The organism is Hymenobacter guriensis, assembly GCF_015773195.1.
GTDB lineage: Bacteria > Bacteroidota > Bacteroidia > Cytophagales > Hymenobacteraceae > Hymenobacter > Hymenobacter guriensis.
Map to the genome: position 1 here is coordinate 114,068 of NZ_JADWYK010000008.1, position 92,034 is coordinate 206,101.

Annotated in this window: 85 protein-coding genes and 1 tRNA gene (1 of these 86 running past the window's edge); 46 read left to right on the forward strand and 40 right to left on the reverse strand. The window is 60.5% G+C overall.

The genetic code is table 11. From position 1 onward, the window contains the following. Together trmB and I5L79_RS14260 are read left to right on the forward strand one after the other, a co-directional pair. Positions 1 to 379, forward strand: partial view of a tRNA (guanosine(46)-N7)-methyltransferase TrmB gene (gene trmB, locus I5L79_RS14255; RefSeq protein WP_196955729.1) — the 3' portion only. Its footprint begins 284 nt before the window's first position; the window shows 379 of its 663 coding nt (coding positions 285–663); its start codon lies off the left edge, out of view; its stop codon occupies positions 377 to 379. Between the two features lie 15 nt (positions 380 to 394). Further along, the gene (locus tag I5L79_RS14260) at positions 395 to 1,222 is read left to right on the forward strand and encodes a maleylpyruvate isomerase N-terminal domain-containing protein (protein WP_196955730.1); all 828 of its coding nucleotides are present in this window, start codon (positions 395 to 397) and stop codon (positions 1,220 to 1,222) included. Positions 1,223 to 1,263: 41 nt separating this feature from the next. Here I5L79_RS14260 and trpF read toward each other — a convergent pair whose 3' ends face one another. Beyond that, positions 1,264 to 1,887 (reverse strand): phosphoribosylanthranilate isomerase, encoded by a 624-nt coding sequence (gene trpF / locus I5L79_RS14265; RefSeq protein WP_196955731.1) that lies wholly within the window; start codon positions 1,885 to 1,887, stop codon positions 1,264 to 1,266. 248 nt (positions 1,888 to 2,135) lie between these two features. Here trpF and mnmA point away from each other — a divergent pair, with 248 nt between their 5' ends. From mnmA to I5L79_RS14295, 6 genes are all read left to right on the forward strand, one after another. Further along, the gene (gene mnmA / locus I5L79_RS14270; RefSeq protein ID WP_196955732.1) at positions 2,136 to 3,284 is read left to right on the forward strand and encodes a tRNA 2-thiouridine(34) synthase MnmA; all 1,149 of its coding nucleotides are present in this window, start codon (positions 2,136 to 2,138) and stop codon (positions 3,282 to 3,284) included. Next, entirely contained in the window at positions 3,281 to 4,000 is a 720-nt protein-coding gene (locus I5L79_RS14275) for a hypothetical protein (protein ID WP_196955733.1), read from the forward strand. Before mnmA ends, I5L79_RS14275 begins: the two co-directional genes overlap by 4 nt. 70 nt (positions 4,001 to 4,070) lie before the next feature. Then, entirely contained in the window at positions 4,071 to 5,741 is a 1,671-nt protein-coding gene (locus I5L79_RS14280; RefSeq protein WP_196955734.1) for a S8 family serine peptidase, read from the forward strand. A 148-nt stretch (positions 5,742 to 5,889) separates the two neighbouring features. After that, positions 5,890 to 6,216, forward strand: coding sequence for a hypothetical protein (locus I5L79_RS14285; protein WP_196955735.1), 327 nt, complete (start codon positions 5,890 to 5,892; stop codon positions 6,214 to 6,216). 147 nt (positions 6,217 to 6,363) lie between these two features. After that, complete coding sequence (gene rpe / locus I5L79_RS14290) at positions 6,364 to 7,065, forward strand: ribulose-phosphate 3-epimerase (RefSeq protein WP_196955736.1); 702 nt, start codon at positions 6,364 to 6,366, stop codon at positions 7,063 to 7,065. Then, on the forward strand, positions 7,062 to 9,602 hold the full coding sequence (locus I5L79_RS14295; protein ID WP_196955737.1) for a TonB-dependent receptor: 2,541 nt from the start codon (positions 7,062 to 7,064) through the stop codon (positions 9,600 to 9,602). Before rpe ends, I5L79_RS14295 begins: the two co-directional genes overlap by 4 nt. A gap of 25 nt (positions 9,603 to 9,627) precedes the next feature. Here I5L79_RS14295 and I5L79_RS14300 read toward each other — a convergent pair whose 3' ends face one another. From I5L79_RS14300 to I5L79_RS14315, 4 genes are all read right to left on the reverse strand, one after another. Then, positions 9,628 to 10,047 carry a hypothetical protein gene (locus tag I5L79_RS14300; RefSeq protein WP_196955738.1) on the reverse strand — a complete coding sequence of 140 codons (420 nt, stop codon included), beginning with the start codon at positions 10,045 to 10,047 and terminating at the stop codon, positions 9,628 to 9,630. A gap of 13 nt (positions 10,048 to 10,060) precedes the next feature. Beyond that, positions 10,061 to 10,834: a sterol desaturase family protein gene (locus tag I5L79_RS14305; RefSeq protein ID WP_196955739.1), complete on the reverse strand. Its 774-nt coding sequence runs from the start codon at positions 10,832 to 10,834 to the stop codon at positions 10,061 to 10,063. Between the two features lie 70 nt (positions 10,835 to 10,904). Then, positions 10,905 to 11,474: a Crp/Fnr family transcriptional regulator gene (locus I5L79_RS14310; RefSeq protein WP_196955740.1), complete on the reverse strand. Its 570-nt coding sequence runs from the start codon at positions 11,472 to 11,474 to the stop codon at positions 10,905 to 10,907. A 90-nt stretch (positions 11,475 to 11,564) separates the two neighbouring features. Beyond that, complete coding sequence (locus tag I5L79_RS14315) at positions 11,565 to 12,467, reverse strand: DUF2911 domain-containing protein (RefSeq protein ID WP_196955741.1); 903 nt, start codon at positions 12,465 to 12,467, stop codon at positions 11,565 to 11,567. A gap of 512 nt (positions 12,468 to 12,979) precedes the next feature. On the opposite strand from I5L79_RS14315, the gene hisG reads away from it, so the two are divergent. The 12 genes from hisG (at position 12,980) to I5L79_RS14375 (ending at position 23,523) form a co-directional block, all read left to right on the forward strand. Then, positions 12,980 to 13,831, forward strand: coding sequence for an ATP phosphoribosyltransferase (gene hisG / locus I5L79_RS14320; protein ID WP_196955742.1), 852 nt, complete (start codon positions 12,980 to 12,982; stop codon positions 13,829 to 13,831). Between the two features lie 110 nt (positions 13,832 to 13,941). Beyond that, entirely contained in the window at positions 13,942 to 15,243 is a 1,302-nt protein-coding gene (gene hisD / locus I5L79_RS14325; protein ID WP_196955743.1) for a histidinol dehydrogenase, read from the forward strand. Between the two features lie 60 nt (positions 15,244 to 15,303). Further along, positions 15,304 to 16,356 carry a histidinol-phosphate transaminase gene (gene hisC, locus I5L79_RS14330; protein ID WP_196955744.1) on the forward strand — a complete coding sequence of 351 codons (1,053 nt, stop codon included), beginning with the start codon at positions 15,304 to 15,306 and terminating at the stop codon, positions 16,354 to 16,356. Between the two features lie 70 nt (positions 16,357 to 16,426). Further along, positions 16,427 to 17,017, forward strand: a complete 591-nt coding sequence (locus I5L79_RS14335; protein ID WP_196955745.1) for a hypothetical protein — start codon at positions 16,427 to 16,429, stop codon at positions 17,015 to 17,017. A 54-nt stretch (positions 17,018 to 17,071) separates the two neighbouring features. Next, positions 17,072 to 18,184 (forward strand): bifunctional histidinol-phosphatase/imidazoleglycerol-phosphate dehydratase HisB, encoded by a 1,113-nt coding sequence (gene hisB / locus I5L79_RS14340; RefSeq protein WP_196955746.1) that lies wholly within the window; start codon positions 17,072 to 17,074, stop codon positions 18,182 to 18,184. A gap of 222 nt (positions 18,185 to 18,406) precedes the next feature. After that, entirely contained in the window at positions 18,407 to 18,997 is a 591-nt protein-coding gene (hisH, locus tag I5L79_RS14345) for an imidazole glycerol phosphate synthase subunit HisH (protein WP_196955747.1), read from the forward strand. A 13-nt stretch (positions 18,998 to 19,010) separates the two neighbouring features. Continuing rightward, entirely contained in the window at positions 19,011 to 19,727 is a 717-nt protein-coding gene (gene hisA / locus I5L79_RS14350; RefSeq protein WP_196955748.1) for a 1-(5-phosphoribosyl)-5-[(5-phosphoribosylamino)methylideneamino]imidazole-4-carboxamide isomerase, read from the forward strand. A 108-nt stretch (positions 19,728 to 19,835) separates the two neighbouring features. Further along, a complete protein-coding gene (hisF, locus tag I5L79_RS14355; protein WP_196955749.1) occupies positions 19,836 to 20,594 on the forward strand; it encodes an imidazole glycerol phosphate synthase subunit HisF in 759 nt (252 codons plus the stop codon). Between the two features lie 116 nt (positions 20,595 to 20,710). After that, positions 20,711 to 21,349 (forward strand): bifunctional phosphoribosyl-AMP cyclohydrolase/phosphoribosyl-ATP diphosphatase HisIE, encoded by a 639-nt coding sequence (gene hisIE, locus I5L79_RS14360; RefSeq protein ID WP_196955750.1) that lies wholly within the window; start codon positions 20,711 to 20,713, stop codon positions 21,347 to 21,349. Between the two features lie 85 nt (positions 21,350 to 21,434). Beyond that, complete coding sequence (locus tag I5L79_RS14365) at positions 21,435 to 21,971, forward strand: GNAT family N-acetyltransferase (protein WP_196955751.1); 537 nt, start codon at positions 21,435 to 21,437, stop codon at positions 21,969 to 21,971. A 114-nt stretch (positions 21,972 to 22,085) separates the two neighbouring features. Beyond that, complete coding sequence (locus tag I5L79_RS14370; protein ID WP_196955752.1) at positions 22,086 to 22,865, forward strand: glycosyltransferase; 780 nt, start codon at positions 22,086 to 22,088, stop codon at positions 22,863 to 22,865. Positions 22,866 to 22,875: 10 nt separating this feature from the next. Continuing rightward, positions 22,876 to 23,523 (forward strand): lipid-A-disaccharide synthase N-terminal domain-containing protein, encoded by a 648-nt coding sequence (locus I5L79_RS14375; protein WP_196955753.1) that lies wholly within the window; start codon positions 22,876 to 22,878, stop codon positions 23,521 to 23,523. 55 nt (positions 23,524 to 23,578) lie between these two features. Here the strand turns inward: I5L79_RS14375 and I5L79_RS14380 are convergent, their stop codons facing one another. Further along, complete coding sequence (locus tag I5L79_RS14380; RefSeq protein ID WP_196955754.1) at positions 23,579 to 24,553, reverse strand: GDP-mannose 4,6-dehydratase; 975 nt, start codon at positions 24,551 to 24,553, stop codon at positions 23,579 to 23,581. Between the two features lie 108 nt (positions 24,554 to 24,661). Here I5L79_RS14380 and I5L79_RS14385 point away from each other — a divergent pair, with 108 nt between their 5' ends. Beyond that, positions 24,662 to 25,573, forward strand: coding sequence for a glycerophosphodiester phosphodiesterase (locus I5L79_RS14385; RefSeq protein ID WP_196955755.1), 912 nt, complete (start codon positions 24,662 to 24,664; stop codon positions 25,571 to 25,573). Between the two features lie 49 nt (positions 25,574 to 25,622). Next, positions 25,623 to 27,296, forward strand: coding sequence for an ArnT family glycosyltransferase (locus tag I5L79_RS14390; protein ID WP_196955756.1), 1,674 nt, complete (start codon positions 25,623 to 25,625; stop codon positions 27,294 to 27,296). Between the two features lie 86 nt (positions 27,297 to 27,382). On the opposite strand, the gene I5L79_RS14395 is transcribed toward I5L79_RS14390, so the two are convergent. From I5L79_RS14395 to I5L79_RS14425, 7 genes are all read right to left on the reverse strand, one after another. After that, complete coding sequence (locus I5L79_RS14395) at positions 27,383 to 28,414, reverse strand: hypothetical protein (protein WP_196955757.1); 1,032 nt, start codon at positions 28,412 to 28,414, stop codon at positions 27,383 to 27,385. Positions 28,415 to 29,266: 852 nt separating this feature from the next. Beyond that, the gene (locus I5L79_RS14400) at positions 29,267 to 30,406 is read right to left on the reverse strand and encodes a tetratricopeptide repeat protein (protein WP_196955758.1); all 1,140 of its coding nucleotides are present in this window, start codon (positions 30,404 to 30,406) and stop codon (positions 29,267 to 29,269) included. An 84-nt stretch (positions 30,407 to 30,490) separates the two neighbouring features. Then, positions 30,491 to 33,067: a DNA gyrase subunit A gene (gyrA, locus tag I5L79_RS14405; protein ID WP_196955759.1), complete on the reverse strand. Its 2,577-nt coding sequence runs from the start codon at positions 33,065 to 33,067 to the stop codon at positions 30,491 to 30,493. A gap of 102 nt (positions 33,068 to 33,169) precedes the next feature. Continuing rightward, the gene (locus I5L79_RS14410; RefSeq protein WP_196955760.1) at positions 33,170 to 33,409 is read right to left on the reverse strand and encodes a hypothetical protein; all 240 of its coding nucleotides are present in this window, start codon (positions 33,407 to 33,409) and stop codon (positions 33,170 to 33,172) included. A 27-nt stretch (positions 33,410 to 33,436) separates the two neighbouring features. Continuing rightward, on the reverse strand, positions 33,437 to 34,114 hold the full coding sequence (locus I5L79_RS14415; RefSeq protein ID WP_196955761.1) for an HD domain-containing protein: 678 nt from the start codon (positions 34,112 to 34,114) through the stop codon (positions 33,437 to 33,439). Positions 34,115 to 34,205: 91 nt separating this feature from the next. Continuing rightward, positions 34,206 to 35,612, reverse strand: a complete 1,407-nt coding sequence (gene aspA / locus I5L79_RS14420) for an aspartate ammonia-lyase (RefSeq protein WP_196955762.1) — start codon at positions 35,610 to 35,612, stop codon at positions 34,206 to 34,208. Between the two features lie 89 nt (positions 35,613 to 35,701). Continuing rightward, complete coding sequence (locus tag I5L79_RS14425; RefSeq protein ID WP_196955763.1) at positions 35,702 to 35,881, reverse strand: hypothetical protein; 180 nt, start codon at positions 35,879 to 35,881, stop codon at positions 35,702 to 35,704. Between the two features lie 248 nt (positions 35,882 to 36,129). Between I5L79_RS14425 and I5L79_RS14430 the strand changes: the two genes are divergently transcribed. Next, a complete protein-coding gene (locus I5L79_RS14430; protein ID WP_196955764.1) occupies positions 36,130 to 36,345 on the forward strand; it encodes a hypothetical protein in 216 nt (71 codons plus the stop codon). Between the two features lie 91 nt (positions 36,346 to 36,436). Here the strand turns inward: I5L79_RS14430 and I5L79_RS14435 are convergent, their stop codons facing one another. Beyond that, the gene (locus I5L79_RS14435; protein WP_196955765.1) at positions 36,437 to 37,924 is read right to left on the reverse strand and encodes a serine hydrolase; all 1,488 of its coding nucleotides are present in this window, start codon (positions 37,922 to 37,924) and stop codon (positions 36,437 to 36,439) included. Between the two features lie 445 nt (positions 37,925 to 38,369). Next, entirely contained in the window at positions 38,370 to 38,927 is a 558-nt protein-coding gene (locus I5L79_RS14440; protein ID WP_196955766.1) for an RNA polymerase sigma factor, read from the reverse strand. Between the two features lie 494 nt (positions 38,928 to 39,421). Between I5L79_RS14440 and I5L79_RS14445 the strand changes: the two genes are divergently transcribed. Next, complete coding sequence (locus I5L79_RS14445) at positions 39,422 to 40,207, forward strand: hypothetical protein (protein WP_196955767.1); 786 nt, start codon at positions 39,422 to 39,424, stop codon at positions 40,205 to 40,207. 284 nt (positions 40,208 to 40,491) lie between these two features. Here the strand turns inward: I5L79_RS14445 and I5L79_RS14450 are convergent. The 3 genes from I5L79_RS14450 to I5L79_RS14460 all read right to left on the reverse strand — a co-directional run bounded on the left by I5L79_RS14450 (position 40,492) and on the right by I5L79_RS14460 (position 43,761). Then, a tRNA-Thr gene (locus tag I5L79_RS14450) sits at positions 40,492 to 40,564 on the reverse strand. A 209-nt stretch (positions 40,565 to 40,773) separates the two neighbouring features. Continuing rightward, positions 40,774 to 43,134 carry a DUF349 domain-containing protein gene (locus tag I5L79_RS14455; protein ID WP_196955768.1) on the reverse strand — a complete coding sequence of 787 codons (2,361 nt, stop codon included), beginning with the start codon at positions 43,132 to 43,134 and terminating at the stop codon, positions 40,774 to 40,776. Positions 43,135 to 43,194: 60 nt separating this feature from the next. Next, positions 43,195 to 43,761: a YqgE/AlgH family protein gene (locus I5L79_RS14460; protein ID WP_196955769.1), complete on the reverse strand. Its 567-nt coding sequence runs from the start codon at positions 43,759 to 43,761 to the stop codon at positions 43,195 to 43,197. A gap of 208 nt (positions 43,762 to 43,969) precedes the next feature. Between I5L79_RS14460 and I5L79_RS14465 the strand changes: the two genes are divergently transcribed. The 4 genes from I5L79_RS14465 (at position 43,970) to I5L79_RS14480 (ending at position 47,093) form a co-directional block, all read left to right on the forward strand. Continuing rightward, on the forward strand, positions 43,970 to 44,230 hold the full coding sequence (locus tag I5L79_RS14465; protein WP_196955770.1) for a hypothetical protein: 261 nt from the start codon (positions 43,970 to 43,972) through the stop codon (positions 44,228 to 44,230). A gap of 230 nt (positions 44,231 to 44,460) precedes the next feature. Further along, on the forward strand, positions 44,461 to 45,111 hold the full coding sequence (gene pdxH / locus I5L79_RS14470; protein WP_196955771.1) for a pyridoxamine 5'-phosphate oxidase: 651 nt from the start codon (positions 44,461 to 44,463) through the stop codon (positions 45,109 to 45,111). Positions 45,112 to 45,217: 106 nt separating this feature from the next. Further along, positions 45,218 to 46,534 carry a DUF1015 domain-containing protein gene (locus tag I5L79_RS14475; RefSeq protein WP_196955772.1) on the forward strand — a complete coding sequence of 439 codons (1,317 nt, stop codon included), beginning with the start codon at positions 45,218 to 45,220 and terminating at the stop codon, positions 46,532 to 46,534. Next, positions 46,500 to 47,093: a Maf family nucleotide pyrophosphatase gene (locus I5L79_RS14480; RefSeq protein ID WP_196955773.1), complete on the forward strand. Its 594-nt coding sequence runs from the start codon at positions 46,500 to 46,502 to the stop codon at positions 47,091 to 47,093. The genes I5L79_RS14475 and I5L79_RS14480 overlap by 35 nt, the downstream gene beginning before the upstream one ends. A 78-nt stretch (positions 47,094 to 47,171) precedes the next feature. Here the strand turns inward: I5L79_RS14480 and I5L79_RS14485 are convergent, their stop codons facing one another. From I5L79_RS14485 to I5L79_RS14495, 3 genes are all read right to left on the reverse strand, one after another. Then, positions 47,172 to 48,875 carry a catalase gene (locus I5L79_RS14485; protein ID WP_196955774.1) on the reverse strand — a complete coding sequence of 568 codons (1,704 nt, stop codon included), beginning with the start codon at positions 48,873 to 48,875 and terminating at the stop codon, positions 47,172 to 47,174. 194 nt (positions 48,876 to 49,069) lie between these two features. Beyond that, positions 49,070 to 49,498: an EamA family transporter gene (locus I5L79_RS14490; protein ID WP_196955775.1), complete on the reverse strand. Its 429-nt coding sequence runs from the start codon at positions 49,496 to 49,498 to the stop codon at positions 49,070 to 49,072. Between the two features lie 3 nt (positions 49,499 to 49,501). Further along, positions 49,502 to 49,918, reverse strand: a complete 417-nt coding sequence (locus tag I5L79_RS14495; protein ID WP_196955776.1) for a DUF4259 domain-containing protein — start codon at positions 49,916 to 49,918, stop codon at positions 49,502 to 49,504. Between the two features lie 58 nt (positions 49,919 to 49,976). Between I5L79_RS14495 and I5L79_RS14500 the strand changes: the two genes are divergently transcribed. Beyond that, positions 49,977 to 50,330 carry a hypothetical protein gene (locus tag I5L79_RS14500; RefSeq protein ID WP_196955777.1) on the forward strand — a complete coding sequence of 118 codons (354 nt, stop codon included), beginning with the start codon at positions 49,977 to 49,979 and terminating at the stop codon, positions 50,328 to 50,330. Positions 50,331 to 50,351: 21 nt separating this feature from the next. On the opposite strand, the gene I5L79_RS14505 is transcribed toward I5L79_RS14500, so the two are convergent. The 4 genes from I5L79_RS14505 to sdaAB all read right to left on the reverse strand — a co-directional run bounded on the left by I5L79_RS14505 (position 50,352) and on the right by sdaAB (position 55,371). Next, on the reverse strand, positions 50,352 to 51,341 hold the full coding sequence (locus I5L79_RS14505) for an NAD(P)H-dependent glycerol-3-phosphate dehydrogenase (protein WP_231403110.1): 990 nt from the start codon (positions 51,339 to 51,341) through the stop codon (positions 50,352 to 50,354). A gap of 158 nt (positions 51,342 to 51,499) precedes the next feature. Then, positions 51,500 to 52,906 (reverse strand): efflux RND transporter periplasmic adaptor subunit, encoded by a 1,407-nt coding sequence (locus I5L79_RS14510; protein ID WP_196955778.1) that lies wholly within the window; start codon positions 52,904 to 52,906, stop codon positions 51,500 to 51,502. 127 nt (positions 52,907 to 53,033) lie between these two features. Further along, positions 53,034 to 54,542, reverse strand: a complete 1,509-nt coding sequence (locus I5L79_RS14515) for a TolC family protein (protein ID WP_196955779.1) — start codon at positions 54,540 to 54,542, stop codon at positions 53,034 to 53,036. Positions 54,543 to 54,690: 148 nt separating this feature from the next. After that, positions 54,691 to 55,371: an L-serine ammonia-lyase, iron-sulfur-dependent subunit beta gene (sdaAB, locus tag I5L79_RS14520; protein WP_196955780.1), complete on the reverse strand. Its 681-nt coding sequence runs from the start codon at positions 55,369 to 55,371 to the stop codon at positions 54,691 to 54,693. A gap of 180 nt (positions 55,372 to 55,551) precedes the next feature. On the opposite strand from sdaAB, the gene I5L79_RS14525 reads away from it, so the two are divergent. Both I5L79_RS14525 and I5L79_RS14530 read left to right on the forward strand, forming a co-directional pair. Then, complete coding sequence (locus I5L79_RS14525; protein WP_196955781.1) at positions 55,552 to 56,538, forward strand: tryptophan 2,3-dioxygenase family protein; 987 nt, start codon at positions 55,552 to 55,554, stop codon at positions 56,536 to 56,538. Between the two features lie 49 nt (positions 56,539 to 56,587). Further along, positions 56,588 to 57,577: a tetratricopeptide repeat protein gene (locus I5L79_RS14530; RefSeq protein WP_196955782.1), complete on the forward strand. Its 990-nt coding sequence runs from the start codon at positions 56,588 to 56,590 to the stop codon at positions 57,575 to 57,577. A gap of 85 nt (positions 57,578 to 57,662) precedes the next feature. Here the strand turns inward: I5L79_RS14530 and I5L79_RS14535 are convergent, their stop codons facing one another. Together I5L79_RS14535 and I5L79_RS14540 are read right to left on the reverse strand one after the other, a co-directional pair. Beyond that, entirely contained in the window at positions 57,663 to 58,214 is a 552-nt protein-coding gene (locus I5L79_RS14535) for a DUF2911 domain-containing protein (protein ID WP_196955783.1), read from the reverse strand. Between the two features lie 83 nt (positions 58,215 to 58,297). Continuing rightward, complete coding sequence (locus I5L79_RS14540) at positions 58,298 to 59,596, reverse strand: MFS transporter (protein WP_196955784.1); 1,299 nt, start codon at positions 59,594 to 59,596, stop codon at positions 58,298 to 58,300. Positions 59,597 to 59,831: 235 nt separating this feature from the next. Here I5L79_RS14540 and I5L79_RS14545 point away from each other — a divergent pair, with 235 nt between their 5' ends. Then, positions 59,832 to 60,146, forward strand: coding sequence for a hypothetical protein (locus tag I5L79_RS14545; RefSeq protein ID WP_196955785.1), 315 nt, complete (start codon positions 59,832 to 59,834; stop codon positions 60,144 to 60,146). A gap of 115 nt (positions 60,147 to 60,261) precedes the next feature. On the opposite strand, the gene I5L79_RS14550 is transcribed toward I5L79_RS14545, so the two are convergent. After that, positions 60,262 to 62,409, reverse strand: coding sequence for a glycoside hydrolase family 97 protein (locus I5L79_RS14550; RefSeq protein WP_196955818.1), 2,148 nt, complete (start codon positions 62,407 to 62,409; stop codon positions 60,262 to 60,264). A gap of 250 nt (positions 62,410 to 62,659) precedes the next feature. Between I5L79_RS14550 and I5L79_RS14555 the strand changes: the two genes are divergently transcribed. The 6 genes from I5L79_RS14555 to I5L79_RS14580 all read left to right on the forward strand — a co-directional run bounded on the left by I5L79_RS14555 (position 62,660) and on the right by I5L79_RS14580 (position 68,585). Further along, the gene (locus I5L79_RS14555; protein ID WP_196955786.1) at positions 62,660 to 64,237 is read left to right on the forward strand and encodes an NAD(P)/FAD-dependent oxidoreductase; all 1,578 of its coding nucleotides are present in this window, start codon (positions 62,660 to 62,662) and stop codon (positions 64,235 to 64,237) included. A 152-nt stretch (positions 64,238 to 64,389) separates the two neighbouring features. Beyond that, positions 64,390 to 64,749 (forward strand): CoA-binding protein, encoded by a 360-nt coding sequence (locus I5L79_RS14560; protein WP_196955787.1) that lies wholly within the window; start codon positions 64,390 to 64,392, stop codon positions 64,747 to 64,749. Positions 64,750 to 65,178: 429 nt separating this feature from the next. Continuing rightward, the gene (locus I5L79_RS14565) at positions 65,179 to 65,757 is read left to right on the forward strand and encodes an RNA polymerase sigma factor (RefSeq protein WP_196955788.1); all 579 of its coding nucleotides are present in this window, start codon (positions 65,179 to 65,181) and stop codon (positions 65,755 to 65,757) included. Further along, positions 65,738 to 66,568 carry a hypothetical protein gene (locus I5L79_RS14570; protein ID WP_196955789.1) on the forward strand — a complete coding sequence of 277 codons (831 nt, stop codon included), beginning with the start codon at positions 65,738 to 65,740 and terminating at the stop codon, positions 66,566 to 66,568. Before I5L79_RS14565 ends, I5L79_RS14570 begins: the two co-directional genes overlap by 20 nt. Positions 66,569 to 66,589: 21 nt before the next feature. Then, positions 66,590 to 67,726, forward strand: a complete 1,137-nt coding sequence (locus tag I5L79_RS14575; RefSeq protein ID WP_196955790.1) for a porin family protein — start codon at positions 66,590 to 66,592, stop codon at positions 67,724 to 67,726. Positions 67,727 to 67,835: 109 nt separating this feature from the next. Continuing rightward, the gene (locus I5L79_RS14580) at positions 67,836 to 68,585 is read left to right on the forward strand and encodes a DUF4386 domain-containing protein (protein WP_196955791.1); all 750 of its coding nucleotides are present in this window, start codon (positions 67,836 to 67,838) and stop codon (positions 68,583 to 68,585) included. Positions 68,586 to 68,598: 13 nt separating this feature from the next. Here the strand turns inward: I5L79_RS14580 and I5L79_RS14585 are convergent, their stop codons facing one another. Then, on the reverse strand, positions 68,599 to 69,345 hold the full coding sequence (locus I5L79_RS14585) for a TrmH family RNA methyltransferase (protein WP_196955792.1): 747 nt from the start codon (positions 69,343 to 69,345) through the stop codon (positions 68,599 to 68,601). An 11-nt stretch (positions 69,346 to 69,356) separates the two neighbouring features. On the opposite strand from I5L79_RS14585, the gene tamL reads away from it, so the two are divergent. Then, the gene (tamL, locus tag I5L79_RS14590) at positions 69,357 to 71,870 is read left to right on the forward strand and encodes a translocation and assembly module lipoprotein TamL (RefSeq protein WP_196955793.1); all 2,514 of its coding nucleotides are present in this window, start codon (positions 69,357 to 69,359) and stop codon (positions 71,868 to 71,870) included. A gap of 107 nt (positions 71,871 to 71,977) precedes the next feature. Here the strand turns inward: tamL and I5L79_RS14595 are convergent, their stop codons facing one another. Beyond that, positions 71,978 to 74,167: an alpha-ketoacid dehydrogenase subunit alpha/beta gene (locus tag I5L79_RS14595; RefSeq protein WP_196955794.1), complete on the reverse strand. Its 2,190-nt coding sequence runs from the start codon at positions 74,165 to 74,167 to the stop codon at positions 71,978 to 71,980. An 89-nt stretch (positions 74,168 to 74,256) separates the two neighbouring features. On the opposite strand from I5L79_RS14595, the gene I5L79_RS14600 reads away from it, so the two are divergent. Further along, a complete protein-coding gene (locus I5L79_RS14600) occupies positions 74,257 to 74,781 on the forward strand; it encodes a GNAT family N-acetyltransferase (protein ID WP_196955795.1) in 525 nt (174 codons plus the stop codon). A 40-nt stretch (positions 74,782 to 74,821) separates the two neighbouring features. Here the strand turns inward: I5L79_RS14600 and I5L79_RS14605 are convergent, their stop codons facing one another. Beyond that, positions 74,822 to 75,853 carry an MBL fold metallo-hydrolase gene (locus tag I5L79_RS14605; protein WP_196955796.1) on the reverse strand — a complete coding sequence of 344 codons (1,032 nt, stop codon included), beginning with the start codon at positions 75,851 to 75,853 and terminating at the stop codon, positions 74,822 to 74,824. Between the two features lie 176 nt (positions 75,854 to 76,029). On the opposite strand from I5L79_RS14605, the gene hemF reads away from it, so the two are divergent. Further along, positions 76,030 to 76,989, forward strand: a complete 960-nt coding sequence (gene hemF / locus I5L79_RS14610) for an oxygen-dependent coproporphyrinogen oxidase (protein WP_196955797.1) — start codon at positions 76,030 to 76,032, stop codon at positions 76,987 to 76,989. After that, entirely contained in the window at positions 76,986 to 77,570 is a 585-nt protein-coding gene (locus tag I5L79_RS14615; protein WP_196955798.1) for a phosphatase PAP2 family protein, read from the forward strand. Before hemF ends, I5L79_RS14615 begins: the two co-directional genes overlap by 4 nt. A gap of 73 nt (positions 77,571 to 77,643) precedes the next feature. Here I5L79_RS14615 and I5L79_RS14620 read toward each other — a convergent pair whose 3' ends face one another. From I5L79_RS14620 to I5L79_RS14630, 3 genes are all read right to left on the reverse strand, one after another. After that, positions 77,644 to 77,847 carry a hypothetical protein gene (locus I5L79_RS14620; protein WP_196955799.1) on the reverse strand — a complete coding sequence of 68 codons (204 nt, stop codon included), beginning with the start codon at positions 77,845 to 77,847 and terminating at the stop codon, positions 77,644 to 77,646. Between the two features lie 52 nt (positions 77,848 to 77,899). Beyond that, the gene (locus tag I5L79_RS14625; RefSeq protein ID WP_196955800.1) at positions 77,900 to 78,490 is read right to left on the reverse strand and encodes a riboflavin synthase; all 591 of its coding nucleotides are present in this window, start codon (positions 78,488 to 78,490) and stop codon (positions 77,900 to 77,902) included. A gap of 127 nt (positions 78,491 to 78,617) precedes the next feature. After that, a complete protein-coding gene (locus tag I5L79_RS14630; protein WP_231403112.1) occupies positions 78,618 to 80,024 on the reverse strand; it encodes a sugar transferase in 1,407 nt (468 codons plus the stop codon). A gap of 135 nt (positions 80,025 to 80,159) precedes the next feature. Between I5L79_RS14630 and I5L79_RS14635 the strand changes: the two genes are divergently transcribed. From I5L79_RS14635 to I5L79_RS14645, 3 genes are all read left to right on the forward strand, one after another. Further along, positions 80,160 to 80,834: a protein-L-isoaspartate(D-aspartate) O-methyltransferase gene (locus I5L79_RS14635; RefSeq protein WP_196955801.1), complete on the forward strand. Its 675-nt coding sequence runs from the start codon at positions 80,160 to 80,162 to the stop codon at positions 80,832 to 80,834. Between the two features lie 230 nt (positions 80,835 to 81,064). Continuing rightward, positions 81,065 to 81,583: an acyl-CoA thioesterase gene (locus tag I5L79_RS14640; RefSeq protein WP_394368811.1), complete on the forward strand. Its 519-nt coding sequence runs from the start codon at positions 81,065 to 81,067 to the stop codon at positions 81,581 to 81,583. Between the two features lie 293 nt (positions 81,584 to 81,876). After that, positions 81,877 to 82,764 (forward strand): hypothetical protein, encoded by an 888-nt coding sequence (locus I5L79_RS14645; RefSeq protein WP_196955803.1) that lies wholly within the window; start codon positions 81,877 to 81,879, stop codon positions 82,762 to 82,764. Between the two features lie 80 nt (positions 82,765 to 82,844). Here the strand turns inward: I5L79_RS14645 and I5L79_RS14650 are convergent, their stop codons facing one another. The 6 genes from I5L79_RS14650 to alaS all read right to left on the reverse strand — a co-directional run bounded on the left by I5L79_RS14650 (position 82,845) and on the right by alaS (position 91,017). Then, the gene (locus I5L79_RS14650; RefSeq protein ID WP_231403113.1) at positions 82,845 to 83,999 is read right to left on the reverse strand and encodes a TlpA disulfide reductase family protein; all 1,155 of its coding nucleotides are present in this window, start codon (positions 83,997 to 83,999) and stop codon (positions 82,845 to 82,847) included. Positions 84,000 to 84,200: 201 nt separating this feature from the next. Further along, a complete protein-coding gene (locus tag I5L79_RS14655) occupies positions 84,201 to 84,680 on the reverse strand; it encodes a TlpA family protein disulfide reductase (protein WP_231403114.1) in 480 nt (159 codons plus the stop codon). 158 nt (positions 84,681 to 84,838) lie between these two features. Then, positions 84,839 to 86,296, reverse strand: a complete 1,458-nt coding sequence (gatB, locus tag I5L79_RS14660) for an Asp-tRNA(Asn)/Glu-tRNA(Gln) amidotransferase subunit GatB (protein WP_196955805.1) — start codon at positions 86,294 to 86,296, stop codon at positions 84,839 to 84,841. A 162-nt stretch (positions 86,297 to 86,458) separates the two neighbouring features. Next, complete coding sequence (locus I5L79_RS14665) at positions 86,459 to 87,427, reverse strand: LIC11966 family surface protein (protein WP_196955806.1); 969 nt, start codon at positions 87,425 to 87,427, stop codon at positions 86,459 to 86,461. A 23-nt stretch (positions 87,428 to 87,450) separates the two neighbouring features. After that, on the reverse strand, positions 87,451 to 88,215 hold the full coding sequence (locus I5L79_RS14670; RefSeq protein WP_196955807.1) for an energy transducer TonB: 765 nt from the start codon (positions 88,213 to 88,215) through the stop codon (positions 87,451 to 87,453). A 117-nt stretch (positions 88,216 to 88,332) separates the two neighbouring features. Then, a complete protein-coding gene (gene alaS, locus I5L79_RS14675; protein WP_196955808.1) occupies positions 88,333 to 91,017 on the reverse strand; it encodes an alanine--tRNA ligase in 2,685 nt (894 codons plus the stop codon). A gap of 285 nt (positions 91,018 to 91,302) precedes the next feature. Here alaS and I5L79_RS14680 point away from each other — a divergent pair, with 285 nt between their 5' ends. Continuing rightward, positions 91,303 to 91,662, forward strand: a complete 360-nt coding sequence (locus tag I5L79_RS14680; protein WP_149071504.1) for a MerR family transcriptional regulator — start codon at positions 91,303 to 91,305, stop codon at positions 91,660 to 91,662. Positions 91,663 to 92,034: the final 372 nt, after the last annotated feature.

Genomic DNA, 92,034 nt, shown 5'->3' on the forward strand with positions numbered 1-92,034 from the left:
CCTGCGCACCCAGGCCCTCACGCTGCTGGCGCATTTCGCGCCCGGCGAGCTAAGCGAAATCTGGATTACGTTTCCCGACCCACGCCCGCGCCTCGGCGACGCCAAGCGCCGCCTTACGGCTCCGCGCTTTCTGGATCTGTACCAGCAGGTGCTGCGCCCCGGCGGCCTCGTCCACCTCAAAACCGACAGCGAAGCCCTGTTCGATTATTCCCTGGAAACCGTGCGGGCACGGCCCGGGGCCACCGTGCTGGCTCACACCAAGGATTTGTACGCCACGCCCGAGCTGCTGCCCCACGCTGAAGATATCCAGACGCACTACGAGCGGCGCTACCGCAGCGAGGGTATCCCGATTAAGTATCTGCAGTTTCAGCTAAGCTAACCCTTGCCGTTCATCATGGAGCCTATTCAGACCGTGCACCTGTTTCCGGTGCTGGACGAGCACCTGCTGGCGCTGCTGCGCGGCCTGCGCCCCGAGCAGTGGGAGTTGCCCACAGTAGCGCCCAGGTGGCGGGTGCGCGACGTGGCGCTGCACCTACTCGACGGCAATCTGCGCGCCCTCTCCATGCTGCGCGACGGGTACTTTGGGCAGGCCCCGGCCGTTACGGATTATGCGGGCATTGTGCAATTTCTGGATGGGCTGAACAGCTCCTGGGTGCAGGCCGGTCAGCGCCTCAGCCCGGCGGTAATTACGTGGCTGCTGGAGCTGTCGGGGCCGGAGTACAACCAGTTGCTGGCCTCGCTCGACCCGCAGGCGCCGGCCGCGTTTTCGGTGGCCTGGGCCGGTGAGCTGGAGTCCCGAAACTGGTTTCACGTGGCCCGCGACTACACCGAAAAATGGCACCACCAGCAGCAGATCCGGCAGGCAGTAGGCGAGGAGCAAGCCCTACTGAAGGCAGAGCTCTACCACCCGTTTCTGCAAACCTGTCTGCGCGCCTGGCCCTGGCACTACCGCCACGTAGCAGCCCCCGAGGGCACGCAGCTAGGATTGTGTATTACTGGTGAAGGCGGCGGCGACTGGCATTTGCGACGCCAGGAAAACGCTTGGCAACTGGAAGAATATGAGGCTACCGAGCCATCAGCTCGCATCACCCTGGATGGCTCGGTGGCCTGGCGGCTATTCACCAAAAGTCTGCCCCGGGCTGCTGCCGAGCAGTACGTGCACCTGGAAGGCGACCCGGCGTTGACCGAGCCATTCTTCAGCCTGCTCACGATTATGGGCTAAATGGTTGAAGAAGGTATCCTTACAGTATCCAGCCAAGCTATTTAATCCTCCAGCGCCTCGAATACCTTTTCCATTTCATCGAAATCCCGCAGACCAGGCTTGATTTCGTGGCCGCCTTCCAGCACGATGCCGGCTACTTGCACCTGCTGAAGCAGCTGGCGCAGCGTGATGCCCTCGGCAAAGCCCGCGGCCAGCCAGACCGGGTAGGAGCGGGCCTGCTCGCTAAGGTGGGCCAGCTGCACGCCCGTGAGCGGGGCGGGGGGCACGTCGGGCAGCACAATACCTTCTGTATTTGCAACCAACTGCCGGAACCGCAGATCTACGTCTTCGGGCAGCATGTCAGGAATCCAGTGCGCAAGCTGCAAGGCCGGGCAGGCAAGGCGGGCCAGCTCGTGGGCGGGCCGGGCGCGGTGGAGCAGCACGTAATGCAGCCCGCACTGCGCTACCAGGGCGTTGATATCGTCGATGGGTAGGGAATGAAATTCGCCTACCAGCTGCACACCGGCTACCCAGCCGCTGAGCTCCTGCACCACGGCAGGCTCCAGAAAGCCGGGCAGGGCGGGGTCGAGACGGAAAGTGAGGTAGTCGGCGCCCATGCCGGCGCAGTAGCGGGCATCCGACAGGTTATTGATACCGCGCACCAGCACGGAAGTAATCAGAGACATACGAAACGGTGAGGAAAGGCGAGCAGAGCGGGGAGGCAGGCAGTTAAAGCCGCAATATCCGAAACCCAGTCTAATTATTCAGTTCTAAATGCAATGCGCTTGCTTTCATACTTTCCATGCCACTACGCAGCCGGCCGCTCAGAAAGCCGTTCAACCAGCCGGCCATTCCACAGGCAAACCAGCCAACCTGCGTACCTTTGCACCTTCGGCCGGAACCTTTCACGCTTCGGGCGCAATTCACATCACGTATGAATACTTCGAAAGGACGGGTGCTGGTAGCCATGAGCGGCGGCATCGACAGTAGCGTAGCGGCCGTGCTCCTGCACGAGCAAGGCTACGAGGTGGTCGGGATGACCATGAAAACCTGGGACTACGCCTCGGCGGGCGGCTCCAAAAAGGAAACCGGCTGCTGCTCGCTCGACAGCATCAACGATGCCCGCCAGATTGCCGTGGAGCTGGGCTTCCCGCACTACATCATCGACATACGCGACGAGTTCGGCGACTTTGTCATCTCAAACTTCACCGAGGAATACCTGGCCGGGCGCACACCAAACCCCTGCGTACTCTGCAATACCCACATCAAATGGGATGCCTTGCTGCGCCGTGCCGATCAGCTCGGCTGCCAGTTTATTGCCACCGGCCACTACGCCCAGGTGCGCGAGGAAAACGGCCGCTACGTCGTCAGCAAGGGCCTCGACGACAATAAGGACCAAAGCTACGCGCTCTGGGGCGTGAGCCAGGAAAGCCTGAGCCGCACGCTGTTTCCGCTGGGCAAGATGCGCAAAACCGAAATCTACGACGAGGCCCGGCGCCGCGGCTTCACGGAGCTGGTAAACAAGCCCGAGAGCTACGAAATCTGCTTTATTCCCGACAACGACTACCGCGGCTTCCTGCGGCGTCGCGTGGCCGGGCTGGAGGAGCGCGTGGCCGGCGGCCAGTTTGTGCTGCGCGACGGCACCGTCATTGGCACCCACGAGGGCTACCCGTTCTACACCATCGGGCAGCGCAAGGGTCTGGGCGTGGCCCTGGGCTTCCCTGTGTACGTGACGGAAATCCGCCCCGAAACCAACCAGGTAGTGCTCGGTAACTACGAGGAGCTGGCCAGCACCCGCACCGTGGTGGGCAAGCTGAACATGGGTAAGTACGCCTCCCTGGTCGGCCGCGGGCTAGTGCCTAGTACCACCAAAGTACGCTACAACCACGGCGGCTCCCCGGCCTTTCTGGAGCAGATTGACGATAAAATCTACGTATATTTCGAGGAACCCGTGCATGCCATTACGCCCGGCCAGGCCGCTGTTTTCTACGAAGGCACCGACGTGCTGGGCGGGGGCTGGATTGAGCGTCACATTATTGAGGAAACCCCCGTATCAGCCAGTCAAACCGTAACAACTCTATGATGCACGTAGCTGGATGGCTGCGCCGCGCCCTCGCGGTGGTAGCCGTGGCCGGGGTGGCCTACGCCTGTGATTCTGAAACCGAGGAAGCCACGCCCCGGGGCACCGACTACTATCCCGTAGCCACCGGCACTTACCGCATCTTCGATGTGGAAGACGTGGAGTGGAAAGACAACCAGCCGACCAGCACGCATTCCCAGTTTCGGGAACGGATTACGGACACCTTCACGGATGCAGCCGGCTTGCTGAGCTACCGCGTTATCCGCTCCCGGCGCGTCCTGGCTTCCGACGCCTGGCGCGACGACAGCGTGTATGTGCTGACGCCCACCAGCCAGACGCTGCAGCTCTCCGGCCAGAACATGCGTACCGTGGAGCTGGTGTTTCCGGTGCGCGAAGGCCGCCGCTGGAACCCCTATGCCTTTTCCGATACCGACACGCTTGGTCGTCGCTACATCAACGTAAACAAGCCCTTCACGGCCGGGGCCAAAACCTACGACGAAACCATTACCACCACCGACGACGGGGACGACGACGCCTACTACTTTTCCAGCCGCCAGCAGGTGTTTGCCAAAGGCGTAGGGCCGGTGTTCCGGGAACGGAAGCGGTATTTCTATTGTCAGAACCCGAACCCCGACCAGGGCGGCTGCCCCGTGGCCGCCGGGTACATCCAGACCGGCCGGGAGCGGCGGGAAGTACTGCTGGAAACCGGCCAGCTGTAAGCCACTCCTTTCGTTCTACGTCCAGTATTCGGGCCGGCGTTGGTCGGCCCGTTTCTTTTTTTCTTCTTCTATGAAACAACTTGTTACGAGTGTACTGGTCGGGGTTTCCCTTTTGGCCGGGGCCATGCCCGCTACAGCCCAGACTACGGCGCGCAAGCGGCTGGTTTATTTCAAAGATAAGACCGAGTCGCCCTTCCGCCTCGATCAGCCAGGTGCCTTTCTTTCCCAGCGGGCCCAGGAGCGGCGCCAGCGTCAGAACATTCCTCTTACCGTGCAGGATCTGCCCGTAAACCCCGCCTACGTATCCCAGGTGAAGGCCGTGGCGGGCGTGAGCTACTGGTATCCTTCGCGCTGGTTTAATGCCGTCATGATCAGCTGCGACGATGCTACACTGGCCAAGGTGCAGGCGCTGCCCTTTGTGCGCCAGGCCAGCACCCTCAACCGCCCGGCCGCTACCACGCCCCAGCCCACCACCTACGCGCCGCCAGTGGCCAACATTGCCGTCGCTCCGGCCGGGCAACGCTCCACCTACGGTAAGGCCTACGCCCAGGCCGTGCAGATCGGGGCCGTGGCCATGCACGACGCCGGCTTCCGGGGTGAGGGAATGCAAATTGCCGTGTTCGACGCGGGATTCCCGAGCGTAGACAAGCTGGCTCCTCTGCAGCCCCTGTTCACCGAAAACCGCCTGGCCAGCACTTTCAACTTCGTGGATAAAAGCAAGAGCGTGTTCCTGCGCGACTCCCACGGCACCAGCGTGCTGTCTACCATGGCGGCGGATCAGCCGGGCTTTTTCACCGGCACGGCGCCCAAGGCTACGTATCATCTCTGCATCACCGAGGACATAAATTCCGAAACCCCGGTGGAGGAAATGAACTGGCTGGTGGCCGCCGAGTACGCCGATTCCGTGGGTGTGGACATCATCACCTCGTCCCTGGGCTATACTACTTTCGATTCGCAGGTGCCCAGCCACACCTACGCCGACCTGGACGGCAACACGGCCATTGGCTCCCGCGCCGCCGACCTGGCCGCCCGCGTGGGTATTCTGGTGCTGAACAGTGCTGGCAACGAGGGCAACAAAGAATGGAAATACGTGGGCGTGCCCGCCGATGCCGACTCCATCATTGCCGTAGGCGCCGTCGATTCCCTGGGGGTGCGTAGCGCTTTCAGCTCCGTGGGGCCCACCGCCGACGGCCGCATCAAGCCCGACCTGGCCGCCCGCGGCGGACTGGCCGCCGTGCTTCGCCCCTCGGGCTCGGTGCAGCTGGGCAACGGCACATCCTACGCCTGCCCCATTCTGGCGGGCATGACGGCCGGCTTCTGGCAGGCCAACCGCACCCGCACGGCCCAGGAAATCATTACGCTGCTCAAGCAGTCCGGCACTCAGGCCGCCGCCCCCGATAATCTGCTCGGCTACGGCATCCCCGATTTCGTGCGGGCCTACAACCTGGCCAACCCCGGCACGCCCCTGAGCAACCGTGCGGCCCGCACCGTGGGCAGCGTGCGCGTGTTCCCCAACCCGACGGAGGCCGACTTTGTGCTGCTGGCCCTGCCTGCCGAGCTCCAGCGCCAGACCCTGCAGGTGCGGGTGTACGACGGACGCGGCACCCTCATAAGCCTGCAAACTCTTACGGGCCAGACCGCGCCGGTTAGCCTGCGCACCGGCCGCTTGGCCGCCGGTGCCTATACCTGCCTTATCAACGCCGGCACCGCGCAGTATTCCACCCGCTTCGTGCGCCAATAGCTGAGCTACCGTAGGGGCAGGGCTTGTCCCCGCCCGGGCGTTGAACAATAGATGCGGATGAGTGCTGAACTCGTCCAACGACGGGTGGGGACAAGCCCCGCGCCCTCCTATATTCGCTTTACACTCCACCCTCTATTCCTTTGCTTTCATGCTACAGATGATGATTTCCAAGCGCATTGGGCGCCGCCAGTTCCACTTCACCGTGCAGGGCGTCAACTTCCACGAGGTGGTGGCCGAGTACGACCGGCTTAGCTTCCCCGATGTGCTCAACTGCGGTATCTGTGGGTCCGACAACCTCGATTTATCGTCCCGTGTGGCCCAGGACAAGTTCAAGTACACCTCTGTGAAGTGCGTGGACTGCCGCGCCGACCTGACCTTCGGCAAAATGCAGCGCGACGACCAGACCGTGTTCCTGCGCCGCCGCGAAAACGGCGACCTGGACTGGCAACCCTGGCGCCGCCGCGACGAGGCGTAGCCGGCCGAATGCTGGCGGGCCCGGCGTACAACGTCTGACTGGTTGAAGGTAGAACCACTGCCCAACCGGCCGACTTTGTACGCTGGGCCCGCTTTTTTACGTTCTGTGCTGCCGCCGGTATCCAACCCAACGCCTACCTTCGTGTTCATGACCGCACCTCGCCGCCCCCTACCGCTGCTGGCTCCTTCCTTGCTGGCCTCCGACTTTGCCAACCTGCAGGCTGAAACTGAAATGCTGGCCCGTAGCGCCGCCGACTGGCTGCACTGCGACGTGATGGACGGCCGCTTCGTGCCCAATATCTCCTTCGGCCTGCCCGTGCTTCAGGCTATCCACCGCCATGCCCGTCAGCCCCTGGATGTACACCTCATGATAGAGGAGCCCCAGCACTACCTGGCCGCTTTCCGCGACGCGGGCGCCGCCAACCTCACGGTGCACTACGAGGCCTGCCCGCACCTGCACCGCGTGGTGCAGCAGATCAAGCAGCTGGGCTGCCGCGCCGGCGTAGCCCTCAACCCGCACACCCCCGTGTGGGTGCTCGAAGACATTGCCGCCGACCTCGACCTGGTGTGCATCATGTCCGTCAACCCCGGCTTCGGTGGCCAGAGCTTTATCCCGAACACCCTGCGCAAAGTAGCGGCGCTTAAGGAGCTATTGGTGGATTGCGGCTCGCCCGCGCTGATTGAAATTGATGGGGGCGTGAGCAGCGACAACGCCGCCGCCCTCGTGCAGGCCGGCGCCGACGTGCTGGTAGCAGGCTCCTTCGTGTTCAACTCCGCCGACCCCGTGCGGACGCTGGCCGAGCTGCGCGAGCTGGTAAGCGCCACCGTAGCTACTGAGGAAGCCGAATGAAGAACGCGGGATGGGGTAGGGAGCCGGCCGGTCTGTGGCTGCTGCTGCTGATGCTAGGGCTGGGGCTGCCGGCTGCCGTGGCCCAGACGGCCGCGCGCGTGCTGGTGGAAGGCGTGGTGCTGGACGAGGCCGGGCAGCCGGTGGAGCTGGCGGGCGTAGGCGTAGAAGGCCAGCCTGGTGGCACTAACACCGATGCCGCCGGCCGGTTTTCTTTTTCCGTGACGCCGCCCACCGGGGCGCGCCCGCTTATGCTGGTGGTGCGCCGCATTGGCTTCCAGCCCCTGCGCCAGCCCCTGGATCTTGCCAACTCCCGGGAACTGACCCTCAGACTGCAAACCGACACCCGCGCCCTGCGCAATGTGACTATTCGTGCCCGCCCCGGCACCACCGACGTGCGCGAGCAAGTCAGCATCACGCCCCTCGACCCGCGCGCGGCCAAGGAGCTACCTTCCGCTTTCGGCGACTTCAATAAGATCCTGACCACGCTGCCCGGGGTGGTGGCCAACAACGAGCTGACGAGCACCTACGCCGTGCGTGGGGGCAACTACGAGGAAAACCTGGTGTACGTGAACGGCTTTGAGGTGTACCGGCCGTTCCTGGTTACCTCCGTCCAGCAGGAAGGTTTGAGCTTTGTGAACCCCGACCTGGTCGACAACGTGGAGTTTTCGACAGGCGGCTGGCAGCCCCGCTACGGCGACAAGCTGGCCTCGGTGCTGAGCGTGAACTACAAGCGTCCCGAGCGGTTTGCCGCTTCGGCCACGGCCAGTCTCACCGGCGGCACGGCCCACGTAGAGGCTACTTCGCCCAATCGCCGGCTTACCTACCTGGTAGGGGTGCGCTACAAGAACCCCACCTACGTCTTCAACACGCTCAAAACAGCTCAGGGCCAGTACAACCCCACGTTCTACGATGCGCAGGTGTACCTCACGGCCGCCCTGGGTCGCGACACCACCGACCCCGGCCGCACCACGCTCAGCCTGCTCACGGCCGTGGTCCACAACGATTTCCTGTTCACCCCTATATCGGGCAAGGCCACTTTCAGCACCGGTACGGCCCAGTTTCAGCGCCTGACCATCCTCTACGACGGGCACGAGCGGATGCAGTACGATACCTACCAGACGGGCCTGAGCTTGCGCCGCCGCTTTTCGCGCACCTTCACCGGGGAGCTGCAGGCAGGCTTGCTGCTATCCAGGGAGCTGGAGTACCGCGACGTGGAGGCGGGCTACTTTTTCGCCGATATCAACCGCGACCCTAACTCGCCTGACTTCAACCAGGAAGTGCGCCAGCGCGACGTAGGCTCCCGCTTCAACAACTCCCGAAACACCCTGCGGGCCCGCGTTGGTACCCTGGAAGCCCGCACCGAGTGGACGCCCGGCAACCGCCACAGCGTATTGGCCGGCGCCAAGGGCGGGCAGGAGCAGATCGAGGACGTGCTGAATGAGTACAGCTACGTCGATTCGGCCGACTTCGTGCCCGACTTCCGCCGCACCCGCCTGCGTTCCGACCTGAACCTGGACAGCTACCGCTACCAGGGCTACGTGCAGGACCGCGTGGCCCTGGACTCCCTGCGCACGCTCACCTACGGCCTGCGCGCCCACTACTGGACGGTGAACGGGCAGTTGGTGGTGAGTCCCCGGGCGCAGTACTCCTTTATCACGCGTCGCAACCCGCGCCTCTCGTTCAAGTTCGGGACGGGCCTTTACTACCAGCCGCCGTTCTACCGCGAGTTGCGCCGCCAGCAGGCCGAGCGGGCCACGCCCCAGGCCCCGCTGGTGTACGCGGCCTCCCTGAACCCGGAGCTGCGCGCCCAACGCTCTTTGCACGTCATTGCTGGCTCTGATCTGCAGTTTGAGCAGTGGGGACGTCCTTTCCGCCTCACGGGCGAGGTGTACTACAAGTACATGACGGACGTGGTGCCCTACGATATAGACAACGTGCGCCTGCGCTACTACGCCCGCAACAACGCCACGGCCTATGCCGCCGGCTTCGATGCCCGCGTGAGCGGGGAGTTTGTGAAGGGCGACGAGTCCTGGATCAGCCTGGGCGTGCTCACCACCCGCGAAAACCTTTCCGACGATTCGCTGACCGTGTTCAATGCCGATGGGCAGGCCGTGGGCAAGCAGCCCAAGGGCTACATCCGCCGCCCCAGCGACCAGCGCTTAAACCTGGGCATCTTCTTCCAAGACCATTTGCCCAACATCCCGTCAGTGAAAGGCTACGTGAATCTGGTGTTTGGCTCGGGGCTGCCGTTCAGCCCGCCCGAGGCGCCGGAGCTGCGCGGCACCACCAAGCTTACCCGCTCTTATAAGCGCGTGGATATTGGCTTTTCCAAAGTGCTGAGCTTGAATAGCAACGCGGCCACCCGCCGGGCCGGGCAGCTGGAAAGCCTCTGGCTGGGACTGGAGGTGCTCAACATTATTGCGGCCAACAACGTGGGCGGCTACAACTACGTGCAGGACCTGAACGGCCTCACGTACGCCGTGCCCAACTACCTCTCGCCCCGCGTGGTGAACGTGCGCGTAATTGCACGGTTCTAGACAAGGTGCCAGCAAGGCAAACCCTTTATGCGCTTACTCCCAGCCAGCCGAACAGCGTAAGGTGAACACCTAGGATGAGAGGAAAGACCAGATAAGCGGCCCATTGCTGGCGCCCCGTACCAGACGATGACATACTCGCTTGGTTTAGCAGCAGCAAGTAAGCCGGCAGCAGGCCGAAAAAGAGGAAGGCGTGAATGAAACCCTGACCTTCATGGTCGTGGGTGCCGCCGCCGTAGAGCTTAATACCAGCATCGTGCGCGCAGATTAGCAGAGCCGCCAGTGCGGAGCGCAAAGCCAGAGGGCCAGGCGCCCGGAGCAGCAACAGCGTGAGGCCCAATACCACCAGGGGCGTGAGCAGGATTTCCAGGGGAGCAGCATAGTAGCCGAGTAGGACGTTGGTACCGACCAGCATCAGGCTGGCTAGCAGGGCGAGGAACAGTTTCATAACGAGGCCCGGGTTACTGGTGTACGTCCTTAAACCGAAGCATAGCGCCTAACTGCTCTTCCTTTTCTGCATCGAAGCCGCAGGTGGCCGTGAAGCGGGCGGGGTTCCGGTAGGTGCCAAATAACCAGTCCCACACCACCAGGTCGCCGTAGTTGTGGCTGTGCTGCTGGTACTGATGATGGACGCGGTGCATTTCGGGCCGCTGAAAAATGTAGCCCACCCAGCGCGGCGTGCGCACGTTGGTGTGGTAGAAAAACTCACCCAGGGCCGTGCAGAGCGTGTAGATGGCGCCGGCCGCCGGGCTGAGCCCCAGCACCGTGTACACCAGCAAGCCGCCAATGAGCGAGTTGACCGTCATTTCCAGCGGGTGCTTGTAGAAGGAAGTAATAACCTCAATGCGTTGGGGGCTGTGGTGAATCTGGTGAAAGTGCAGCCACAGAAAATCCTGGGTGTGGCGCCAGCGGTGCCACCAGTAAAAAATGAACGTGGCCACCACGTAAGCCAGCACGCCACTGGCTACCGGCCCCAGGTGCTGGGAAACGTGCAGCAATGAGTAGGCCGAAAACCATTTCTCCCATGAGAAGCCCGCCACTACCACCACCAGCAGTTGGGCCAGGTTGACGGTCAGTACCCGCCGCGGCCAGCTGGGTACCCAGGGCAGCTGCCAGCCCGGAACTACACGCTCCAGCACAAAGCAGAAAACAAACGCCAGAAAGATGAACACCAGCAGGGGCGGAGCCGACAGGTGGTAGCCGCCCACAAGCAGCGCAGCAAACAACGAAAACATAACCAAAGGAGCTAAGTGAAAAGGATGCTCCAAAAGTCAGTCTTCGGAAAGCCGGAACGCTTGATATTTATCAAGAACTGCGGCGGGCGCGCAGGCGGCTCAGGGTTTCGGGGGTGAGGCCCAGGTGGGAGGCCAGCAGTTTGAGCGGCACCCGCTGGAAGATGGCGGGGAAGTCACGCAGCAGCTGCTCGTACCGCTCGGTGGCCGAGTACATGCGCAGGTGCAGGGCTCGTTGCTCGCTCAGCACGTAGTACCGCTCCGTGAGGGTGCGCCCAATGAAGTTGAACTCGGGAAACTCCCGGTACAGCTGCTGCAGCTGCTCGTAGCTGAGCGACCAGAGCCGGCAATCTTCCAGGGTCTGCAGGTACTCGTGGGAAGGCTGCCGGGCAAAAAAGGAATGAATTGAAATCACGAAATGTCCCTCCGGCATAAACCAGGACGTGACTTCCTTGCCTTCCTTGAGGTAAAACCCGCGCACCAGCCCCTGCTCCAGAAAATACAGCCGGCTGGCCGTTTGTCCGGGCTGGAGCAGATAGACCCGGTCGGCCACCGCTTCCGGGCGCGCCAGCTGCCGCAGCGCCGCTACCAGCCCTTCCGACATCGGGTGAATCGACTCGCACACGGAAAGAAACGCTTCCATGCTTGCCAAGGTAATGCCTCCGCGGCCGATAAGAAAACAGGCGCCGTTTCGGGGCGCCTGCTAGAGTTGAGAGCAAGTAATCGAAGATGTTTAGTACGCTTTGGCCTGCCACTCGGTGAGGGCAATGCGCATGGTAGGCTGCTGGGCCTTGAAGGTAGCGTCGTCTTTGTCGCCGAGCTTGAGAGCCTTGCGGGCATACACGACAGCGGTGCCATAATCCTGCTTGGAAGCCATAAGCCGGGCCTTGATCCAGGTGTTGGTGTAGGACTCGTTTAAGCGAATCGACTCGTTGATGTAGTGCAGGGCCTGCTCGGCCTGCAGGTTGTTCTGCACCAGGTACTCGGCGGCCTGGGCCAGCAGCTGCCAGTTGTTGGGGCGGGCGGCCAGGGTTTGCTCGATGCCGGCCAGCACCTGCGCATGCACATCGGTTTCGATGAGGAGGGAGCCGGTAAGCTTTTCCCAGCTCAGGTTGAGGTGGGCGGCCGTGGGGCGCACGTCCGAAAACCAGTAGCACAGGGTTTCGCGGAAGGCGGAAGCTTCCGGCACAATGGGCACACGCACCACGTCCTGGGCCGCATCGTAGCCCTCCGAGCCCCAGTGGGTCGTTACCTTATTCAGTACAAACTGCCAGTCCTGGTCCGACACGGGCAGCACAAAGAGCGAGTATTTGCCTGCCAGCACCAGCTTGCCGTTCACGTGCACGTTGCTGGAAAAGCTGATGACGGTATTCTCGTTGGCCCCGGCCCGCCAGATCTGGTTGTAGGGCACTAGTTGCCCCCACACGCCCCGGCCTTTCACGCTGGGCGAATGATATTCCACGGTTATGTCGGTAAGCCCCACGGTTTGCTGCAAAAGGGCGCGGGGGCTGGCCTGGGGGAGTGGTAGCTGTACCTGGGTGGTATCGGGGGCACCTGATTGCGCGGCGGCGGTAGGACAGAACCCGGCCGCCAGCAGCAAAAGTCCGGCAGAGAAGAGAAAGCGCGTAAAAGCCATAAGCAAAACCAGCAACAGGAGAGGCACCATGTTCGAAACAATAGTGCCAAAAAGTGGGAGCAGGGCGAAAAGAACGAAGATACAGGTTGTGAATTTGATTTTTTCCGGCGAAAAGTTTTCAACTCTGGCCGGCGCGCTTACCTTTGCCCCGCTACTGCAAGCCCCGTATGCCTTTCTCCGCGCTTTTCCTGAGTCCCTCAAGCCACCTGGCTGCCCCCGTTGCGGGCCGCCTGGCCGGGGCCGGCGCGTCTGAGACCCAGCATCACCATCACCACGGGCATCATTCCTCTTTCTAGAGGAATATACGCATCATATTGACCCCGTTGGGCGAACCGCACCCTTGGTTCCCCGGCCCCCGAAAATCAGGTGGCCCGGCCGAATACTGGCCATTTTCCAACGTTTGGGTCCGTTGCCCTGTTTCCCACCAAAGTCCCCAGTCTGAATTACGATTGAGTGTTGGCCATTCCTGGCAATTGCTCATTACTAATTCGTAATTATTAATTGAAAGAAATATGCTCCGTCTGGCCATCCAGAAATCGGGCCGCTTAAGCGAAGACTCCCTGAATTTGATTCGGGAATGCGGCATCAGCTTCCTCTCGGCTTCCTACAAGCTCAAAACCGAAGCCACCAACTTTCCCCTCGAAATCCTCTACCTGCGCGATGACGACATTCCCGGCTACGTACAGGACGGCGTGGCCGACCTGGGCATCGTGGGCCAGAATGTGCTGGTGGAATCTGGTTTCCCCGCCTTGGAAGTGGAAGGGCTTGGTTTCAGCAAGTGCCGCCTAAGCTTGGCCGTGCCCCGGGCCGCTGCCTACGACTCCGTGCAGGACCTGCAGGGCGTGAACATTGCTACCTCGTACCCCCGCATCCTGGGTGATTACCTGGCGGAGCGCGGCGTAAAAGCCAACCTGCACACCATCAGCGGCTCGGTGGAAATAGCCCCGAGCATCGGGCTGGCCGAGGCCATCTGTGATATTGTTAGTAGCGGCTCCACGCTGCTGGGCAATGGTCTGCGCGAGGTGGAAACCGTGTTCCGCTCCGAAGCCGTGCTCATTGCCAACCAGAACCTGAGCGCTGAGAAAAAGGAACTACTCGAGCAGCTACAGTTCCGGATGCAGGCCGTGCGCCGCGCCCGCCGCAATAAATACATTGTGCTCAATGCCCCCGTGGCCGCCCTCGACGCGGTGAAGGCCCTGCTGCCTGGCATCAAGTCCCCAACGGTAACCAAGCTGGCCGAAGATGGCTGGGTGTCGGTGCAGTCGGTGGTGAACGAGGACGACTTCTGGCACATCACCAGCCAGCTTAAAGCCGTCGGCGCCGAAGGCATCCTGGTACTGCCGATTGAGAAAATGATTAGCTAAAGCTGAATGTGACAAATGAGCGTGAATGTGGGAAATGTGAAAAATGACTAGTTGAAGCAGTTGATGATTCACATTTCCACACATTTTTCACATTCCCCACATTAATTAAGATGAACATCTTTCAATATCCCGTACAGGCTGAATGGCCGGCGCTGCAGCAGCGGGCCGCCCAGCAGCAGGCCCAGGACGTGGAGCAGCGCGTGCAGCAGATTTTTGAGGATGTGCGCCAGCGTGGCGATGCAGCCCTGCTCTACTACGCCCGCCAGTTCGATGGGGCTGACCTCACTAGCGGCCTACGTGTTGGAGCCGAGGAGTTGGCGGCTGCTGTTACCCAGGTGCCCGCGGAGCTGCAAACGGCTATCCGGCAGGCGCACGCCAATATCTTGCGGTTCCACCAAGCGCAAATTCCGCAGGAGGAGCGCGTGGAAACCATGCCGGGCGTGACGTGCTGGCGGCGGGCCTTGCCCGTGCAGCGCGTGGGCCTCTATATTCCGGGCGGCACCGCGCCACTGTTCAGCACCTTGTTGATGTTGGGCGTGCCAGCAAGGCTGGCTGGCTGCCCCGAAATCGTGCTGTGTACGCCGCCTCAGAAAGATGGCCAGGTAAACCCCATCATCCTGTTCACGGCCCAGCTGCTGGGTATCAGCACCATTGTGAAAGCGGGCGGGGCTCAGGCCGTGGCTGCGTTAAGTGGAGGCACGGAATCGGTGCCGGCGGTGGACAAGATTTTCGGCCCTGGCAACCGCTACGTAACGGCCGCCAAGCAGCTGGCCACCCGCTACGGCGTAGCTATTGACATGCCAGCTGGCCCCTCGGAGGTACTCGTCATAGCTGACGAATCGGCTAACCCGGCCTTCGTGGCCGCCGACCTACTCAGCCAGGCCGAGCACGGCCCCGACTCGCAGGTGATGTTGCTGTCCGACTCCATATATATACTGGAGCAGACCAAAGCCGAGGTGGAGCGCCAGCTGCGGGAGTTGCCCCGGGCCGAGGTGGCCGCCCAGGCCCTGCAGGAAAGCCGCGCCATTCTGCTGCGCACGCCGGAGGAAATGCTGTACTTCTCGAATCAGTACGCGCCCGAGCACCTGATTCTGGCCGTGAAAAATCCGGAACAGCTGGCCGAAGGCGTCACTAACGCCGGCTCCGTGTTTCTGGGCCATCTCACCCCGGAAGCCGTGGGCGACTACGCCTCGGGTACCAACCACACGCTGCCCACCAATGGCTACGCCCGCAACTATAGCGGCGTGTCTTTGGACTCGTTTCTGAAGAAAATTACCTTCCAGCGCCTCACCTCCGAAGGACTCCTGAACGTGGGCCCCGTGGTGGAAACTATGGCCGAAGCCGAAGGCCTCCGCGCCCACGCCCGCGCCGTCACGCTCCGCCTGGAGGCCCTGGCCGGCGGGGAGGAATAGAAATTCATATATACGCTGTCATCCTGAGCGAAGCGAAGATGGCACATAAGAAATCAACCGATGTTCAACCTTACTAGCCTCGTGCGCCCCAATATCCGGGGAATGAAGCCCTACTCGTCGGCCCGCGACGAATTTCAGGGCGAGGCCCAGGTCATGCTCGACGCCAACGAGAACAGCCTCGGCAGCGCTGGCCCCGACCAGTTCAACCGTTACCCCGACCCTCAGCAGCGCGCCGTGAAATCAGAGCTGGCTCAGCTGAAAGGTGTGCGGCCGGAGCAGATTTTCCTTGGCAATGGTTCTGATGAAGCCATCGACCTGCTGGTGCGCCTCACTTGCGTGCCCGGCCAGGACAGCCTGCTCATCCTGCCGCCTACCTACGGCATGTACGAGGTAGCGGCCAACCTGAACGATGTGCGTGTGGAGCGTATCCAACTGACGCCCGACTTCCAGCTTTCCCCTGAAATTGTGGCCGGGGTAGTAGCCTCGGAAGCAAAATTGGTATGGCTCTGCTCGCCCAACAACCCCACCGGCAACCTGCTGCACGCCCAGTACATGGAAGAAATTCTACGCGGTTTCCGCGGACTCGTGGTGGTGGATGAGGCCTACGCCGACTTCGCCCCAACTGCCAGCTGGACAACCCGCCTGGACGAATTTCCCAACCTAGTGGTGCTGCAAACTTTTTCCAAAGCCTGGGGCTTGGCGGGCCTGCGCCTGGGTATGGCCTTCGCCTCTTCGGAAGTCATTGGCTACCTCAATAATATCAAGCCGCCCTATAACGTGTCGGAAGCTACCCAGCGCCACGCCCTGGCCGCTTTGCACGACGCTGCTCGCTTTGAGGCGCTACGCCTGCAGTTGCTCCAGGGCCGCGAATGGTTGCAGGAGCGCCTGCCCGCGCTGCCCATCGTGGCTGAGGTATTCCCCTCGGATGCCAACTTCCTGCTAGTGCGCTTCCACCCCGACGCCACGGCCCTGTATGATTTCCTGGTCGCCCGGGGCATCATCGTGCGCAACCGCACCACCCAGCCCGGCTGCGCGGGCACGCTCCGCCTCACCGTGGGCACCCCCGCCGAGAACGAGCAGCTACTCCAGGCGCTGCGGGAGTTTGCGGAGTAGTATATACTAAGGAGTAAGCGTTCTGCTGGGCTTTTCGAAGCATCTCTACCGCTTCATTTCAACAACTAGTATGGCCAAAACACTGAGTCAACTCAAATCTGCCGTTGCTAAAGCGAAAGCACTCAATAACGTAGAGCTACACGCTGAACTGAATCAGATTTTGGCTACTATGAAGCAGCCTTGGCCCAAAGCTTTTCGCCTGCTTTCAAAACTGTTGCAATGCGCCTCCAGTCAAATATCCAAACATTATATAGCTGATCTGTTTGGAGAAGCTACAGACCCGCAGGTCTTAAAGCCATTAATGAGAGCTGCAAAAGCAAGTGAGAATAGAGAGTACAGTTCCAACTTCATCTTTCCCTGTGCACAATATGACTGCACCGATTATGTGAATTTTTTTGTGCAGTTCCTCCTGACATGTAAAGATCCAGGAGAAGCAATGGCTGGGTGTGTGCATGTAATTGAAGAGATGCAAGGCCCTTTCGATTCAGACAGTATTAGGATAAATGTTGCCAAGCTTCTTGGGCGAGACAGAAGCATGATACCTACCGATCTACAAACGCAAGATGAAGTTCTGACCCTGCAAGCTGCCTATGCGTTGTTGGATAAGTACTTCTCACAAGTTGACCGGCAATGGAACCTTGAACTGCGAGTTAGTAGCTAACCCTTGCCTTTACAGAGTCTTGGTCAGCCACGACAACGAACATCATTTAATTTCATGAAAAAAGTACTCTTCATTGACCGCGACGGCACCATCCTTATTGAGCCGCCGACGGATTTCCAGGTGGACGCGCTGACGCGGGAGAAATTTCAGTTTGTGCCCGGCGCTATTACCGGACTCGCGCGTATTGCCCGGGAACTGGACTACGAGCTGGTGCTGGTGAGCAACCAGGATGGTCTCGGCACCGGGAGCTTTCCGGAGGATACCTTCTGGCCAGCCCACACCATGATGCTTGATGTGCTGCGCTCGGAAGGAGTGGAGTTCGTGCGGGAGCACATCGACCGGAGCTTTCCCCACGAGAACCTGCCCACCCGCAAGCCCGGCACCGGTATGCTCACCCAGTACCTGGGCGAGACCAGCGGCTACGACCTGAAGAATTCGTTTGTCATCGGCGACCGAGTGACCGACGTGGAGCTGGCTCAGAACTTGGGCTGCCAGTCTATTCTGCTGAAGCCGGAAGGGGAGGGCGACGAGCGCGCCGCGCTGACGACAATGAGCTGGGAAAAAATATACCAGTTTCTCCGGCTACCCGCCCGCACCGCCGTGGTACAACGCGACACGAACGAAACTAAAATCAGCATTGAGCTGAACCTCGACGGCAACGGCCGCCCCGAGATGCACACCGGGCTGGGCTTCTTCGACCATATGCTCGACCAGCTGAGCAAGCACTCGGGCGTGGATATGAAAATCACGGTGCAGGGCGACCTGCACATCGACGAACATCACACCATCGAGGATACGGCCATTGCCCTGGGCGAAGCCTTCACCCTTGCCCTCGGTGACAAGCGCGGCCTTGCCCGTTACGGCTTCCTGCTGCCCATGGACGACGTGCTGGCCCAGGCCGCCATTGACTTTTCGGGCCGCCCCTGGATTGTGTGGGATGCTGAGTTCAAGCGCGAAAAAGTAGGGGATATGCCCTGCGAAATGTTTTACCATTTCTTCAAAAGCTTTTCCGACGCTGCTCGGTGCAACCTCAACATCAAAGCCGAGGGCCAGAACGAGCACCACAAGATCGAAGCTATCTTCAAGGCCGTAGCTAAGTCGATTAAGATGGCCTTAGTGCGCGACGCCGGCCGTATGGAGATACCCAGCACCAAAGGTATTTTGTAGCTTACCCATTTGTTTTAACAAATGGGTAAGCTACTGTCTGGGTGAGTATTGGGTGCGTAACTATTGCTCTGAGTGGGGCGAAGGAACGTATTACAATGAACCGACTGGTGTTGTAGTAATAATGCCTTTTGCTTTGAGCAACACTAATTAACCAGCTCAAAACCTATTTACACATTTGTTTAAACACAGTAGCAAACCTTTGCTAACAACCGATATATTCAAATGGGAATAGCCATCATTGATTACAAAGGCGGTAACGTACAGTCGGTGCTTTTTGCGCTGGAACGGCTTGGCGTGCAGGCTACGCTCACAGCCGACCATGACGTAATTCGCCGCGCCGATAAGGTGCTGTTCCCAGGTGAAGGCGAGGCTGCTTCGGCCATGCGGGAGCTGAGGACCCAGGGCCTGCACGAACTGCTGCCCACACTTACGCAACCCTTCCTGGGTATCTGCCTGGGGATGCAGCTGCTGGGCCGCCACACCGAGGAAGGCGGAGGCACCGACCTGCTGGGTATTCTGCCTTTCGACGTGGTGCGCTTCCCGGCCGCGCCGGAGTATAAGGTTCCTCACATGGGCTGGAATAACCTGCAGACGTTACGCAGCCCGCTGTTTGAGGGCCTCAGCGGCGAGGACTACGTGTACTTTGTTCACAGCTACTATGCCCCGGTGGGCGGATATACCATTGCGGAGGCCGCCTACCCGGAGCCGTTCAGCGCGGCTGTGCAGCACGAGAACTTCTACGCCGTGCAGTTCCACACCGAAAAGAGCGGCCCCGTCGGCACCCGCATCCTGGAAAACTTTCTCAAGCTGTAGTCCTAATCACACCATGGAAATCATTCCCGCCATCGACCTGATCAATGGACAGTGCGTGCGCCTGACGGAGGGAGACTTCGCCCAGCAGACCACCTATGATGCCGACCCCTTGGCCGTGGCTCAACGCTTCGAGGCCGCCGGCGTGAAGCGCCTGCACCTGGTAGACCTTGATGGCGCCCGCGCCAAGCGCCCCGTAAACCTGCCCGTGTTGGAGCGAATTGCCCGCCACACCCGCCTTCACATCGACTTCGGAGGCGGGCTGCAGAGCGGGGAGACCGTCCGCCAGGCCTTTGACGCCGGAGCCCGGCAGATTACCGCCGGCAGCATTGCCGTGCGCGAGCCGGAAACGGTGAACGGCTGGCTCCAGACGTTTGGGGCGGAGCGTATCATCATTGGGGCTGACTACCGCGATAACCATATTTCCATCAACGCCTGGGCCGAGCAGAGTGAGCGGACGCTGCGGGAGTTTGTGGAGGGCTACCTGACCAGCGGAGCCACTACGTTCATCTGCACCGACGTAAGCAAAGACGGTAAGCTCCAGGGGCCTTCTCTGGCCACCTACACCGCCCTGCGCGAGCAAGTGCCTGCTGCCCGTCTCATTGCCAGCGGCGGCGTCACTACCATTGCCGACGTGGAGGCGCTGGCCGCCGTGGGTATGCACGGGGCCATAATCGGCAAAGCCATCTACGAAGGCACTATTACCCTGGAACAGCTGCGGCCCTGGCTATAGGTTCGTTTTGCGTGGTTGGCTTTTTATTGTTCGCCTGTGCTTGATAACTAAGGCAGCAACACGCCATTCAGACGAAAAACGAAAATCCAATAACGAAAAACGAACAAGATGTTAACCAAACGAATCATTCCCTGCCTCGACGTGAAGGACGGGCGCACCGTGAAAGGGGTGCGTTTTGAGGGCCTGCGCGACGCCGGCGACCCGGTGGCTCTGGCTTCCCGCTATGCCCGTGAGGGGGCCGACGAGCTGGTGTTCCTGGATATTACCGCTACAAACCAGAAGCGCGCCACGCTGGTGGCTCTGGTGCGCGACGTAGCCCGCGAGCTGGACATTCCGTTCACCGTGGGTGGCGGCATCGGCACCATATCCGACGTGGAAGCCCTGTTGATGAACGGAGCCGACAAAGTAAGCATCAACTCAGCCGCTCTAGCGCGCCCGGAGCTGATTGATGAGCTAGCCGCCCGCTTCGGCTCCCAGTGCATTGTGGTGGCCGCCGATGCCCGTTACCATGAGCCTGGTGGCTGGCAGATCTATACCCGGGCTGGCACCCACAACACCGGCTTGGATGCCCTGCAGTGGTGCCAGGAGGTTGCTGACCGCGGCGCCGGCGAAATTCTGCTCACCTCCATGAGCAACGACGGCACCAAGGACGGCTTCGCGCTGGACATTACCGGGGCCGTCAGCCGGGCTGTTTCGGTGCCGGTGGTAGCCTCGGGTGGGGCCGGCTCCAAGCAGGACTTTACCAACGTGTTTCAGCTTGCCCATGCCGATGCTGGTTTGGCCGCCAGCATTTTTCACTTCGGTGAAATCGGCATTAGGGAGCTGAAAGAGCACCTGCGCCAGGACGGCATTGCCGTGCGGCTGTAAAGTAGTAGTGAGTAGGTAGTATTGAGTAGTGAGTACAGTTTTACAGCTCATGTCATTGATACCAGCCAACTCGACTACTCATTACTTATTACCAACTACTTACTCAATACTAAAGAATGGATTTTGCCAAAATGCCCGATGGGCTCATTCCCGTGATTGTGCAGGATGTCCACACGGGACAGGTGCTCATGCTGGGCTACCAGAACGAGGAAGCGCAGCGGGTAACCCGGGAAACGGGCCGCGTCACGTTCTTTTCCCGCTCCAAGCAGTGCCTCTGGACCAAGGGCGAAACGTCAGGTAACTACCTCACCGTGGTAAGTGAGCACGAGGATTGCGACCAGGATGCCCTGCTTATCCTGGCCCGCCCCGACGGCCCCACCTGTCACCGGGGCACTACCAGCTGCTTCGAGCAAGCCGATCAGACGCGCTATCCGGCCCCAGCTGTGAGCTTCGTGGCGGAGCTGGAGCGCCTGGTGCAGCGCCGCCACCAGCACCCCGACGAAGAGCCCAATTCCTACACGGCGTCCCTGTTTCGCAAGGGGATGCCCAAAATAGCCCAGAAAGTGGGAGAGGAGGCCGTCGAAACTGTTATTGATGCGGTAGCTGGCAACACCGAGGGCCTCAAAGGCGAAGCCGCTGACCTGCTTTACCATTTGCTGGTGCTGCTCACGGCCTCAGGCTTATCCATGGAAGATGTGGTAACTGTGCTCCGGCAGCGCCACAGTACCATCTCCGGCGGTGTGCGCCGGGAGTAACATCGAACAGCTGACCCCTTGTGAAAAGCTGTCTGTGGGCTTATAGACGCGGGCACCGTTCACTCACTTATCCTTTCTGTAGTTTATGACTTCTTATGCTATCCAATTGTTACCCCTACATGCCGAACAAGCTGCTATTTTTCATCGGTGGATTCAGGACCCGGAAGTTATTGCATACTCGCTGTCGGTGTTTCAACAGTTGAATACACTGGCTGAAGTTACACAATGGCTGACGGCTACGCTGGCGGATATCAGAAGCCTGACACTGGGCGTGTATCTGGCCGAAACGCGGGAGTTGATTGGCTACGCGGGCATTACCAGCATTTCAACGGTCAATCAATCCGGCGAATATTTCATCTTGGTGGGCGAAAAACGGTACTGGGGCAAAGGCATTGCCACGGAGGTCACCCGGCAAGTGGTGGCGCGGGGCTTTTCTGACTTGCGTCTGAACCGAATTATGCTGACAGTTTCGGAGCCCAATCAAGGCGGCGTGAAGGCCTACTTACGGGCCGGGTTCCAGCTGGAAGGCCGCCTGCGGCAGGCGTGCTTTCGGCATGGGGCCTTTCATGATAAGCTGGTGATGTCGGTGTTGCGGCAGGCGTGGAGTGCGCTGCTTCCGTAAGGCTACAACCCCGTAAAAGTCTCCAAACCTATCCGTTTGGGCCCTGTTGCGTATGGGCAGCTACGCTTCCTGAAAACCTTCCGTACTTTGCGCCCCGTTTTACCCGTTGTTTCTATGTCTGCTCCCGACCGCGCTGCTTACCTTGCCTCCCAAAGTCTTACGGTGCTGGTGCCCGTGTACAACGAAGAAGAAAGCCTGGGGCAGTTTGTAGTGGAGATGGACAAGTTTCTGGCCGAAACCCCGGTGGCTACTACGGTACTGTTCGTAAACGACGGCTCCACCGACAACTCCCTGGCTCTTCTGCGCGACGTATGCCACCAGAAGCCGGCCTACGAGTTTATCAGCCTCAGCCAGAACCGGGGCCTGAGTACGGCCGTGAAAGCCGGCATCGACCACGCCCGCACTACGCTCATCGGCTATATCGACTCCGACATTCAGACCACGCCGCTGGATTTTCTCACGTTCTTTGAGTTTCTGCCCGAGTTTGATATGGTCAACGGCATCCGGGCCAAGCGTCAGGATACCTTCGTGAAGAAGCTGTCGTCGGTCATTGCCAATACCGTTCGCCGCACCCTCATCAACGACGGGATTCAGGACACGGGCTGCCCCTTGAAGATCATCAAAACCGACTATGCCCGCCGCATTCCCCTGTTCCATGGCATGCACCGCTTCCTGGGGGCGCTGGTGCAGCTGCAGGGCGGTAAGGTGAAGCAGCTGCCGGTGCGCCATTTCCCGCGCTTTGCCGGCACAGCCAAGTACAACCTCTGGAACCGGGCCTGGAAGCCGCTGATCGATACGTTTGGTTTCCGCTGGATCCGCAGCCGCTGGAAAAACTACGAAATTGGGGAGCATCACCGGGCCGAAACCGCGGTAACCGAGTCAGCGGGCAACTAAGGCAGGCGCTATGACTTCGCAAACCGTTGCCCTGGGTATTGGGCTGGTCTCACAGCTGCTGTTTTCGAGCCGGATTGTGCTGCAATGGGTGCAGAGTGAGCGGGCCAAGCGGGTGCTGGTGCCCACGCTGTTCTGGCAGATCAGTCTGGTATCCTCGTTTCTGATGATTGTCTACGGCATTCTGCGCCACGACCCGGTCATCCTGCTGGCCCAGCTCATCAGCTACGCCATTTATATCCGCAACCTGCAGCTGCTGGGCGAATGGCGCAAGCTCAACGGCTGGTTCCGGGCCGCGGCCTACGTGTTTCCGGTGGTCATGCTGGGGTGGTTTATCCTGGGCACCCAGCACTTCAGTTTGCGGGCTATGCTGGGCAGCCGCATTCCGGCCGGGCTGCTGGCGCTGGGCGCCATCGGGCAAACCATCTTTCTGCTGCGCTTTGTCTACCAGTGGATCTACTCGGAGCGCAAGGGCGAGTCGTCCCTGCCGCTGAGCTTCTGGGTTATCAGCTTCGTCGGTTCGGTGCTGATATTGGTGTACGCCGCATTGCGCCAGGATGCCGTGCTGCTTATTGGGAATGTGTTTGGCACGGTGGTGTACGCCCGCAACATTGTGCTGCTGCGGCGGGAGCAGGCCCGGCAGCAGGCATCCCTCAGCTAAACTCAGCTAAACTACAGCCAAAGCCCGCTAAGTAGAGCTTCTTTCTTACTACTGTTTACTGGCCTTCCTGCTGACCCATCCACTGCACGAAAGCCTGCAGGCCCTCGGCCAGGGGAGTGCGGGGGGCGTACCCCAGGAGCTGGTGGGCCTTGGTGATGTCGGCGTAGGTGACGTCCACGTCGCCGGGCTGCATGGGCTGAAAGCGCAGCTCCGGCTCCACGCCCACGGCCTGTCCCACAGCTTTAATGAGCTCCAGCAGCGTCACCGGGCGGTTGTTGCCCAGGTTCAGGGTTTCGTACACGCCCGTGTGTGTGAGCAGATGCTCCACGCCCGCCGCAATGCCTGCCACCGTATCCAGCACGAAGGTATAGTCGCGGGCCGTGCTGCCGTCGCCAAACACGGGAATAGGCTGCCCGGCCTGCAGCAGGCGCACAAATTTATGAATGGCCAGGTCGGGACGCTGGCGGGGCCCATACACGGTAAAAAACCGGGCGTTGAGCACGTCCAGCCCGTAGAGGTGGTGGTAGGTGTAGGTGAGTTGCTCGCCGGTGAGCTTGGAGGCCGCGTAGGGCGAGATGCACGCGGCCTGCAGGTTGGCATCTTCCCGGAACGGCCGCGCCGGCGTATTACCGTACACGGAGGACGACGAGGCAAAAAACAGCTTTCGGATTTCCCGCTGCCGCATCCATTCCAGCAGGTGGGTGGTACCCAGCACGTTGTTGTCGAGATAGTCGATGGGAGCCTGCACGGAGGGCCCCACGCCGGCTTTGGCGGCCAGGTGGACCACTACTTCAATCGGTTCGGCGGGCAGGGCGTCTACCAGCGCATCCTGGCCGTGGCGTAAGTCTACCTCGTGAAAGGTGAAGCGGGGATGCTGCCGGAATCCGGCCATATTCTGTTCTTTGCGGTGGCGGCCGTAAAACGGGTCAAAGTTATCCAGGCCCGTCACGCGGTGCCCGCGCTGCAGCAGTAGCTCCACGAGGTGTGACCCGATAAATCCAGCGCAACCAGAGACCAGCACAGACGCCATTGGCAGAAAGAAAATAGGAGGGATGCTTCCCGAAAAAGACCAGGGAAGACGGCAAAGGTAGCCGATTTTGCCACCCCGCCGCCGCCGTATACGTAGGCACTCACCTCTATGAAACAACCTGTACGCGGCCGGAAGGCCATTTTACTCTCTTGGCTGTTTCTGGGCAGCCTCCAGCTAGCGTGGGGTCAGAATGCCATGCCGTTGTCCGTCAGTCAGGTACAGGTGATAGGGCATGCCGGATCGGGGTTTTTCACGCCTATCAATCCGTTCAATTCTTCCCCGCCCAGCTCCTGGCGCGGTATCGTGCGGGCGCTGCAGCGTGGGGCCGATGGGGTAGAAATAGACGTGCAGCTCAGCCAGGACAGCATTCCGCTGCTCTACCACAACCCCAATCTGTCTTCCATGACGTCTGCTGCCACGGGCTGCATCAGCACCACGCCGGCTGCCGCCGTGCTGGCGTTGCGATACCGCGGGGGCTGGCCCTACGACTGGCTGCAGCGGGAGCGGCCCCAGCGCCTCGATACTGTGCTGGCCCGCCTGGCCCGGCGCCCTGTGTTCCCCATTCTGCACCTGGACCTGCACGAATCCGACGACTGTACCCCCTACGGAGACGGTACCCGCTCCCGCACCCTGGCCCGGGCGTTGCGGGCGCTGCTGAGTCACTATGCCATTCCCCCGCAGCGCCTCCTGATTCTAACCAACCAGCCGGCCACACTGCGCTATCTGCGTCAACTGCTGCCTGGGGTGCCCCTGGGCCTGGAGGTAACGGAGAACGTTGACGCGGGGCTGGAGCAGGCACAGGAGCTGGGCGTCGAGGCTGTGGTGCTGGCCAAGCGGGTGGTAACCCCTGATCGAAGCGCGGCCGTACATCGGGCGGGCCGGCTGCTTGTCATCTTCGGAGGCCGTTCCCCGCAGGCCATCCGCCGGCTGCTGGGCTGCCTGCCCGACGCCCTTGAGGTCGACAATGTGCGGCAACTGCTACGCCTTCGTCGGCAGGCTCTCCGGCAGCTGGAAAGGTAAGCAGTACCTGTTTTCACGGCATTTTTCACTTAAAACCGAACAAGATAAGTTGACAGCATTTTCCCGGTTTCTGCAAACCCGCGTCGGGCGGGTGGGTTCGGTTTTACTTATCTGTGCCTGTACTTTTTTCGTGCACCTGGGTGCCCCGGAGGTAGGGCTGATGGAGGCGCGCAACTTCGTGGCGGCCCGCGAAATGGTGGCCGGTGGCTCCTGGCTTATTCCGACCATGAATGGGGCCCTGCGCCTGGCCAAGCCTCCGCTGCCTACCTGGGCCGTAGCCGCACTGCAAACCCTTACCGGACCTACTGACAACGTAGGGATATTGCGCCTGCCTGCCGCTAGCATGGCCACGCTGCTGGTCTTCTTTTTCTGGGGGCTGGCCCGGGAGCTAACCCGCTGGCTGCCGGGGGAAGAAGAAGAACCGGGGCGCACGGCCTGGCTGGCGGCCGTGGTGCTGGCCAGCAGCCTGCTGCTCGTCACCGTGGGCCGCGACGGGCAGTGGGACATCTTTTCCAACGCCTGGATGGTGGGCTGCCTGTGGCTGCTGGTGCATGGCCTCCGCACGGGGGCATTGGGGGCGTATGCCGGGGCCGGGGTGCTGCTGGGCTTCACCATCCTAAGCAAAGGCCCGGTAGCCCTGTATGCGCTTTTGCTGCCTTTCCTGGTGGTCTATAGCACGCGCGTAAGCCCCCGGCCCGTCGCAATGTCAAGGCTGGGAGTGGGCACTCTGCTGTTTATGGTGATAGGAGGGATGGTGGGTGGTTTCTGGCCCTGGTATGTCTGGAGTCACGTGCAGCCGGAAGTATTGGCCGTGGCTCGGGTAGAAGTGGCTTCCTGGGGCGAGCGGCACGTGCAGGCGCTCTGGTACTACCTCAATTTTCCGGTGTTCACCGGGGTGTGGGCTCTGATAGCCTTGGTGTCCCTGGTGGTGCCGTACGCGCGCCGGCGGGCCGCCGGGTACGTGCCCTATATGTTTTGCCTCGGCTGGCTTCTGCTCACGCTGGTTCTGCTGAGTGTCGTGCCCGAAAAGAAAGAGCGGTATATGCTGCCCCTGATGCTGCCTCAGGTACTGTTGCTTACCGGGCTGCTGCGGAGCTGGGAAACCACGTTCCGCTCATCGGCTGCCAGTCGTTCCGACAGGGTGTTGGTGCGCCTCTGGGGCGGTTTGCTGCTGATTGTTTGCGTCGCCTTACCTGTCCTTATGCTGGTAGTGGCGCTGCCGGGCTTTACGCGGGCCGAAATGCCTTTCTGGCTGGTGTCGTGCGTTGCCGGGATATTGGGCATGCTAACCTGGTGGTTCGGATTCCGTACAATAAAACCCGCTGGGCTGATGTTGGTTTCGGTCATTCTGATGGGGAGTGTTATGGCTTTGCTGATGCCCGCCTATCCGCAGTGGGAAAACCGGAAGGCCGAGGCAGGCATTGAGCGGATGCAGGACGTACGGGGAAAGCTGGATGATAAACCTTATAGGTGGTATAGTCTTACTACTTTGCACATCAAGCAAGTGTGGGCTGCCGGGCGTACCGTGCCACGCTGGCAGCCGGATACCACCCGGCTGCTGGCTACTCCAATTGTCATTATAAATTCTCAGCCCACAGTCTCAGCAGCTGCCCTTGGTAAGCAGCTGCCCCCAATTACGATAAGCAAAGTGGATAGCTTCTACGTGGGCCGGGACCAGAAATCTGAACAACTGTTTGTGTTCCTGGTGCGCCCATTATTGTAGCTCTCTAATCCTGTCTTCCACTTAAGCCTAAGTCCCCTGGCACGCCGCCCAGGGGACCTTTTTTGGATAGACGAATTATTCTGTTCCTATTCGCGGGAAACCTGCCGCCGTATTTTCTCCAGCAGGCTCTGCACAATTACCAGGTCGGTAGCATCCTGAATTGTTAAATCGGTATGCAGGCCCGGGCCACTAAGCTGGATCCGGAATACGGGAGTGGCAGTGTTCTGTAGAGGTGGCTCTGTCGGGGCCGGCTGGCTCGTTGTTGGATTTGGGTAAACCGGTGCCTGCTGGGGGGGCATAGGCGGGACTGTTGGCTGACTGATGGAGGTAGTCGGGAGTTTTGGCTGAAAAGAAGAACTCTTCTCCGAACCGGCTGCAAGTGTATTTGTCTCCGGATTGCGGGAAGGCAGGTTGAATAGCGCCGAGACAGGATCATCCACAGTAGATTCAATAGGCGGTATAAGTGAGGGGGGGGCGGGTATACTATTTATAGGCTCAGGGAGTGTAGGAGCCGCAGGCGCATCAGATGTTGTTGTCTTACTGGTACCGGAGCTGGCTGGCTCTGCGGTGCGAGTACCCCGAAACATATTCAGGGGCATATCACCAGCGGCAAGCTCACGGCGTGGCCCCTGCTGAGCCGCAAGCTGGTCGATATCCACAATCGTGTTTTGCTCGTCGAGGATATCGACCATGCGGGCCCCGTCAATAAAAGCCTTGGCTACATTCTGGGCATTGATTTCCTCTACCCCGAACTCCCGGATAAGCATCACGTCCAGCATATGAACGGGAAGCTCTCTGTTGCGGAACTTTCGGCATATCTGGGTGAATAGAGGGGGATGAAGAAAAGCTTCCCGGTGGTAGATCTTTTCTTCCTGTTTGTCATAGGCGTGCTTGATCCGTCGAAATAGGTTGGTTGTGGTTAGAAACTCCCGTTTACTGGTAAGTAAACCGAACTTGACCGCAGAACCTACAATAGCCTTGAAGGATCCGCTTACTTTCCGGTCAAGCTTTCGGGCAGTGGTTTCAAGTGCACACTTGCCACCGGTGTCGTCTACTACTTCAGCTACTTCCCAGGCACTAGTATAAGAGGTACGTGGGTAGTCAATGGTTTTAGGCATAAACAGAAAGGAAGGGTGTAAAAGCAATAAAGATAAGGGACAGTAGCATAAAGTCAATAAAAGTACAAAAAAGCTTATAAATTACATGCTTTTTTGTACTTTTTATTACTAAGGAAGTCTAACCTTCATTAAAAGCACTCTTATTTATATAACAGAATAATATATACTAAACTACCGTAAGGGCGGACCCGAAAGGAGCGGGGGCATCTTACATCGAGTAAAATTGCTGTGAAACGAGGCGTGGTACCGTAGAAGGAAACAAGTTGACCAAAACATTATCTACATCTACATACGCCTCAGACTTATTATATAAAGCAAAACCAGGTGGGCTACTCAAAGGCGCCCGCGAATAAACCTGGCAGGCAGCCACCGCCCGTGCTCAAATATTAAGGAGACGGTGGTAAGAAGAGTGGTGATGCACTCAAATTGTCTGAATGCAAAAACGGTTTCTTAATTGTCTTGAAGAAGTTTCCGACACTGCTTAACCGGCTGGCCCAAACAGATCAGATGGCTAGAATACTAGAGGAGTAACTACGCTACAGCTCTATGATAAACGCCGGCAAAGTAGCTTGTGAGCAACAAGTCCCATGCTACAGCTGCAGCAAAACATTACAGCATCTGTAAGTAGCCATGACTGAAACCAAATAACATTGACCAATCTAACCCGCCTTAACGCTGAGAACTAATTACCTGGTCTCTACTAAGTACAGAACAATCAGAAGTCAGAATCAACTAACGGACTCTGATCTATCAACTTATTATTTGTCCTATAATTTATATTATGTTAAGTACCAGTTTACAAAACAGGCCGAATTATGTATTCGGCCTGTTTTGCTTCAGAAAATACCTCTCCTACTTCATGCTATCAAGCATTTTGTTCATACGCTCAGCATCAGCGTTACGCTTGAGCGTGGTATATACCCGGCTCAGTGATTTGATGGTTGCCTGATCTTTGGGCTGGAGTTCCAGTGCCTTCTCGAAGTATGGCAGCGCCTGATCAAAATACTTCTTTCCATCGGCTTCCATCTTTTTACCCGACTTCATATAAGCAGCCTGATCCATGCGGCTCACCTTCGTGTACAGGTCGGCACCTTTGTTGAAGTTGTACACGCCCAGGTTGAATTGCGCATCAAAGTTATTCGGGTCAATTTCTACCGCCTTCTTGTAGGCGGCAAATGCCTGCTCCGTCTGCTTGTTCTGGTCCAGAATTGAGCCCTTTACCGCGTACAGGTTGGCATTCGTGGGGTCGGCCGCAATGGCGCGGTCAATTTTGTCGAGGGCCTGCTTGCCCCGGCCGGCACTCAGCTCCATGTTCAGATCTTCGAGCATGAAGCCTTTGTTGTTGGGATACGCGGCCAAGGCATCCTGCACCACTTTGCGGGCAGCGGCTTCATCCTTTTCCTGACGGGCAATCTGCAGCAAGCGGCCGTACATCTGCGGCGACTTGTAGTTGATGCCCATCAGCTTGTTGTAGTTTTCCTTGGCGCCAGCAAAGTCCTGCTTGGCTTCCGAGGCATAAGCAGCGTACAGATAGGCCGTAGTATCCTGCGGGCGAATCTGCTGGGCCATTTTGTACGAGTTGATGGCATCGTCGTACTTCTGGCCGTTGTAATTCTCTACCCCGGCGTTGAGGGCCACGGCATAGAGGTTATCCAGCTTACCCACGGCCAGCTTACCATACTCGCTGTCTTTTCCTTCCAGCTCAATGGCTTTCTGATACGATTCAAAAGCCAGCTTTGCACCCTCGCCGGGCTGCAGGGTTTTGCTGTAGATGGGGCTGCCCAGCATGCCTTCATACACCTCGCCCCGGGTATACCAGGTTTTGGCTTTGCCCTTGGTTTTCTCGTTCAGAACGGCTTTGTCGATTTCTGTACGGGCTTTATCCAGAGTGCCCTGCCGCTGGTACAGGACGGCATTGGTTACGGCTGAGTTTTGGGCCAGGGCGGCTTGCATAGCACAGGCGGCCGCAATAGTCAGGAGAAACTTCTTCATTGGATTTCTTTTGAAGAAAAATGAGGATTAGGGTGAGTGCCAAAGCAAACGGCAGAACCCGCTTCCGAGTTCTGCCGCCGCAAGTTAATTAGCGCTGAGCGAATCAGGATCAGTCAGGGCATCCAGCTCCGGGGAGCCCCCAGCCGGGCCGGCTTCCACCCCGCCGCCCTCCAGCGCGTCAGTGAGCAGGGAGTCAGCTTCTTCCACCTTGTCATCGGCCTGCACTTTGGCTACCGAAGAAATTGCGTCGCCGTCGCTGATACGCAGCAGGCGGACGCCCTGGGTGGCGCGGCCAATAGTACGCAAGTCGGCCATACGAAGGCGGATGGTGATGCCCGAACGGTTGATAATCATCAGATCATCCGTATCCGTAACCGTTTTAATGGCTACCAGTGCACCGGTTTTATCGGTGATTTTCATGGCGCGTACACCTTTGCCGCCCCGGTTGGTGATACGGTACTCATCGAGTGAGCTGCGCTTGCCGTAGCCATTTTCGGAAACAACGAGCAACTCCTGCCCTTCGTCCGATACGCATACCATGCCTACCACGCGGTCCTGGCCATCTTCGGCCAACGTGATACCGCGCACGCCGGCTGCGTTGCGGCCCATGGAACGCACTTTGCCTTCGGGAAAGCGCACTGCCCGCCCCGACCGCAAGGCCACTATAATTTCGCTGTTGCCGGTGGTCAGCTGCACGTCCAGCAGTCGGTCGCCCTCGTTGATGGTAATGGCGTTGATGCCGGCTGTGCGGGGCCGCGAGTAAGCTTCCAGCGGAGTCTTCTTTACCGTGCCCTGCTCCGTGCAGAACATCAGGAAAGTATTTTCCAGGTAGTCCGGGTCGCGCAGGCCGCGCACGTTGAGCACAGAGCGGACGCTGTCTTCACGCGGAATCTCAATCAGGTTCTGAATGGGCCGGCCTTTGGTGGCCTTCCCTCCTTCCGGCACTTCGTACACTTTCAGCCAGAACACGCGGCCCAGCTCGGTAAAGAACAGCAGGTACTCGTGGGTGGTGGCTACGAACAGATGCTCGGTGAAGTCGTCGGTTTTGGAGGTGGCACCGCGGGCACCAACCCCGCCCCGAGCCTGGGCCCGGTACTCATCCAGCGCGGTCCGCTTGATATAGCCTTCACGGGAGATGGTAATGACCATGCTCTCGTCGGCAATCATGTCTTCCATGGAGAAGTCGCCGCCGGCGTACTCGATGGCCGTACGGCGCTTGTCGCCGTACCGCTCCCGAATATCGAACAGCTCGTCCTTGATGATCTGGCGCTGCAGCACGTCCGAAGCCAGCACCGATTTCAGGTGGTCGATCAGCTTCATCAGCTCATCGTACTCGGCCACAATCTTGTCGCGCTCCAGGCCGGTCAGGCGCTGCAGGCGCATATCCAGGATAGCACGGGCCTGTACTTCACTCAGCGAAAACCGCTCGATAAGCTGGGTGCGCGCCACTTCCGGGTCGCGGGAGCTGCGAATCAGGGCAATAACCTCGTCGAGGTGGTCGAGAGCAATGAGCAGGCCTTCCAGGATGTGGGCGCGCTTCTGGGCCTCGGCCAATTCAAAGCGGGCCCGGCGCACGATAACCTCGGCGCGGTGCTCCACGAAATGATGAATCAGCTCCTTCAGGTTCAGTGTCATAGGGCGGCCTTTCACCAGGGCCACATTGTTGACACCGAAGGATGACTGCAACTGCGTGTAGCGGAACAGGTTGTTGAGCACCACGTTGGGTATGGCGTCCCGCTTCAGATCGTACACGATGCGCATCCCGTCGCGGTCCGACTCGTCGCGCAGATCGGCAATGCCTTCAATCTTCTTCTCGTTGATGAGGGCCGCCGTTTTCTCAATCATGGAGGCCTTATTCACCATATAGGGAATTTCGGTCACCACAATCTGCTCCTTGCCCGAAGCGGTGGTTTCAAATGTGGCCTTGGCCCGCATCACCACCCGGCCGCGGCCGGTTTCAAAGGCCTGCTTTACGCCCTCGTAACCATAAATCACGCCCCCCGTGGGAAAATCCGGCGCGGTTACGTGCTCCATCAGCTCGGCAATGGTGATGTCCGGATTGTCCAGGTACGCCACAATGCCATTCACCACTTCTGTGAGGTTGTGCGGGGCCATGTTGGTGGCCATACCCACGGCAATACCCGACGTGCCGTTGATGAGCAGGTTCGGAAATTTGGCGGGCATCACGCTGGGTTCTTCGAGGGAGTCGTCGAAGTTGGGCTGAAAGTCCACCGTGTCCTTGTCCAGGTCGCCGAGCATTTCGTCGGCCAGGCGCTTGAGGCGGGCTTCAGTGTAGCGCATAGCGGCCGGCGAGTCGCCGTCGATGGAGCCGAAGTTGCCCTGCCCATCTACCAGCGGGTAGCGCAGGCTCCAGTCCTGAGCCATGCGCACCATGGTGTCGTACACGCTGGTATCGCCGTGTGGGTGGTACTTACCCAGCACTTCGCCCACGATACGGGCACTTTTCTTATAGGATTTGTTGTAGGAAACGCCCAGCTCGCTCATGCCGTAGAGCACGCGCCGGTGCACGGGCTTCAGGCCGTCGCGCACGTCGGGCAGGGCCCGGGAAATGATAACCGACATCGAGTAGTCGATGTAGGCGCCGCGCATCTCATCTTCAATGTTAATCGGGATGATTCTCTCGCCTTCTGCTTCTGCCATAAGAGGTCGGGAAGGCCGGCTGAAGCTCCACCTTGGAGCCGGCCGGCGGTTACAGGATTAAGCCTGCAAGGTACAAAAAAATGCCCGTTTTGCCTAGCTGCGCTAGGTTTTCGGCTTGCTTTTATCGGATTTGTGCCGGCCGTCTTTCTGGTCGTGCACTTTGATTTTTTCGCCGATGGCCGGGCTCTGCTTTTTCCAGAGTGGCTGGCCCCGGTAGCGCGCCCCGTTGTGGGTATGGGCCTTGCGGGTGTGGCAGGATTCAATGGGGCAGTTTCGGCAGGATGCGGCCAGCAATACCAGGGCCAGGGCCGGGACGAAACGGGTGAATACTCGACTTGTCATGAGATAAAAGTACGATTCGTGGCGGGGTTATACAGCTGGCGGCAGGTCACTTCCCTCCCACTCGCGCAGAAACTGCGCCAGAAAGCTTTCCATAAAGGCCTGACGCTGCCCGGCCACGCGGCGGGCCGCCGGCGTGTGCAGCCGCTCCCGCAGATACAGCAGCTTTTCGTAGAAGTGGTTGATGATAGGGCCAGCGTTGGTTTTATAGCTCTCGAACGAGCTGTGCGCCACGGGCGGAACGGATGGGTCATGCAGGGGCCGACCCTTGTGGCCCCCGTAGGCAAAAGCCCGCGCAACCCCAATGGCGCCAATGGCGTCGAGCCGGTCGGCATCCTGCACTAACTCGCCCTCGGGCGTGCTCATGGGCGTAGGCACTCCGAGGCCCTTGAAGCTGATTTCCCGGATGATGGTTTCGATGTGGCCGATAACCGGCTCGGCCACGTCCAGGCTTAGCAGCCAGGCCCGCGCGGCCTGGGGGCCAGCTTCTTCGTCGCCACCGTGAAATTTCCAGTCGGCTACATCGTGCAGCAGGGCTGCCAGCTCCGTCACCAACGGTTCGGCACCAGGCGTTTCGGCGGCCAGGGCGCGGGCCGTCTGCCAAACCCGGCGGATATGCTCCCAGTCGTGGCCGGAACCTTCGTGCAGGAATTTTTCGCGCACGAAGTCAGCCGTGCGGGTTATCAGGTCAGCGGAGGAAAGCGGCATGGCTCGTGGGGATAAGTGAGCCACAAAAGAACGGCAGCGCGCGGATACTATTGCAGCCACCGCACGCCACCAGGCCTAACCACGTGAGCGGCTATTGAATAAAGTCGGGCCGGATCATGTTCTCAAACGTGAAAATCTCGTCCCACTTGGCCTGCGTAAGCAGCTGGCGCTCCGTCACGGCAATGGCATACACCGACTTGCCGGTGCGCAGAGCTTCCTTCGCAATTTCGGCCGACGTTTCGTAGCCCAGCACGGGGTTGAGCTGCGTGACGATACCAATGCTGTTGCGCACCAGTTCCTCGGCCCGCTCCTTGTTGGCGGTGATGCCCACCACGCACTTTTCGCGCAGGGTGTGGCAGGCATTTGTGAGGTAAGAAATGGATGTGAACAGGGCAAAGGAAATAACCGGCTCCATCACGTTCAGCTGCAACTGACCCGCCTCTGCGGCCATGGTTACCGTCAGGTCGGCTCCGATGACGTAGAATGCGGTTTGGTTGACAACTTCCGGCACCACTGGGTTTACCTTGCCCGGCATAATGCTGGAACCCGGCTGTAACGGGGGCAGGTTGATTTCAAAAAAGCCGGTGCGCGGCCCCGAGGACAGCAGGCGCAAATCGTTGCAGATCTTGGACAGCTTCACGGCCGTGCGCTTGAGTACCCCCGACAGCTGCACGTAGGCCCCGGTATCGTAGGTGGCCTCAATCAGGTCGCCGGCCAGCTTCAGGTCGAGCCCGGTGATGGTGCGCAGGTGCCGGGTAACCAGCTCCGCGTAGCCGGCCGGAGCGTTGATGCCCGTACCGATGGCCGTGGCCCCCATGTTGATTTCGCTGATGAGCTGGCGGCTGTCCTCGATGCGCAGCAGCTCCTCGCGCAGGTTGGTGGCAAAGGCCTTGAACTCGTCGCCCATGCTCATGGGTACGGCATCCTGGAGCTGCGTCCGGCCCATTTTGAGTACGTTCCGAAACTCCTCGCCTTTCTGGGCAAAGGCCTCGGCCAGCTGCTCCAGGGCCTGCCGGTAGCTCACCAGCTTGTTGCTGAGGGCAATGCGGAAAGCCGTCGGGTAGGCGTCGTTGGTGGACTGGGAGCAGTTGACGTGGTTGTTGGGGTGGCAGAACTGGTACTCGCCTTTCTGGTGCCCGAGCAGCTCCAGCGCCACGTTGGCAATAACCTCGTTGGCGTTCATGTTCACGGAGGTTCCGGCCCCGCCCTGAATCATATCGGTCAGGAACTGGTCGTCGAACTCCCCGCTGATAACCCGGTCACATGCCCGGGCTATACCGCCGGCAATGGTAGCATCGAGTACGCTGAGTTCCTGGTTGGCCAGCGCGGCGGCTTTTTTCACGTAGGCCAGCGCCTGCACAAACAACGGCTCGGCTTTCAGCGGAATGCCCGTAATCCGAAAGTTTTCGATGGCTCGCAGCGTCTGGATGCCATAGTACGCGTCTTGCGGGATGGGTCGTTCGCCCAGAAAATCGTGTTCGAGCCGGGAAGTTGGCATAAAGCAGCAAGGTAAGTGAGGAGCTTCCTACGGCTGCAGCGGGGCCGACGTTGGCTTCAAGCACCCGTATTCCGGGCTACAGTCCGGACCTATGCCCCAGCAGGCGGGTCGGAATCCGGAGCCGGCTGCTCGTCCAGGGCTTCAAGCTGCTCAAGCTCTTCCACTATATGCTCGGGGTTGAAGTTCGCCGTAAGAGCGGACAAATCCGCTAACAGTTCATTATCTGCTGATTTTTCTGGGTCGGCGGCGGGCAGGTTAACTGGTTCCATGGGCAAGGATGTTAGACCGTCAATAATACAACCTAAAAGCCCGTACTGATGCCTGGGGCGCAGAAAAGCCTGGGTACGGCCTACCCGGTAGGCCTGTGCACACAAGACCGAAAGTCCGCGCCGAGTGCCAACTAATTTTTGTTGGCCGGGGCATCGCAGCAACCGAGGGCCGCACCCGGGGTATATAGCAAAAGGAAATGCTTTACCTTTCGTCCGAACCCTTTTAGCCTGCTGCCGGTTGCTTTCTTATGACAACACCAACAAGTAAACGCCCTCGTCCTCGCAAAGCCCCTGAAACGGCCGCTCCTACCCTGTCCCACGCCGAGCAGCTACAGGCGCTGCACACCCGGGAAGAAGGAAAAACCGTGATGTACAAGCAGGACGCCTGGGGCCATATCGAAACCCGCTTTGTTCGCTCCCAGAACGTAAAAGCCTGGGAAGAAAAAGGCTTTTTCGTCCGCTAACCCAGCTTTTACGCATAGCTCAACCAGCCCCGGCCAATCAGGCCGGGGCTTTGCTGTTTACGGACGAAAGGGCAGACCAGCTTCTCAGCTATTACGGCTGCTTCAGATACGCTGCCGCCGTCCGGTTGTTGGGGTTCAGCGCCAGGGCACGGGCATAGTGCTGCGTAGCCAGCTTCTTATTACCCAGGGCGGCGTAGGTTTCGGCCAGGCTGTCGTAGGTGTTGGCGCTGGTGGGGTACAGGCGCACATTAAGCTGAAACACGGCCAAAGCATCAGTGAGCTTATCCTGCTCCACCAGAGAGTAGCCCCAGGCGTTTACGGCATCTTCCGGCAAGGCGTAGGTGGCATCCTTGCGGCGGGCTTTCTTCACTTCTTCTTCGAGGTGGGCAAAGCCGCGCTGGCGCAGGGTGCGGTGCAGGGCGCGCAGGGTTGGCGGCAGGCCGAACCCGTCGGCCACACGCATATCGGGCAGGTAGCAGGATGCCAGCGCATCAATGAACCGCTCCGGGCTGGCACCCTGCAGATTAGTCAGCACCACAATGGCCAACTCATCCTTTGGGTAAAGAAATACAGCGGAGCGGCCGCCGCCCACGGGCGCCACAGCCGGATGCTCGGGCCGTGTAACGGTAGGCCAGCCCAGGGCATAGCCGGTGAGCTTGCCACCGAAGCCGCGCTCCGAGCCGTCGTTGAGGCGGCCCGCAGTCCAGAGCGTGGTCAGGCTGGCGGGCTGCAGCAGCTTGCCCTGTTGCAGGGCCACCAGCCAGCGGGCCATTTCCTCAGCTGTGGAGCTCATACCAGCCGCCGCGCGCAGGGAGGGCGGAAACACCTCGAACAGGTTGCGCAGCTCCTTGCCGCGGCGGGGCTGCCCATCACTATACCGGGTAAAAGTATAGCCCCGGGCGCCGTGGGTTAGCACGTCGTGGGCGTCGCCGGAGGTAGTGCGGGGCATGCCCACCACCTGGAGCTGCCGCTGGCGGATAAACTCGGCGAAGGGCTGGCCGCTGAGCTTATCGATGAGGCGGCCCAGCAGCAAGTAGTTGGTTTGGTTGTAGGCGAACTGTTGGCCAGGCGCAAAGTCCAGCGGCTGGGTTTGCACCTGGGCCCAGGCAGCTTTTTCGTTGTTTTCGGTTACCAGCGCATCCTCGGGCATGATATCGGGCAGACCGGAGGTGTGCGTGAGCAGTTGCCGCACGGTGACCGGGTGCCAGGTGGCGGGCAGTTCGGGCAGGTAGCGCCCCACCGGCGCGCCTACGTCGAGCTTGCCGGCTTCCACCAGCTGCATCACGGCCACACCCACGAAGGCCTTGGTGATGGAGTTCAGGAAAAAGCGCGTCTGCGTGGTGACCGGCACTGAATCCTGCACGTTCGCCACGCCGTAATTGCCCAGCTTCACAATCTGGCCGTGGCGCACCACCGCCAGTTGCAGGCCCGGGATGCGTAACTGCTGCATGGCGCTTCGCACGAGCTGGTCAACGCTGTCGGGAGCAGATTGGGCCTGGCTGGCTCCTAGGCTGCCAAGCAGCAAAAGCAACGCAACGATAATGGGGCGGAAGCAGAAAGAATACCGGTAAGATTTCATGGCTTGGTGAATGGCTGGGAATGCGGCGGTGAGTGAGTGCCCCAGGCTGCTCCGAACCGTAGCGGCAGTCCAGCAGAGCAAATAATCAGGTGACTGAAACCTCCGACCCAGGCAGCCCGCGACAAACATACAAATAGAACCTTGTTATACATAGTAGTATACAGAAATAAAAACCTGAACTTGTCTTGTTAACGGTCTTTGAATCTAATCTATGCGCTGGATACGCCGTTTCGCCTCGTTTCTACCTACCGGACTAATGGGTGCTTTCTGACTAGGTCCACTCGCTTGCTGGCTACCTTGCCCTGATGCGCGACCAGAGAGATGGTGCGGTGGCCACCAGGGTGCTAACTGGTATGGAAGGCCGCAGAGAATCAGCCTGAGCCAAGAACACTAACTTACTCCGGCAATAATGTTCCGTAGTTAAGCGCTGACGGCGTCTTGCTAACTAACTGCTCTGCCAGATCAGCAACAGGCTGCGCATAGCTACCCGACTGCGGTTTTTGACGGTACCCACTGGCATATCCAGAAACTCGGCAATTTCCTCCAAAGTCATCTGCTGCTGCAAGCGGTACTGCAGCACTTCCTGGTAGATGGGCTTCAGGCGCGCCAGGCAGGTAGCCAGATCAGCGCTGAGCATGCTGGCGGCGGGCGTCACCAGTTGCCGGGCGGGTGCGCACTCGGTGATATCCGTGCTTTTCGCCCATTGACGGTTGGCCCTGAGCCGAAGCGTGTCGATGGCCTGGTGCTGGCAGATGGTCAGCGCCCAAGTGAAGAGCCGGCTTCGGGTGGCATCGTAGTAAGCGAAGCTCTGCCAGAACTTAAGCATGCTTTCCTGCAGTACATCCTCCGCCAGTTCCGGGCTTTTGACGATACGCAGAATGACCCGGTGCAGGGCCACGCGGTAATTTGTATAGAAAAAGGTCATAGCGGCCTCGTCGCGGGCATAGAGCCGCTCCACAAGCTGAGCTTCGACTGCAGAGGGGTTGGATAGAATAGAAGGCACGAGCAGATGGAAATGGTCCTCCTACTACGGCTGGGTTTTAGGCCCGTGCTGTGCTATTGTACAGTTTCCGTTGAATCAACTAACCTGGTCGTTCAAACCGCCTTCTCTATCGGTGAATATTGTTTTCCCTCTTCTCTGACGATGATTTGGTTCAGACAGTCCCCATAGCTCTACCAAGCAGCACCAAGCTGCTTCCCAATAAGCGCCTGCGGCATGAAGCCGGCAACGCCGCGTAATGAATGGAAGAAAAGAGGCGCTTATTAGCCGCAGCCTTGCTGCCTGAATTTCGTGCAGTTCATATTCTTGGGCAAAGCAATCTTGCAGATATAAGCCTTCCATTCCTTTTCCACCCGGGTCACGGGGAAGCCCTAGATAACAGGGAATTTGTCGAAGCCTTCCAGCCAGAGCCGTATCATTTTCTCGACGCCGTACTGCTCGTAGAGGTAATTATTTAGGTTTGCTGGCTGACCGTCTTCATCCTTAACTTCACCGCTATGAAACAGACTACTTATTATCGATTTACGTGGTTGAGTGTATTACTAGTAGGGCTGCTGGTTTTATCTGCCTGCAAAAAAGAGGAAGCTACGGGTTGCTCTCCCTATGTTCCCCCTACCCCGGCTGACACGTATGTGTTTCCCGTACAGCCGGGTACCCCCGCCTGGGCAAGTTTGACGTCTGGTGACGAGATGGTGGAGGTGTGCCAGGTGCCCGCTGCGCGGCTGCAGACAATCAGCACGCCCGGCCTGATCACGACCTGCCTGAACTACCCGCTGCTGGGCGACATGATCTTCTTCGACAACCTGCAATTTGGTTTGCGCACGCAGCTAAGCAATTTCAATGGCTTTGGCGAACTGCAGCAGCGTCCCGAAGCAGCGGCCCTACTGCTGGCCCGCTACCAATCGATGCGGCCAGCGTGTATCCCCTCAACGGAACCCGTGGAAATCGGGGACTATGCCTTTGATTTCAGTGATATAGAAATGATCCTGGCGCAGGACGAGTACCTACAGCAGCTCTCGCCCGCCCAGCGCCGGATGTTGGTGCAGGTAGCGTTGGAAAAATACGCGGCGAAACAGGTGCTGGTAGAGGACGTCTATGGGCTGTTTGGCTTAAAGACCGCTGCCTTCGTCATGGCCCGCACCATGCAAGCCGAGAACTACGCCCCATTCATGACCGCCCTTGCCGCCGACACCAAGCTCAAAATGTTCGTCGAGCAGGTGGACCTGTCATCTGATCCAACGGTTTTGGACACCGTGGTGGACCACGCCAAGCAGTTCAACTAAGTAAAACCCTCCTAAAAGAGACGCTGGCGCAAACAGCTCACAGGCACGGAAAGCCTGTCCGCTAGCGGGGGTTGGCTCGCTTCTAAAGTTTACTTGTGCCAAGTCAGTAAACTAAAAAGATAAGTAACAGTTCTGGGCTTTACCAAGCACTTCTACAGCCGGTAGATTACCCGCAACTGCAAATACGCCTCACGTATCACCCCTGCCGGCCCTTCCCGGAGCCAGGCACACCAAGAAAAAACCCCTTGCAAATCATTGATTTACAAGGGGTTTTATTACCTATGAGCCCCCAGCCGGGATCGAACCAGCGACCTACTGATTACAAGTCAGTTGCTCTACCAGCTGAGCTATGGAGGCGTTTTGGTGGCACAAACCTACGGCATTGATGGAAAACAGCCAAACATACGCCCAACAAATTCGTCGGCAGGTCTGGAAAACAAACGGTAAGTAAATTACTGTCAGCGGCTTTTTATTTATCCCCTGGTATTTAAAACCGCCATACAAAGCCGTGCCCGCTGCAGATTGAACTACAGCGGGCACGGAATGGCACGGCTATTTTGGGCCCGCTAGCTGCGGATAACCTTCAGCTGGCGCTTCAGGCCTTCGATGCGCTGCTGGGCTTCGTCGATGCGGCCCTGATATTCTTCGCGCAGCTGGCCGGCGTTTTTCGAGCGAGCGAAGAACTCCAGATTGGTTTTCAGGGTCGAAATATCATTCTCCAGCTCGTTGATTTCGCGGCGCAGGGCCTGCTCCTTCTTGTAGAGCTGTTGGGTATCGGAGGACGCTTTGAGGCGGTCCACCTGCAGCTGGAACAGCAGGTCGTTGCGCTCGGCGTATGAAATACCGGGCACGGCGTCCAGGTATTTGCCCATCAGAGCCTGGAAACGACCTTCGGCCCGTTCCGCATCGGCGCGCGGGCCGCTGCCGGCGCCAGTCTGCCACTCCGCTACCAGCTCGCGGAATCCTTCGAGGGTGCCGGGGGCGTCGGGGGTCAGGGCATCCACCGTCTGGGCTACCTGCTCCAGGCGGCTGGCCTGCTCCTGCGACACCTGCTGAGCCTGCTGCTCACGCTGGCGCGACTCTTCGTGTTTGCGCTCGAAGAAAGCGTCGCAGGCCGTGCGGAACCGGTTCCAGATTTTGTCGGACTGTTTTTCGGGCACACGCCCAATCGTTTTCCAGTCCTTCTGCAGGCGAATCACGATTTCGCGGCCTTCCTCCCAGTTGGGGTTCTGCAAAGCAGCTTCAGCTTGGTCGATCAGCTCCTGCTTGCGCTTGAGGTTGGCGTTCTTCTCCTCATCAAGCGCCTTGAAGAACTGGTTTTTGCGCTGGAAGAACCCTTTGTATGCACCCCAGAACTGCTTGTTGAGCTGGTCGGCCTTGTCGCGGGGCACCAGGCCGGCGGCATCCCAATCTTCCTTGAGCTTCTGCAGGGCATCCGTCTGGCTGCGCCACTCGTTCACACGTTCGGTGTGGTACTCAGCGTAGGGCTTGATTTGCTCCAGCAGAGCGGTTTTGCGCGTCAGGTTCGCGTTTTCCTGGGCCGAGCGGGCATTCAGGAACTCCTTTTTACGGTCGTGTACCTTTTCCGAAGCCGCCAGGAAGCGGTTCCATACGGCATCGCGCTGCTCCTGCGGTACGGGGCCCACGTGCTTCCACTCCTCGTGCAGCTGGCGCAGCTCCTGCAGGGCTTTGTTGATGCTGGACTGCTGGCTTAATGCTTCGGCCCGGGCAACCAGCGCTTCTTTGGCTTCGAGGTTGCGGCGGCGGTCCAGCTCCTTCATTTCGAAGAACAGGCCGCGGTTGTTGTAGAAGATGTCCAGCAGGCCGTGGTAGCTGTTCCACAGTTCCTGGGCCTCTTTCTGCGGCACGGGACCCGTGGCCTTCCAGTCGTTCTGCAGGGCCTTGATGCGGGCCGAGCTATCCTTGGTTTCGGCCGATTCTACCAGGCTGCGCAACTGCGACAACAGGTACTGCTTGTGCGTAAGGTTCTTGATCCGCTGTTCTTCCTCGGCCTTCGCGTCGCGGGTGCGGCTTTCGCGGAACTCCTGCAGGGCCTTCGTCAGCTCGGCGTGGCCTTCCGGGCCGGTATAGGCAAAATCATCTGCCTCGCCCCCACCCGCCGTGAAGCGCTGGCGGGCCGCGGTGCGGTCGGCCGCCAGGGCCGTTTCGTATTGGCGGTTGAGGTCGAAAATCTGCTTGCGATTCTGGCGGGCATCGGGCCGGCGCAGCAGCGAGAGCAGGAAGGCGCCCTGGGCAGACAGATCGAGCGTAGCGAAATCCGGAGCCGCTGTTTCGGGCACGTAGTCCTCTTCGTCCTCACTGGTAGCTTCGGGCACGCTAACCGACGCTTCTGCGAGGGTGGGCGCTGGCTCCGGCGTATCGTTGACTACCGTTTCCGCGGCTGCCGGAACTGCTACAGACTCGGCGGCTGGTGGAGCCGGGCTCACGGCATCGGGCGTTTCGGGCGCAACACTGGCAACGGCGGGCTCCGGGGGTGAAGCTGGCTGCTCTTCTTCCGTGGGCTGGGCTACCGGGGCTGCCGGGGCTTCGGCGGGCTTTTCCGTAGTCAGGGCATGGTCGTTCTGCTGGCCGGGGTGCTCCAGGGCGCGGCGCTGCGGATCCGACATGGGCTCCTCGGAAGCAGGTGTTTCCGGGGCGCTGGCTTCAGGCAGCGTCTGCTCCGTAGCAGCAGCTGAAGGTTCCGCCGTGCCGGCACCGGGCGCCTCGGTCTCGGGCAGCGGCGGCGTGCCCTGGGCTGGCTGCTCGGTAATCTGACTGGTAGCGGGGGAGGTTGGCTCGGCGGATGCCGGGGCCGACTGCTTGTTGCTGATTTCGGCCAGACGGCGCTCCAGGATGCTCATCGGCGACTCCGCGGCGGGCTGATCGGCGGAGTGGTTGGGGACGGGTTGTTCGTTTTCGGGTACCATAAGTTCAGGGGACAAGGCCCGCGTGGGGCAGGCAGTAGGGACAGGCGGCGGGCGAGTGGGTTAGTTTAGCCGTGGGTCCAAGGGGTAGTTCGACAGCATACGGTAGCGGCCGCCTTTCTCGCGCAAAATAGCTTGCCAGAAAGCATCAGTAGTCAAAGTAAATACTTTCCCGGCAGCATTAGGATGCACTATCCAAACATTTTCGCGCACCTCCCCTGCCAACTGATCTGCCGTCCAGCCGGAATAGCCCACGTACAGGCGGATTTCATCGGGGGAAAGCTCCCCACTGAGCAACAGCCCGAGCAGTACCCCGAAGTCGCCGCCCCAGTATACACCCTGACCCAGCGGGGCCGCATCGGGGACGTCAGCGCGCTGGTGCAGAAAGTGCAACGTGTCGGGCTGCACGGGGCCGCCCATACCCAGCGGTATCTGCGCCAGGGGACTCGAATCCGCCTCGGGTAGTTCCAGCACGTCGCCCAGCACCAGGGCTGATGGCCGGTTGAGCACGAGCCCGAACGTGCCTTCCGCGTCGGAGTGCTGACACAGCAGCACCACCGTACGCTCGAAGTTGGGGTCGCCCAGGAAGGGCTGGGAAATCAGCAGGCTACCAGCAGTGAGGGTGAACATAAGCAGAGCGGTTACTGGGAAAAGCGGCGGCAGGGCAGATAAAAGCATCGGTAGCCCTTATCTGCACCTACGTTGAGCATGGGCTGCCGGGTTATCCATGGGCCGAGGACGCTGCCCACTGTCAACTTCACTTTTTCTTCTGCAGAGCCTATAGGTGCCATCCAAACGGTTTTGCCGAATATTGCGGTGCTACTTTCTGCTTTTGTTAATGGTATCTGCTCCTCCAACTCAATCAGCTTTTTTTCCTCGTTTTTCCCGGCTGGTTGGCCCTGCCAGCGTAGCTACCCAGCTGCTGCTGGTGCTCTATACGTTCCGGCAGGTGATTTTCAAGCCCGGCCAGAACCTGCTGGCCGACCACTACGATGGTATCAAGAGCTACTTCTCCATTGAGTCGTTTCTGCACCAGCCATTCTCCGACGGCATGCTGGTGCAAGGCCACAACTACCCGTTTGGGGAGTACACACCCTAAACCAGCACCTACAACAGCGCCAACAACGGCTACCGCGACGTGACCCTGACATGCTGGAGGCCTCTGAGCCAAGCAACGACTTTGTGCAGGAGTAAAACCTGCAGCTGTTTCGCCGCGAGGGTGCCTGGTTGGTGTACGCGTGGTACCCGCGGCGACCTGCCACCGCGCCGCAGCCGTAGCGCCGGGCTGCCGCTTACCTTTGTGTCTCCTTTTTTTACAACAGCCTGTTTATGCTTGACTCCCACCTAGCCGATCTGCGCCAGACGTACGCGCAACGCAGCCTCTCGGAAGCCGATGTGCTGCCCGACGCCGTGATTCAGTTCCGTGCCTGGCTGGATGAGGCTCTGGCTGCCCAGGTCGAGGAGCCCACCGCCATGGTGCTGGCTACCGCCGACGCGCAGGGCCAGCCCTCCGCCCGCGTGGTGCTGCTGAAAGGGCTGCCCAACGACGCGGGGTTCCTGTTCTTTACCAACTATGATTCCCGCAAGGGCCAGGAGCTGGCCACGCAGCCGCGGGCCGCTCTCACGTTTTTCTGGCCGGCCCTGGAGCGCCAGGTACGGGTAGAAGGTACCATCGAAAAAGCCCCGGAAGAAGTTTCCACGCAGTATTTCCAGAGCCGCCCCCGGAGCAGCCAAGTGGGTGCCTGGGCCTCGCCTCAGAGCCAGCTGGTAACCAGCCGGGCGGAGCTGGAACAGCGCGAACAGGATGTCGCTGCGCAGTTCGAAGGCCAGGATCCGCTGCCCCGGCCCGCTCATTGGGGCGGCTACGTACTGCGCCCGCACCGGGTGGAGTTCTGGCAGGGCCGCCCGTCCCGCCTGCACGACCGGATTGTATATGACCGCACCGCCGACGGCTGGAAACGCAGCCGGCTGGCACCTTAAGGGTGATGAGGTAACAGGTGACAGGTAGTAGTTTCAACCCGATCTTATCTTTCCCTGTCACGTGTTACCTCATCACTTTTCACCTCATCCCCTCATCATCTGAGAATTGGCTGAAATTCAACCCGTGCGCGGCTGGCGCTACAACGACGAGCTGGGCCAGCACATTGATGACTACGTTTCGCCCCTGTTCGACGTGGTATCCGCCAAGCAGCGGGAGGCGCTGTACCGCAATCCGCTGAATAGCATCCACCTTTCCGTGCCGCGGGGTGAGGATGCGGCCGGCGCGGCCCTGGCCCGACTCACGGAGTGGCAGCAGCGGGGTGTCCTCTGCCAGGATGTCTTACCGGGCATCTACGTGTACTACCAATATTTTCGGTTGCCGGGCAACCCGCAGCGGGAGTACTGCCGCAAGGGCTTTATGTGCCACATTCGGGCCTACGACTGGGCTGAGAACGTGGTCCTGCGCCACGAAAACACGCTGCCGGCCAGCGTAAACGACCGGGCCGAGCTGCTGGCCCGCACCCAGTTTCAGACCAGCGCCACCCACGGCCTGTACCGCGACGACGACTTCGAGCTGGAACGCTACCTCGATGAGGCCATTCTCGACCCGCTCTACCAGACCGAGGAAGACTACCAGGGTGCCCGCGACGTGCTGGCCGTGATTCAGGATGCCCGCGTGATTCATCGGTTTCAGCATGTACTGGCTGAGCGGCAGGTGATTCTGGCCGACGGACACCACCGCTACGAAGGCTCCCTGGCGTATCGTCAGGCCCGGGAGCTGGCCGCCGGGGGGCAGGCCACAGGCCGCGAAGCCTGGAACTTTCACCTGATGTACCTCACCAACGCCGCCGCCGACGACCTGCGCATCCTGCCCACGCACCGCCTGCTGCTGGAGCTGCCCGGTGGCCTTACCGACGCGGATTTTCTGGCCCGCCTAGAGCTCTACTTCACCGTGGTGCCCAAGGACGACGCCTACGATTTGCCGGAGCTGATTGCCGGCAAACCCTGGGCCTTTGGACTTTACCTCGATGGGCAGGCCTACAAGCTGCGCCTTCGGCCTGAGGTACACGAGCAGTTGAGCTGGCCCCTAACACCCGAAGTGAAGGCCCTCGATCTGACGGTGCTACACTTCTTCGTGCTCGAAAAGGTCCTGGGCATTGCGGGCATCGACGCGCAGCGGCAGTGGCCGGACGTGGCCTACGTGCGCAACTTCCCCGAGTGCCTCACCCGCGTGGACCGGGGTGAGGCCCGCGCCGCTTTCATCACCAATGAGGTGACCATGGACGAGGTGGAGCGTGTGTGCCACAGCGGGGCCGTGATGCCACCCAAATCCACGTTCTTTTACCCTAAAACCATCGGAGGCTTCCTGTTTACCTCCATCCGCGACGATGAACACACCCACGCGTTTACTGCTGGCTTCTAATTCCCCGCGCCGCCGTCAGCTGCTCACCGACCTGGGCCTGACCTACGAAGTGCGCCTCAAGGAAGTCGATGAATCCTTCCCGGCCCACCTGCGCCGGGCTGAAATAGCCGAGTTTCTGGCCGCCCACAAAGCCAGCGCCTACCGCACCGAGCTAGCCCCCGACGAAGTGCTGCTGACGGCCGACACCATCGTGTGCCTCGACGAGCAGGTGCTCAATAAGCCCCAGTACGAAGAAGACGCCGTACGCATGCTCACCCTGCTGCAGGGCCGCGCCCACGACGTGTACACCGGCGTGTGCCTGCTCACCGGCGCGGGCCGCCAGGTTGTGTTTTCCGATCAGACACAGGTGCATTTCCGGGCCCTCAGCGAAGCCGAAATCCGCTTCTACGTGCAGCGCTACCAGCCGCTCGATAAAGCCGGAGCCTATGGCGCGCAGGATTGGATTGGGCTGGCCGCGGTAACCCGCCTGGAGGGCTCCTACTTCAACGTGATGGGGCTACCGGTACACCGCGTATGGGAAGAGCTGGCGAAGCTGGCCCCCGGCCTTCTGCCCTGTTAGCGTTCCACTTAAACACAAAAAGGCCGCTGAGAATACCTCAGCGGCCTTTTTTGTTGTGGCATTGTGCCGTAAACTAGCTTAGTAGGGCTTGGCTTCGTGGCCTACTTCCTCCGCCTGTTGTGAAGCTTCGCGCTGCTGGCCTTCGTTGTACTGGTTGCCACCGTCGCTCTGCTGACCGCCGCGAGCAGCCGCCAGACCGTCGGCGAGGCGCTTGCCCCAGTCCGGGTCGCAGTTCGTGCACAGCTCCACCATCTTGTCGCTCACCTTGCGGTCGGCATCGGCCAGGGCACCCACCATGTTACTGATCAGGTCGTCCCGCTCCCAGTCTTCGTGCAGGCGGTACCGCTCCCCAGCCTGCTTGAAGTTGTTCTGCCGGTCGAGGGTCTGGCGCACCACGCGGCCGCTATACTCAGGCATGTGGTCGGGGGCGGTGCGCGGCGCTTCCTTCAGGCCATTGAGCGAGCTAGGCTCGTAGTTGATGTGGTTGTTCTGGCCGGGCGCCGAATCCACGTGGTAAGCCATCTGGCCGTCGCGCTGATTGGTGGCCACGTGCTTTTTGGGCGCATTGATGGGCAGCTGCAGGTAGTTGGTGCCCACGCGGTAACGCTGGGTATCCGAGTACGAGAAGGTGCGGCCCTGCAGCATCTTGTCGTCGGAGAAGTCTAGTCCATCCACCAGCACACCAGTGCCGAAAGCCGACTGCTCCACCTCGGCAAAGTAGTTTTCGGGGTTGCGGTTGAGCGTCATCTTGCCCACGGGCAGGTGCGGAAACTGGTCTTCGGGCCAGATCTTGGTGTCGTCGAGCGGGTCGAAGTCCAGCTCGGGGTGTTCATCGTCGCTCATGATCTGCACGCGCAGCTCCCACTCGGGGAAGTTGCCGGCCTTGATATTGTCGAATAGGTCCTGGGTGGCGTGGTTGAAGTTCTTGGCCTGGATGGCTTCGGCTTCCTGGGCCGTGAGGTTCTTAATTCCTTGCAGCGGCTCCCAGTGGTACTTCACCAGCACGGCCTCGCCCTGGGCATTTACCCACTTGTAGGTATTCACGCCTGAGCCCTGCATCTGGCGGTAGTTGGCCGGAATGCCCCAGGGCGAAAACAGGAAGCTCACCATGTGCATGGCCTCCGGGGTGTTGCAGATAAAGTCGAAAATCCGTTCCCCGCTCTGGCGGTTGGTTACCGGGTCGGGCTTCTGCGAGTGAATCAAATCTGGGAACTTCATGGCGTCGCGGATAAAGAACACCTTGAGGTTGTTGCCTACCAAATCCCAGTTGCCATCCTCGGTGTAGAACTTCACCGCGAAGCCGCGCGGGTCGCGCAGGGTTTCGGGCGAGTGGCCACCGTGGCCGACGGTGCTGAAGCGCACGAATACGGGCGTCTGTTTGCCGGGGGTGTTGAAGAGCTTGGCGCGGGTGTACTTCTCAATGGGCTCATTTCCTACTTTGCCGTAGGCTTCGAACACGCCGTGGGCGCCGGCACCGCGGGCATGCACCACGCGCTCGGGTACCCGCTCCCGGTCGAAGTGGCTGATTTTTTCCAGGAAGGCGTACTGCTCCAGCAGGGCCGGGCCGCGGTTGCCAAGGGTGCGTAGGTTCTGATTGTTGGTGAGCGGGTGACCCTGGCGGGTGGTCAGCGTCTGGGCATTTTCACCCTCAGCCGTGCGCTGGTCCTGGGAAGAGCCCGTGCCCGTTACCGCAGTGCCGGTGCCATCGGCAGGAGTGTGCTGGCCGTTGCCGGCGGAACCGCTGGGGCCGTTTTGGGGAGGATTTTCGTGGGAAGTACTCATGTGCGGGCTGGTTGGTTAGTGGTTGCAAGTATACCAACGAGTAGCCCAGGTTGTTTATCCTAGTGGAGAATAATTCTTATCTAGCCCATAATACTATACCTTCTCTCTGGTTGTTCGGTAGTCGTTTTTGGTTGTTGAGTTTTAGCTGTTCCTACCGAAACACGAATTCCGATCTACGAATAACAAACAACCCATTAGTGCCCGCGTGCCAGCAGGGCAATGCCGCCTACAATCAGCAGCAGGCCCAGCACCTGCGGCAGCGTCAGTACTTCGCGGGCCACCACCACGCCCAGCACGGCCGTGAGCAGCACCGAGCCGCCCACAATCACGGGCGTACCCACCGAGGAAGACACACCCCGGCTGAAGACCACGAAGGTGAGGATTTCGGCCAGGCCCACGCCCAGCCCGGCCGCGGCCGCCAGCCACATACCTTTGCTGGAGAGCAGCAGTGGTTGGCCCTGCAGCTTAAGCCGCAGCAGCCACAAGCCGCCCAGCGCGGCGGCTACCAGCTGTAGCACCACCGCGCCCACGGCGGCCGGCACGTGCTCGGAGGCCAGCTTGATAAAGAAATTATAAAACGCCAGGCTGAGGGCCGTCAGCAGGGCTAGGACAAGCCAGGGCATAACTTACTCCTGCTCCTCTAAGCGGTCCAGCAGCCCCTGCTGCTCCTGCTGCCAGGCATTGGCATGGGAGCCTTCCCCCCACAGCTCCTGCAACTCCGACTGTTTCCGCACTGCTTCCACTGCGTCCTGAGCCAGCTCGCGCAGGTCTTCACTTTCACCGGCATCGAGCTTCACAATCACCGGAATCAAGTCGGTGGGAAAGTCCTGGGAAGGCTTGCCCAGGATAGCTGCCACGATTTCGGCGGCGGCCAGGGCTTCGCTGGCATCGTCGGCATCGAGGTAATCTTCCTCCTCAGCCGCCGTGGCCAGCGCCGCCAGCAGCAGCGCCTCGCTGGGCTGGTCGCGGAAGTCGGCGGCAAAGTCAGCGGCCGTGTCGTTGTCGAAGTTGCGGTATCCCCAGGTGCCCATAGTGCGGTTCAATTTTGTTGGTATGAGAAATGGCTCAACATGTTCGAAAAGCTCTTACGTTAGTGCTTCCATGGAAAACTACTGCCTGGCATACGGTCAAATTATTACTCCCGCTAGTTTGAGGACGCTAGCCAAGCTGCACTGGAGTAAGCTGAAAGTACAGATACGGGAGTCCAGCCAATACACCAACGGAGAGTATTTGTCACTGAAAACGCCAGATGGCGGGCGCATTTCGTTTGAAAAAATTGCGGTTGACGAAATCCTCGTTAGTGGAGAAGCTGAAACGGCGGATCAACTAACCGCTATCTGCCAGATTACCTCTGATTGCTTAACGAATAGCAGGCTGAAGCATCGATTAGAGTTACATAATGCTGTTGATCAGCAGTACAACTACCTGCATTATGGCTGGCCACTATCCTCTTGATTTACTTTCAATTTAGCACTCTTACTTAAACTTTTCCTTCAGCAGCTCGATCTCCACGGCCGGCGAAATCTTTTCGTAGAGAATGTGGTAGGCGGCGGAGGTGATGGGCATAGGCACCTGCAGCTTCTTATTCAGCTCATGGATGCTTTTCACGGCGTAGTAGCCCTCGGCCACCATGTTCATCTCCATCTGTGCCGACTTCACGGAGTACCCGCGCCCGATCATGTTGCCGAAGGTGCGGTTGCGCGAAAACTGCGAGTAAGCCGTTACGAGCAGGTCGCCGAGGTAGGCGGAGGCCGACAGGTCGCGGGGCTGAGGGTTGAGGGCGTGCACGAAGCGGCGCATTTCCTGCACGGCGTTGCTCACCAGCACCGCCTGAAAGTTGTCGCCGTAGCCCAGGCCGTGGGCAATACCGCTGGTGAGGGCAATGATGTTCTTCATCACGGCGCAGTACTCAATGCCGTCGAGGTCATCCATCGGGTGGGCCTTCACGTAGCGGTTGCGCAGCAGGCGGCAGAAGTCCTCGGCCAGCGTGTGGTCGGGCGAGCCGATGGTGAGGTAGCTTTGCTTTTCCAGGGCCACCTCCTCGGCGTGGCAGGGACCGGCCACCACGCCCAGCTGGGTGTGCGGCAGCCGGAACCGCTCGGCCACGTAGTCCGTCACCAGAATATTCTTGCCCGGAATCATGCCCTTGATGGCCGTGATGATGCGTTTGTGGCGTAGCGCGTCGCGGTCCAGCTTATCCAGCACGTCCTTCACGAAAGCCGCAGGCACGGCCAGCACCAGCCAGTCGGCCTCCTTTACCACCGCCTCCAGGTCGCTGGACGGAGACACGCGCGTCAGATCGAAGGCCACGGAAGACAGGTAGCGCGGGTTGTGGCGGGTGCGCTGCAGGTGGTGCACATCGTCCTTGCTGCGCATCCACCAGCCCACGCGGGCTCCGTTTTCTGATAGTATTTTGGCTAATGCGGTGGCCCAGGAGCCGCCGCCAATCATGGCAATCTTTTCCAAGCTGGGTGGGGCAGAATCAACGAATACGAAAGAGCAGACAGCCTTTTGGGGCGCCCGACGGCCGAGTTTAGGCAAAAAAAACGGAAGGGCAGCTTCGTCTCCGAAGCCGCCCTTCCGCTGCGGGCCCGCGCTGGCAGCCCCTCAGGCAGTTAGCCTGGTTAGTCTTCCTTGGGCTCTTCGGCCTTCATAGCGGCTTTGTTGATGCTCTTGGCATCCTTCACCGTAATCAGTTCGCCGTCCTTGAGCGTTTTGGATACGGCCCGGAACGGCCCGCTCACTACTTCGCTGCCGGCGGAGATGCCGCTCAGGATTTCGATGTTCTGGAAGTCGCTGATGCCGGTTTTCACGGGCGTAAGTACGGCCTTGCCGTCTTTCACCAGGAACACTACCTCCTGCACGTCGGCTTTGGGCGCTTTCTCCGCGTCAGCCTCACCTCCACGGCCCCGGCCTACCTTGATGCCCCCTTTGTCGCTGTCGGCCCCGCCCTTGGCGAAGGCGCTGTCGGAGCGGGTGGTCACGGCGGCCAGCGGCACCGTCAGAACGTTGCTTTTACGCTCGGTGATAATGTCGACGGAGGCCGTCATGCCGGGGCGGAAGGGCACTTGCACGCGGCCATTGACCGTGCGCAGCAGGTGGCGGTACGAGTCGGGCAGCAGGCGGATACGCACCTCAAATTCGGTTACGGCTTCGGCCGTAAGGGCATCCTTGGCCGTGTTGGCGATGCTGGTGACCAAGCCCCGGAATTTCTCGTCCTTGCTGGCGTAGGCATCCACTTCCACTTCCACCGAGTCGCCGAGGCTCACGTTGGTTACGTCGTTTTCGTTTACGTTCACGCGCACCTCCATGGAGTTCAGGTTGGCAATGCGCATGATTTCGGTGCCGGCCATCTGCGAGGTACCTACTACCCGCTCGCCACGCTCGACGTTCAGCTTGCTGATGGTGCCGCTCACGGGAGCGTAGATAGTGGTTTTGTCGAGGTTGCGGCGGGCTTCATCCAGGCCGGCCTGGGCGCTGCGCACCTGGCTCTGGGCCGCCCGAATGCTCTGGCGGGCCGAGTTGATTTCTTCCTGCGAGGCCTCGTAGGCAGCTTTGCTGGCTTCAAAATCGGCCTGCGAAATCACCTTCTGCTTGTAGAGGGAGGCGTTGCGGCGGTACGTTAGCTCGGTTTGCTTGGCGTTGGCAATCAGCTGCTGCATGCGGGCCTGACTCTGGCCCACGTTGGCGCGCTGGGTGCCTACCACGGCATTTTGCTGGTTTACCATGGCCTGGTAGTTGTCGGGGCGGATGCGCAGCAGCAGCTGGCCCTTCTTCACGGAGTCGCCTTCCTGCACGTAGAGCTCGGTTATTTCGCCGGACACGTCGGGCGAAATCTTCACCTCGGTTTCGGGCTGCACCTTGCCCGAGGCGCTGACCTTTTCCACGATGGTAGCCGCCTTGGCCTTGGCCGAAATAACTTCGGTGCCCGTGGGGGCGCCAATCCAGCCCTGTTTTTTAGCCAGGACAAACCCACCCACCAGCAGCACTAATACTGCTATCAGGATGTACAGCGTACGGTTGTTTTTCATAGTTGGGGTATTAGGAACTTAGGGTCTTGGGAAGCTTCGTTGGTGTTTTGAAAAACAGCCAAGCGTAGGTTTACTGAAAGGGCCGCTACGTATACTATCGACTTCACTTAGTCGCTCAGTCACTTATTTACAGACTGATGGGGCCACCCTGGTAAAAGTCCAGGACCTTGCGGCGGAAGATGAACTCGTACTTGGCCTGAATCATGCTCGACTCGGCGGCCGTGAGGTTGTTCTTCGAGATGTTGAACTCGGTGCCGTTGAGCAGGCCGTTGTTGAAGCGGATTTCGGCGTTGCGGTAAGCCGTCGTCAGGGCCTCTACCTGGCGCTTGGCGGCCACGTAGCGGCGCTGGGCTGCGCGGGCATCGGCATAGGCCTGTTGGATGTTCTGGCGCAGGGTAAGGCGCGTCTGGTCGGCCCGGAGCTGGGCCTGCTGCACCGAAACCTGCGCCCGCTGCATGTTGATGCGGGCCTGAAAGCCGTTCAGAATCGGCACGTTCAGGTTGAACTGCAGCTGCTTGCCCAGGTTGTCCTTGATCTGATTGGAAAAAGCGGTGGGCTTCACGTCGAAGCGTGGCTGGGCCACCCCCGTCACAAACTGCGTAGGCACCGGCACGGAGCCGGGCACAGTGGGGTCGTAGATGAATACTGGCGCGTAGTTGTAATCCACCTCCCCCGTTGGGATAAACGAGGAACGGGCCGAGGAATACCCCGTGAAGATGCCGGCAGAGAATGTGAGGCGCGGGTAGTAGGCACCGCGGGCTACATCTACGCCCAGGTTGCTGGCCCGCACGCGCTGGTCGGCGGCCTTCACTTCGGGCAGGGTGCTTTCGGCCGTGCGGTACGTTTCGTCCAGGTTCAGCGTAAGCTCGGCTTCGTCGTCGGGGTCGGGCAGCTGGGGCACGTCAATCTGGAAGTTCTCCGCCTCCGCCCCACTCAGGTTCATCAGCTGGATCAGCTGCAGGCGGGCAATGTCGCGCTGGTTTTCGGCCGTGATGACGTTTGTCTGGTCCGATGCCTGCTGGGCCTGGGCATCGAGCAGGTTGCTTTCGGCCACGGCACCGGCGCGCAGCAGCTTGCGGGTACGCTCAATCTGCTGCTCGGCACTGTTCACCCGCACCTGGTTGGCGCGCACCAGCTCCTCGGCCAGCACCAGCTGCAGGTACTGCGAGGCCACGTTCAAGGCCAGGTCGTTGCGGGCCTTGTCCACGTCCTGGCGGCCGGCTTCCAGCGTCAGGGCGTTCTGCTTGATGGTGTTGCGCAGCTGAAAGCCCGAAAACAACGTCACCTGCGAAGACAGGGAAAAGTTGTTCGAGCGAATCGTCTGGGTAATGAACTCGTTGGTGAGCGGGTCGAGGCTGGTGCCGAAGTTCCAGGACTGGGAGGCATTGGCCCCGGCGGTGGGCAGCAGGGCGGCCCGGCTCTGGCGCAGCGTGGCCTCGTTCAGGTCAGCCGACAGCTGCGTCTGGCGCACGTTGAGGTTGTTTTGCAGGGCATAGTCCACGGCGCGCTGCAGCGTCCAGGCTCCGGCGGGCGCGGCCGGCACAGAGCCAGCGGGAGGCTGGGCGGGCGAGGTAGTTTGAGCCATTGCCGGCGTGGCCAGCAGACCAGCACTCAGCAACCAATACAGATGTTTCATAGCAGAGTAAAAGAAAGAGCGGCGAAACAGAAGCCTGAGCAGAAACCCGGTGGCCGCCGGCCACGCAAGGTAGCAGCGCAGAACCGGGTGGCGGCGGCAGAATCTACCAACGCCGCCGCGCCAGCCCCCAACGGGCCCGCGCGGCGGGTTAGTCGAGGCTGGGAATGTAGGTAACGTGCTGCACCCAGCTTAGCTGGCGCAGGTACTCGAGGGTAATATCTTTCAGGCCGGAGTCGGTTTCGATGAACTGCCGGGCCAGCTCGTGCTTGCCTTTGCGACTTACAAACATGGTGGCAATGTTGCAGTCGTCGTGGGCAATGACGGAGGCAATGAAGGCAATGGAGCCCGGTACATCGGCCGCATCAATGATGAGCGTGTGCAGGGAAGCGGAGAAATCGGACGGAAACCCATCTACCTCCACAATGCGAATAACGCCCCCGCCCCGGCTCTGGCCCACCACTTCCACCGCGTGCCCGGTACGCTCGTCGCGCAGCTGCAGCTTAATGGTGTTGGGGTGCATGGTGGAGGCATTGCCCACGCTCTGAAACGTGTAGTGCAGGCCGGCCTCGCGGGCGTGGTCGAAGGCCTCGCGGATGCGCACGTCGTCGGTGGCGTAGCCCAGCAGCCCGGCCACGATGGCGCGGTCGGAGCCGTGGCCCTCGTAGGTGCGGGCAAAGGAGTTGTAGAAGGTGATAGTGGCGTGCGTGGGCAAAGACCCCAGAATGCGGATGGCGGCGCTGGCAATACGCACCACGCCGGCCGTATGCGAGGAGCTGGGCCCGATCATCACCGGCCCGATCATATCAAAAATGCTGCTTTTCTCTGCCATGTAGCGCCGTCTCAAGGCCGGTTGCAGGCCAAAAGTAGAAGTTTCGGCCGGGAATGCAACTTCCCTGCTGGCCAACCTTTCCCGGCCGGTAAACTATTCGCGGGCCGGGCACGGCCGGGGCGCGAAGCTTTCGGGGCGTTTTTCGTTCTTTGCGCCTGCTTACCCGCCCGCTTTCTGCTTATGCCCTCTCCCACTTCCGTTTCGCCCGAAGAGTTTTCGCCCGCCGTGCTGGAGCAGCTGCGCCGCCTGCAGCAGAAATACGCTGCCGATGGCCAGGACCTGGCCGGCTACCTCGAAGGCCTCTACTACGCTGATTACGTCAACTACTGGGACTACATCGAGCTGGACACGCTGCTGAGTTTGCAGCGCCCCCTCACCCAGATTCCCGACGAGCGGATTTTCATCATCTACCATCAGATTACGGAGCTGTACTTCAAGCTCTGCCTCTGCGAGTACGAGCAGCTCGGCGACCTGCAGCAGCCCACGCTGCAGGAAGTGGTGTTGCGCCTGGGCCGCATAAACCGCTACTTCGAGAATTTGATTGATTCGTTTGACGTGATGGTGGACGGCATGGACAAGCAGCAGTTCCTGCAGTTCCGCATGAGCCTGATGCCGGCTTCGGGTTTCCAGAGCGTGCAGTATCGCATGATTGAGCTGGCTTCTACCTCGCTCTTCAACCTGGCCGACCGCGAAAAGCGCCGCCTGCTGGGCGAAGCTGCCGCCCACGACGAGCTACTGGGCTGCATTTACTGGAAAGCCGGCGCCACCATCGAGGAAAGCGGAGCCAAGGCGCTTACCCTGATTCAGTTCGAAGAGAAATACACCGATACCCTGCACGAGCACGCCCGCCGCTTCACGGAGCGCAACGTGTGGAGCATGGTGCAGCGCCTGCCGGCCGACGATCAGCAACACCCCCGCTTGCTGCGCGCCCTGCGCCAACTCGACGTGAGCGTAAACGTGAACTGGCCGCTGATGCACTACAAGTCGGCGGTGCGCTACCTGGAGCGCGACCCGACCGCCATTGCGGCCACCGGCGGCACCAACTGGAAAAAGTACCTGCCTCCCAAGTTCCAGAAGCGCATCTTCTACCCCGCCATCTGGAGCGAGCAGGAGCTCGAAGACTGGGGCAAGGGCTGGGTGGAAAGCGTGCTGGGCGAGCAGGGGTAAATTGTTAGGCTTATGCCTTCATTAGTTATAGCGCTTGTACAGCCCTCCCATGAAGATTTTGCTCCTGCTTTGCCTGCTGCTACCCGGCATAATCTGGGGCCAGGGACGGCGCCAACCCACGCCGGAGCAATTGTCCCGGCCGGCGGGCACCATCAACGAGCAGCCGCGTTTCGGTGGGCAGCTCAAAAATGCGGAACAGCTGGCAGCCGATGCGGAGTTTATTCAGGATGCATTGCGCCGCAGTAATGGCAACGCCCGGGAAGCGGCACGCATATGCGTTGATTTGGGCTGGAGCTATCTGCGTGCCAACATCCCTGTTACAGCCATCAAGCGCTTCAACCACGCCTGGCTGCTGGACTCCACGCTGGCCGATGTGTACTACGGGTTCAGCGCGTTTCTGCAGCAGCAAAAGCGGGTTGCCGAAGCCGAGCAGTACTTGAGTATGGGCCAGCGGCACGATGCAGGCAACCAAGGCCTCATCCGTTATTACAGCAATTTAGCCTACGCGCATACTCAGCGCCGAGAGTTCCAAGAGGCCATTGCCATCAATGAGAAAATTCTCGGGCTGGATGCCGACAACGGCTTTGCCTATGCCACCTCGGGCCGCTGGTATATGCAGCAGGACACGGCCAAAGCCCGCGCCTATCTCACCCGCGCCGTGCAGCTTAATCCGCAGGACTCAACTTCCTTTCTGAACCGGGGCTGGCTTTCCTACGGTCAGAAGCACTACCCCGCCGCCATAGCCGACTACTCGGAGGCTATCCGACTGAACCCGCGCTATGTCAGCGCCTACGCCAACCGGGCCCTGGCCTACACCGAGCAGCAGAACTATGCCGCCGCTATTGCCGACTGGCAATCCTGCCTGAAGCTGGTACCGCCCCGCGAAAAAGCTCCGCTGTTTGGCACTATCGGTGAGCTTAAGCTGAAAATGAATGATAAGCCCGGCGGGTGCGAAAGTCTGCGCATGGCGCTGCAGTGGGGCCTGGACCCAGCGCCGGAAAAGCAGGTTCGCAAGCTGATCAAGGAGAACTGCCGCTGAGCTTCATCAGCAATAAAATGCCGGCCCGGGGCAGCTTCAAGGATGAAGATGCCCCGGGCCGGCATTTTAGGTTTGTTCCTGCAGCCTACTTGGCCGCCGTCACTGCAAAATCTACCTGGGCCTTGTCCCATAGTAGCGTCACCTTACCGGACTTAGTTACCTGGAACGTGAGCTGTTCGGTAGGCGTAGCGGCGGTTTTGGCGGGTACCTGCACACGTAGAGCGTCCTGGTCCTGCTTGTATTCGTAGGCGCCCCACTGGTCGGGCACTTTGTTGAAGATGATGGTCCACTCCTGATCCCCGGGAATGGAAAACAGCGCATACTTGCCGGCGGGCAGCGCCTGGCCCTGCACCAGCACGTTTTTATCGACCGAGAAAGTGGTGGCCTCGTTGGCCCCGGTGCGCCACACCTGGCCCAGCGGCACCAGCCCGCCAAACACCTTGCGGCCCTTCACCGATGGGCGGCTGTAGTCGATGGTGATGGTGCCGGCCGGAGTTTTGGCCGTGGCCGCTGCGGGCGGGCTCGGGCGCTTGGACTTGTCTTCGGGCTTTTTGGCTTGCGCCAGGCTGTCAAACGACAGCAGCAGGCAGGCCAGCCAAAGCGCGGACAGCAGCCCGAAGCGAAGGAAATTTTTCATGGCAAAACGGGTTAGTAAGAAGTAGTGGCGAAAAGATACGGGATGCGGCGGTGGGTTGCACCAGCGGAAGCCAAACCCACTCCTCACGCATCGGCGGCCATGCGCGAGGTGGCCTGGGTGTCGGGCATGCGCCAGTAGACGATCAGGGAAATAGCCGCGCAGGCCGTCACGTACCAGTAGTACAACGATTCTACGCCCTGCTGCTTGGCCAGCAGCGCCACGTACTCGGCCGTGCCGCCGAACACCGCCACCGTAAGCGCATACGGCAGCCCCACGCCCAGGGCCCGGATTTCCGTTGGGAACAGCTCGGCCTTCACCACTGCGTTAATGGACGTGTAGCCGCTCACGATGGTGAGGGCCAGCACCAGCAGCCCGAAGGCCGCGCCTACGCTGCCGGCATTTCCCAGGGCCGTGAGCAGCGGCACCGTGCCCAGCGTGGCGCCTACCCCAAAAAACAGCAGCACCGGCCGCCGCCCTATCTTGTCCGACACGGCCCCCATCAGCGGCTGCAGCACCAGGGCCACGGCCAGCGCCCCGAAGGATACCAGCGTGGCCTGGGCCTTGCTGAAGCCCGCTGTATTCACCAGAAACTTCTGAGCATAAGTGGTGAAGGTGTAGAACGCCAGCGTGCCCCCCAGCGTAAGGCCCACCACCGTCAGGATTTCGCGGGGGTGGCGCAGTAGCAGTGCCATCTTGCTGAGTTCAGCAGCTGCCGTAGGCGAGGTGGTATCCTGCTGCACAAACTCGGTGGTTTCGGCCATGTTACGGCGCAGGTACAGCGCCGACACCGCCGCGGCCGCCCCCAGCACGAACGGCACACGCCAGCCCCAGCTGGCCAGCTCGGCGGGCGTGAGCGTGGCCTGCAGCCCCAGCTGCACCAGCAAGGCCAACAGTTGCCCGGCCAGCAGCGTCACGTACTGAAACGAGGAGAAAAAGCCCCGGTGCCGGGCCCCGGCCATTTCGCTCAGATAGGTAGCCGAGGTGCCGTACTCCCCGCCCACGCTCAGGCCCTGCAGCAGCCGGGCCATCACCAGCAGCACCGGTGCGGCCACCCCAATCTGCCCGTAGCCGGGCGTGAGGGCAATGAGCAGGGAGCCGCCGCACATAAGCAGCACCGAGAGCAGCAGGGCGGCTTTGCGGCCGTGGCGGTCGGCGTACACACCCAGCAGCCAGCCCCCCAGCGGGCGCATCAGAAAGCCCACGGCGAAAATGGCGGCCGTGTTCAGCAGCTGGGCTGTTTGGTTGCCCTCCGGAAAAAACGCCGGCGCGAAGTACAGGGCAAAGGCCGAATACACGTACCAGTCGTACCACTCCACCAGGTTGCCGATGGAGCCACTCAGGATAGAGCGCAGGCGAGACGAGAGCAAGGGGGCTGCAGGCATAGGCAGAAAAGCATAAGACCGGATTTCCCGGTCTGCAAGGTAGTCAGCCAGCTACACTGCTACCGGGCAGACGTAGATAAAGGCAAAACGCGGGCACGAATTACACCTAGTAACTTCCTCATCATCAACACTAAAGCAAGCCCACATCGGCAATATATCTATACTACATTGAACCATTACCGTCACCTTACCCGTTTTAGGGCCTGAATATTCCCTTCTCCCGATCTTTCACTGTATGGAACAGCCGCATGACCAACGGCTCAACGCTCGTTTGGAACAATCCTTTAAAGATGCGGACAAGGCCCGCGAAGAACTTACTGACTCGCTGGCCAACTCCATGGCTACCAACTGCGACCTGCTGCACCACGGCCTGGTAAGCGCCCGGGGACTGGAGGTCACCACCGAAATGTACCGCTACATGCTAGCCCAGCTGCTGCGCCACCCTTCGGGCGAAGTACGAGCCCAGGTGCTCAATGCTTTCAACAGCTCCATGGAGAAGTTCTGGCCCCGCAAGCAGAACATCCACCACGAAGTGAAGCCCGCAGAGTAAGCCGCGTACCTGAAAAAACAGCAAAGCCGACGGATATGCATATCCGTCGGCTTTGCTGTTTTTTTCAGGTACCAGTGGCGGAAGTGTAAGCTACTGGCAACTGAACATGGACAACTCACTTACCAGCTTCTACCAAGCTGATGGCGTAGCCGCCGCCGGGGGCACAGAGCTGAGTGAGCTTGGTTTTGCGGGTCACCGTTTGCTTGCGGATCTGGTAGGCCTGCGGGTTTTTCTCGTAGTGCGCGTCCTTGGCATCGGCGTAGATGGTGGCCGTGTACTTCTTGCCGGGCTCCAGGAAGCTCAGGTCAATCTTGGAGGTGCGGCCGTTTTCGTCGCAGGTGCTGCCTACAAACCAGCTGCTCTTGCCCTTGGCCTTGCGGGCGTAGGTGATGTAGTCGCCGGGCTCGGCTTCCAGAACTTTGGTATCGTCCCAGTCGACGGCCACGTCCTTGATAAACTGGAAAGCGTCGAGGTGCTTGTTGTAGGTTTCGGGCAAATCGGCGGCCATCTGCAGGGGCGAGTACATGGTCACGTACAAGGCCAGCTGCCGGGCCAGCGTACTATGCACAAAGGAGTTGTTCTGCGGATTGTACGCACTCACCTTTGTCTGGAAGATGCCGGGCGTGTAGTCCATGGGGCCGCCAATGAGGCGGGTGAAGGGCAGAATGGTGGTGTGGTCGGCGTTGTTGCCGCCAAACGACTCATACTCCGTGCCCCGGGCCGCTTCGTTGCCGATGAGGTTGGGGAAAGTGCGCGAGAGGCCAGTGGGGCGCACCGCCTCGTGGCCGTTCACCATGATCTTGTGCTCGGCGGCCTTTTCCAGCACGTAGTTATAGTGGTCTATCATCCACTGATCATAGTGGTGGTGGCCCAGGGGCACGATGTCGCCCACGTAGCCGGTCTTCACGGCGTTGTAGCCGTTATCGTTCATGAACTGGAACGCCTTTTCCAGGTGCCGCTCGTAGTTGCGCACCGAGCCAGAAGTCTCGTGGTGCATGATAATTTTCACGCCCTTGCTGACCGCGTAGCGGTTCAGCTCCTGCACGTCGAAGTCGGGGTAGGGCGTCACGAAGTCAAACACGTAGTCCTTGTGCTTGCCAAACCAGTCTTCCCAGCCTGTGTTCCAGCCTTCTACCAGCACGGCGTCAAACCCGTGCAGCGCGGCAAAGTCAATGTACTCCTTCACGTGGGCGTTATTAGCGCCGTGGGTGCCGTTGAGCTTCACCGTCTTGTAGTCCACGGAATCCAGCTTGATATTGTCCATGTTGGTGTACGACCACGAGCTTTTGCCCGTAATCATCTCCCACCACACGCCCACGTACTTCACCGGCTTGATCCACGACACGTCCTTGAACTTAGTCGGCTCGTTCAGGTTCAGCACCAGCTTGGACAGTAGAATGTCGCCGGCTTTGTCGCTCACAATCACCGTGCGCCAGGGCGAGTTGGCTGGGGTCTGAATCAGGCCCTTGTCGCCCACCGCGTCGGGCGTCAGGTGGCTTTCCAGCGTCATCGTCTTATCGTCCAGCTCCAGGTGCATGCAGGAGTAGTCGATCAGGGCCGCCTCGTGGATGTTGATGTAGAGCCCGTCCTGGCTTTTGAGCATCAGAGGGGTTTGCAGGCCGGTGGGCGAAAACGTGGTCTGGGAGGCGTTGCCAGTCACGGCGGCCTTCATCTTGCCGCGCACTTCCGACAGCTTGGAGGTGACGGTGCTGTACTCCTGGGTGTCGTAGTCGCCGGGCAGCCAGAAGGCCTTATGGTCGCCGGCCAGGGCAAACTGGGTGCGCTCCTCCTTGATGGTGAAGTAGTCGAGCTTGGGCTGGCGCGGAAACTCGTAGCGAAAGCCCAGCCCGTCGTCGAACACCCGGAACCGCACGCGAATCGTGCGCTGGGTTTCGGCCTGCGTCAAGGTCACGGCCAGCTCGTTGTAGTGGTTGCGGATGGTTTTAGCCTCGCCCCACACCGGCGTCCAGGTTTCGTCGAAGGAGCGGGTTTGCTTGTCGGTTTGGGCAAAGCCTGTTTGCAGGCTGGTGGTGCCCTTCAGCTCCAGGCCAAGCTTGCTGGGTTTGATAACCTCGCGGCCCTTGTAGCTGAAACGGTACGTGGGCACGCCGCCCTGCACCTCGAAATTGAGCGTGAGCTGCCCGTTGGGCGACTTGATTTCCTCGGCCGTAGCCGCGTACCCAAGCAAGCTCAGACAGACAAGCAGCAGCGGCGCGAACGGCCGGGAGATGGAGCGGGCCCCGAAAATGGAAAAGCGTTGCATCATGCAGTAAGGGGAAAGAAAAATGTAAGGGGAAATGCCGAGGGAGTTCCGGTAAAAGCACCGATGAAGCCGGGCTCTGGGCCAAAGGTAACAGCAAACCGCAGCTCCTGCCGGACAGATTTCCGGGAGAATACGACGCCAAACGGCCCTGTCGCGCACTAATGGGCTGCGAATCCGGGCCGCGGTTTTCGTACTTTTGTAGTTCGTTTATTTCCTGGTTTAAAGGATAAATGCCTTTCACCCCTCCGCTATGCCCGCTTTCCGCGAGATTGAAGTGCTGCTGCCCGCCGAGGTAGCCTACGACGAATACGCCCGCTACCGCGCCCTGCTGCAGGCGGCCGGCCTCCAGCCCGGCGACGCCGACTTTGTGCACCTGCGCAAACGCTCCATCGACGCGCGCGGCCGCCAGCCCCTGGTGCGCCTGCGCGCTGACATCTACCCCACCGCCCCGCCCGCCGATTTGTTTGGCCCCTGGTTCACTTATCCCAACGTAAGCCGGGCGCACCGTTCGGTTATCATCGTAGGGGCCGGGCCGGCCGGGCTGTTCGCGGCGTTGCGCTGTATCGAGCTGGGCCTGAAGCCCGTGGTGCTGGAGCGCGGCAAGGACGTGCGCACCCGCCGCCGCGACCTGGCCGCCCTCAATAAAGACCACGTCGTGAACCCCGATTCCAACTACTGCTTCGGCGAGGGTGGCGCGGGTACCTACTCCGACGGCAAGCTCTACACCCGCTCCACCAAGCGCGGCGACGTGCAGCGCATCCTGCGCCTGCTGGTGCAGCATGGGGCCACGTCCGACATCCTGGTGGATGCGCACCCTCACATCGGCACCAACAAGCTGCCCGCCGTGGTGGCCGCCCTGCGCGACTCGGTGCGGGAAGCTGGCGGCGAGGTGCGCTTCGATACGCGGGTGGATGACTTGGTGCTGACCGATAACCACCTGCACGGGGTCGTTACCCAAACCGGCGAGGAGCTGACGGCCGATGCCGTGATTCTGGCTACCGGCCACTCGGCCCGCGACATCTACGAGCTGCTGCACCGGCGCGGCGTGCTCATTGAGGCCAAGCCCTTTGCCCTGGGCGTACGCGTAGAGCACCCCCAGCAGCTCATCGACCAGGCCCAGTACCGCTTGAAGGAGCGCGGGCCGCTTCCGGCTGCCTCCTACGCCCTGGTCCACCAGACGCACTGGCAAAACCGGCAGCGGGGCGTGTTTTCATTCTGTATGTGCCCCGGCGGCTTTATCGTGCCGGCGGCCACCGCGCCGGGCGAGGTGGTGGTGAACGGCATGAGCCCCAGCCGGCGCGACTCCCGCTTTGCCAACTCGGGCATCGTCACGGCCATTGAGCTGGAGGATATGGACCTGAAGCAGCATGGGGCCCTAGCCGGCCTGCGCCTGCAGCAGCAGATTGAGCAGCAGGCCTGCCAGCTGGCCGGCAACACCCAGCTGGCGCCCGCCCAGCTGCTGGGCGACTTCCTCAGAAAGAAACCATCCGCCAGCTTGCTTGAAACCTCCTACCAGCCCGGCCTGGTCTCGGTGCCGATGGATGAGGTGCTGGGCGCTGGCCTGGCGGAGCGGCTGCGGCAGGGTTTTCAGAATTTTGGCCAGAAGATTCCCGGCTACGCCACCAACGCCGCTCAGATTGTGGGCGTGGAAAGCCGCACTTCCTCCCCCGTCCGCATCCCGCGCGACCGGGACACGCTCCAGCACCCCGAGGTGCGCGGTCTGTTCCCGTGCGGGGAGGGCGCGGGCTACGCGGGCGGCATCGTGTCGGCCGCCATGGATGGGGAGCGGTGCGCCGAAGCGGCTTTTGCCCTGGTGCGCAGTGCCTAGGGCTTGGGGAATCGTTGTTTTTCTGTTTAGCAGATACAGCCTGCTTTATGGGCTTCTGGCTTTTTGCAGCAGAAGCCCGTATATACGTCCTGTAAACCGCTTTTCCTGGCTAGCCTATGCACCAGGCACCAAGCACTAAGCACCATTCTACCATGAAAAAGACCCTTGTTCTCGGGGCGAGTGATAACCCGGCCCGCTACTCCCACCAGGCCGTACACCGCCTGCAGCGCCACGGCCACGAAGTAGTGCCCGTGGGCATCCGCAAAGGCCAAGTGGGTGGCCTGTCCATCGAAACCGACCGTCCCGCCGCCCCCGACGTGGACACTGTAACGCTGTACGTGGGCCCGCAAAACCAGCCCGCCTGGTACGACTACATCCTGGACCTCAAGCCCAAGCGCATTATCTTCAACCCCGGCACCGAAAACCCGGAGCTGGAGCGTTTGGCCCGTCAGCGCGGCATCGAAACCGAAGAAGCCTGCACCCTGGTGATGCTCAGCGCAGGCCAGTACTAAAATGTGTACAATGTGCGAATGTGGAAAATGTGCTGCGCTTCGCTAATGCGCAGAATGCGTTGAGGATGTTTCGGGGCGGGTGACTTCATTCGTACAGTTCAACTCCAGGCACTACTTTTTTCAGAACGCCCTTTCCTGTTGCATACGGGAAAGGGCTTTTCGTTTTATTTCGACTGAAAAAACGTGGCTTCACTTAATGAAAAAGGAATTCGACCTTCTGTCACAATACACCTGTGAATCTGGATGTAAAGCCCCCTTACTTACACAGGGGTAAAATATAGTTCCCCATCAGCACATTAGCGAAGCGCAGCACATTTTCCACATCCCGCACATTCGCACATTAATTTTTCCTAGTCAGGCAACGGTCCACTCCGGCTCCGCATCTACCCTGCCAAACGCCCGCTATTTGCTCCGAAACGCTACTACGCTGTGACCGAGGTTGAACTCATAACCGCCTGCCGCCAGGGCAGCAGCCGCGCCCAGAAACTGCTCTACGAGCGGTTTGCGGGGTTGATGCTGGGGGTGTGCCTGCGGTACCTGCGCCAGCGCGACGACGCCGAGGAGGTGATGCTGATGGGCTTCGTAAAAGTTTTTCGGGCCCTGGAGCAGTACCGCCACGAAGGCTCGTTCGAAGGCTGGATTCGCCGCATTATGGTGAATGAGGCCCTGGGCCAGTTGCGTCGCAAGGAGCCCCTGCACCTGGCCATCGACGACCTGACCTACGACGTGCCGACCACGGCCGCCGAAGCCGAAAGCCAGCTCAACGCCGACGATATGCTGGCTTTGCTGGCCGACCTGCCCGCTGGCTACCGCACGGTGTTCAACCTCTACGCGCTGGAAGGCTACACACACCCCGAAATCGGCGAGCTGCTGGGCATTTCGGAGGGTACCAGCAAGTCGCAGCTAAGTAAGGCGCGCGCCATGCTGCAGCGCCGGATTGCCGCCGCCAACACAGTGGCCGTTTCCTCCACCCAACCGAAAGAACTGTATGCAACCGGAAGATATTGATAAGCTGTTTCGGCAGCGCCTGCAGGGCCACGCGCCCACGCCGCCCGCCGACCTCTGGAGCCGCCTGGAGGCGGAGCTGCAGCCCGAAAAGAAAAAGCGCCCGATGATGTGGGTGTACTCCATGGCCGCCGCTATTGCCCTGCTGCTGATGGTGGGCGCCGGCTGGTTGCTGCGCGGCCCGCAAAGCCCCACCACGGGCTCCGAAACCCCGCTGGCCGCCACCGAAACGCCCGCCAGCGCCCCGGCTTCGGTTATGGAGACGCCGGCCCCGGAAGCTTCCAAAGAAAAAATGATTGCCCAGGCAACGCCCTCCCCGGCCCCCGCATCTACCACCCCAGAAGCCCGGCCCGCCGCTGCAACCCGGCCCCAGGCCTCGGCCCCGGCGCTGGTAGCCGCGGCCTCCCGCCCGGCCCGCCCCCGCTCTGCGGAGGCTTCTGCCAACCCCACCACCAAGAGCTCTTTCACGGATGTAGCCGTGGTTCGGCCGCCCGATGCGCAACCGGAGCGTACTCAGGCCGCGCCTGCCCCAACTACTCCCGCCCAAACACTGGTGGCTTCGGCTACGCCCGCTGCTTCCTCGGCCGCTCCGGTCGGCCCGATTGAAGTGGAAGTGCGTCGCCAGGCCGAAACGCCCGCTGCCCTCGCGGCAGCTGCTCCCGACCGTCGGCCGCGGCTGGGAGGTATTCTCCGGCAAGTGCGCAACGCCGTGCGTGGCGACCAGGTGAACCTGGCCGACGCCGGATTGCCGGAAACCCTGACGGTGCAGGCCCGCGTGGCTGGGCGCACCCTCACCAAAACCATTCAACTCTAACAGTTTCTTCTCTTTTCAGCTATGAAACGCTTTTCTGCTCTGCTGGCTTTCCTGCTGCTGGCGGTGCTGGCTCCCGGCCGCTCCCTGGCCGCCTCTTCGGCCCCCACCAACGACGACACGATTATGGTGAAACTGCCGAACCAGGCCACCATGACCCTCTATGTAAAAAACAAAGAGCAGCTGCGCCAGATGCGCACCTACAAGCTCGACTCCCTCATGCTCCTGCTCGATGCCTATATCACCCAGGCCGAGGCTGCGGGCAAAAACTCGAAGACCGACCAGGTGACGCTGGAATTCTACCCCGCCAAGGAGCGCCCCGGCACCAACGCCCCCGAGCAGATTCGGGTAACGGTGCGCAGCCAGGACGGCAAAGGCCCCGCCAAGACTGACCGCGTGGACGTGATGCTGGGCAAGATGGGCGTGACGGTGAAAGACTCCGACAACGAAGACGGCGTGTCGGTACACATCGGCCGCTCGCCTTCGGAAGACTCCATCCGCAACGTGGAGCGCCAGGCCCGCCAGGAAGAAAAGCGCAACCGCCGCGTGCACCAAGACTTCACCCTCGACCTGGGCCTGAACACGCTTGTACACCGCCCGCCGCTGCTCGGCGGGGAAGACTTCGAGCTGCGCCCGGTGGGGTCCCGCTACGTGAGTTTGAACTGGCACTACGATGTGCGGGTAGGCGACAAAAACTCGCCCCTGCACCTGATTACCGGCCCGGAGCTGGCCTTCAACAACTACATGCTGGATAAAAACTTCCGCTTCCGGGATGTGGACGGCGTGACGATGGCAACCAAGGAGCCCACGTTGAGCCTGGAGAAAAGCAAGCTGGCCGTGACGACCCTGAACCTGCCCCTGATGGCCGTGCTGGACTTCGACGACAGCAAGGGCCGGAACGTCTTCCGCATCGGGGCGGGCGGTTTTGTGGGCTACCGCCTGGGCGCCCACACCAAGCTGAAGTACGAAAGCGAAGGCAGCACCCGCAAAGACAAGGACCGCGGCAACTACAACCTCGAAGAGTTCCAGTACGGCGTGCAGGGCACCGTTGGTATCCGCAACATCGACTTGTTCGTGAAATACAACCTGAACGACACGTTCAAGGCCAGCCGCGGCCCCGGAGGCCAGACGCTGAGCTTCGGCCTCTCCCTCTGCAATTAACGCCAGCCGCTACGCAAGTCGTAGCCGCCCACGAAAGAAAAAGACCGTCCTGGTGCGCTTGACAAAGCAGGACGGTCTTTTGTGTTTTCATCCCTCACGCCCAACCGTTATGTCCATCCCTACAATTGAAACTTCGCCCCAGCCGTATGCCCGCCTGGGCGGCGCGCTCTACCTGGCTATTATCCTGTTCGGGGCGTTTGCGGAAGGGTTTGTCACCAGCAAGCTGATCGTGGGCGGTGATGCCGTGGCCACGGCCCGCAACATCCTGGCGGAGCCGGGGCTCTGGCGCCTCGGTGTGGCCGTCAACGTGCTGGTGGTGCTCTGCGCCGTGCCGCTACTATGGATTGAGTTTATGCTGCTGCGGCCCGTGAGCAAAAGCCTGGTACTGCTGGCGCTGCTGCTGAATGTGGTTTCCCTGGCCGTGGAGGCCGTCAGCAAGGTGTTTCTGCTTTTGGTACTGCCCACGCTGGAGAATACCGGCCACCTCAGCGGCCTTGGCTCCGGGCAGCTGCCCCTACTGGCCGGCCTGGCCCTTCGGTCGCATGATATTTCCTTCAACATTGCGCTTATCTTTTTCGGGGGCACCTGCCTGCTCAATGGCTACCTGATTCGGAAGTCGGGCTATTTCCCACCCGTGCTGGGCGTACTGCTGCAGGTGGCGGGTGCGGGCTACCTGGTAGCCTGCTGTGCCGCGCTGTTTGCCCCGGCTCTGGCCGATATGCTCCTGCCCGGTATCCTGCTGCTGCCGCTGGTGGGCGAATCAGCCTTTTGCCTGTGGCTGCTGATTAAGGGCGTCAACCAGCAGAAGTGGCATGAGCGGGTACACGGGCCAGGCACCCGCGCCTTGGCAGTTGGCTAACACCCGCAACCGCCTACAGCTGCCGGAAGAAATTATCCAGCAGAATGCCGGCCGAAATAGCCACGTTCAGGCTTTCGGCCTGGCCCCGCCCGGGAATGTGCAGGCGGCGCGTGAGGCACTGGTGTACCTCGGGGCGGAGGCCGTGGCTTTCACTGCCCATCACCAGCACACCCCGGGGCGCCAGCGTGAGGTGATGCACGTTGTCGCCGGCCAGGTCGGCGCCGTAGATGGGCGCAGTGGCGGGCAGCGAAGCCAGCCAGGCTGGCAGCTCGCGCTGCCACACCGGCACGCGGGTGAAGGAGCCCATGGTGGCCGCCACGGTTTTGGGGTTCCAGGCATCGGTGCAGGTTTCGGAGCACACCACGCCCGCCAGCCCGTACCAGTCGGCCAGGCGGATGAGGGTGCCCAAGTTGCCCGGGTCGCGCACTTCATCCAGGGCCAGCAGCAGATTATCGGTGGCGGCGGGCAGCGGTTTTTCGGTCGGAATGCGGGCTACGGCCAGGGCCGTGTTGTTGGTAGCCAGGGTACCCAGCTGGGTTAGCTCGGCTTCCGAAACCACCTCCACCGGTACGCCCGCAGGCACTTCCTCCCCGATTTTTGCGGCAAATTCGGCGGTCAGGAACACGCGTTCCGTTAGAAGTCCTGAACTTAGCAACTCCCGCACGCTCTTGCCGCCTTCTACCAGGAAGGCGCCGTGCCGCAGCCGGTACTTTTTCTGCTGCAGGGAGTGTACGTACTTGACAACTGCTTTTGACACCATATTCTTCTGTTGTGCTGTCTGCGCCCCGGCGAGTTATTTCCTGGCTGATTCTTGGATTGAGCCTGGCCGCGCTGCCGGGCTGCTCGCCCACCCGGCTGCTGGCCCCCGGGCAAACCCTGCTGTACCGCGCCCGGCTGCAGGGCGCCAGGGAAGTGAATGCCGACCGGCTGGAAGCCTTGTACCAGCAAAAGCCCAATACCCGGTTTCCGCTGCCAAAGCTAGCAATCTATCAGCTGGGGCAATACTTCTACAACCCCGAGCGCCTGCAGCGGCAGCTGGAGGAAGAGCGCACCAGGTACGACTCGCTGATCCGGCTGGCCGGCCGCGACTCCGTGACGGTGGGCAACCTGCTGCTCAAGCGCGAAAAGCACACCCAGCGCCACCAGCTGGTGCTGAGCAAGGGCAACGCCCTCATGCGCATTGGCGAGGCCCCGGTGGTGTACGATTCGGCACTGACGGCCCGCACGGTAGAGCAGCTGGGCATTTTCCTTCGTTCCCAGGGTTATTTCCGCAGCCAGGCGCGGGCCGAGCAAACTGTGCGCGACCGGCGCGTGTCGGTGACCTACCACGTGGTGGAAAATGCCCCGTTCCGCTATGCCCAGCTCGACTACCACATTGGCGACACGCTGGTGGCGGGCGTGGTGCTAGCCGGCAACAAAAACTCCCTGCTGCATCTGGGCGACCGGTACAACGAGGAAATTATTGGTCTGGAGCGCGCCCGGCTGGAAACCCTGCTCAAGAATGCCGGCTACTACGACTTCCGCCAGCAGTACGTGAGCCTGGAGGCCGACACCAGCTTTGCCCCCGGCACCGTGCGCCTGCGCACCATTGTGGCTAACCCCGGCCCCGGTGAGCGGCACCGCGTGTACACCATCCGCCGCGTGAACGTGTTTACCGATGCCGGCACCACCCGCTTCGGGGTGAAGCGCGACACCGTGCGCCGCGACTCCATCAGCTTTCTGGCTTACCGGCACCGCTACAGCTCCAAGGTGCTCAACCAGCGCGTAGAAGTGCGTCCCGGCGCCCGCTACAGCCTTTCCAACACCCAGACCACCCAGCGCCAGCTCGCCGATCTGGATATGTTCCGCTTTAACAACGTGGTGTACCAGAAGGTGGCTGGCGACAGTGCCAGCGGTCTGGCCCGCCTCGATGCCAACATCTACGCCTCGCCCCTGAAGAAATTTCAGGAAACCACCGAGTTGGGCGCTACCTACTCGGCCGAGCAGCTTGGGCCCTTTGCCAACGTGCGGGTGAAAACGCGCAACCTGTTTGGTGGAGCCGAAATACTTGAAGTGAGCGTGCGGGCGGGCCTGGAAGGTCAGTACCGGCAAACCGTAGCCCCTGGGCAGGATAATACCTTTCTCACCACCCAGCTGGGCGGCAACGTGAGTCTGATTCTGCCGCAGTTTCTGGTACCCTGGCGCACCAACCGCTTCCTGACGCGCTACAACCCCAAAACCCGGATTTCCACTTCCTACACCTACGTAAAGCGCCCCGACTACACCCGCACCAATCTGGAGGGCAGCTACGACTATATCTGGCAGCGCAATGCGTACCAGCAGTACGTGGTAACGCCACTGAACGTGAGTTTGATTAATACCAGTAAGCTCGACTCAGCCTTTCGGGAATACCTAAAAACACTGGCCAACAACGGAGCCTTGCTGCGCAGCTTCAGTCGGCAGCTGGTGCCCAGCGCCAGCGCCACTTCGCTCTACAACAGCAACGACTTCAACCAGACCCGCAACGCCAGGTACTTCCGCGTAACTGCTGAAATAGGAGGCTTAGGACGGAGCCTCTACACCCGCCCTGACCCCAGCACGGGCGAACTGGAACTGGCCGGCATTTCCGTGCTCGACTACGCCCGCTTCAACGCCGACTACCGCCGCTACTACCGCCTCACCCCCGCTACCTACTTGGCCTGGCGCCTGAACGGGGGCGTGGCGCACGCTCTTACCCGCACGAACTTTATTACGGATGGTAGAGCCAGCGCCTCGTATGCTATTCCCTACGACAAAAACTTCTTTGCCGGCGGGGGCTCCAGCCTGCGGGCCTGGCGTCCCCGGCGCCTCGGGCCGGGCTCCTACTTTGCGCCTCAGACCGATAAAAGCGGGAACCCGCTCTACGACAGTCGAGGCAAGCTTATCCAGGACGAGAATGTAGAGCAACCTGGCGAGCTGCTGCTGGAAGGCAGTGTGGAGTACCGGTTTCCCATCTACGACTACATTCACGGAGCCTTCTTTACTGATTTCGGCAACGTGTGGTCGTTGCGCACGGACGACCCGCGCGAGGGCGCCAATTTTGCCGTGAATCGCTTTTACCGGGAAATTGCCGTGGGCAGCGGTCTGGGCCTGCGCTTCGACTTCACTTTCCTGATTATCCGGCTGGACGTGGCGGCCAAGGTGTACGACCCCACCGCGCTGCCCGGCGACCGGTGGGCGCTGGGCCGCTTTGCGCTCTGGCGCAACGATGCCAAGCCCTGGCTGAACACGCCCACCGTCAACGTAGGCATCGGCTACCCGTTCTAAGCTGCGTCGAGCCTGCTGGCTAATGGCTTAGGTGTTGACACAGAGCATCCTGCTTAATGCGCAGGATGCTCTACTTTTTTAGCAGCAGCTTGGCTTTCCACATGTCCTCAATACGCCAGCAGCTCACGCAGGGCGGCGGCTACTTTGTCGGGGTTGGGCAGCATTTGCTTTTCCAACTCCACGTTGAGGGCAATGGCGGGCAGGTTGGCGGCACCCAGCGTAAACACCGGCGCATCGAGCTGGCGGAAGCAGTGGCGCTGAATGCGGCCGGCCAGGCTTTCGGCGAAGGAGTTCAGCAAAGGCTCCTCCGTGAGTACCAGGGCTTTGCCGTGGCGCTGCACCGCCGCCTGCACAGCTTCCCAGTCCAGCGGATTGAGGGTGCGCAAGTCCAGGATTTCCACCTGACCGGGAAACTGGCGGCTGGCCGTTTTGGCCCAGTGCACACCCATGCCGTAGGTAATGACCACGCAGGTTTCGCCACCGGCTAGCTTGTCGGGGGCGGCTTCCTGGGCTACGGCGGCCTGGCCCAGCGGAATCACATAGCCGGCGGCGGGCTCCACGGTTTTGGCATCTTCGGTGCCGGGCACCTTGCTCCAGTACAGGCCTTTGTGCTCCAGCATCACCACCGGGTTGGGGTCGAGGAAGGCGGAGCGCATCAGGCCTTTCATGTCAGCGGCATTGCTGGGGTACACCACCTTGATGCCGCGGATGGTGAGCAGCGTGCTTTCAATGGAGCCCGAATGATAGGGCCCGCCCCCGCCGTAGGCCCCGATGGGCACCCGAATCAGGCTTTGCACCGGAAACTGACCGTTGGAGAGGTAGCACGACTTGCTCAGCTCTTCCACCAGCTGGTTGAGAGCCGGCCAGATGTAGTCGGCAAACTGGATTTCGACTATGGCCTTGGCGCCCACGGCACTCATGCCGGCCGTGCTGCCCACTATGTAGGCTTCCTGAATGGGCGTGTTGAACACGCGGGCGTCGCCGTACTTCTTGGCCAGCAGCGCCGCCTCCCGGAACACTCCCCCCAGCTCCCCGCCCACGTCCTGACCGTAGAACAAGGCCTCGGGAAACTCCCGCAGAATATCATCCACCGCGTGCAGGGCGGCATCCACCATCAGGGCCTTGTCGGCGCCGGCGGGGCTCCGCTCCCCGGTTTCCTGGGTCACGGCCGACGGGGCAAACTCGTGGTCGGCAAAGGTAGCCGGGTCGGGGTTGGGTGCCGCCAGGGCGCGCTGGTAGTCGGCCAGCACGGTGGCGCGGGCTTCTTCCCCCAGCTCCCGCAGCTCCTGCTCGGTAAAGTCGAGGGCCAGCAGCTGCTGGTGGAAGCGGGGCAAAGGGTCCTGGGTGGTGTGGTGGGCGAGGTTGTCGCCGCGGTACCACTCGCGCCGCACGCCGCTGGTGTGGTGGCCCAGCAGCGGGCACCGGGCGTGCACCAGCACCGGCCCCCGCCGCTGGCGCACGTAGTCGGCGGCCTCGCGCATCCCGGCATAGCTGGCCAGGAAATCGGCTCCGTCGAACTGCAGGCGGTGCAGGCCCTTGAAGCCAGCCGCAAACTCGTAGGCATCCATGGAACGCATTTCGCGGCCCGTGGCCGAAATACCCCACTCGTTGTCCTGCACCAGATAGATGATAGGCAGCTGATGCAGGGCGGCCATCTGCAGGGCTTCGCTTACTTCGCCTTCGGTCATGGCGCCGTCGCCTATGGAGCAGAGCACCAGCGGCTTCGCCGTTGAATTAGTAATTAGTAAGGAAGAATGAGGAATTGTGTTTCCTTCAGTAGAAGTCCGCGTTTCTTTATCAGTCTTAATTACTGATTTCTCATTGCTAATTACCTCCTGTCCTTCCAGGTACTTGATGCCGTGAGCCATGCCGGTAGCCGGTATGGCCTGCATGCCCGTGGCCGAGCTTTGGTGCGGAATGGTGGGCAGGCCCGCCCGCCGCAGAGAAGGGTGGCTATAGTACGTGCGGCCGCCGGAAAACGGGTCGTCGCGCTTGGCCATCAGCTGCAGCATCAGCTCGTAGGGCGCGAGGCCCATGCCCAGCAGCATAGCATCGTCGCGGTAGTAAGGCGCGGCGTAGTCCTGGGGGCCGAGAATACTGGCCGCGGCCAGCTGAATGGCTTCGTGGCCGCGGGCCGTGGCGTGCACGTATTTAGCCGTTACGGCCTTGTTTTCCTCGTAGAGGCGGGCCATTTCATCGGCCGTGCGCATGAGCAGGTAGGCCCGGCGCAGCGTTTCCTGGTTGGGTAGGGCGGTGGTAAAATCGGTTTCCAGCTTGGGGGTGGCTTGGGGGAGCATAAGGGGTGGGTGGGGTAATGCTAGGGCGAAGGTACGAACCGGGCCTTTGCCACAGAAGACGGCCCACCGCAGGCTGTATCTTTGGCCCCATGACTGCCGAACTACGCATTACGCCCGCCACGGCCGCTGACATTCTGGCCCTCGTGGAACTCGTGAACCGGGCCTACCGCGGCGACGCCTCCCGCCAAGGCTGGACCACCGAGGCCCACCTGCTGGATGGGCAGCGCACCGACGCCGAAGACCTCCAAGACCTGAGTGCGGCCCCCGGCGCCACCTTCCTGCTGGCCCGCACCAGCGCCGGGCAGCTCATGGGCAGTGTCTACCTCAAGCCCCAGCTCCCCGACCTCTACCTGGGTATGCTGTCGGTGGAGCCTGGTCAGCAAGGCCTGGGCATCGGCAAGCTGCTGCTGGACGCGGCCGATATCCAGGCCCGGGCCCATTATTGCACCGGCATTCTGATTTCCGTCATTACGGTGCGCGCCGAGCTGATTGCCTGGTACGAGCGGCACGGCTTCCAACGCACCGGCGAAACCCTGGCTTTTCCCACCGACACCCGCTTTGGCATTCCGCGCCAGCCGCTGGAGCTACTGCTGATGCGTAAGCAGTTGGTATAGCGCCATCCGACCTAAAGGGCTACGGCACCCAGTATGCTTGCTAATTGTTCAGCCACCATACTTCCTGCTGCACCGGCTCGCCAAGGGTGTAGGGCTGCCCGATGCGAGGCACCGTTACGGGAAGCTGAGCTTTATCGGCGGCGGGCAAAAGCCGCTGTACAGGCTCATTCCAGGGGTGGTAAGCCAGCATGAACTTAGCCCAGTGCACCGGCAGCAGCATTTTGGCACCCAGGTCCAGGGCCGCCTGGGCGGTTTCCTCGGGCAGCATATGGATGGGGTGCCAGCTGAGGTTGTACTGGCCGTTTTCGAGCAAGGCCAGGTCGAAGGGGCCGTACTGCCGGCCGATGGCCCGGAAGTGCGGACCGTAGCCACTATCCCCGCCCAGAAACAGGCGTGCACCATCCAACTGCAGCACGTAGGAGGCCCACAGGGTTTGCCGGGGCTTCAGGCTGCGGCCCGAGAAATGCTGGGCCGGGGTGGCCGTGAGCTGCACGCCCGGCACCGGCGTCGCGGTTTCGTGCCAGTTGAGTTCGGTAATCTGCCCGGGCGCGTAGCCCCAAGCCTGCAGGTGGCTGCCCACGCCCAGGGGCGTAACAACGTGGCGCACTTTCGCGCGCAGGGCTACTACGGTGGCGTAGTCGAGGTGGTCGTAGTGGTCGTGGGTGAGCACCAGCACGTCGATGGCGGGCATATCGGCGGCGGTGTAGGCATCGGCCCCGGCGAAGGCGCGCACGGCAAACGAGAAGGGCGAGGCAGCGCCACTGAACACGGGGTCCACCAGAATATTCAGCCCGTGGGCCTGAATCAGGTAGGACGAGTGCCCAAACCAGATGACGGTGGGCTGGCCCGTAGTGGGCAGGTGCAGGTTGGTGCGTACCGTGGGCAGCGGGCCGGTTGGCGCTACGGTGCGGGGCTTGCGCAGAAAGTCCACCAGCATCTTGCCCATGGGGGCTTCGCCGGGGCTGAAACGTACGCCTTCCAGGTTTTCAAACTGGCCGTTCTGGTAGTTCGACAGGCCGGTAAACCGGTCTTTCACTTGGCGGGAGGGGTTCTTCCCCAATACTTGCATCATAACGCAGGAGCCCTAAAAGCGGCTTTCAACGGTATAGACGCCGAACAGCTGGTTTTACTTTACCGGCCCCTACATTGCTGCACCCGGCTTAGCTACCGTAGCGGCACCTTTGTACTTGGCCGGAGTGGCAGCGGCGGAAATTTCTACCTTTGCCGTTCGTTTCTGACTTCGCCGCTATGGATTTCACTTCCTCCACCTCCTTTCCCGAACCCACCGCTCAGCCCCGCTTCCGTGACACCGTGGAGCAGTGGATGCGCCAGTTTCAGGACTGGCTCTGCCGGCAGCTGGAAGCGGCCGACGGCACCGGCATGTTTCGGGAAGATGCCTGGGTGCACCACAGCGGTGGCGGGGGCCGAAGCCGGGTACTTACGGGCGGGCGGATCATTGAAAAAGGTGGGGTAAACTTCTCGGCCGTGGAAGGGCAGATGAGCGAGGCGGCAGCCCGCGCCCTGCTTATGCCCGACCCCAACTACTTTGCCACGGGTGTGTCGGTGGTGCAGCACCCGGGCAGCCCACTGGTGCCGATTTCCCACATGAACGTGCGCTACTTCGAGGCCGGCAACGGGGAAGCCTGGTTTGGCGGCGGGCTGGATCTGACGCCTATCTACGTGGATGAAGCCCAGGCCCGCTGGTTTCACCGGCAGATTAAGGAAATGTGTGACCAGCACACCCCTGCCTATTATCCCCGCTTCAAGCAGTGGGCCGATGAGTACTTCTTTCTGCCCCACCGCCAGGAAACCCGCGGCATCGGCGGCATCTTCTTCGACCGGCTGACTGTGGGCAAGGAAGCCGACGCCGACAGCCTGTTTGCCTTTGTGCGCAGCGTGGGCGAGGTGTACGGCCGCACCTACTGCGAGCTACTGCGCCAGAACGCCGGCCAACCCCACACCGAGCGGCAGAAGCAGTGGCAGCTGGTGCGCCGGGGCCGTTACGCCGAGTTCAACCTAGCCATTGACCGGGGCACCAAGTTCGGGCTGGAAACCGGGGGCCGCACCGAGAGCATCCTGATGAGTCTGCCACCCCAGGCCGAGTGGCACTACAACTTCCCCATCGAGCCCGACTCCCCGGAGGAAGCTACCCAGCAGTGGCTGCGCAAGGGTGTTGATTGGCTAACTAATTCCCCCGCCACCGTTTGATAGAGCAGCTCCAACACCTAGACCGTTGGCTGCTGGTAGCGGCCAACTCCCGCCACACCGCCCGCCTGGACGCGTGGATGGTGTTTTTCTCCGACCGCCTGGTGTGGTTCCCGGCTTACTTCGTGCTGGTGGTGGTACTGTGCTACCTCTACGGGCGGCGCGCCACGCTGCTGCTGCCCCTGCTGGGTCTGAGTGTGCTGCTGGCCGACGTCGTTTCCAGCCGCCTGTTCAAGCCCTACTTCGCCCGCCTTCGCCCCTGCCACGACGCCGACCTATCGGCCACGCTAAACCTGGTAAACGGCTGCGGCGGGCAATTCGGGTTTCTGTCGTCGCACGCGGCTAATGCTTTTGCGCTGGCGGTGTTTGTAGAGATTCTGCTCCCCCGGCACTACCGTGTGGCCAAGGTGCTGCTCTTTATCTGGGCCACACTGGTGAGCTACAGCCGCATCTACCTGGGCGCCCACTACCCTTCCGACGTGCTGGCCGGCATCCTGCTGGGCTCCCTCATGGCCTGGCTTTGCGCCCTGGCATTCCGCCATCTGGCCCGGCGCTGGTGGCCGCTATTGGGGTCCGAGGCATAAACTAGTGACCTCAAACATCAAAAAGGCTCCGCACTACCGTGCGGAGCCTTTTTCATTGGTCGTGGATCATAAGTTACTTGGCGGGCTTGCGGTTGCCGGTGTGGCCGTCGCCTTTGTCGCCCTGCCCGGGTTTGCTGGTCACTTTGGAGTTGGTGCGGTCGTCACCGGACAGGGAGCGGTTTAAATCGGCGGAGCTGGTGAACTTGCCTTCCTTATCGCGGCGCACGTAGCGCTTGTCGCCTTCCGTGGGTTCAATCAATTCGCGTTTTGTAGACATGCCGGTAGGAGTTGATTCTCTTTCCGATACGCAGTTTCAGCCCGTCGGTTTCTTACCGTCCCAGCAGTTTCGCCACGTACTTGCCCACGATGTCGAACTCCAGGTTGACGCGGTGACCGGGGCGCAGGTCCTGGAAGGTGGTGTGCTCGTAGGTGTAGGGAATGATGGCCACGGAAAAGCCGTCGTCGGTGCTGTTGAAGCAGGTGAGGCTGGTGCCATTCACGCAGATGGAGCCTTTTTCCACCGTTACGCGGCCGGGGCCCGGCTCGTGGCGAAAGCGGAATACCCAGGAGCCGTGCTGGTCTTCTACCGACTCGCACTCGGCCGTGAGGTCCACGTGGCCCTGCACAATGTGCCCATCAAAGCGACCATTGGCGGCCAGGCAGCGCTCCAGATTCACGCGGCGGCCGGGCTGCCACTGGCTCAGGTTGGTTTTCTGCAGCGTCTCGTCGATGGCTGTGACGACGTGCGTGCCGGCCATGCCGTCCACGGCTACCACCGTGAGGCATACGCCGTCGTGGGCCACGCTCTGGTCGATTTTCAGCTCCTGAGCGAAGCCGGATGCTACGGTGAAATGAATATTGGTTTCCTCCCGGCGCACGGCCGTGATGGTACCCAGGGTTTCGATGATGCCGGTAAACACGATGTGAAGGTGCTAATGTGTTTTAAATGTGCTGATGTGCTAATCAATTGGATGTTGAAATGTTCCGCGGCGCAATTTGCCTTTACAGGGCGTCAGCACATAAGTACATTCAAAATCCATTAGCACATTACTTCCCGCGGCCTTCCACAATGATTTTGAGGGTGTAGAGCATGACGCGGAAGTCCATAGCTAGGCTCATGTTTTCAATGTAGAGGATGTCGTACTTGAGGCGCTCCACCATCTGCTCCACGGTTTCGGCATAGCCGTATTTCACCTGGCCCAGGCTGGTGATGCCGGGGCGCACGCGGTGCAGGTGGCGGTAGTGCGGGGCCACGGCCACAATCTGGTCGATGTAGAACTGCCGCTCGGGACGCGGGCCCACCAGGCTCATGTCGCCCTTCAGCGCGTTCCAGAACTGGGGCAGCTCGTCCAGCCGCACCTTGCGCATAAAGCGGCCCCAGGGCGTAATGCGCGGGTCGTGCTGCGAGGAAAGCGACGGGCCCTGCCGCTCAGCATCCACGTACATCGAGCGGAACTTGTAGATGCGAAACGGCTGCCCGCCCTTGCCGATGCGGTCCTGGGAGTAGAAAATCGGCCCCGGCGAGGACAGGCGCACCATCACGGCCGTGAAGGCGTACACGGGCGAGGCCAGCACCAGAAACAGCGCCGAGCCCACGATATCGAGGCCGCGCTTGGTGACTTCCTGCCACAGGGGCAGCAGATCCTGCTTGATTTCGATAAGGGGCGTCCCAAACAGGTGGTTTACCTTCACCGAACCCAGCAGCATCTGGTAGAGATCGGGCAGGATGCTGATGCGCACCGGCTCGCCCTCCAGCAAGGTCAGGATTTCCTGGATGAGACGGTGCTCACTGGGCTCGGTGGCAATGATAATCTGCTCCACGTGCAGCTCCGCAATCAGCCGGGAAAGCTCCCGGTAGCTGCCTTTGTGGGGCAGGGCCGCGGCCAGCGCGGCATCCACCGTCTCCCCCACCGACACAAACCCGATAATGCGCAAACCCAGGTAGCGGGTGGCGTGCACCAGCTCCTGGCGCACGTCGCGGGCCAGGGCATTGGCCCCTACAATGAGCGTGTTGAAGGTGATAACACCGCTGCGCACGAGCCGCTGCACGCTGCTCACAGCCCAGGTACGCAGAATGGCCGACACGGTGAAATGCAGCAGAAAATACGCCGAAATGGTGCGGTAGTAGAGCCGGTAGTTGCTCACGCCCTCATCATCAAGCAGCAGCGCGAAGAAGATAACCAGCGCCCCCAGAATGGACACCTGGGCCAGCCGGATGATTTCGCCCAGGCGCGACTTGCGAAAAATGTCGCGGTACTCGCCAATGAGCGTGTAGAGCACCAGCCAGAAGCCGGCAATGAGCAGGGCCGAGCCTACCAGCGTGAACACCTCTTCGTTGGGCGTGAAACTCTCGTTGAGCAGGTACTTGCGCAGGAGGTAAAACCCCATCCAGGCCAGCAGCGCCGCCCCGAAGTCGGCGGCCATGAGTTTGAGCTTCTGCAGGGTACGAATCAAGCGGCGGAAATCGAAAGCAAAGAAAGAGCCCCGACGAGGCCGGACACACACGGTTTATGGCCTGAAAACGGTAGTTTCGCGCTCCTCTCTCCGGGGCCGCGCCCGCTGGGCCCCGCAAAGGTAAGCGCATTCTCCGTGTCCCCGCAATCTGCTCTTCCAGCTTCCGATAGTTACCGGCACCGCGGCCAGCGCCGCGCCCTGGTGGCCGAGCTGCGCCGCAAAGGCATCCACGACGAGCGGGTGTTGCAGGCCCTGGAGCAGGTGCCGCGCCACGTATTTTTCGAGCCGGCCTTCCGGGAGCACGCCTACCAGGACAAGGCCTTTCCCATAGGCGAGGGGCAGACGATTTCGCAGCCTTACACCGTGGCCTTTCAGACGCAGCTACTGCAGGTGCAGCCCCAGGAACGGGTGCTGGAAATCGGGACGGGCTCAGGCTACCAGTGCTGCGTGCTGCTGGAGCTTACGCCCCACGTCTGGAGCATCGAGTACAACGCGGTGCTCTTTGCCCGCACCCGGCGCCTGCTCGCGCAGCTGCACCACCCGGCCCACCTGTTCTGCGGCGACGGCAGCCTCGGCCTGCCCGACCAGGCCCCGTTCGATAAGATTATCGTCACGGCTGGCTCGCCTACCCTGCCCCGGCCCCTGTTGCGCCAGCTGCGCGTAGGCGGCTCCCTCGTTATTCCGGTGGGCACGGAGCACAGCCAGCGTATGGTGCGCGTGGTGCGCGAGTCGGAAGAAAGCTTCGTGCGCGAGGACTTCGAAGAATTCCGCTTTGTGCCGCTCCTGGGCCAGGCCGGCTGGGGAGCATGAATGTGCTGATGTGGAGAATGTGCTAATGTGAGAATGTGGGAATTGTGAGGAATGTGCTGATGAGAGTAGAACGTGTCGGTGAACTTGGAGTCCATTCGCTCAGCACAGCAGCACATTTTCCACATTAGCGCAGCGCAGCACATTCAACCCACATTAGTCACATTCTCCACATCAGCACATTCCCTACCCTATCTTTGCCGGAACTTACTGCTGACCCCTCCCCTTACATGATGCGCAAACAAAAGCCCGTAAAAGACTCCTTCGTTCGGATGACCGAGCTGGTGCTGCCCAACGACACGAACACGCTCAACAACCTGATGGGCGGCCGCATGATGCACCTGATGGACGTAGCCGCGGCCATTTCGGCCCAGCGCCACTCCAACCGTATCGTCGTCACGGCTTCCGTCGATAACGTTTCGTTCCGGGAAGGCATCAAGCTGGGAAACGTCGTGACCCTGGAAGCGCAGGTCACGCGCTCCTTCAGCTCCAGCATGGAAGTACACATTGATGTGTGGGCCGAGGACATTCCCAACGGGACCCGGTTTAAGTCCAACGAAGCCTTCTTCACCTTCGTGGCCGTAGACCAGTCAGGCCGCCCGATTGATGTGCCCGAGGCCGTAGCCGAAACCGAGGAGGAAATTCGCCTGTACGACGGGGCCCTGCGCCGCCGCCAGCTGCGCCTGGTGCTGGGCGGCCGCATGAAGCCCCAGGATGCCGTCGAGTTGAAGTCCCTGTTTGATATGCAGTAATGCCTTCCAGGGTGCGGCCGGCTGCTTTGTCTTCCAGAAAGGTCCTGTCTCACTTCTCCTAAGCGTTGCGTAAGCACAGCAATTATCAGAAAGGTGTAGAGACGCATTGTAGCGTCGCGTCGTTGAAGGACGTTCGCCCTGACGACGCGGCCAGAGAGACGCAACTATGCGTCTCTACACCCAGCGGGCGGCCGCAGAATTAATTCAAACAGCTTCCTGGCAGCCTGCCCACCAGCACCCATAGTCCAGCAAGCTTCCTATTTGCTATCTTCCGGTCAGCCTTTGTACTGCATATGGATACCGCCGCTACGCTTTCGTTTTTCCAGAGCTTCTACGCCAACACCCCGCTGTACGTAGTGGCCGAACCCAGTACGCCCGCGCCAGCTGCGGCTGAAGCGTCCGCAGTGCCGTCTGCTACTCCCATTGTTGAGGCGCCAGCAGCCGCGCCAGTTGTTTCCGCGGCTCCTCGGGCAGCCGAAGCAACATCGGTGATTTTACCGACTGCCGCGCCGGCCCTGGCACCGCCGCAGGCAGCGGCATCCAAACTCCCTTCGCTGGGCAGCCTCAAAGCAGCCAGCCCGACAGTTGGGCCAACGCTGCCGCCGGTTTCTGCGCCAACGCCCCCACAGCCTGCCACTCCGCCGCCTGCCGCGCCGGCTCCTGTAGAGGCAGCGGCTTATCAACCTACCAACCTTACGCTGGCCGAGCTGCCCGCGGCTGCACCTGCCCCGGCAGCCCAGGCCGGGCGCATTCAGCCCACGCCTACTCAGTCGCCGGTGGCGCACGTGCCGTTTGCCACGCTGGGCAGCAATGCCCGGGGCCTGGTCATACTGGTGCGCATGTCGCCCGACCAGTTCCGCAAGCTGCCTCGCAACGTGTTTCTCAACAACCTGCTCAAGGCCATCCGCCTGGTGATGGAGGACGTGGTGCTGGTGAACGTGGAGCACGAGAAGTTTCCGGTGGCGCTGTGCAGCCTGCGTCAGCACCTGCACGCGCGGCAGTTCCTGGCCTTCGGCAAAAACCTGCTCGACGTGGCCGTGTACACCACCCAGCCCTACGAACCGGTGCTGCTCTACGGCGACACAGCCTTCCTCGGCGCCGGCGAAATCGACATGCTCGAATACGACGTTGGCCGCAAAAAGCAGCTCTGGCAGGCTATCCAGCGGATGTTTCTGGGGTAGAACAACATGGCTTCGCAGCCCTTGCTCCAATAAAAAAAGCCAGCTGCTCGCGCAACTGGCCTTTTTTATTACTTGTTTTCTTACTTCAGCACCGAGGCCAGCGTGTTTTCCAACTGGGCGCCACGCAGGTTCTTGGCAATGATTTTTCCCTGTGGGTCAATCAGGATGGAAAGCGGAATGGACTTCACGCCGTAGGTCTGGCCGGCAGCCGACTCCCAGCCTTTCAGGTCCGAAACGTGGGTCCAGGTCAGCTGGTCGTCCTTGATGGCCTTCAGCCACTTGTCGCGGCTCTGGTCGAAGCTCACGCTGTAGATTTCGAAGCCCTGGCCCTTGCTCTTGAACTTCTGGTAGGCGCGCACTACGTTGGGATTTTCCTTGCGGCAGGGGCCGCACCAGGAGGCCCAGAAATCGATGAGCACGTACTTGCCGCGCAGGCTGCTCAGGGCTACTTCCTTGCCGTCGGGGGCCAGAAGCTTGATTTCGGGGGCCGTCTGACCTTTGGCGGTAGAGCGCAGCGGGTCGAGGCGGGCCACCAAGGCCTTCGTGTAGCGCGAGTCGGGCAGGGAAGCCTTGAACTGGTTGGCCATGGAGTCGGCAAACACGAACTCCTCGTCGGGGTTCAGCAGGTTGCTCACCACAAAAGCCGAGGCCACCGATTTGGGGTTGCGGCGCACCAGCGCCTTAATGGCCGCGTTGCTGCGCGCCTGGGCCGCCATGTACTGGGCCTCCACGGCCTGCATAGAATCGGCGCGGCCGGTTTGGGCGGCCTGGTTGTAGCGCTGCTCCAGGGCCTGGGCCTGCACGCGGCTGCGGCCCATCACCGTGCCCAGCTGCTGTAGCATCTCCGAGTCGGGGGAGCCTTTCACGGTGTAGCCTTCCGAGAGGCGGGCAGCGTCGCCGCTTAGGGTGAGCTTGGTGTTGTTGTCGAGGGCCAAGAGCACCTGGTTCTGGTCGTTCACCTTCACCTGGTAGAGGCCGGCCTCGGGCACGGTGCCTTTAAAGGAGAATTCGCCCTTGTCGTTGACGGTAGCCGTGTCGCGCGACACAAACTGGGTTTCACCCAGCTCGGCCAAAAACACCTGGCTGCCGGCCGCGGCGTTGGTCAGCTGGCCGTTGATCTGAAAGCCGGTGGCTGCGGCCCCGCCGTCGGTGGTGGGCACGCTAGATTTGTTGCAGGCATTGGCCATGCCCAGCACGGCGCCCAGGTAAAGCAGACTCTTCATTTTACGCATCATTCAAAAAGCAAACCGGCCAAATAAGGCGCCGGGGAAGTAGCAGACGAGGAAACCGGGCGCAAGTTGCCTATTCCTGGGGAATAGCGGAGCCAGTACCGGCCGTAATTGCTTAGCATAACCCGCAAATCCGGTGCAGAGTTGCAGCTGGCAAAGCGCCGCAGACGTAGAAGAAGGCAAAACAGGTCGGGCAATTTACCGCCCTCAGTCCAGCGGAATGTATTCCGAAATCTTCTGACCCAGGGCGCGGCCGTGCAGGTCGGTGGCCAGAATCCGGCCTTCGGGGTCCAGCAGCAGGTTGAAGGGCAGGGCCGTGACGCCGTAGGCACGGGCCCCGCTGCTCTCCCACCCTTTCAGGTCCGACACCTGGGGCCAGCTAAGCTGGTCGGCGGCCACGGCCCGCAGCCACTTGTCGCGGTTCACATCCAATGACACGCTGTAGATTTCCAGCCCCCGCGAGTGAAACTGCCCGTAGATTTTGCGCAGGTTGGGGCTTTCGGCCCGGCAGGGCCCGCACCAGCTGGCCCAGAAATCAACCAGTACGTACTTGCCACGCAGGCTACTGAGCTTCAGCGGCTGACCTTCAGGCGTAGGCAGCTGCAAATCGGTGGGCGCTACCGCGCTGTCCATCGTTTCGTGGTTGGCGGGGGCCGTGGCCCGCTGGCAGCCACCAGTAGTCAGCAACAGACTGCAGAAGAGAAGAACTGGTGCGCGAAATGGCATGCTCAATATTCGGAAGCTCCACGGTAAATTGCAAACGCCCACCCACTGCAGAGCAGTAGGTGGGCGTAGCAGATGAACTAATCAACGAGAAGACGCCAGGCAGATAGCCTCTCTCTTGATTAGGCGTCGAGCTTCTGGCGCAGGAGCTGGTTGGCGAGCTTGGGGTCGGCTTTGCCGCCGGTGAGCTTCATCAATTCGCCCATGAACATGCCGGTGAGGCTCTTTTTGCCGGCCCGGTACTCGGCCACCTTAGCCGGGTTGGCGTCCAGCACCTGCTGAATCATGGCTTCCAGGGCCCCGGCATCCGACTGCTGCAACAGGCCCTGGGCCTCGGCGGCGGCGGCGGCGGTGTGCGTGGGGTTGTCGAGCAGGAACGGAAACAGCTGCTTGCTGGCTACTGAGTGGCCCACCTTGTTGTCGTCGATCAGCCCGATGATGTCGGCCAGGTGCTGGGGGCGCAGCGGAAACTGCTCCAAGGTAAGGGCGCGCTCGTTCAGGTAGGCTTTCACGGGGCCCGTTACCCAGTTGGCGGCGGCTTTGGCGTTGGAAGTCAGGCGCGTCAACTCGTCGAAGTACAGGGCTATGTCCTTATCGGCCGTCAGCACGGTGGCGTCGTAGTCGGACAGGCCCAGCTCGCCGGTGAAGCGGGCGTAGAGCTGCTGGGGCAGGGCGGGCAGCTCGCTCTGGATGCGGTGCAGCCAGGCATCGTCGATGATGACCGGGGGAAGGTCGGGCTCCGGGAAGTACCGGTAGTCGTTCATGGTTTCCTTGCTACGCTGGCCGCTGGTAGTGCCGGTTTGCGCGTCAAAGCCGCGGGTTTCGCTGATGATTTCCTCGCCGGCTTCGAGCAAGGCAATCTGCCGCTCAATTTCGTACTCGATGGCGCGCTGCACGTTGCGGAAGGAGTTCATATTCTTCACCTCCACCTTGGTGCCATACTGCGCGGCGCCTTTCAGCATCACCGACACGTTGGCGTCGCAGCGCAGGGAGCCTTCCTCCATGTTGCCGTCGCAGATTTCGAGGTACTCCACCAGCTTCTTGATTTCGGCCAGGTAGGCGTAGGCTTCCTCGGAGGTGCGAATGTCCGGCTCACTCACGATTTCGATGAGCGGCACGCCGGCCCGGTTCAGATCTACCAGGGTTTCTACCTCGCCGGCCAGGTGCATGGATTTGCCCGCGTCTTCCTCCATGTGAATGCGCGTGACGCCAATGCGGCGCTCTGAGCCGTCGGCGAGGCGAATATCCACGTGGCCCTCGTAGCAGATGGGCGTCTTGTCCTGGGTTATCTGGTAGCCCTTCGGCAGGTCGGGATAGAAGTAGTTTTTGCGCGCAAACAGGTTGTCGCGGCGGATGTGGCAGTTGGTGGCCAGGCCCATTTTCATGGCGTACTCCACGGCCGTATAGTTCACGCGGGGCAGCGTGCCGGGGTGGCCCAGCGTAATCACGCTCAGGTTGTTGTTGGGCAGGGCGCCGTACTCGTTTTCATCCGAAGAGTACATTTTGCTGCGCGTGAGCAGCTGGGCGTGTACTTCCAGGCCGATGACGGGCTGGTATTTGGCTTTAATAGCTTCGTCCATGTAGCACAGGTTGGCTTGCGCCGAACTTTGATTTCCGCAGCAGCTGCGGCGGGGGCTGATTATGGGTGCAAGTTAAGGACTCGGCCGCTAGGAGCACGAAAGCGGGCAGCAGGAAAGTTTTCCCGCCGCCCGCTTTCTTTTCAGGCTTTCCTATGCGTTACCTCAGTCGTTGAACACCGGCACATTAGAATCCAGGAAGGCGGTGCTGGCTTTGTTGTAGGCCTCGTTGAACTTCTGCCCCTGGACGTTCAGGGTTTTGATGTAGCGGTTGTAGTCCTCCACGTCGGCGCGGGTAAGCTGGTCTTTGCGCACCAGCAGCTCCTGCAGCTTGCGAAAGTCGTTGCCGCACTCCACTACGTAAAAGTTTGCCAGGTTCTTGGCTGCGTCGCGGTACTGGTTCTGCTTGCCCCGGAACGCGGGCAGGGCGGCCAACTCGGCGGCCGAGGTTTCGGCGGCGGCTTCCAGTTGGGTGCGCGCCGTTTCGAAGGCTACAGCATCCTGCTTGTTGAGGGCGGCGGAGAAAGCCGCATTCACCTTTTCCAGGCGGAACGTGGTCAGGTACACTTTGTGGTGGTAGGCGCTGACCTCGGAAATCTGCCGCATCGTCTCCCCCATCTTCCGGCTGGCGGGCGTTTCCTGCATGGTCAGGCCGAACTGCTTGGCAAAGCGTTGCTGGGCCGCCTCCACACTGTCGCCGGCGGCTTCGAGCTTGGCCTCGGCCTGCTCCATGGTATCGAAGTACTGCTGCATGGCCTCCAGGCTCTGGGTGCGGCCGGCGGCCAGGGCATTCACCTTTTTGTAGTCGAGCGAGTACACGCTCAGCATCTGCTGAAACGAGGCCTTGGCTTTGTCGCGGAAGTCGGTGTTGCCTTTAAAGGCCGGCAGGTGCGAAATCTTGGCCAGGGAAAGTTTATTCTGGGTAATGACGTCCTGCAGGCGGGCCGCAATCTTCTTCTCGTTTTCGCTGTGCGCCGATTTGCTGATGTAGCGCAGGCACTTCTGCATCATCACCTGCTGCTCGGCCACAATGAAGTTGTTGTACTCCACGGGCTCCGTGAACTTTGTTTGGGCCGTGGCCGTGGTGCCAGCCAGCAAAAGGAAGGCGGCAGTAAAAAGGGTAGAAAGGCGCATAGAATGCTATAAAATGTGAAAGTTTATTGAATTTGAAAGGTCACCGGCACTGTAAAATCCGCGCTAGCCGGTTTTCCATCCAGCTTGCCAGGGGCCCAACCATGTAGCATTTTTACCACCCGTAAAGCTTCTGCATCCAAGGTCGGACTCACACTTTTCACAACGCGCGCATTGACTACCTGTCCACGGGAGCTAATTGTGAAACTGACCATTGATTTGCCTTGCTCTCCGTCACGGAGCGAGTTAGCAGGATACACTGTAGCTGAACGAATAGCTTCCAGCAACGCATTTATTCCGCCCGGGTACTCTGGCAATTGCATGAAAGGAATCCAAGATGTGGACTTGCCAGCCGCATCAAAACACTGGGAAACCATGCGCTTCCCCAATTTAAATTCTTCCTGACGGCGCAAAACCCCATTGGCAGAATACACTAAGACCTTTCCCTGGCGTTTTCCTGCCACGAATCCTTCCTCGGTGTATATCTGTCCCGATTCGAACCAGCGGCGGTAGGTACCATGTAACATACCTTTCCGCAGGTTGCTATAGGGAATTTCTTCCTGCTTTTTCCCCGAAGCATAGTAGCGGGTAATTACAGCTGCCCCCTTTGCTAGTCGTGTCGTATCAGTACGAGCAGCTTGCCAAGGGTGAAAACCTACGCTATTATTCTCACCTAATTCAGTTTTGAAGAATCCATTAATAGATTGCCCAGCCGCAGAATAAGTACCTAGCAAAGAAAAAGCTATACTAACTATCCAAGCACAATGCTTAACAACACCAGAGAAGGACATTATCCAATCGTAATAATGGACATGAAAATGGGCGCTGCAAGACACACCGCCTTACAACGCCCATAAATGGTTAGTAGCCGAATAGTCAAAGCTATTAAACTAGCTTTTGATTAGCAACTACCCCAGCAGCCCGGTTACCAGCGCCTCAGCCTTGCTGATGGCTGCGCCTAGGCCGGCCACGTTCTTGCCGCCGGCCGTGGCGAAAAACGGCTGTCCGCCGCCCCCGCCCTGGATTTCCTTGGCCAACTCGCGCACCAGCGTCGAGGCGTTGAGCTTACCGCCTTTGGCCAGCTCGTCGTCCAGCATCACGGCCAGTTGGGGCTTGCCGTCGATTTCGGCGCCGAGCACGGCTACCAGGTTCGGCACGGCCTGGCGCAGGTTGAAGGCCAGGGTTTTGAGCGAATCGGCGGAGGACGCCTGCACCTGAGCGGCCAGGAAGCTCACGCCGTTCAGCGCCTTCACCTGGCCGGCTAGCTGGTCTTTCTGCTGGTTGATGCTCTGCTGAGCAAACTGGTCGATCTGCTTGCGCAGGCCGGCAATTTCCTCGGTTTGTTTCTCGATGCTGGAAATAAGGTGCTGGGGATAACCCAGGGCCTCGCGCACCTGGGCCAGCAAGTCCAGCTGCTGGTTTACAAATGCTTCGGCGGCCTCGGCCGTTACGGCCTCAATACGGCGTACGCCCGCGCCCACGGCGCTTTCCGAGGTGATTTTGAAGAAGCCAATGTCGCCGGTGGTGCGCACGTGGGTACCACCGCAGAGCTCCACCGAGAAGCTGCGGTCGAAGGTGATGACGCGCACGAACTCCCCGTACTTCTCCCCGAATAGGGCCGTAGCGCCCAGGCTCTTGGCTTCGTCGATGGGTACGTTGCGGCGCTCATCCAGCGGAATCTGCTGGCGGATGCGCTGGTTGACAATGGTTTCCACCTGCCGCAGCTGGTCGTCGGTGACTTTGGTGAAGTGAGAGAAGTCGAAGCGCAGCAGCTTCTCGTTCACCAACGAGCCTTTCTGCGCTACGTGCGTGCCTACCACCTCGCGCAGGGCCGCTTGCAGCAAGTGTGTGGCGGTGTGGTTGCGGCGGATCTGGTCGCGACGGGCGGCATCAAAGCGGGCCGTGAACTCGCCTTCCAGGTCCTGGGGCAGCTCCAGCACGGTGTGCACGATGAGGTCGTTTTCCTTCCTGGTGTCCAGCACGCGCACCTTGCTCAGCGCCGACTCCAAGTAGCCCGTGTCGCCAATCTGCCCGCCCGACTCGGCGTAGAACGGGGTTTGGTCGAGCACCACCTGGTACTCCGTTTTGCCTTTGCGGTCGGTGCGGCGGTAGCGCAGAATGCGGGCGGGGGCCTGCTCCTGGTCGTAGCCCACGAAAGCCGGCTGCTCCTCCGAGTCGTGCACGATTACCCAGTCGCTCTGCTCGGCTTCCTGGGCGTTGCGGGAACGGTTTTTCTGCTGCTCCAGCTCTTTCTTGAAGCCTTCCTCGTCCACCGTCAGGCCCTTTTCGCGGGCAATGAGGGCGGTGAGGTCCAGGGGGAAGCCGAAGGTATCCGACAACTCGAAGGCCGTTTTGCCGTCGATGCGGTTGCCGTTAGCTTTGGCGGCGTCCTCCAAGGCATCGAGGCGGCGCAGGCCATTTTCTAGGGTTTTGAGGAAGGCAATTTCTTCTTCCTCTATCACGCGCTGTACAAACTGCTGCTGGGCCTTCAGCTCGGGGAAGATATTGCGCATCTGCTCGGCCAGCACCGGCACGATTTTGTACAAGAACGGCTGCTTCTGGCCCAGGCTCGAAAACGCGTAGCGCACGGCCCGGCGCAAAATGCGCCGAATCACGTAGCCCGCCTTCACGTTGCTGGGCAACTGGCCGTCGGCAATGGTGAAGGAGATGGTGCGGATGTGGTCGGCAATGACGCGGATGGCAATGTCGGTCTTCTCGTTTTCGGTGGCTGGCTGGTCGTTCACGGTGGCCGGGGCCGTGCCGTGGTACTGGATACCGGCCTCGGTGGCAATGAACTGAATCAGCGGCTGGAATACGTCGGTGTCGTAGTTGGACTTCACGCCCGACACAGCCATCATCAAACGCTCGAAGCCCATGCCCGTATCTACGTTCTGCTGAGGAAGTTTTAGCAAGGACTTATCGGCACGACGCTCAAACTCCATGAACACGTTGTTCCAGATTTCTACTACCTGCGGGTGGTCGGCATTCACCAGCTCGGCCCCACCTTTCTGGGCAATTTCCGCCTCGTCGCGCAGGTCAATGTGGATTTCGGTGCAGGGGCCGCACGGGCCGGTGTCACCCATTTCCCAGAAGTTATCCTTCTTGTTGCCGGGCAAAATCCGGTCGTCGGTGGTGTACTGGCGCCACAACTCCTGGGTCTCGGTGTCGGGGCCGAGACCGTCGCCCTGGTCACCCTCGAAGTAGGTGACGTACAGCCGCTCCTTGGGCAGCTTGTACACTTCGGTGAGCAATTCCCAGGCCCAAGCAATGGCGTCTTTCTTGAAATAATCCCCAAACGACCAGTTGCCGAGCATCTCGAACATGGTGTGGTGGTAGGTGTCGTAGCCTACCTCTTCCAGGTCGTTGTGCTTGCCCGACACGCGCAGGCATTTCTGGGTGTCGGCAATGCGCTTGAAGGGTGCGGGCTTGTTGCCCAGGAAGTAATCCTTGAACGGGGCCATGCCCGAGTTGATGAACAGCAGCGTGGGGTCGTCCTTGACCACGATGGGCGCCGAGGGCACGATGTGGTGACCTTTGGAAGCAAAGAAATCCAGGAATTGCTGGCGGACGTGGCTGGCGGTGGGCAGTGACATGGCAGAAACGCGAAGCGGCGCTTGGCGGGTTGGGAGGTTCGATGGAATTGGCTGCAGCCGGTATTTTGGCTACTTTTCGCCTTTCCGGCGGAAAGGCGCTTCCGGCAAAGGTAGCCGACTAACCCGGAAAGCGAAACCACAGCTGCCCATTGCCTTTTTGCCGGTCATGCTGAGCGTAGCCGAAGCATCTCTACTGCATCGTTCCCTCATTGAAAATTAGTCAGAGATAGAGATGCTTCGACTACGCTCAGCATGACAACGAATTTTACTTCTCCTGCTCCTTCCATGCCCTACAAAGACCGCGAAATCGAAAAGCAGTACTTCACCATCGGCGAGGTGGCCGCGCAGTTCAACGTGGCGCCTTCGCTGATTCGCTTCTGGGAAACGGAGTTTGAGGAGCTGCGCCCGCGCAAAAGCAAGAAAGGCAACCGCCTCTACACGCCCCAGGATATCGATACGTTTCGCACCATTTACCACCTGGTGAAGGAGCGCGGCTACACCATTCCCGGCGCCCGCGACATGCTTAAGCAGAAAGGCCCGCAGCTCAAGGAGAAAATCGACGTGATTCAGAGCCTGGAGCGGGTGCGCAAGTTCATGGTAACGATGAAAAAGGAACTGGACGCCATTGGCAAAGCGCAGGGCTGATGCAAGCAGTGATATTGTACGCTAGCCGCGGTGACTTATCTATGGTGATAAGCAACAAGAGTTAGAAGATGAGGAGATGATACTAATCAACCAGTATTTCTCTGCACCGCCTCATGTATATAGTCTAGCCTATAGAGGCATAGAGTTCATTAAGCGGGTTCTGCTTTTTATTGCTTATTCGCCAGATTACATAGTCAACAATGATTGTGGCACTCAGTTGCCTGGTCACGAATTTGTGCTGAAAATCCAGCAGAACCCAGGATGGTATTGGTATAATGACTGATATACCTTAGTGACTAGGAAGTGTTAACAGTCGCGCAACCAGAGTATAGTTGCGGCAATATGAACGAAGGCCAGAAAATGCGCATCCAA

Coding starts and splice junctions, on each gene's coding strand:
- I5L79_RS14315 (WP_196955741.1), bottom strand. CDS start 12,467: ATGGCTTTTACGCGCTTTCTCTTCTCTGCCGGACTTTTGCTGCTGGCG.
- I5L79_RS14680 (WP_149071504.1), top strand. CDS start 91,303: ATGCCCTACAAAGACCGCGAAATCGAAAAGCAGTACTTCACCATCGGC.
- I5L79_RS14600 (WP_196955795.1), top strand. CDS start 74,257: ATGACTGCCGAACTACGCATTACGCCCGCCACGGCCGCTGACATTCTG.
- I5L79_RS14370 (WP_196955752.1), top strand. CDS start 22,086: ATGTCTGCTCCCGACCGCGCTGCTTACCTTGCCTCCCAAAGTCTTACG.
- I5L79_RS14415 (WP_196955761.1), bottom strand. CDS start 34,114: ATGCCGCTTTCCTCCGCTGACCTGATAACCCGCACGGCTGACTTCGTG.
- sdaAB (WP_196955780.1), bottom strand. CDS start 55,371: ATGGCAGAGAAAAGCAGCATTTTTGATATGATCGGGCCGGTGATGATC.
- I5L79_RS14285 (WP_196955735.1), top strand. CDS start 5,890: ATGCTACAGATGATGATTTCCAAGCGCATTGGGCGCCGCCAGTTCCAC.
- I5L79_RS14310 (WP_196955740.1), bottom strand. CDS start 11,474: ATGGAAGCGTTTCTTTCCGTGTGCGAGTCGATTCACCCGATGTCGGAA.
- hemF (WP_196955797.1), top strand. CDS start 76,030: ATGGATTTCACTTCCTCCACCTCCTTTCCCGAACCCACCGCTCAGCCC.
- aspA (WP_196955762.1), bottom strand. CDS start 35,612: ATGCCAACTTCCCGGCTCGAACACGATTTTCTGGGCGAACGACCCATC.
- I5L79_RS14335 (WP_196955745.1), top strand. CDS start 16,427: ATGGCCAAAACACTGAGTCAACTCAAATCTGCCGTTGCTAAAGCGAAA.
- hisIE (WP_196955750.1), top strand. CDS start 20,711: ATGGATTTTGCCAAAATGCCCGATGGGCTCATTCCCGTGATTGTGCAG.
- I5L79_RS14605 (WP_196955796.1), bottom strand. CDS start 75,853: ATGATGCAAGTATTGGGGAAGAACCCCTCCCGCCAAGTGAAAGACCGG.
- hisH (WP_196955747.1), top strand. CDS start 18,407: ATGGGAATAGCCATCATTGATTACAAAGGCGGTAACGTACAGTCGGTG.
- I5L79_RS14430 (WP_196955764.1), top strand. CDS start 36,130: ATGACAACACCAACAAGTAAACGCCCTCGTCCTCGCAAAGCCCCTGAA.
- I5L79_RS14380 (WP_196955754.1), bottom strand. CDS start 24,553: ATGGCGTCTGTGCTGGTCTCTGGTTGCGCTGGATTTATCGGGTCACAC.
- I5L79_RS14465 (WP_196955770.1), top strand. CDS start 43,970: ATGGTATCTGCTCCTCCAACTCAATCAGCTTTTTTTCCTCGTTTTTCC.
- I5L79_RS14260 (WP_196955730.1), top strand. CDS start 395: ATGGAGCCTATTCAGACCGTGCACCTGTTTCCGGTGCTGGACGAGCAC.
- I5L79_RS14410 (WP_196955760.1), bottom strand. CDS start 33,409: ATGACAAGTCGAGTATTCACCCGTTTCGTCCCGGCCCTGGCCCTGGTA.
- I5L79_RS14515 (WP_196955779.1), bottom strand. CDS start 54,542: ATGAAACATCTGTATTGGTTGCTGAGTGCTGGTCTGCTGGCCACGCCG.
- hisA (WP_196955748.1), top strand. CDS start 19,011: ATGGAAATCATTCCCGCCATCGACCTGATCAATGGACAGTGCGTGCGC.
- I5L79_RS14535 (WP_196955783.1), bottom strand. CDS start 58,214: ATGAAAAATTTCCTTCGCTTCGGGCTGCTGTCCGCGCTTTGGCTGGCC.
- gatB (WP_196955805.1), bottom strand. CDS start 86,296: ATGGACGAAGCTATTAAAGCCAAATACCAGCCCGTCATCGGCCTGGAA.
- I5L79_RS14445 (WP_196955767.1), top strand. CDS start 39,422: ATGAAACAGACTACTTATTATCGATTTACGTGGTTGAGTGTATTACTA.
- I5L79_RS14425 (WP_196955763.1), bottom strand. CDS start 35,881: ATGGAACCAGTTAACCTGCCCGCCGCCGACCCAGAAAAATCAGCAGAT.
- I5L79_RS14665 (WP_196955806.1), bottom strand. CDS start 87,427: ATGCGCCTTTCTACCCTTTTTACTGCCGCCTTCCTTTTGCTGGCTGGC.
- I5L79_RS14670 (WP_196955807.1), bottom strand. CDS start 88,215: ATGTCCTTCTCTGGTGTTGTTAAGCATTGTGCTTGGATAGTTAGTATA.
- I5L79_RS14620 (WP_196955799.1), bottom strand. CDS start 77,847: ATGTCTACAAAACGCGAATTGATTGAACCCACGGAAGGCGACAAGCGC.
- I5L79_RS14650 (WP_231403113.1), bottom strand. CDS start 83,999: ATGATGCGTAAAATGAAGAGTCTGCTTTACCTGGGCGCCGTGCTGGGC.
- gyrA (WP_196955759.1), bottom strand. CDS start 33,067: ATGGCAGAAGCAGAAGGCGAGAGAATCATCCCGATTAACATTGAAGAT.
- trpF (WP_196955731.1), bottom strand. CDS start 1,887: ATGTCTCTGATTACTTCCGTGCTGGTGCGCGGTATCAATAACCTGTCG.
- I5L79_RS14560 (WP_196955787.1), top strand. CDS start 64,390: ATGAAAAAGACCCTTGTTCTCGGGGCGAGTGATAACCCGGCCCGCTAC.
- hisD (WP_196955743.1), top strand. CDS start 13,942: ATGAACATCTTTCAATATCCCGTACAGGCTGAATGGCCGGCGCTGCAG.
- I5L79_RS14645 (WP_196955803.1), top strand. CDS start 81,877: ATGGATACCGCCGCTACGCTTTCGTTTTTCCAGAGCTTCTACGCCAAC.
- I5L79_RS14375 (WP_196955753.1), top strand. CDS start 22,876: ATGACTTCGCAAACCGTTGCCCTGGGTATTGGGCTGGTCTCACAGCTG.
- I5L79_RS14595 (WP_196955794.1), bottom strand. CDS start 74,167: ATGCTCCCCCAAGCCACCCCCAAGCTGGAAACCGATTTTACCACCGCC.
- I5L79_RS14400 (WP_196955758.1), bottom strand. CDS start 30,406: ATGAAGAAGTTTCTCCTGACTATTGCGGCCGCCTGTGCTATGCAAGCC.
- hisF (WP_196955749.1), top strand. CDS start 19,836: ATGTTAACCAAACGAATCATTCCCTGCCTCGACGTGAAGGACGGGCGC.
- I5L79_RS14555 (WP_196955786.1), top strand. CDS start 62,660: ATGCCCGCTTTCCGCGAGATTGAAGTGCTGCTGCCCGCCGAGGTAGCC.
- mnmA (WP_196955732.1), top strand. CDS start 2,136: ATGAATACTTCGAAAGGACGGGTGCTGGTAGCCATGAGCGGCGGCATC.
- hisG (WP_196955742.1), top strand. CDS start 12,980: ATGCTCCGTCTGGCCATCCAGAAATCGGGCCGCTTAAGCGAAGACTCC.
- I5L79_RS14365 (WP_196955751.1), top strand. CDS start 21,435: ATGACTTCTTATGCTATCCAATTGTTACCCCTACATGCCGAACAAGCT.
- I5L79_RS14305 (WP_196955739.1), bottom strand. CDS start 10,834: ATGTTTTCGTTGTTTGCTGCGCTGCTTGTGGGCGGCTACCACCTGTCG.
- I5L79_RS14300 (WP_196955738.1), bottom strand. CDS start 10,047: ATGAAACTGTTCCTCGCCCTGCTAGCCAGCCTGATGCTGGTCGGTACC.
- I5L79_RS14485 (WP_196955774.1), bottom strand. CDS start 48,875: ATGAGTACTTCCCACGAAAATCCTCCCCAAAACGGCCCCAGCGGTTCC.
- I5L79_RS14545 (WP_196955785.1), top strand. CDS start 59,832: ATGGAACAGCCGCATGACCAACGGCTCAACGCTCGTTTGGAACAATCC.
- rpe (WP_196955736.1), top strand. CDS start 6,364: ATGACCGCACCTCGCCGCCCCCTACCGCTGCTGGCTCCTTCCTTGCTG.
- I5L79_RS14395 (WP_196955757.1), bottom strand. CDS start 28,414: ATGCCTAAAACCATTGACTACCCACGTACCTCTTATACTAGTGCCTGG.
- I5L79_RS14280 (WP_196955734.1), top strand. CDS start 4,071: ATGAAACAACTTGTTACGAGTGTACTGGTCGGGGTTTCCCTTTTGGCC.
- I5L79_RS14500 (WP_196955777.1), top strand. CDS start 49,977: ATGGAAAACTACTGCCTGGCATACGGTCAAATTATTACTCCCGCTAGT.
- I5L79_RS14640 (WP_394368811.1), top strand. CDS start 81,065: ATGCGCAAACAAAAGCCCGTAAAAGACTCCTTCGTTCGGATGACCGAG.
- I5L79_RS14585 (WP_196955792.1), bottom strand. CDS start 69,345: ATGGTGTCAAAAGCAGTTGTCAAGTACGTACACTCCCTGCAGCAGAAA.
- I5L79_RS14435 (WP_196955765.1), bottom strand. CDS start 37,924: ATGAAATCTTACCGGTATTCTTTCTGCTTCCGCCCCATTATCGTTGCG.
- I5L79_RS14460 (WP_196955769.1), bottom strand. CDS start 43,761: ATGTTCACCCTCACTGCTGGTAGCCTGCTGATTTCCCAGCCCTTCCTG.
- I5L79_RS14525 (WP_196955781.1), top strand. CDS start 55,552: ATGCCCTCTCCCACTTCCGTTTCGCCCGAAGAGTTTTCGCCCGCCGTG.
- I5L79_RS14490 (WP_196955775.1), bottom strand. CDS start 49,498: ATGCCCTGGCTTGTCCTAGCCCTGCTGACGGCCCTCAGCCTGGCGTTT.
- I5L79_RS14575 (WP_196955790.1), top strand. CDS start 66,590: ATGAAACGCTTTTCTGCTCTGCTGGCTTTCCTGCTGCTGGCGGTGCTG.
- hisC (WP_196955744.1), top strand. CDS start 15,304: ATGTTCAACCTTACTAGCCTCGTGCGCCCCAATATCCGGGGAATGAAG.
- I5L79_RS14455 (WP_196955768.1), bottom strand. CDS start 43,134: ATGGTACCCGAAAACGAACAACCCGTCCCCAACCACTCCGCCGATCAG.
- I5L79_RS14530 (WP_196955782.1), top strand. CDS start 56,588: ATGAAGATTTTGCTCCTGCTTTGCCTGCTGCTACCCGGCATAATCTGG.
- I5L79_RS14580 (WP_196955791.1), top strand. CDS start 67,836: ATGTCCATCCCTACAATTGAAACTTCGCCCCAGCCGTATGCCCGCCTG.
- I5L79_RS14275 (WP_196955733.1), top strand. CDS start 3,281: ATGATGCACGTAGCTGGATGGCTGCGCCGCGCCCTCGCGGTGGTAGCC.
- I5L79_RS14295 (WP_196955737.1), top strand. CDS start 7,062: ATGAAGAACGCGGGATGGGGTAGGGAGCCGGCCGGTCTGTGGCTGCTG.
- I5L79_RS14510 (WP_196955778.1), bottom strand. CDS start 52,906: ATGAAAAACAACCGTACGCTGTACATCCTGATAGCAGTATTAGTGCTG.
- I5L79_RS14570 (WP_196955789.1), top strand. CDS start 65,738: ATGCAACCGGAAGATATTGATAAGCTGTTTCGGCAGCGCCTGCAGGGC.
- pdxH (WP_196955771.1), top strand. CDS start 44,461: ATGCTTGACTCCCACCTAGCCGATCTGCGCCAGACGTACGCGCAACGC.
- I5L79_RS14480 (WP_196955773.1), top strand. CDS start 46,500: ATGAACACACCCACGCGTTTACTGCTGGCTTCTAATTCCCCGCGCCGC.
- I5L79_RS14385 (WP_196955755.1), top strand. CDS start 24,662: ATGAAACAACCTGTACGCGGCCGGAAGGCCATTTTACTCTCTTGGCTG.
- alaS (WP_196955808.1), bottom strand. CDS start 91,017: ATGTCACTGCCCACCGCCAGCCACGTCCGCCAGCAATTCCTGGATTTC.
- I5L79_RS14540 (WP_196955784.1), bottom strand. CDS start 59,596: ATGCCTGCAGCCCCCTTGCTCTCGTCTCGCCTGCGCTCTATCCTGAGT.
- hisB (WP_196955746.1), top strand. CDS start 17,072: ATGAAAAAAGTACTCTTCATTGACCGCGACGGCACCATCCTTATTGAG.
- I5L79_RS14550 (WP_196955818.1), bottom strand. CDS start 62,409: ATGCAACGCTTTTCCATTTTCGGGGCCCGCTCCATCTCCCGGCCGTTC.